101 protein-coding genes and 2 tRNA genes (1 of these 103 running past the window's edge) are annotated in these 115,343 nt (G+C 34.1%); 40 read left to right on the top strand and 63 right to left on the bottom strand.

The annotated features are described in order from the left end of the window. The 8 genes from ACFPH8_RS12435 to ACFPH8_RS12400 all read left to right on the top strand — a co-directional run. Positions 1–504, top strand: partial view of an ABC transporter ATP-binding protein gene (locus ACFPH8_RS12435; protein ID WP_376861398.1) — the 3' portion only. 423 nt of this gene lie to the left of the window's left edge; only the last 504 of its 927 coding nucleotides appear in the window; the start codon falls outside the window, past its left edge; the stop codon is at positions 502–504. Between the two features lie 2 nt (positions 505–506). Next, complete coding sequence (locus ACFPH8_RS12430) at positions 507–1,817, top strand: ABC transporter permease (RefSeq protein WP_376861396.1); 1,311 nt, start codon at positions 507–509, stop codon at positions 1,815–1,817. Between the two features lie 8 nt (positions 1,818–1,825). After that, the gene (locus ACFPH8_RS12425; protein WP_248398444.1) at positions 1,826–2,716 is read left to right on the top strand and encodes a mechanosensitive ion channel family protein; all 891 of its coding nucleotides are present in this window, start codon (positions 1,826–1,828) and stop codon (positions 2,714–2,716) included. Positions 2,717–2,722: 6 nt separating this feature from the next. Continuing rightward, complete coding sequence (locus ACFPH8_RS12420) at positions 2,723–3,886, top strand: sigma-54-dependent transcriptional regulator (protein ID WP_376861393.1); 1,164 nt, start codon at positions 2,723–2,725, stop codon at positions 3,884–3,886. 123 nt (positions 3,887–4,009) lie between these two features. Next, the gene (locus ACFPH8_RS12415; RefSeq protein WP_248398448.1) at positions 4,010–4,888 is read left to right on the top strand and encodes a PPK2 family polyphosphate kinase; all 879 of its coding nucleotides are present in this window, start codon (positions 4,010–4,012) and stop codon (positions 4,886–4,888) included. 74 nt (positions 4,889–4,962) lie between these two features. Further along, entirely contained in the window at positions 4,963–6,366 is a 1,404-nt protein-coding gene (locus ACFPH8_RS12410) for a M20/M25/M40 family metallo-hydrolase (protein WP_376861391.1), read from the top strand. A 48-nt stretch (positions 6,367–6,414) separates the two neighbouring features. Further along, on the top strand, positions 6,415–6,936 hold the full coding sequence (locus ACFPH8_RS12405; protein WP_376861389.1) for a hypothetical protein: 522 nt from the start codon (positions 6,415–6,417) through the stop codon (positions 6,934–6,936). Next, a complete protein-coding gene (locus tag ACFPH8_RS12400) occupies positions 6,936–7,319 on the top strand; it encodes a VOC family protein (RefSeq protein ID WP_376861387.1) in 384 nt (127 codons plus the stop codon). The genes ACFPH8_RS12405 and ACFPH8_RS12400 overlap by 1 nt, the downstream gene beginning before the upstream one ends. Before the next feature lie 43 nt (positions 7,320–7,362). Here ACFPH8_RS12400 and ACFPH8_RS12395 read toward each other — a convergent pair whose 3' ends face one another. From ACFPH8_RS12395 to ACFPH8_RS12345, 11 genes are all read right to left on the bottom strand, one after another. After that, positions 7,363–8,139, bottom strand: coding sequence for a DUF1206 domain-containing protein (locus tag ACFPH8_RS12395; protein WP_376861385.1), 777 nt, complete (start codon positions 8,137–8,139; stop codon positions 7,363–7,365). A 121-nt stretch (positions 8,140–8,260) separates the two neighbouring features. Further along, positions 8,261–8,530, bottom strand: coding sequence for a hypothetical protein (locus ACFPH8_RS12390; protein ID WP_376861383.1), 270 nt, complete (start codon positions 8,528–8,530; stop codon positions 8,261–8,263). 81 nt (positions 8,531–8,611) lie between these two features. Beyond that, complete coding sequence (locus tag ACFPH8_RS12385; RefSeq protein WP_376861381.1) at positions 8,612–9,019, bottom strand: nuclear transport factor 2 family protein; 408 nt, start codon at positions 9,017–9,019, stop codon at positions 8,612–8,614. A 79-nt stretch (positions 9,020–9,098) separates the two neighbouring features. Continuing rightward, on the bottom strand, positions 9,099–9,620 hold the full coding sequence (locus ACFPH8_RS12380; protein ID WP_376861379.1) for a RidA family protein: 522 nt from the start codon (positions 9,618–9,620) through the stop codon (positions 9,099–9,101). A 36-nt stretch (positions 9,621–9,656) separates the two neighbouring features. Continuing rightward, positions 9,657–10,040 carry a hypothetical protein gene (locus tag ACFPH8_RS12375; RefSeq protein WP_376861377.1) on the bottom strand — a complete coding sequence of 128 codons (384 nt, stop codon included), beginning with the start codon at positions 10,038–10,040 and terminating at the stop codon, positions 9,657–9,659. A gap of 264 nt (positions 10,041–10,304) precedes the next feature. Then, the gene (locus ACFPH8_RS12370) at positions 10,305–11,243 is read right to left on the bottom strand and encodes an NAD-dependent epimerase/dehydratase family protein (protein WP_376861375.1); all 939 of its coding nucleotides are present in this window, start codon (positions 11,241–11,243) and stop codon (positions 10,305–10,307) included. Next, a complete protein-coding gene (locus ACFPH8_RS12365; RefSeq protein ID WP_376861373.1) occupies positions 11,240–11,689 on the bottom strand; it encodes a nuclear transport factor 2 family protein in 450 nt (149 codons plus the stop codon). The genes ACFPH8_RS12370 and ACFPH8_RS12365 overlap by 4 nt, the downstream gene beginning before the upstream one ends. Before the next feature lie 59 nt (positions 11,690–11,748). Further along, positions 11,749–12,507 carry a hypothetical protein gene (locus ACFPH8_RS12360; protein ID WP_376861371.1) on the bottom strand — a complete coding sequence of 253 codons (759 nt, stop codon included), beginning with the start codon at positions 12,505–12,507 and terminating at the stop codon, positions 11,749–11,751. Positions 12,508–12,533: 26 nt separating this feature from the next. Continuing rightward, complete coding sequence (locus ACFPH8_RS12355) at positions 12,534–13,271, bottom strand: hypothetical protein (RefSeq protein WP_376861369.1); 738 nt, start codon at positions 13,269–13,271, stop codon at positions 12,534–12,536. Positions 13,272–13,413: 142 nt separating this feature from the next. Further along, positions 13,414–14,157 carry a LytR/AlgR family response regulator transcription factor gene (locus ACFPH8_RS12350; protein WP_376861367.1) on the bottom strand — a complete coding sequence of 248 codons (744 nt, stop codon included), beginning with the start codon at positions 14,155–14,157 and terminating at the stop codon, positions 13,414–13,416. Further along, positions 14,157–16,100: a tetratricopeptide repeat protein gene (locus ACFPH8_RS12345; RefSeq protein WP_376861365.1), complete on the bottom strand. Its 1,944-nt coding sequence runs from the start codon at positions 16,098–16,100 to the stop codon at positions 14,157–14,159. Before ACFPH8_RS12345 ends, ACFPH8_RS12350 begins: the two co-directional genes overlap by 1 nt. A 206-nt stretch (positions 16,101–16,306) precedes the next feature. Between ACFPH8_RS12345 and ACFPH8_RS12340 the strand changes: the two genes are divergently transcribed. Further along, the gene (locus ACFPH8_RS12340; protein ID WP_376861363.1) at positions 16,307–17,317 is read left to right on the top strand and encodes a T9SS type A sorting domain-containing protein; all 1,011 of its coding nucleotides are present in this window, start codon (positions 16,307–16,309) and stop codon (positions 17,315–17,317) included. 125 nt (positions 17,318–17,442) lie between these two features. Further along, the gene (gene sucC, locus ACFPH8_RS12335) at positions 17,443–18,636 is read left to right on the top strand and encodes an ADP-forming succinate--CoA ligase subunit beta (protein WP_376861361.1); all 1,194 of its coding nucleotides are present in this window, start codon (positions 17,443–17,445) and stop codon (positions 18,634–18,636) included. Between the two features lie 59 nt (positions 18,637–18,695). Here the strand turns inward: sucC and ACFPH8_RS12330 are convergent, their stop codons facing one another. Then, positions 18,696–19,394: a phosphoadenylyl-sulfate reductase gene (locus ACFPH8_RS12330; protein WP_376861359.1), complete on the bottom strand. Its 699-nt coding sequence runs from the start codon at positions 19,392–19,394 to the stop codon at positions 18,696–18,698. A gap of 67 nt (positions 19,395–19,461) precedes the next feature. Next, positions 19,462–19,761 (bottom strand): DUF1456 family protein, encoded by a 300-nt coding sequence (locus ACFPH8_RS12325; RefSeq protein WP_376861577.1) that lies wholly within the window; start codon positions 19,759–19,761, stop codon positions 19,462–19,464. 234 nt (positions 19,762–19,995) lie between these two features. Between ACFPH8_RS12325 and ACFPH8_RS12320 the strand changes: the two genes are divergently transcribed. Then, entirely contained in the window at positions 19,996–20,400 is a 405-nt protein-coding gene (locus ACFPH8_RS12320) for a TerB family tellurite resistance protein (protein ID WP_248400600.1), read from the top strand. 155 nt (positions 20,401–20,555) lie between these two features. Here the strand turns inward: ACFPH8_RS12320 and uvrB are convergent, their stop codons facing one another. The 14 genes from uvrB to ACFPH8_RS12250 form a co-directional block, all read right to left on the bottom strand. Next, positions 20,556–22,559, bottom strand: coding sequence for an excinuclease ABC subunit UvrB (gene uvrB / locus ACFPH8_RS12315; RefSeq protein ID WP_376861357.1), 2,004 nt, complete (start codon positions 22,557–22,559; stop codon positions 20,556–20,558). Between the two features lie 121 nt (positions 22,560–22,680). Next, positions 22,681–25,851: a T9SS type B sorting domain-containing protein gene (locus tag ACFPH8_RS12310; protein WP_376861355.1), complete on the bottom strand. Its 3,171-nt coding sequence runs from the start codon at positions 25,849–25,851 to the stop codon at positions 22,681–22,683. 67 nt (positions 25,852–25,918) lie between these two features. Continuing rightward, positions 25,919–28,249 carry a T9SS type B sorting domain-containing protein gene (locus tag ACFPH8_RS12305; RefSeq protein ID WP_376861353.1) on the bottom strand — a complete coding sequence of 777 codons (2,331 nt, stop codon included), beginning with the start codon at positions 28,247–28,249 and terminating at the stop codon, positions 25,919–25,921. A 93-nt stretch (positions 28,250–28,342) separates the two neighbouring features. Beyond that, positions 28,343–33,172, bottom strand: coding sequence for a T9SS type B sorting domain-containing protein (locus ACFPH8_RS12300; RefSeq protein WP_376861351.1), 4,830 nt, complete (start codon positions 33,170–33,172; stop codon positions 28,343–28,345). Positions 33,173–33,280: 108 nt separating this feature from the next. Further along, positions 33,281–35,125, bottom strand: a complete 1,845-nt coding sequence (locus ACFPH8_RS12295; protein ID WP_376861349.1) for a gliding motility-associated C-terminal domain-containing protein — start codon at positions 35,123–35,125, stop codon at positions 33,281–33,283. Between the two features lie 39 nt (positions 35,126–35,164). After that, complete coding sequence (locus tag ACFPH8_RS12290) at positions 35,165–38,488, bottom strand: T9SS type B sorting domain-containing protein (protein WP_376861347.1); 3,324 nt, start codon at positions 38,486–38,488, stop codon at positions 35,165–35,167. A gap of 26 nt (positions 38,489–38,514) precedes the next feature. Next, the gene (locus ACFPH8_RS12285; protein WP_248398522.1) at positions 38,515–39,342 is read right to left on the bottom strand and encodes an ABC transporter permease; all 828 of its coding nucleotides are present in this window, start codon (positions 39,340–39,342) and stop codon (positions 38,515–38,517) included. An 18-nt stretch (positions 39,343–39,360) separates the two neighbouring features. Further along, positions 39,361–40,254 (bottom strand): ABC transporter ATP-binding protein, encoded by an 894-nt coding sequence (locus tag ACFPH8_RS12280; protein WP_248398524.1) that lies wholly within the window; start codon positions 40,252–40,254, stop codon positions 39,361–39,363. Between the two features lie 137 nt (positions 40,255–40,391). Next, the gene (locus tag ACFPH8_RS12275) at positions 40,392–40,907 is read right to left on the bottom strand and encodes a plasmid pRiA4b ORF-3 family protein (RefSeq protein ID WP_248398527.1); all 516 of its coding nucleotides are present in this window, start codon (positions 40,905–40,907) and stop codon (positions 40,392–40,394) included. A 36-nt stretch (positions 40,908–40,943) separates the two neighbouring features. Further along, positions 40,944–41,957 carry a COX15/CtaA family protein gene (locus ACFPH8_RS12270; RefSeq protein WP_376861344.1) on the bottom strand — a complete coding sequence of 338 codons (1,014 nt, stop codon included), beginning with the start codon at positions 41,955–41,957 and terminating at the stop codon, positions 40,944–40,946. 61 nt (positions 41,958–42,018) lie between these two features. Then, positions 42,019–42,387 (bottom strand): four helix bundle protein, encoded by a 369-nt coding sequence (locus ACFPH8_RS12265; RefSeq protein WP_376861342.1) that lies wholly within the window; start codon positions 42,385–42,387, stop codon positions 42,019–42,021. A gap of 103 nt (positions 42,388–42,490) precedes the next feature. Further along, the gene (locus ACFPH8_RS12260; RefSeq protein ID WP_376861340.1) at positions 42,491–43,906 is read right to left on the bottom strand and encodes a CCA tRNA nucleotidyltransferase; all 1,416 of its coding nucleotides are present in this window, start codon (positions 43,904–43,906) and stop codon (positions 42,491–42,493) included. 96 nt (positions 43,907–44,002) lie between these two features. After that, on the bottom strand, positions 44,003–44,560 hold the full coding sequence (locus ACFPH8_RS12255) for an L-threonylcarbamoyladenylate synthase (protein ID WP_376861338.1): 558 nt from the start codon (positions 44,558–44,560) through the stop codon (positions 44,003–44,005). 4 nt (positions 44,561–44,564) lie between these two features. Continuing rightward, the gene (locus ACFPH8_RS12250) at positions 44,565–45,764 is read right to left on the bottom strand and encodes a glycosyltransferase (RefSeq protein ID WP_376861336.1); all 1,200 of its coding nucleotides are present in this window, start codon (positions 45,762–45,764) and stop codon (positions 44,565–44,567) included. Positions 45,765–45,876: 112 nt separating this feature from the next. Between ACFPH8_RS12250 and ACFPH8_RS12245 the strand changes: the two genes are divergently transcribed. Genes ACFPH8_RS12245 through ACFPH8_RS12235 form a run of 3 tightly spaced genes read left to right on the top strand, consistent with a single transcriptional unit; the run spans position 45,877 to position 48,497 of the window. After that, positions 45,877–46,953 carry a DegT/DnrJ/EryC1/StrS family aminotransferase gene (locus tag ACFPH8_RS12245; protein WP_376861334.1) on the top strand — a complete coding sequence of 359 codons (1,077 nt, stop codon included), beginning with the start codon at positions 45,877–45,879 and terminating at the stop codon, positions 46,951–46,953. Continuing rightward, positions 46,954–47,577 carry a NeuD/PglB/VioB family sugar acetyltransferase gene (locus tag ACFPH8_RS12240; protein WP_376861332.1) on the top strand — a complete coding sequence of 208 codons (624 nt, stop codon included), beginning with the start codon at positions 46,954–46,956 and terminating at the stop codon, positions 47,575–47,577. Positions 47,578–47,579: 2 nt separating this feature from the next. Beyond that, complete coding sequence (locus ACFPH8_RS12235; RefSeq protein WP_376861330.1) at positions 47,580–48,497, top strand: glycosyltransferase family 2 protein; 918 nt, start codon at positions 47,580–47,582, stop codon at positions 48,495–48,497. On the opposite strand, the gene ACFPH8_RS12230 is transcribed toward ACFPH8_RS12235, so the two are convergent. Next, positions 48,489–49,484 (bottom strand): glycosyltransferase family 2 protein, encoded by a 996-nt coding sequence (locus ACFPH8_RS12230; protein ID WP_376861328.1) that lies wholly within the window; start codon positions 49,482–49,484, stop codon positions 48,489–48,491. The two genes, ACFPH8_RS12235 and ACFPH8_RS12230, sit on opposite strands and share 9 nt — an antisense overlap. Positions 49,485–49,571: 87 nt before the next feature. Here ACFPH8_RS12230 and ACFPH8_RS12225 point away from each other — a divergent pair, with 87 nt between their 5' ends. After that, positions 49,572–50,438, top strand: coding sequence for a hypothetical protein (locus ACFPH8_RS12225; RefSeq protein ID WP_376861326.1), 867 nt, complete (start codon positions 49,572–49,574; stop codon positions 50,436–50,438). Here the strand turns inward: ACFPH8_RS12225 and ACFPH8_RS12220 are convergent. Further along, positions 50,427–51,503 (bottom strand): glycosyltransferase family 4 protein, encoded by a 1,077-nt coding sequence (locus ACFPH8_RS12220; RefSeq protein ID WP_376861324.1) that lies wholly within the window; start codon positions 51,501–51,503, stop codon positions 50,427–50,429. The two genes, ACFPH8_RS12225 and ACFPH8_RS12220, sit on opposite strands and share 12 nt — an antisense overlap. A gap of 91 nt (positions 51,504–51,594) precedes the next feature. On the opposite strand from ACFPH8_RS12220, the gene ACFPH8_RS12215 reads away from it, so the two are divergent. After that, positions 51,595–52,356: a lipopolysaccharide kinase InaA family protein gene (locus tag ACFPH8_RS12215; protein ID WP_376861322.1), complete on the top strand. Its 762-nt coding sequence runs from the start codon at positions 51,595–51,597 to the stop codon at positions 52,354–52,356. A gap of 2 nt (positions 52,357–52,358) precedes the next feature. Here ACFPH8_RS12215 and ACFPH8_RS12210 read toward each other — a convergent pair whose 3' ends face one another. From ACFPH8_RS12210 to ACFPH8_RS12200, 3 genes are read right to left on the bottom strand one after another with little or no spacing between them, the layout of a single operon-like run. Next, positions 52,359–53,111 carry a glycosyltransferase family 2 protein gene (locus ACFPH8_RS12210; RefSeq protein ID WP_376861320.1) on the bottom strand — a complete coding sequence of 251 codons (753 nt, stop codon included), beginning with the start codon at positions 53,109–53,111 and terminating at the stop codon, positions 52,359–52,361. A gap of 1 nt (position 53,112) precedes the next feature. After that, positions 53,113–54,174, bottom strand: a complete 1,062-nt coding sequence (locus tag ACFPH8_RS12205) for a glycosyltransferase family 9 protein (RefSeq protein WP_376861318.1) — start codon at positions 54,172–54,174, stop codon at positions 53,113–53,115. Positions 54,175–54,234: 60 nt separating this feature from the next. Further along, positions 54,235–55,050, bottom strand: a complete 816-nt coding sequence (locus ACFPH8_RS12200; RefSeq protein WP_376861316.1) for a 2,3,4,5-tetrahydropyridine-2,6-dicarboxylate N-succinyltransferase — start codon at positions 55,048–55,050, stop codon at positions 54,235–54,237. A 151-nt stretch (positions 55,051–55,201) separates the two neighbouring features. Between ACFPH8_RS12200 and ruvX the strand changes: the two genes are divergently transcribed. From ruvX to mazG, 6 genes are all read left to right on the top strand, one after another. Further along, positions 55,202–55,612, top strand: coding sequence for a Holliday junction resolvase RuvX (ruvX, locus tag ACFPH8_RS12195; RefSeq protein WP_248398562.1), 411 nt, complete (start codon positions 55,202–55,204; stop codon positions 55,610–55,612). A gap of 160 nt (positions 55,613–55,772) precedes the next feature. Beyond that, positions 55,773–56,369, top strand: a complete 597-nt coding sequence (locus ACFPH8_RS12190; RefSeq protein WP_376861314.1) for a T9SS type A sorting domain-containing protein — start codon at positions 55,773–55,775, stop codon at positions 56,367–56,369. A 522-nt stretch (positions 56,370–56,891) separates the two neighbouring features. Beyond that, complete coding sequence (locus ACFPH8_RS12185) at positions 56,892–57,137, top strand: hypothetical protein (protein WP_376861312.1); 246 nt, start codon at positions 56,892–56,894, stop codon at positions 57,135–57,137. 113 nt (positions 57,138–57,250) lie between these two features. Continuing rightward, positions 57,251–57,841: a peptide deformylase gene (gene def / locus ACFPH8_RS12180; RefSeq protein ID WP_376861310.1), complete on the top strand. Its 591-nt coding sequence runs from the start codon at positions 57,251–57,253 to the stop codon at positions 57,839–57,841. Positions 57,842–57,894: 53 nt separating this feature from the next. Next, positions 57,895–58,326, top strand: a complete 432-nt coding sequence (locus tag ACFPH8_RS12175) for a DUF5606 family protein (RefSeq protein ID WP_248398573.1) — start codon at positions 57,895–57,897, stop codon at positions 58,324–58,326. A 117-nt stretch (positions 58,327–58,443) separates the two neighbouring features. After that, complete coding sequence (gene mazG, locus ACFPH8_RS12170) at positions 58,444–59,217, top strand: nucleoside triphosphate pyrophosphohydrolase (RefSeq protein WP_248398576.1); 774 nt, start codon at positions 58,444–58,446, stop codon at positions 59,215–59,217. A gap of 546 nt (positions 59,218–59,763) precedes the next feature. Here the strand turns inward: mazG and ACFPH8_RS12165 are convergent. From ACFPH8_RS12165 to ACFPH8_RS12095, 15 genes are all read right to left on the bottom strand, one after another. Then, positions 59,764–61,758: a DUF349 domain-containing protein gene (locus ACFPH8_RS12165; protein WP_376861307.1), complete on the bottom strand. Its 1,995-nt coding sequence runs from the start codon at positions 61,756–61,758 to the stop codon at positions 59,764–59,766. 103 nt (positions 61,759–61,861) lie between these two features. Next, entirely contained in the window at positions 61,862–62,599 is a 738-nt protein-coding gene (locus ACFPH8_RS12160) for a shikimate dehydrogenase family protein (protein ID WP_376861305.1), read from the bottom strand. Beyond that, positions 62,592–63,611: a DUF368 domain-containing protein gene (locus ACFPH8_RS12155; RefSeq protein WP_248398583.1), complete on the bottom strand. Its 1,020-nt coding sequence runs from the start codon at positions 63,609–63,611 to the stop codon at positions 62,592–62,594. The genes ACFPH8_RS12160 and ACFPH8_RS12155 overlap by 8 nt, the downstream gene beginning before the upstream one ends. After that, positions 63,611–64,621, bottom strand: coding sequence for a DUF368 domain-containing protein (locus tag ACFPH8_RS12150; protein ID WP_376861303.1), 1,011 nt, complete (start codon positions 64,619–64,621; stop codon positions 63,611–63,613). The genes ACFPH8_RS12155 and ACFPH8_RS12150 overlap by 1 nt, the downstream gene beginning before the upstream one ends. Positions 64,622–64,677: 56 nt before the next feature. Further along, positions 64,678–66,066, bottom strand: a complete 1,389-nt coding sequence (locus ACFPH8_RS12145; protein WP_376861301.1) for a tetratricopeptide repeat protein — start codon at positions 66,064–66,066, stop codon at positions 64,678–64,680. A 136-nt stretch (positions 66,067–66,202) separates the two neighbouring features. Further along, positions 66,203–67,396, bottom strand: coding sequence for an aspartate aminotransferase family protein (locus tag ACFPH8_RS12140; protein ID WP_376861299.1), 1,194 nt, complete (start codon positions 67,394–67,396; stop codon positions 66,203–66,205). A gap of 2 nt (positions 67,397–67,398) precedes the next feature. Beyond that, complete coding sequence (locus tag ACFPH8_RS12135) at positions 67,399–69,252, bottom strand: OstA-like protein (RefSeq protein WP_376861297.1); 1,854 nt, start codon at positions 69,250–69,252, stop codon at positions 67,399–67,401. A gap of 195 nt (positions 69,253–69,447) precedes the next feature. Continuing rightward, on the bottom strand, positions 69,448–70,005 hold the full coding sequence (locus ACFPH8_RS12130) for a hypothetical protein (RefSeq protein ID WP_376861295.1): 558 nt from the start codon (positions 70,003–70,005) through the stop codon (positions 69,448–69,450). A 133-nt stretch (positions 70,006–70,138) separates the two neighbouring features. After that, the gene (locus ACFPH8_RS12125; protein WP_376861293.1) at positions 70,139–70,507 is read right to left on the bottom strand and encodes a hypothetical protein; all 369 of its coding nucleotides are present in this window, start codon (positions 70,505–70,507) and stop codon (positions 70,139–70,141) included. Positions 70,508–71,133: 626 nt separating this feature from the next. After that, positions 71,134–72,861, bottom strand: a complete 1,728-nt coding sequence (locus tag ACFPH8_RS12120) for a hypothetical protein (RefSeq protein WP_376861291.1) — start codon at positions 72,859–72,861, stop codon at positions 71,134–71,136. Positions 72,862–72,937: 76 nt separating this feature from the next. Then, the gene (locus ACFPH8_RS12115; RefSeq protein ID WP_376861289.1) at positions 72,938–74,068 is read right to left on the bottom strand and encodes a helix-turn-helix domain-containing protein; all 1,131 of its coding nucleotides are present in this window, start codon (positions 74,066–74,068) and stop codon (positions 72,938–72,940) included. A gap of 111 nt (positions 74,069–74,179) precedes the next feature. Further along, complete coding sequence (locus ACFPH8_RS12110) at positions 74,180–75,451, bottom strand: adenylosuccinate synthase (RefSeq protein WP_376861287.1); 1,272 nt, start codon at positions 75,449–75,451, stop codon at positions 74,180–74,182. An 11-nt stretch (positions 75,452–75,462) separates the two neighbouring features. Further along, positions 75,463–75,915 (bottom strand): Fur family transcriptional regulator, encoded by a 453-nt coding sequence (locus ACFPH8_RS12105; RefSeq protein ID WP_092208756.1) that lies wholly within the window; start codon positions 75,913–75,915, stop codon positions 75,463–75,465. A 26-nt stretch (positions 75,916–75,941) separates the two neighbouring features. After that, a complete protein-coding gene (locus ACFPH8_RS12100; RefSeq protein WP_248398594.1) occupies positions 75,942–78,164 on the bottom strand; it encodes a RelA/SpoT family protein in 2,223 nt (740 codons plus the stop codon). Positions 78,165–78,211: 47 nt separating this feature from the next. After that, the gene (locus ACFPH8_RS12095; protein WP_376861284.1) at positions 78,212–78,670 is read right to left on the bottom strand and encodes an SRPBCC family protein; all 459 of its coding nucleotides are present in this window, start codon (positions 78,668–78,670) and stop codon (positions 78,212–78,214) included. A gap of 156 nt (positions 78,671–78,826) precedes the next feature. On the opposite strand from ACFPH8_RS12095, the gene ACFPH8_RS12090 reads away from it, so the two are divergent. The 6 genes from ACFPH8_RS12090 to ACFPH8_RS12065 all read left to right on the top strand — a co-directional run bounded on the left by ACFPH8_RS12090 (position 78,827) and on the right by ACFPH8_RS12065 (position 87,182). Further along, positions 78,827–80,776 carry a peptidylprolyl isomerase gene (locus ACFPH8_RS12090; RefSeq protein ID WP_376861282.1) on the top strand — a complete coding sequence of 650 codons (1,950 nt, stop codon included), beginning with the start codon at positions 78,827–78,829 and terminating at the stop codon, positions 80,774–80,776. Further along, positions 80,777–81,634: a peptidyl-prolyl cis-trans isomerase gene (locus ACFPH8_RS12085; protein ID WP_376861280.1), complete on the top strand. Its 858-nt coding sequence runs from the start codon at positions 80,777–80,779 to the stop codon at positions 81,632–81,634. It begins immediately after the preceding gene. Beyond that, the gene (locus tag ACFPH8_RS12080; protein WP_376861278.1) at positions 81,597–83,048 is read left to right on the top strand and encodes a peptidylprolyl isomerase; all 1,452 of its coding nucleotides are present in this window, start codon (positions 81,597–81,599) and stop codon (positions 83,046–83,048) included. Before ACFPH8_RS12085 ends, ACFPH8_RS12080 begins: the two co-directional genes overlap by 38 nt. A gap of 2 nt (positions 83,049–83,050) precedes the next feature. Further along, positions 83,051–84,004, top strand: a complete 954-nt coding sequence (locus ACFPH8_RS12075) for an AAA family ATPase (protein WP_248398606.1) — start codon at positions 83,051–83,053, stop codon at positions 84,002–84,004. A 235-nt stretch (positions 84,005–84,239) separates the two neighbouring features. After that, a complete protein-coding gene (locus ACFPH8_RS12070) occupies positions 84,240–86,504 on the top strand; it encodes an aconitate hydratase (RefSeq protein WP_376861276.1) in 2,265 nt (754 codons plus the stop codon). Positions 86,505–86,612: 108 nt separating this feature from the next. Then, complete coding sequence (locus ACFPH8_RS12065) at positions 86,613–87,182, top strand: TlpA family protein disulfide reductase (protein ID WP_376861274.1); 570 nt, start codon at positions 86,613–86,615, stop codon at positions 87,180–87,182. Here the strand turns inward: ACFPH8_RS12065 and ACFPH8_RS12060 are convergent. From ACFPH8_RS12060 to ACFPH8_RS12030, 7 genes are all read right to left on the bottom strand, one after another. Next, positions 87,168–88,322, bottom strand: a complete 1,155-nt coding sequence (locus ACFPH8_RS12060) for a lycopene cyclase family protein (protein ID WP_376861272.1) — start codon at positions 88,320–88,322, stop codon at positions 87,168–87,170. The two genes, ACFPH8_RS12065 and ACFPH8_RS12060, sit on opposite strands and share 15 nt — an antisense overlap. Before the next feature lie 21 nt (positions 88,323–88,343). Next, on the bottom strand, positions 88,344–88,793 hold the full coding sequence (locus ACFPH8_RS12055; RefSeq protein WP_248400601.1) for a sterol desaturase family protein: 450 nt from the start codon (positions 88,791–88,793) through the stop codon (positions 88,344–88,346). 7 nt (positions 88,794–88,800) lie between these two features. Continuing rightward, entirely contained in the window at positions 88,801–89,640 is an 840-nt protein-coding gene (locus ACFPH8_RS12050) for a phytoene/squalene synthase family protein (protein ID WP_376861270.1), read from the bottom strand. A gap of 61 nt (positions 89,641–89,701) precedes the next feature. Continuing rightward, positions 89,702–91,168: a phytoene desaturase family protein gene (locus tag ACFPH8_RS12045; RefSeq protein ID WP_376861268.1), complete on the bottom strand. Its 1,467-nt coding sequence runs from the start codon at positions 91,166–91,168 to the stop codon at positions 89,702–89,704. Between the two features lie 44 nt (positions 91,169–91,212). Further along, the gene (locus tag ACFPH8_RS12040; protein WP_376861266.1) at positions 91,213–92,109 is read right to left on the bottom strand and encodes a MerR family transcriptional regulator; all 897 of its coding nucleotides are present in this window, start codon (positions 92,107–92,109) and stop codon (positions 91,213–91,215) included. A 163-nt stretch (positions 92,110–92,272) separates the two neighbouring features. Then, positions 92,273–92,356 (bottom strand) — tRNA-Leu (locus tag ACFPH8_RS12035). Positions 92,357–92,412: 56 nt separating this feature from the next. After that, positions 92,413–92,485 (bottom strand) — tRNA-Lys (locus tag ACFPH8_RS12030). 131 nt (positions 92,486–92,616) lie between these two features. On the opposite strand from ACFPH8_RS12030, the gene ACFPH8_RS12025 reads away from it, so the two are divergent. Next, complete coding sequence (locus tag ACFPH8_RS12025; RefSeq protein ID WP_376861264.1) at positions 92,617–93,132, top strand: shikimate kinase; 516 nt, start codon at positions 92,617–92,619, stop codon at positions 93,130–93,132. Here ACFPH8_RS12025 and ACFPH8_RS12020 read toward each other — a convergent pair. Further along, positions 93,124–93,630: a phosphoribosyltransferase family protein gene (locus ACFPH8_RS12020; RefSeq protein ID WP_248398626.1), complete on the bottom strand. Its 507-nt coding sequence runs from the start codon at positions 93,628–93,630 to the stop codon at positions 93,124–93,126. The genes ACFPH8_RS12025 and ACFPH8_RS12020 overlap by 9 nt on opposite strands. 43 nt (positions 93,631–93,673) lie before the next feature. After that, positions 93,674–94,060: an RNA-binding S4 domain-containing protein gene (locus tag ACFPH8_RS12015; RefSeq protein ID WP_376861262.1), complete on the bottom strand. Its 387-nt coding sequence runs from the start codon at positions 94,058–94,060 to the stop codon at positions 93,674–93,676. Between the two features lie 80 nt (positions 94,061–94,140). Here ACFPH8_RS12015 and ACFPH8_RS12010 point away from each other — a divergent pair, with 80 nt between their 5' ends. Then, positions 94,141–95,160 carry an FKBP-type peptidyl-prolyl cis-trans isomerase gene (locus ACFPH8_RS12010; protein ID WP_376861260.1) on the top strand — a complete coding sequence of 340 codons (1,020 nt, stop codon included), beginning with the start codon at positions 94,141–94,143 and terminating at the stop codon, positions 95,158–95,160. A gap of 70 nt (positions 95,161–95,230) precedes the next feature. On the opposite strand, the gene ACFPH8_RS12005 is transcribed toward ACFPH8_RS12010, so the two are convergent. Genes ACFPH8_RS12005 through ACFPH8_RS11995 form a run of 3 tightly spaced genes read right to left on the bottom strand, consistent with a single transcriptional unit; the run spans position 95,231 to position 97,695 of the window. After that, the gene (locus ACFPH8_RS12005) at positions 95,231–95,815 is read right to left on the bottom strand and encodes an outer membrane beta-barrel protein (protein WP_248398634.1); all 585 of its coding nucleotides are present in this window, start codon (positions 95,813–95,815) and stop codon (positions 95,231–95,233) included. Positions 95,816–95,863: 48 nt separating this feature from the next. Then, positions 95,864–96,817, bottom strand: coding sequence for a transketolase family protein (locus ACFPH8_RS12000; RefSeq protein WP_376861257.1), 954 nt, complete (start codon positions 96,815–96,817; stop codon positions 95,864–95,866). A 32-nt stretch (positions 96,818–96,849) separates the two neighbouring features. Continuing rightward, complete coding sequence (locus ACFPH8_RS11995) at positions 96,850–97,695, bottom strand: transketolase (RefSeq protein WP_248398640.1); 846 nt, start codon at positions 97,693–97,695, stop codon at positions 96,850–96,852. Positions 97,696–97,863: 168 nt separating this feature from the next. On the opposite strand from ACFPH8_RS11995, the gene tgt reads away from it, so the two are divergent. The 10 genes from tgt (at position 97,864) to ACFPH8_RS11945 (ending at position 111,458) form a co-directional block, all read left to right on the top strand. Continuing rightward, positions 97,864–98,994 (top strand): tRNA guanosine(34) transglycosylase Tgt, encoded by a 1,131-nt coding sequence (gene tgt / locus ACFPH8_RS11990; RefSeq protein WP_376861255.1) that lies wholly within the window; start codon positions 97,864–97,866, stop codon positions 98,992–98,994. A gap of 17 nt (positions 98,995–99,011) precedes the next feature. Further along, positions 99,012–100,088, top strand: coding sequence for an LptF/LptG family permease (locus ACFPH8_RS11985; protein ID WP_376861253.1), 1,077 nt, complete (start codon positions 99,012–99,014; stop codon positions 100,086–100,088). Further along, the gene (locus tag ACFPH8_RS11980) at positions 100,075–100,980 is read left to right on the top strand and encodes a DMT family transporter (RefSeq protein ID WP_376861251.1); all 906 of its coding nucleotides are present in this window, start codon (positions 100,075–100,077) and stop codon (positions 100,978–100,980) included. Before ACFPH8_RS11985 ends, ACFPH8_RS11980 begins: the two co-directional genes overlap by 14 nt. Positions 100,981–101,126: 146 nt before the next feature. Beyond that, positions 101,127–102,080 carry an acetyl-CoA carboxylase carboxyltransferase subunit alpha gene (locus ACFPH8_RS11975; protein WP_248398651.1) on the top strand — a complete coding sequence of 318 codons (954 nt, stop codon included), beginning with the start codon at positions 101,127–101,129 and terminating at the stop codon, positions 102,078–102,080. A 168-nt stretch (positions 102,081–102,248) separates the two neighbouring features. Next, on the top strand, positions 102,249–103,784 hold the full coding sequence (dnaB, locus tag ACFPH8_RS11970) for a replicative DNA helicase (RefSeq protein ID WP_248398653.1): 1,536 nt from the start codon (positions 102,249–102,251) through the stop codon (positions 103,782–103,784). A 132-nt stretch (positions 103,785–103,916) separates the two neighbouring features. Then, positions 103,917–104,936, top strand: a complete 1,020-nt coding sequence (locus ACFPH8_RS11965) for an AI-2E family transporter (RefSeq protein WP_376861248.1) — start codon at positions 103,917–103,919, stop codon at positions 104,934–104,936. Positions 104,937–105,075: 139 nt separating this feature from the next. Next, entirely contained in the window at positions 105,076–106,260 is a 1,185-nt protein-coding gene (locus ACFPH8_RS11960; protein WP_376861575.1) for an asparagine synthetase B, read from the top strand. A 1-nt stretch (position 106,261) separates the two neighbouring features. Beyond that, positions 106,262–107,962 carry a tetratricopeptide repeat-containing sensor histidine kinase gene (locus tag ACFPH8_RS11955; protein WP_376861246.1) on the top strand — a complete coding sequence of 567 codons (1,701 nt, stop codon included), beginning with the start codon at positions 106,262–106,264 and terminating at the stop codon, positions 107,960–107,962. Next, the gene (locus tag ACFPH8_RS11950) at positions 107,955–108,623 is read left to right on the top strand and encodes a LytR/AlgR family response regulator transcription factor (RefSeq protein WP_376861244.1); all 669 of its coding nucleotides are present in this window, start codon (positions 107,955–107,957) and stop codon (positions 108,621–108,623) included. The genes ACFPH8_RS11955 and ACFPH8_RS11950 overlap by 8 nt, the downstream gene beginning before the upstream one ends. 99 nt (positions 108,624–108,722) lie before the next feature. Then, positions 108,723–111,458 (top strand): LamG-like jellyroll fold domain-containing protein, encoded by a 2,736-nt coding sequence (locus tag ACFPH8_RS11945; protein WP_376861242.1) that lies wholly within the window; start codon positions 108,723–108,725, stop codon positions 111,456–111,458. A 404-nt stretch (positions 111,459–111,862) separates the two neighbouring features. Here ACFPH8_RS11945 and rplT read toward each other — a convergent pair whose 3' ends face one another. From rplT to thrS, 4 genes are all read right to left on the bottom strand, one after another. Then, on the bottom strand, positions 111,863–112,207 hold the full coding sequence (gene rplT / locus ACFPH8_RS11940; RefSeq protein ID WP_248398665.1) for a 50S ribosomal protein L20: 345 nt from the start codon (positions 112,205–112,207) through the stop codon (positions 111,863–111,865). Positions 112,208–112,303: 96 nt separating this feature from the next. Further along, on the bottom strand, positions 112,304–112,501 hold the full coding sequence (rpmI, locus tag ACFPH8_RS11935) for a 50S ribosomal protein L35 (protein WP_092208693.1): 198 nt from the start codon (positions 112,499–112,501) through the stop codon (positions 112,304–112,306). Between the two features lie 72 nt (positions 112,502–112,573). Next, on the bottom strand, positions 112,574–113,128 hold the full coding sequence (gene infC / locus ACFPH8_RS11930; RefSeq protein ID WP_197503540.1) for a translation initiation factor IF-3: 555 nt from the start codon (positions 113,126–113,128) through the stop codon (positions 112,574–112,576). 32 nt (positions 113,129–113,160) lie between these two features. Continuing rightward, positions 113,161–115,098 (bottom strand): threonine--tRNA ligase, encoded by a 1,938-nt coding sequence (gene thrS, locus ACFPH8_RS11925; protein ID WP_376861239.1) that lies wholly within the window; start codon positions 115,096–115,098, stop codon positions 113,161–113,163. Positions 115,099–115,343 lie beyond the last annotated feature (245 nt).

The raw sequence follows: 115,343 nt of genomic DNA, 5'->3' as shown, positions 1-115,343 counted from the left end.
CAATTCATTGTTACGGTTCTACACGAACCAAAATTGTTGATCTTTGACGAACCCTTTTCCGGATTCGATCCAATTAATGCTATCGTAATTAAAGATGAAATTTTAAGACTTCGCGAAAATGGCGCCACGGTTATATTTTCAACACATCGAATGGAATCTGTAGAAGAATTGTGTGACCATATTGCTTTAATTCACGAATCCAATAAAATTTTAGATGGTAAATTACATGATATTAAAAGGCAGTTTAAAACCAATACATTCGAAATTGGTATACGTGCTACGCATGAAGCCGCATTAGACAAGGAACTTAACGAAAAATTTACCGTAACACCAACCAGTTTTAAAACACTAGGGAATGAGTTAAAACGTAATATCAAGCTGTCCGAACAGCAATCGCCTAACGACTTGTTGAGTTTTTTAACAAGTAGAGGAGAAGTTTCGCATTTTGTAGAATTAATACCTAGTGCCAATGATATTTTTATTCAAGCCGTAAAGAATAGTTAATTATGAACCATTTACCACTCATTATAAAACGCGAGTACTTTACCAAAGTGAAGAATAAATCTTTTATAATCATGACATTTTTAAGTCCAATGATTATGATTGGCTTGGTAGCCGTTGTAGCTTATTTAACCCAATTAAATAATAATTCTGAACGCAGCATTTCCATTTTAGATGAATCTGGACAAATGGCGTCCGTTTTTGAGAGCACCAAAAACACCAAGTATGTTATATTCAATCATTTGTCTTTAGATGAAGCTAAAACACTTACGCAAGTTCAAGAAAACTATGGCTTACTGTATATTGGTAAATTTGATAACCTAAATTCATCTCAGAATGTTATAAAATTCTATTCAGAAGAATCCCCTTCCATATCCGTAATTAGAGGTTTGGAAAGCAAATTAGAAAAACAATTAACCGATTTAAAGCTAGAAAGTCAAGGGGTTGACATTGAGAAAATAAAGACTTCAAAAATTGATGTAGCCATTACTCAAGAAAGTTTTACAGGCGAAAAAACATCAAAAGTGGACAGTATTGTAAAGTTAATATTTGGCGGCGCAGCTGGCTATTTACTGTTTATGTTTATCATTATTTATGGTAATATGATTATGCGAAGCGTGATTGAAGAAAAAACAAGTCGGATTATAGAAATTATTATATCATCTGTGAAGCCCATGCAGTTAATGCTTGGAAAAATTATTGGAACGTCACTAGCTGGCGTGACACAATTTGTTATCTGGCTTATTTTAGGCGGAATATTAATAACCATTATTTCGGCAATTTTTGGAATCGATTTAATGCAAGCAGCGCCTTCAGGGCAATTATTAAGCCAAGCAGGAAACGAGACAGCCATGCCAGATTTAGTCCAAAGCGGATTTCAAGCCTTTTATAATTTACCGTTAACCAATTTAGTCCTTGCGTTTTTAATGTTTTTTATTGGAGGCTATTTACTTTATAGCTCTCTATATGCTGCAATTGGTGCAGCTGTAGATAATGAAACAGATACGCAGCAATTTCTGTTTCCTATTTTAATGCCTTTAATTTTAGCGGTGTATATTGGTTTTTTTACCGTAATTGAGGATCCACATGGAACCATATCAACTATATTTTCGTTTATACCATTAACATCACCGGTTGTTATGCTTATGCGGATTCCGTTTGGCGTTCCAATTTGGCAACAAATTTTGTCACTTCTTATTTTAATAGGTACTTTTATGTTTACCGTTTGGTTTGCTGCCAAAATTTACCGTGTTGGCATATTAATGTATGGCAAAAAGCCGAGTTATAAGGAAATTTTAAAATGGATGAAATATTAAATTAAACCATGCAAAATAGATTAGACGATATTGAAGATGCTGTAACCGAGAGTGGTGCTTGGGAATCCTTTGTCGAGTTTTTAAATTTAGGATTTCAATTCGGATCAGAAGATAGCCCCATTAATATAACGGTTGGACTGCTGGTATTAATAACTATTATTTACCTCGTTACAACTATTGTTTTAAATTTCCTTCGCAGATTGTATGAGAAACGATTGCCAAATGAAGATAAGGCTAAATTCAATACAGTCTTTTCGTTTGCCCGATGGTTAATTTATTTGGTTGTTATTCTAGTTGTTTTTGATTCAGTAGGTGTTAATGTTACCGCTATTTTTGCAGCATCAGCCGCACTATTAATTGGTATTGGTTTAGCATTACAAACCCTATTTCAAGATATTATTTCAGGCGTGTTTATTCTTGTGGACCAAAGTTTACATGTTGGTGATATTATTGAAATTGAAGGCAAAGTTGGGCGTGTGGAAGAAATAAAGCTACGTACCACACGCGCCGTTACCATTGACAATAGGGTTTTGGTAATTCCAAATCATTTATACTTAACAAATAGCTTATATAACTGGACTCAAAATGACATTTCCACACGCGAAAATATAACAGTCGGTGTGGCTTATGGTAGTGATACGCAGTTGGTAAAACGCCTGTTGCTGGAAGCTGCTAATTCCCATCCCGAGGTTTTAGATAACAAATCAACTGTTGTGTTATTTACGGATTTTGGAGATAGTTCCTTGAATTTTAAAGTTATTTTTACGGTTAGAGATAGTTTTAAATCCCAATTTCCTAAAAGTGATATTCGATTTGAAATAGATAGATTATTTAGAGAAAACAATGTTTCCATTCCATTTCCACAAAGAGATATTCATATTATTGAAAAAAAAGAGTAAATAGTTATGCCAAAAATATTAGTAATTGAAGATGAAGCAGCCATTAGGCGTGTACTTGTAAAAATCCTTTCAGAAGAAAATGATACCTATCAAGTAGATGAAGCTGAAGACGGTTTAGAAGGTTTAGAGAAAATTAAAAATGAAGATTATGATCTCGTTTTTTGTGATATCAAAATGCCAAAAATGGATGGTGTTGATGTTTTGATAGCGGCAAAAAAAATAAAACCCGAAATCCCTATTGTCATGATTTCAGGTCATGGCGATTTGGACACAGCTGTAAACACCATGCGTTTAGGTGCTTTTGACTATATATCCAAGCCACCAGATTTAAACCGTTTACTAAATACAGTTAGAATTGCTTTGGATACCAAAGTATTGGTTGTTGAAAATAAAATGCTGAAAAAGAAAGTCAGTAAGAATTATCAAATGATTGGTGAAAGTGCCGCTATTACGCATATTAAAGATATGATTGAAAAGGTGGCGCAAACAGATGCACGCGTTTTAATTACTGGTCCAAACGGAACAGGGAAAGAATTGGTAGCACACTGGTTGCATCAAAAAAGCGACCGTTCTAAAGGGAATTTGGTTGAAGTAAATTGTGCTGCTATTCCAGCAGAATTAATAGAAAGTGAATTGTTTGGTCATGTAAAAGGAGCTTTTACGAGTGCTGTTAAAGATCGCGCCGGGAAATTTGAGACTGCCAATGGAGGAACTATATTTCTAGATGAAATTGGTGATATGAGTCTGTCTGCTCAAGCTAAAGTGCTCCGCGCACTTCAAGAAAATAAAATTCAACGCGTTGGTAACGATAAGGATATTAAAGTCGATGTTCGTGTTATAGCCGCCACCAATAAGGATTTAAAAAAAGAAATAGCGGAAGGGCGTTTTCGTGAAGATTTGTATCACAGATTAGCTGTTATTCTTATTCAAGTACCATCATTAAACGACAGACGTGAAGATATTCCATTGCTAATTGATTATTTTTCTGAAAAAATATCCAATGAGCATGGAACGGTTCAAAAATCTTTTTCTAGCAAAGCTATTAAGCAACTTCAGGAATATGATTGGACCGGAAACATTCGGGAACTCCGCAACGTCGTAGAGCGCTTAATTATACTTGGTGAAAAAGAAATTAGCGAAGATGATGTAAATATGTTCGCTTCCAAATAACCTTAAAATGCCTGAATGTGTTCAGGCATTTTTTTTTGAAAGAAAACCAAACTACAATCCCGTTATTACATCGTTTTATAATTATGTATATTTATAAATCTATTCTAATTCGAATACTATTCTATGAAATCAATTAAACCGGAAGATTTTAAAGTTCCTGCATCGGTAGTAATAAAAGACCTTCAAACAACTTTTAACTTAAAGGAAGACAAAGACAAAATTGAAGACGAATTACAGGATGTTTGTAAAAAACTGGCCAAAATACAAAACGCCATGTATGCACATGGAAAATATGCTGTGCTTATCTGTATACAAGGTATGGATACAGCAGGAAAAGATAGTCTGATTCGTGAAGTCTTTAAAGAACTTAACGCTAGAGGGGTTGTTGTGCATAGTTTTAAAACACCAACGGAATTAGAGCTAAAACACGATTATTTATGGCGTCATTATATTTCATTACCAGCACGTGGTAAGTTTGGTGTTTTTAATAGAACACATTATGAAAACGTATTGGTAACTCGTGTGCATCCAGAATATATTTTAAATGAACACTTACCTAATGTTTTATCATTAAACGATGTTAATGATGCATTTTGGGATAAACGCTTCGAACAAATCAATAATTTTGAAAAGACGATTTCAGAAAATGGAACGATTATTTTTAAATTTTTCTTGAATATTTCAAAAGAAGAACAAAAAGATAGGTTGTTACGCCGATTAGATAAACCAAACAAAAATTGGAAATTTTCGCCTGGTGATTTGGAAGAACGTAAACTGTGGAATCATTATCAAGACTGTTATCAGGATGCTATTTCTAGGACAGCAAAACCGCATGCGCCTTGGTATGTTATCCCTTCAGATGATAAGCCTACAGCTCGTTACATCGTTGCTAAAATTCTATTAGATACACTTAAAAAATATGATGATATCCGAGAGCCTGAATTGGATGATGATATTAAAGCCAATATAGACGACTACCGGAAGCAATTGGAAAATGAGTAATTTTAAGATTCCTTTTGGAAGTAAACCTTTAAATAAAAACTATTTTAGTTTTTTTAATGACATATATGCTAATTATGAAACATGTTTTGCCCATTTTATTTTTTCTATTAACTATTAATATAACGGCTCAAACAGATGCCGAAACGCTAAAAACCATTTACTCTACTTCCTTAACAAACGGGAAAAGTTATGAGTGGCTTGATTATTTGTCCAACCAAATTGGTGGAAGGCTATCAGGTTCTTTGAATGCCGAAAAAGCAGTCTCTTATACCAAAGAAGAGCTAGAAAAACTAGGTTTAGATAAAGTTTGGTTACAACCTGTAATGGTACCAAAATGGGTAAGAGGAACAAATGAATATGCCTTTATAGAGTCTTCTTCTGGAATTACAACTACGGTAAATATTTGTGCGTTGGGTGGTTCTATTGCCACACCAATTGGAGGTGTTAAAGCCGCGGTTGTAGAAGTACAAGGTATTGATGAATTAATAGCTTTAGGAAAAGACAAGGTGTCAGGAAAAATTGTGTTTTTTAATAGGCCTATGCAAGCTGATGTTATACAAACCTTTGAAGCCTATGGCGGTTGTGTAGATCAGCGCTATGCAGGGGCCATGGAAGCCGGAAAATTGGGAGCAGCTGGTGTTATTGTGCGGTCCATGAATTTACGTCTAGACGATTTACCGCATACAGGGAGCATGACCTATGGTAATTTACCAAATTCACAACGTATTCCATCTGCAGCTATTAGCACCAATGATGCTGAAAAATTGAGTAGCATGTTAGTGCTAGATAAAAATATTAAATTGTTTTTTAATCAAACTTGTCAGCAACTACAAGACGTTCAGTCGCATAACGTAATTGGTGAAATTACAGGAAGTGAATTTCCAAATGAATATATTATTGTTGGAGGCCATTTAGACTCTTGGGATTTAGGCGATGGTTCTCATGATGATGGTGCCGGTTGTGTGCAATCCATGGATGTGTTACGGTTATTAAAGGAAAGTGGTATTAAACCAAAACGCACCATTCGCGTGGTGTTGTTTATGAACGAAGAAAACGGTTTACGTGGTGCTACGAAATATGCCGAAATGGCAAAACAGAAAGGTGAAAACCATATTTTTTCATTAGAAAGTGATGCAGGTGGATTTACACCCCGTGGTTTTCAATTTGATTGTAACGATGTTATTTTTGGTAAAATAGAAAGTTGGAAGACCTTATTTAAACCCTATTTAATTCATTATTTTGAAAGGGGTGGAAGTGGAGCAGATGTAGCGCCTTTAAAAACAGATTCTAATGTTGTTGCAGGATTACGTCCAGATTCGCAACGCTATTTTGATCATCATCACGCAGCCAATGATGTTTTTGAACATGTAAATAAGCGTGAACTGGAATTAGGAGCAGCAACCATGACAAGCTTAGTATATTTAATTGATAAATATGGTATTTCGCCCATTTCTAATACGAATGAACTGAAAAATTAAGTTATGAAATCTATAATATTTTGGTCAATTATTTTTTTTAATGTTTCTATGAGTTCACAAGAGAAACTACCTTATTACGAAATCCCTAAAGCTTCAGAAACCTTTACGGCAGGAACCGTTGCCGCAAGAGCTATTGATGGATTAGGATTTCGGTTTTATTGGGCAACGGAAGGCTTGCGTGCAGATGATTTGAATTTTCGCCCAAATGATGATGCACGTTCAACTTTGGAAACCATTGATCATATCTATGACTTATCAAGAATGATTGCCAATTGCGCCTTAAAAAAAGATAATGCTAAAAAAGATACAGATAAACCTGAAGATTTTGAAGGCTTGCGAAAAGCCACACTTTTAAATTTACAATTAGCGTCAAATATTTTTAAAGAAACTAAAGATATTAGTGAGTTTAAACTTTTTTTTGAAAAATATGAAGTCGAATTTTGGACACTCATTCATGGTCCAATTGAAGATGCCGTTTGGCATTGCGGACAAATTGCATTATTAAGAAGATCATCTGGAAACCCCTTTAATTCTAAAGTGAGTGTTTTTAGTGGAAGATTACAAGACTAATGGAAAAAGCACATTTACATCAAATTCATCCCGTTTTACCAGTTCAAAATCTTTTGGCTGCTTTATTTTTTTATGTACATAAACTCGGTTTTGAAATTGCCTTTGCTGACGATCCTAAAGTGCCTACTTATGCCGGATTACGACGCGGCGATATAGAAATTCACTTGAACTTTCAGAACACAGGAAAACCTTTAAAAACGGCTGTTAAACCCAATTTGCGTATAGTAACGCAAAACATAGAAAGCTTATATATAGAGTTTGAAGCTAAAGAAATTTTAAAAGGTCAAATTCAAATAGTTAATACCGATTGGGGAACTAAAGAATTTACCATTTATGATTTAGATAAAAATGCATTGACATTTTATAGTAATTTGTACGTGTAACTATCTAATGGGGTCATATTTCTTGAATACCTAAAAGCGAGTTTTAGTTCATATTAATATACAGATATCGCGCTTTAACAAGCATAAATAAACCATAGCAGGACATTCCAACGGCAATAAGAGCCAAAACAAAGGCGCCAAAATTCTGATCTATAAACTGGAAGGCATCGGTTAATTTGCTCATTTTTTCATTTCTAAACGTTAAGCCTGTTCGTATCGTTAAAAAGGACATGATGCCAAATATAATACCTCTTGCGGAATGACCTATAACTCCTAAATTGAGAAGTAATTTTTGCACTTTAGGTTTCATTTTTGAGGATTGGACATTTTTCTTGAATTGATTGGACAGTATAAAGTAAATTTCAAATAAGGCTTTCCCTCCAAAAATTAATCCAATAATAACAGCACTTATATTGCCAAATGATGAATTTAAAAGTTTGACAACGGAATCTTGCTGCGCATCATAACCAGCGCCAATTAAAAGTTGAGTAGCTATAAAGCCAAGCGATCCATAAAACAATCCTCCCGTAAAAAATCCAGCTCTTACAAATAGGGCATTTAAGTCGGTTCCTAAATTTCGAGAATCGGCAAAAGTTTGATAAAAACGCCAAAACGTATAGCTAAATAGACCAATTGCCATAGCAGCCCATAGTATTTTTGCAATAGGTTGTCCCGAAAGGAATCCAATGGCACCTTTTGTTCCTACTTCACGTCCGCCCAAATTGAAAGCCTCTAAAGCTGTTAAAACACCAACAAGAATGTAAACAAATCCAATTGTGCTTAAACCAACGCGAGCAATGTTTTCTTTTTTGGTTGCCATAAATACGTGTACCTTACTGTTTATAGAAATGTAAAGTACATAAAATGAATTTAGAATAGCTACCGCAACCCTAATTAAATTGGACGTAAAATGCTAGCAATAATTTAAATTTACTGGACGGTTATAATTCTACTGGCATCGATACTATTATCGGATCTAAAACCGTGTGTTTATCCTTTAATGCTTTTAGTGAAGGATCATTTAAAATCGCCCCAAATTTCTCCATATCTGTAACTTCCATAATCAATACCATCGAATTTGGATTGTTAGAATCTTGAAATGTTTTAAGGCTCGATATGGCAGGTGCAAAAGCATCAAGTCTGTCTTGATGACCTTTAATCCACCTATCAAAATTGCCTACTTTGTGTCTGGTTACAATGGTTTGTTTCATGATCTTTATTTTATTTGTTCATATTTACTTTAAAAGGTTTCCGAGGTTATTGAAGGCGGGTTGGCTTACTTGGTTTTAGTTTTACGGCATCTCCGCATCAGCTAATTTTTTGGTGTCTACATATTGTTGAAATGTAATTACTTTGCCACCCTTTAATGTCCACAAATGTGCGGCTTGCGCGTTATATTTTTTACCAGTTTTTTTGTTTTTAGCATCATACCTTAACGTGGCTAATACCTGATTGTTACGCATGTCATGAAGCTTAATATCCGCTAGTTTGAAATACTCGTGATCAGCTCCAAGACGTGCAAATACCCCATTTAAAATCGCATTTGGACCTATGTATGGGTTTCCGTCCGCATATTTGTTTCCTTCAGCTTCGTTCCATTCTATTTTGGGATGCATGGAACCCAAAACCGTTGGCATATCACCTGAAGCAAATGCATTATACATAGTGTCAATGATTTGGGTGTTTTCATTTGTTTTCATAATTATTGATTTTAGTTTTTAATTTTGATTTCCATTAGTATCGCTTTCAATTTTTTCACTATTCACTATTCACTATTCACTATTGTGCCTTGTGAACTTCCAATTCTATCTCAATCATAAATTCTGGAATTGCCAACTCTTTAACACCAAGCCACGAACCCGTAGGAAATTGCTTTTTATAGATTTCTGTTCTGTAACCTGCAAATTCTAAAAACTTGGCCATATCGGTTGTGAATACGTTTTCCACGACTACATCATCAAATGTGCAGCCATAGTGTTTTAATATTTTATCCAGATCGGCATAACAGTTTTTCATTTGTTGTTCTAAATCGCCAATAGCAGTAGGATTTCCTTCGTCATCCATACTAACAGCACCAGAGATTTTAATAGAATTTCCAATTTTTACAGCATGCGTGTAACCATAAGCCTTTTCTACTTCTGGACGCAGTAGAAAATAGTCTGGTGTTTCATTTGCAACAACGGTTTCAGTGGATACTGCTTTTTCTACGGTTGTTTCCGTTTTGGTTTTCTCGTTACAGCTTGATATTGACATAGCAGTCACTAAAGCAATTGCCAATAGTGTAAATTTTGTTGTTCTCATATTTATTCGATTTAATGATTATGTGAATTTTATAGTTTATAAGCAATTGCAGCACTGGATGGTCCTGGCAAAGGCATTAATTCTGTGGTGGAGAAACCTGCTTTTTTTGCCCATTTGCACACCTGTCATACCATCGACGAATTTTTTGAACATTTCAGGATCTTTACTTATAAAATCGAAAATGTTCTCGCCGTTATCTTTTATTTCCTGTTGAATCAATCCGGTTTTTAATCCATTATCAAGTTTTGTCCAAACATTCCAGCCCTGATCATTTTGCATTTCAAGAATGCCTCCAATGTAGGATGGTTTGGCTTTGTCTAAAAAAATAGCTGTATCTACGGTATTAGAATAGATTACAGTTGCTAAGAGACCTTCACGTTCTAAAAAGCTCAATCCAGTTAGGCAATCTAAAAAAAACATACAGGTTTCTGTCGCTGCATTTTAATCCTAAAATATTCTTGATGGCTTTTGCAGACATAGATCCGTGTGTCGCTAATTGTGTGAATAATTGAAAATTTACGCCAGTCAATAAAACTTTTGATGCCCAAAATCCTGTTCCCATTTGTCGGATTGCGGCCGGTGTTGGTTGTATTGTTGTGGTTTCCATTATTTTTAATCATTTAGTATTTAAAATTTCAATTCTGCTTTTGTCCAATTGGTTAATGCATTTTTAACGGCTTTTTATTAAGAATTAAATCCTTGTAAAGTATCCTTTACAGATTGAAATGGCAGTCCCAGATCATGTTCAGCTTGTTGGTTTTGATAAATTATTTTTGGTAGGTTTTCAGGTGCTTGATTGTTTAGCATCAAGTTGATATCTGAAACAGGATAGGTTTCACTACTCAATAAATAGTTTTTGCCATGTAACCCAGAAATAGTGGCTGCTTTATACGCGGCAATTGCTACATCTGTTACATTAACAACTGCCATTTCCGCATTGGTATCATAAAGCATTTGGATAAACGGATTAGGAGCTAAATTGTTTTTTATTAAATACTGTAAACCTGTTGAGGTGGAATCTTCTCGTTGTGACATGGATTTTCCAAAAACGGCAACTGGAGACAGACTTGTAATTTCTGCGTTGGCATTTGGATGGGTTTGTAAAAAGTTATTTACTGTTTGGTTAGCCAGAAATTTTGCCTGTGCGTAGGGATGACTTTCTTCACTAAAAAAAGGGGTATCTTTTTCATTAAAAGTATCGGTTTCAAGCATATTGTCAGGCGGTAAAGGAAAGTTGGTGTTGTATGCCGCCACTGAAGCAATGATGACAACTTTTTTTACAGTAATAACCGTATTAATTACTTCCAGAACATTTTCGGTGCCTATAATGGTTGGGTCAAATAATTCGGTTTTGGCATCCTGAAAATCCAATTGAAAGGGCGTGCCGCCATGAATGATAATATCACAGTTTGAAACAAACTGTTTTAATTGATTTTTATCTCTTACGTCTAATTCGCTTATATGTAAGTTTTCAGCATTTTTTAAATTCATTAAATGCTGATATTTACCTTCATTGGAAATATCTGTTGTAGACGCCTTTACCTCAAAACCATTTTCTAAAAATGTTTTGGTAATATGACTTCCTATAAATCCTGAACCACCGATGATGCCTACTTTTTTCATGCCTTATTGTTTTGCAATTTGTCTATTTTGTCATTTAAAAAACCTGCCGTAATATGTACTGGGATTATATATTCCTTATCATTTTCTTTTAAACGCGCTCTCCAATCTCCCCAAAAATTCACCCAAGTTTCGCCTTCATCGGTAATTACCATTTCATATTCAACATCTTCAGGGTTGTATTTCCAGGAATGAAACATGCTCGCATCTTTTTTATTCTGTGCAATTTCTTGATCTAAAGTTTTAGCAAATTCTTGAGTTGTATTACTCATAATTTTAGCTGTATCTGCATAATGTGATTTGTATGTTGCCCAATCTTGCTTTTGATATGCATCTATTACTTGTTTGAATGTGTCTATTTCTGGAGATTGCATGGTATATCGCTTTTCTGTTTTCTCGCATGCTGTACAAAGAATTATTGTAAATCCTAATAAGAATAATTTTTTCATAATATTTAATTTCAAAAAGAAACCTACTGGAAACAATCCAGCAGGTTTCGGTTTGGTTGTTATTTTTTAGCTGTATAGCTTAAATCTGTTCTCATACGTCCTGATTTTACTTCATATTTTTCTAGAAGCACATACATTTCAGCAAATAGCTTTGTGCCTTCATTTCCTAAAAGAGAATTGTTTTCGGTAGATGTTTTAGAATAGGTCTGCTCGTCTTTAGCGGAAATACTAGCTATATAAAATGTTCCCATGGTGCCAAATCCACTTCTATAAATTCTGTAGTACTCTTTAGAACTCTTTTTTTCATAGAGTGCTTTTATTTCTTTAATTTTTTCATACAGCGCTTGCTCGTTTGCAGGGGTTACATGAAAATAATGCCATTTCCGGTAGTTTTGTTCAGGCGTATTGGTAGTTAAACCATTTGGCATATAGGATAAATTCTTCATTAAATAAAGAATATAATCGCCATGATTATCATAGCAAGTATCGAAGTTTTCAAAAACGGCTTGGAAATTTTTTTCTCCCATTTTTTCCATTAAAGGAGCCAATGGATTCTTGTCTAAATCTGCCATGTTGTCTATTGGCATGATATTTAAATACATGCCATCATCTGTGCGCGCCGTAGCCCAATCTGCATTTTTTAAATCATGCTTTTTACAAGCTTCTATAAAATCTTGTGTTATTTGCTCATAATTTGACTGTTTGCTGGGTTTTACCTGATCAGCATGAATCCAATAAGCTTGGTTTTGAGCGGTTAATACAACAGGAGTCAGTATGCTTATTATAAATAGCACCGTAATTGTTTTAATAGTTTTCATAATTACTAGTTTTAATTGGTTGATTATTATTTCAGACTTAATTCGCTTTCAAGCATAAAGGTGTAACTCCATATATCTTCTACGGATTCTCTAAATTTCTTGCGAGTTTCTTTAGTTTTCTTTTCGCCATGTACGCTTTCAAAAACCTTCCAGACATTGTCCGTTTCAACGTCCATTGCCGCAAAGTCTTTAAATGGTGTCGTCACAAAATAATCGCTTGTTTCACCTCCCATTACTCGGTACCAATAGCCTCTTTTGTCGCCTTCTTTAGATGCTATGGCCGTTGTAACTTCTGAAATTATTTCATTGAAAGTAAAATCATCATGTACAATAAAGTTTGTTACCCAAATAATAGTAGCATCACCAAAAGGTGCATTGCGGCTAATACCTGGTATGAATCTGGTAGTGTTAAAATCTGTACTTTCTATAAAAGGTGTGATAGATTCTAGTGCAATGGCGCTACAGGATTTTGATGCTGGATCTTCCTTACTCATTTCTGCCCAATTTGCCATATTACCAGCAACCACATATACATTGCCTTTGCCTTGTAAACGATGCCATACATTCCATTTGTTGGTGCCGTTATTGTCTTGGTAGCATTTTTTCCACTTTTTGACACCGTCTGTAAAGTTGTGGTCTTGTCCAAACTTAACCGTAAATTCGGTTATGTTCATGATAAAACTCTCTTGCTCTTGTGCATTTGTCGTACAAGGGGTTAGTAGAAGCAAAGCGGCCAATACCATAATTGTTTTAATAGTTTTCATGATTACTGTTTTTAAAAGATTAATTAATAGCGTAACACATTTCGTGTTGCTCTAAATAACTGATAATCAATGAAAATGGCAAGTGTGTTAGGATGAAGATATCCTATGTCTGTCCGAAAGTAGTATTTTATTTATCCGGACTTTAAATAGTATGTAACCTATTTAGAAGTTCTTCTTTTAAGCTCTTGCTCAATGGAATAGCTTTTTTGGAAATAACAACGTGTCTGGTTGCTATTTCATCAATATGGGAGATATTTACAATAAAGGATCTGTGAATTCGTAAGAAGAGGTTGGTGGGTAGTTTTTCGTCCAAATCTTTTAAAGTCATAACCAAGAGATATTCTTTTGTTTTGGAATAGATGCGGCAATAATTACGTTCTGCCTCAATATATAATATATTACAAATAGCGACTTTCACCATTTTATCATGGTGTCTTACAAAAATGCAGTCGCTTAATACAAAAGGATCTAGGTTATTTATAGGGTCACTTTTTACTGCTAAATCATCCTTTTGTATGTTGTGTAAGGTGAGCTCAATGGCATGTTGTAAATCTAATTTTTTAAATGGTTTAGAAATAAAGGCATGCGGATTGGTAGTTTTAGCTTTTTCAAAATGTGCATCGTCTGTATTGGCAGTCAAATAAATAATGGGGATGTTGTAATCTTGTTGCATGATTTGGGCCATTTCAATGCCATCAATGGTACCTTTTAACTGAATGTCTAATAATAATATATCCGGTTTATTTTTTTTTATGTGAATAAGCGCTTCTTCGCCTCGCGGTATAATTCCTGTGACTTCATAACCTAAATTGGTAAGTTGTAAAGAAATATTTGCAGCAATAATCATTTCATCTTCAACAATTAGTATTTTTATGGGTTGTTCCATTAAGCTGCTTTTTGGTGTTTAAATTGAAATGAAACCGATGTACCGTCTTCACCATCTTCCTGCATGGTTCCGTTTAGTTGATGGGTTAACAGCTGAATCAATTGCGATCCAAAACCGGTGCCTTTTGGTGCAAGACCTAATACTTTTCCAATGCCATTATCGGTGACTTTTAAATGCAGTATATCATTTGTTTTTTGTTCCAACTGAATGGATATTTTTCCAGTTTCGGTATTCGGAAACGCATATTTTATGGCATTGGTTAATAGCTCATTCACAATTAATCCAATAGGAACTGCTGTGTCCACATCCAATTCCAATTGCTCCATGGCACATTCTATTTTAACTTTATTTTCGGCGTTGAATGAATCTAAAATACCTTCGCTTAAATTCAAGAAATAGTCTTTCATTTCAATAGAACCTAAATTGGTGCCTTGATAGAGTTTCTGATGAATAATTCCCATGGATTGCACCCGATTTTGACTGGCAATCATAGCGTCTTTTGTGGCAGAATCTTCCATTTGAGCCGATTGTAAAGCAATCAGGCTTTTTACCATTTCTAGGTTGTTTTTTACCCGATGATGAATTTCCTTTAAAAGTAATTCATTCTGTTTGTTTTTGGTATCCAATTCGGCATTTAAGACCTGTAAAGCTTGCCGTTTTTTCCGGATATTTTTAAAACTTAAAATCATACCCAATAAACTGAATATTAGAATGGCTCCAATAGTTATATAAAGAATTTGTGTTCGTTCTTGTTGCGCAATTTGCATGTTTTGGGCATTAATGGTTTGGTCTTTTTTCTCCGTTTCAAATCGGGTCATTAATTCAGACATGGTTTTATCACTCGCCATCTTGGCGGTGCTATCACGCATAACGAGTGCCTTTTTTTGGAATTCTAATGCCAGCGGATAATTTTTCAACTTTTCATAAATGGAACTTAAATGGTGATAGCCTTCTGTTAGGTTGGATGCATCGCCTTCAGATTCTTGGGTGGCTACTGTTTGTAATTGATATTTTAAAGCATCCTCATAATGGCCTAATAGTAAATTTATCTCGCCAAGATTTGCTCTTATCACATAAATAGCATTTCCGTAATTAACGGATTCTGCTTTGGTTAATGCCTGCTCATAAGCTGTTTTTGCTTCGGTATAATTTCCCATACGTTTTAAGGCATTGGCACGATTGTTTGAGAAGTTTAAAACGTCATAAATTGAAAAACCGAGGGATTTGGCCAAAGTAAGCGCTTCATTATAAAAGTCAAATGAAGCTTCGCTATTTCCCATAGCTATTTGGGTATCTCCAGCTGCCGTGTAGGCATATGCCAGTTCCACTTCCAAATTGTTTTCTTTACACAAGGCAATTGTTTTTAGTGCGTACTCGTAAGCTTCTTCATGTCTGCCCTGTTTGGTTAAATCTTCTGAAATCCGGTTATAAGCACCAGCAATGCCCAATTTATCATCTATAGACTCCATGAGCTTTAAAGCTTCCAGATCAACCTTTAAAGCATCTTCAATATTGCCTTGTCGCTTATGAACCCAACCCATTTTAAAATAGGTAGTAGCTTGGCCTTTTTTATCATCAATATCGGTATAACCTTTTAAAGCTTTATCAAAATTAATGGATGCGGAATCTAACTCTAATAGATTTGCATGCATGCGACCTTGCATTTCATAAAATTTTGGCTGCCAATTTTTATTATTAAATTCTTCTGATAATTGAACACCTTTTCTAGCATAAGTTTTAGCAAGGTTTAAATCTGATTGGAAAGCAATAGCAACAATATTGTTGAGTATTTCTAACTTTTTTTCTTGATTTTTTTCAAGACTAAGTACCGCAGTTAGACTATCTATAGTTTTATTCGAATTGTTTTGGGCAGAAATATTTTGTCCGTAGCAAAGCATAACTACTAGAAAGAGTGTAGTAATGAATGGTGATTTTTGAATCATTAGTCTTTTTTTATGCTATTATTAAAGACTTGAAGGTTTATAAATGTAGTAAAAAATAAGTTTACTCGGGTATTAATGCTTTTCTATTCCTAAAAAAAAAGAAATTTACCTATGTTTTTGGTAGATGAGCTATAAATTTCTTTTTCGTTCCTATTATAAAACGTGTTTTTGTACATTTAACCCGCTATTAATTAATAAATTATAAAATGAAAAAAACATTACTTTTATTATCAACAATCGTAACTTCTATTGGTTTCGCACAATCACCAATTAATGATTTCTTTAGTATTCCGATGTCTTCGTATGCTATTGTGGAATCAACTCCTGCTTTAGATCAAAGTGCTTCTGGTGCTGGATTAACGTGGAATTTTACAAATTTAACTGCGGTAGGCACCAATACAGACACCTATGCTGCACCGGATGCTGGACAATTATCATTATTTCCAGGAACAACAGAGGTTTTAACCATTACTACATTAGGTTCTCTAGAGGTAAACAATATTCTAGCTAAAGAAGAAATGTCAGGAGCCTTTTCCTTTACAGGTGTTACAGCAGCCGGAATAGAATTAAATTATAATTTAAACAATGCGCTGTTAGGTACATTCCCTTTGGCTTATACGGACACCACTTCAGATCCTGTAGCTGGTAGCTTTTCAAGTGATGCTGCTTCAGGAGATTTCACAGGAACTATTACCACTTCGGTTGATGCGTACGGAACCTTAATTATGAATGATGTGGGAGAAGGTGCTTATAGTGGTAACGTTACTAGACTTAAAGTTGTTCAGGATTTAACGTTAACCGTTGTTATTTTTAATGGATCTGTTACTCAAACCTCTTATTACTATTATGATAATAGTAATGGAAATCTTGTTTTTAGATCTAACACAGCAGAAATAGTGTTTGCCTTTGCAGGTATTAATGAAACAATTACCCTTATGGAGAGCTTCTTAACAAACCCATTAACTACTCCAAGTAATAATTGGGTTGAAAAGGAGTTTCAAGTAATTCCAAACCCGGTGAATGATGTTTTAAATATTTCTTATAATGCACCAAATACCATTCAATCTATTCGTGTTTCGGATCTAAATGGACGCCTTATTTTAAGTGCTGCTGGATCTTCAAAAACAATGGATGTTTCTAGTTTACAAAGTGGACTTTATATTGTAGCTGTTCAAACCGAAGGTGGACTTATGATGAAGAAGTTCCTTAAGAAATAAATTTTTAATCAATCTGAAAACAACTTTTAAAAATTATTGGTTAAAAGCGTTAGGTTGATTACTTTTGTGCAACTAAAAATTTAATGATTTTCTCTTGGTGAGAAAACTACAAACGAATTTATAAGATGAATTTACACGAATATCAAGGAAAAGAAATGTTAAGTAGTTTTGGTGTACGTATCCAGCGTGGTATAGTTGCTCAAAATGCTGAAGAAGCAGTTGCAGCTGCCAAAAAACTAACAGAAGATACTGGTACTGGCTGGCACGTAATTAAAGCCCAAGTTCATGCTGGTGGACGTGGTAAAGGTGGAGGTGTTAAACTTGCAAAAAACCTTGATGAGGTTAAACAAATTGCAGGTGAAATCATCGGTATGGATTTAGTAACGCCGCAAACTTCAGCTGAAGGAAAGCGCGTTCATCAAGTATTAGTAGCAGAAGATGTTTATTATCCTGGTGATAATGAACCTGAAGAATATTATATGTCTGTTTTATTAAATCGTGCTACAGGTCGTAATATGATTATGTATTCTACGGAAGGTGGAATGGATATTGAAACAGTTGCTGAAGAAACGCCACATTTAATTTTTACAGAAGAGATTGATCCTTCTGTTGGAATTATGCCTTTTCAAGCACGTAAAATTGCTTTCAATTTAGGTCTGTCTGGTTTGGCATTTAAAGAAATGACTAAATTTGTTACAGCTTTATATACAGCTTATGATAAGTCTGATTCTTCATTGTTTGAAATTAACCCAGTGTTAAAAACAAGTGATGATAAAATTATGGCTGTTGATGCAAAAGTAACCATGGATGAAAATGCATTATACCGTCATAAAGATTATGCTGCTTTACGTGATTTACGTGAAGAAAATGCTATTGAAGTAGAAGCTAAAGAAGCTGGACTAAACTATGTAGATCTTGACGGAAACGTTGGATGTATGGTAAATGGTGCAGGTCTTGCTATGGCAACTATGGATTTAATTAAGCAAGCAGGTGGTGAGCCGGCTAACTTTTTAGATGTTGGTGGTACAGCGGATGCAGCCCGTGTAGAAATGGCTTTCGAGTTAATTTTAAGAGATCCAAACGTAAAAGCAATCTTGATTAACATCTTTGGTGGTATTGTACGTTGTGATCGTGTTGCTCAAGGTGTTATTGATGCCTACAAAAATATGGGTAATATTGAAGTGCCAATTATTGTGCGTCTTCAAGGTACCAATGCTGATATTGCAAAAGAGTTGATTGATAATTCAGGGTTAGCCGTTATGAGTGCTACAGAATTTCAAGAAGCTGCAGATAAAGTACACGAAGTATTATCCAAATAATATAGATGATTTTCTAATCATAAAAAAAGCTCTCAAATAATTTTGAGAGCTTTTTTAGTTTATAGATGTAAACCACATTCGGTTTTCGGGTTGTTATTCCATCGGCCATTTCGGTCCTCGCCCGGAACTGTGCAATGTTTGCACCCAATAGAGTTATAGCCTTTTGCTACTAACGGATGAAATGGTAGTTGGTTTTCTTTAATATAGGCATCTCGAGCTTCTTTGGATATGTCTAACAAAGGATAGAACTTTAAAATACTTCCACGTTGTTCAAAAATATCTAAACTCGCACGATGATCACTTTGCCATTCCATTAACCCAGAAACCCAAATGTTAAAATGCTTTTTAATAGACTCTAATGGTTGTACCTTATTAATAGAACAACAAAAGTCAGGATTCTTTTTCCACGTTTCGTCTTTCGTGGTAAAAGCATGTTCCTCCTTTAAAGCGCTAATAGATGTTACGTTTAGTTCATATAAATCTGTTAGTTTTTTCTTGTATTTTATGGTATCCTCAAAGTGATAACCTGTATCAATGAAAAACACATGTTGCTCTTTATTAACATCAGAAACTAATTTTAGAAGAAATGCAGACGTAGCCGCAAAAGAACTGGTTAGCATAATTTCTTCTACATTAAAGTCCGTGTATAAGGTTTCAATCCTTTGGCACGGGGTTAAAAGCTTATATTTTTTATTGAGGCGTGCAATGTCTTTCTCCGATAACTGTAAATTGGGAAGCGTAGTAGGTGGTTGAAACATGTAATTAAGATAAATTAGTCTTATATAGCAATATTAAGACGAACTTATCAGAGCACAAAGAAAAAACCTACTTTTTTTCTATTTTTTTTATCGGATTTCTTTTTGGCGCTGTAGCTTTTACTTTTCCTTCCAATTTAGGTTTTTTATCAGGTTTTGGGCCGCGTAAATGAATAACCAATCCATTTAGGAAATTTCGAAGAATTTGATCACCACATTCCATATATTTTGGATGGTCTTCTTTTCTGAAAAATGCACCGAGTTCACTTTTAGTAATTCTAAAATCAACGAGTTCTAGAATCTTTACAATTTCGTCATCACGTAGTTGTAGGGCTACACGTAATTTTTTAAAAATATCATTATTTGTCATGTTGTCTTTTTGTGTACTCATATAAGTCTGTTTCTAGTGTCAATTTATAAAAAATCGACGAAATGCATTTTTTGTATAATATTTTGATTTTCAGTTGATTAATTCATTAATTTTGAGTAAATGTAAGAAAATAACGATAAAATGCATCCAAATTTTCGACAAGTTACAATTTATCATGGATTATCAAATAATCATTGTGCGTATCTTTATACTGAAATAATTAATCCATTCCTCATGCTAATTAACAGGGTTGAAAAGCTAAGTCTCCTATCTGAAATGATTTCATTTGCTAAAAATGAAAGCGACCTAAAACCTATAGAATATAATTTTCTTTTGGCAATTGCTAGACAACTTGATATATCAAGAGAGGATTTTGATTATTTAATTGAAAATCCTATTAATTATATTCACTTAAAATCGCATAGCGAACGGATTGTTCAATTTCATCGGTTGGTTTTACTCATGAATATTGATGAAGAAAGTTCAACTAAAGATAAAATTAAGCTTCACAACTACGGTTTGCGCATGGGTTTGAGCCATGAATCTATTAATAAAGTATTATATCTTATGGAAAGTTTCCCTAATAAGGTAGTACCACCAGATGTGCTTATTGATATTTTTAAGGTGCAGTATAACTAAAGGTTTTGCACTTTAAAACCCAAAAAGTTAGCAAGGTGCGTGTTTTTATTCCTATCAGGAGCCGCTTATAACTTTTTTTTTAATAAAGCCTACAAACCTGTCAGTTCGAGTGTCCCGACGTCCGGAGGGATGTATCGAAAACACCACAAACCACGTTATACCTTCAAATTCTCCAATTTATCCTGATAACTTTTTATCAAATCTCTGAATTGAGCCGCTTCCATAAAGTCTAAAGCTTTGGCAGCTTGTTCCATCATTTTGCGGTTTTCACGAATTTTCTTTTCCAATTCTCCCTTGGTTAAATATTGGCTTTCAGGTTCTGCGGCTTTGGCGGCTTCCAATTCATAACTATAGGTGCTCACCGAGTTTTTAGTTAAGGCATTATCCAAACTTTTATTCAATGCTGTTGGTACTAATTTATGTTTGGTGTTGTAGGCTATTTGCTTTTCCCGTCTGTATTCTGTTTCATCAATCGTTTTTTGCATGCTCTTGGTTATTCTATCGGCATACATTATGGCTTTTCCGTTGAGGTTTCGGGCTGCACGACCAACCGTTTGCGTTAATGAGCGAGCCGAGCGTAAAAACCCTTCTTTATCGGCATCTAAAATGGCAACTAAAGATACTTCGGGTAAATCCAATCCTTCACGCAGTAAATTGACGCCAACCAAAACATCAAACAAGCCTTTTCGTAAATCTTGCATAATTTCCACACGTTCCAAGGTATCCACATCACTATGGATGTAGCGACACCGAATTTGAATCCGATCGAGATATTTGGTCAATTCTTCAGCCATTCGCTTGGTTAATGTGGTGACTAAAGTTCGTTCATCTTTTTCAACGCGCAACTGAATTTCTTCTATTAAATCATCAATCTGATTTAAACTTGGTCGTACTTCAATGACGGGATCTAATAAGCCTGTTGGTCGAATAATTTGCTCAACAAAAACACCATCAGATTTTTCTAATTCATAATCTGCAGGTGTGGCGCTCACATAAATAACCTGATTTTGAAGCGCCTCAAATTCTTCAAATTTCAATGGTCGGTTATCCATAGCAGCCGGTAAACGGAAGCCATATTCTACTAAATTTTCCTTTCTACTTCTATCGCCGCCATACATGGCATGGACTTGTGAAATGGTGACGTGGCTTTCATCCACCACCATTAAATAATCGTCTGGAAAATAATCCAATAAACAGAAGGGTCTTGTGCCTGGTTGTCTCCCATCTAAATACCGTGAATAATTTTCTATACCTGAGCAGTAACCCAATTCACGAATCATCTCCAAGTCGAATTCTGTGCGTTCCTTTAAGCGTTTAGCTTCAAGATGTTTGCCAATTTCTTTAAAATAATCGTATTGTTTTACCAAATCGTCCTGAATGCTTTTTATGGCACCTTGCAACACATCTGGCGAGGTTACAAACATATTGGCCGGATAAATATTCAGGCGGTCATATTTTTCTAAAACTTCATTGGTTTGGACGTTGAAGGCTTCAATCTCTTCAATTTCATCTCCAAAAAAGTGAATTCTAAAGGCATGATCGTCATAACTCGGAAACACATCAACTGTATCACCTTTTATTCTAAAATTACCATGATTAAATTCGCCTTCTGTTCTAGAATATAAACTTTGTACCAAACGATGTAACAATTTGGTACGTGAAATAACCTGATCACGTTCAATAGAAATGACATTCTTTTGAAATTCCACAGGATTTCCAATACCATATAAACAGGAAACGGACGCGATAACAATCACATCACGACGTCCTGAAAGTAGGGAAGAGGTGGTGCTTAAGCGCATTTTTTCAATTTCTTCGTTTATAGATAAATCCTTTTCTATATAAACACCTGAAACAGGGATGTAGGCTTCTGGTTGGTAATAATCATAGTAAGACACGAAATATTCTACAGCATTTTCAGGGAAAAATTGCTTGAATTCCGAGTACAATTGTGCAGCAAGCGTTTTGTTGTGGGCCAAAACCAAGGTTGGTTTTTGCACATCTTCAATAACATTGGCAACGGTAAATGTTTTTCCCGAACCTGTAACTCCTAAAAGGGTTTGGTATTTTTCTTGTAAATCAATACCTGCAACCAACTTTTTAATGGCTTGAGGTTGATCACCTGTTGGTTTAAATTCGGATTTTATTTTGAATTTCATACGTTTCTTTATATTGATTTTCGAGGGTCATTCCTATATGTATCGGAAGTAGTCACAACTAATAACACTCTAAAAATTAATTTTAGTCATGCTCGTATCAAAGTACAAAAATACGTAAATTCTAGCGTTTAAGTGTAAAGTGACCGTTCAGTTGTTCGCCTGTTCGTAAGGTTATCACATACCAATAATCGTTGCTTTCTTTTGGGTAGCCTCTGTATAAACCATCCCAACTTTTAGATTGCAATGGAATCTGTTTTAAAAGTTTGCCATATCTGTCATAAACATAAATCTCTTTAATGGTGTTTTGCGTGTCCGTTATTTGCCAAACATCATTTTCGCCATCATTATTTGGTGTGAAAAATAATGGAATGTGAATAGATACTGCTGTTTCTATTTCAAATTGAATTGATTTTAGAACGCAGCCATTTATATCTTGAACGTATAATGTATGTGTTCCATTTGAAAGTCCTGAAAATAGAGGACTAGACTGGAAACTACCATTATCTATAGCGTATTCGTAAGAAATGCTGGTGTTGGTCATAACCACGTTTACCGTATTCTCATGTATTTGAAGGTTATTTTCTGTGAGTACGAAATCCATTGATGGAAAAATGGTAATTGTAAAACTACTTTCATTAGAACAAGTATTTGGCGCTGCACCAGATTCGTTATAGATAAATATAGTTTGTGTTGCGGAAATGGTTTCGCCTGCAAATAATGGCGTTCCTGTACCGTTAGTTTCTGTGAAATAACTTCCGTTAACTAACGTTGGCAAGGTATAATCTGTACACACATCTTGATTAGCTAATGTGTCAACAAGAGGAGCTCCAGAAATGGTAACCATAAAACTGCTTTCATTTGAGCAGGTGTTTGGAGCCGTACCAATTTCATTATAAACATATATAGTTTGCGTAGTTGAAATAGTTTCACCTGCATTTAGCATGGTTCCAGTTCCATTAGTTCCTGTGTAATAATTACCATTTGATAAGGTTGGTAAAATATATTCTGTACAATCTGTTTGGTTCGTTAGTATATCAACAGGAGGTGTACCGACGATGGTTACTATAAAACTACTTTCATTCGTGCAAATATTGGGTGCTGTTCCAGATTCATTATAAATATAAATAGTCTGGGTTGTAGAAATAACTTGAGTAGAATTTAGCATGGTTCCTGTGCCATTTGTTCCTGTGAAATAATTGCCGTTCACTAAAGTTGGCAGTACGTAATCTGTACACACATTTTGATCTGCAATTGTATCCACCAATGGAGCACCAGAAATAGTAACGGTGAAACTGCTTTCATTAGAACAAGTGTTTGGAGCTGTGCCAATTTCATTATAAATATAAATGGTTTGCGTGGTTGAAATAGTTTCGCCTACATTTAGCATGGTTCCGGTTCCATTAGTCCCTGTATAATAAGTGCCATGGGTTAAAGTTGGCAAGGTGTAACCTGAACAACCTGTATAATCTGAAATTGTGTCCACGGGTGGGGTTCCAGAAATGGTTATGGTAAAACTGCTCTCGTTAGAACAGGTGTTTGGAGCTGTACCAATTTCATTATATATAAAAATGGTTTGCGTTGTTGAAATTGTTTCACCTGCATTTAGCATGATTCCGGTTCCGTTAGTCCCTGTATAATACATGCCATTGGTTAAACTTGGCAACGTAAAATCCGTACAAACCGTTTGGTCTGACAAATTATCAACAGGAGGATTACTTGTTATGGTTACCGTAAAACTGCTTTCATTGGAACAGATATTGGGAGCAGTACCCGCTTCGGCATAAATATAAATTGTTTGTGTTGTTAATATGGATTCGCCAGAGTTCAATAAGGTTCCCATCCCGTTGGGTGACGTGTAATAATTACCATTTGTTAAGGTTGGTAAAATATATTCGGTACACGCGATTTGGTTCGTTGCTATATCTACAGGAGGCGAACCAACAATGGTAACAAGAAAACTACTTTCATTAGAACATATGTTAGGCGCAGTACCAGACTCATTATAAATATAAATAGTTTGCGATGTTGTAATTGTTTGACCGGCTATTAAGGTAGTTCCAGTACCATTACTTCCAGTAAAATAACTACCGTTTGTTAACGTGGGCAATACATAGCTATCACAAACTGTTTGATTTGAAATGGTATCTACTGCAGGATTAGAAACAAATAAATGAGCAGCATCTGTAACAAGATTACAAGTTGCAGATGTCATTTCGCAATAATATTGGTTGTTATTAAAACTAATAGGCACGTTGTTTAGGCTTAATGTATTGGTGGTTGCACCAGAGTAAGTGGCATTATTAACAACATTTACCCAAGCACCAGAGCTATTTAAAACTTTCCATTGATATGTGTATGTTCCTGTAGCTACAGACACCGTAAATGATGCATTTTCATTTTCGCAAATGGTTTGCCAATCTGGCTGTGTAATAACGGGAATCGTAGTTGTCGTAATAGGATCAGCTGTATGAGAACCTAGATTAGTACAGGTTTCATTAAGATCTGTAACCCAATCTGAAGGAACAAAGGTGTTATTTGGAACCACAGCATCTGCATTTCTAACAATACTGTAACCACGTTCGTTTGGTGCCTCAACTACATCTATTACCGTACCATTTTTTAATAGTTTAAATTCATCGTTATCATTTATTCCTGTGCCAACAGTAAAATCGGCAACTAAAGCTGGACAATCGGAACCACTTCCTAATAAAATAATATATGTATCTAAAGGTGCTATCGTACCTAGCATGGCGTAGGTATGACTTGGTGTTGGATCTCCAATATTACCATACCGATCAATAATATACACACCATCTAAAACAATAGGCGTGCTTGTTGGGTTATAAAGTTCTATTACGGCGTAGCTTCCGGAAAAAGCATCATAAATTTCTGATATATAAATATCGCCTGTATCTACACAATTTGGTTGAATAAACGCAAAATCGGTTGTCGAGTTTCCTACGCATCCACCCGAACTCGTAATGGAAATTGTAGCACTAGTATTTAATGCCGATGCGGCAAATACTGTAATTTGGTTATTATTAATTATAGTGAAAGCAGCAGTTACGCCATTAAAGGATACATCTACTGCATTGTTGAAATTACTACCATTAATAGTTATTAAGGTGTTTTCTGGGCCACTAGTTGGCGAGAAATCTGAAATTACCGGTTCAGGACACGGATTATTATAGCGGCTTTCAGTGTTTGAATAATTTACGTTTATTAATGCAAAACTACATTTGCTAATAAATAGTAAACAGAAAAAAAAAGGGAAAAGTTTCGGTTGTTTCATGGGAAAAAATAATAGCAACCAAAAGTAAGAAATTTTTACATATTGAAAGATTAAATGTATGTTACGATTATCTTACCAATGAAAAATGACCTAGATATTCTTTACCATTGGGAAGTACAGCGCGATACCAATAATCATCCGAACCTAATTGTTGACCTTTATACGTGCCATTCCAACCTGAATTAGAAGCATTTATTTGTTTGATGAGTTTTCCATACCGATCAAAAATACTGATTTGTAATTTGTTGGTTTTCGTGTTTACGCCAAGTGGTTTCCAGACATCATTTATGCCATCGCCATTTGGTGTGAAAAATTTAGGAAAACCAAGAACCGAAACATCTTGTGAAACTGATCCACATTCATTGATATCATTTACGGTTATTGTATGAACTCCAGCCGAAACATTTGTGAAGGTTGGGCTATTTTGGAACGTTCCAAAATCTAAAGCATACTCATAAGAACCTTCTCCAGAAACAAAAACAGTAATGGTGTTATTTGATGATGCATCTACAACTACAATTTCATCTATTGTCGGGATGTTAGATGGCAGAACTTCAATGTTTCTTACGGAAGTACATTGGTTCGTGTTTGTAACAAATACGGTGTAAACCCCAGTTTCATTAATCGCTATTTCATTTGTGTTCAAATTCAAGTCCAAGCCATTTAAATCCCAGCTGTATGTAAAATTACTAGGATTCTGTTGAACGCCAGAATTTAATAAAATGGTATTTGGAAACTCATTTAAACAATAAAAGATGCTTTCATCAGGAATTAATTCTGGTGCATTAAAAACTTGCAACGCCAAAGTTGTAAACGCATAACAATTTCCGTTATCGCTTATTTGAACAAAAAGTGTGTCGGAATTAGGACTGTTCGTATTTTCATAAGTTCCAGAAACTTCATTGGTTTGATTTTCCATATCTGTTTGCGTTTCAAAAAACGAAACAGAAGCGGTGTTTGGAACATCCGGTTGCGAAATAACATAAGATTCTAATTCAGAAATAACAAAATTAGTAATGCCATCAAAATCGGTATCACAATTTGTAAAAGGTGCTAAATTAACTGGGTTATTTGCAATATCTAGAATAATTTCGGCAACTGAAATGCAACCATTAGAATTGGTAATACGTGCGTAAACGGTTTCTAATATACTGGCGTTGTTGTAATTAGATGGATTTGTAATAAGTCCGTTTCCAGTTTGTTCTGCACCTATAAAAGTGTTGTAAAAACTATCTGCTGACAATTGAGTGTCACCATTGGTAATGGCGGTTTCAGCATCAAATAAATTATAGGTCGTGAAGCCATTCAAATCCAAATCGCAAGCAATAAGTGTTGTGTTTGTTACAATGGGATCTGGCGCATATTCAATAGTTATGGCGCCTGTACTTAAGCAGGTGCCATCAATATTTACCTCCACCGCATAATTGCCAGGCTGTGTAACGGTATAGGTAGCGTTGGTTTCAGTTAGGAGTTCTGTGCCGTTTCTGAACCATTTATATGTGTTGTTCCCAGGTTGAAAAGCATTTAATTCTGTCGTTTCATTGGCGCAAAGTGCCGTGTTTTGAGCAATTAATAAATCTGGACCTAAATTAGAACTTAATTGAAAACTACCAGCTTCTAAATACACAGCAGAATCGTAACGTGGATTTATATGATCTGCAATAACCAACTTTACATGATAAGTGGTGTTTGGTTCAAGATCAGCAGCAATAGCAGTTAATACTTCTGTTTGACCATTAAAATTTATGGGAGCTGTTGGGCCGTTCCAACCGCCAAAATATTGTTCGTTAATAGGATTACAACTGCCTGGAATTCCTGAATGTACGGTTGTTACTTTTATAGGTGTTCTAGTATTTGGAACAACAGCAATATTGGTGTAACGCGTTTCATTTACTGGTCGGATTAGGAAACCGAATAAATCAGAATAACGACACGTATTTGGATCCCCTTGCTGATATTCCTCCGAAGCAAAAATATAACGAAAGCTAATTTGGTCAGCAATGGCTTCAAATTCAAACTCTAATATCGTTGAATTGAAGGTTTCAGATTCGTTTAAAACAGATTCTATTTCTTCATCACCTATCCAAATAGGTGCAGTATCATCACTTAAGGACGTATTGGGACCTGCAGTGTTTTGTAAACGCCCTGTAGACATAACAATACCACTTTGAAAAGGAAAACTGGAACCATTGGCTTCAAAATAGCCGTAGCTTAAATCCGATCCATTAAAATTTCCGCTCACAGAATTGGTTACAACCACATTGGAAATACAATCGCTATCAATTAACACATCTTCAATAAGTTCTTGAGGTGTATACGCGAAAGAATCAGCAGTCACATTTTGAGACCATGACATGAGTGACCATAAACAGGCCATTATAAAAAGGGCATTTTTCATTCCTAGCAATTGGATTGCAAAGATACGTAATAAGAATTTTTATAAAGCAAAAGCATGGGTTGCTTTTTATAGAGAATTATAATAATTTATGAATTAACGTTTTAGGGTGAAATGACGTTTCACCTCAAAAGCAGTATCTCCTTTTTTGACTTTTGCTAAAAACCAGTAATCGTTTGAAGGCATATTTTGGCCATTATAAGTACCATCCCAACCAGGTGAAGAATGTGTTAAGGTTTTTAAAAGCTTTCCATAGCGATCAAAAATATATACGATGGTTCCTGGAATTTGATTGACACCTGTAATATGCCAAGTATCATTTTGTCCATCCTGATTGGGTGTAAAAAAGAGTGGTGCATCAATGATTACAATTTCTTTAATTGCCGATGCACACCCATTTAAATCATAGACTTCAATGGTATGTGGTCCCAAGGTAACGTTATAAAACACATTGGAAGATTGAGGAACGCCATTGTCTAAAATATACATGTAATTACCTATTCCACTTATGGTAACGGTAATATTATTAGGATTAGAAAAGTCAATGGTTTCTGTGAATTCTATGGTAGCTTGTTCAGATTCAATCACATTAAATGTAACGGAAGTAGTACACCCATAATCCGACCTAACGGTTACCGAATAGCTTCCTATTTGGGTGATTTCTATTTCCGGCGTTGTTGCATTGGTAGACCACAAATACGTATCCGTATCAAATCCTGTTTCAGCTGAAACAACTAAAGGTAAATTATCTAAACAAACCGTCTGGTCTGGAATTTCAACAAAAGGTTTTCTTTGAACCAAAGTTAAAAAATTAGTTGTCGCAAAACATCCTGTGGTATTATTTTGAACGCGTACATAAATAGTTTGATTATGGAAAGCATTATAATTCAAATCCGTAATGGGATTATTATTTTCTAATGCTTCAATTTCCAGCTCATAATAGGTTACGGTAAAATTAGCTGGATTTTGACCACCTAAAATTGTGCTTGTTTGTTGTGATAAATCGAAAACACGCATCCCATCAAAATCATCATCACAGGCTTCTAAATTTGCAGGTGTGACTGCTGTTGGGTTTGGATTTACCAATAGCGTGAATGAACTTATAGCAAAACAATTTGTAAGTGTATTTTCAGCACGCACATAGATGGTGTCGTTATTGGAACCATAATTGTAATTACTATCTAATGGGTTTAGTGCTGATTCAGCATCTGTTTGTGAGGCATAAAACGTAGCAGCTACATTGGATTGTGTATCAATTAAACTCGTGATGGTTTCATTTAAATCAAAAATATTGTTAACGGCATCACAGGTGTTATAATCTGTTATTGGATTTATGGTTGGCGGTAAATTTACTTCCAAGTCCAATGGCACCATAACATAGCATTGAGACACGGTATTGGTTACGCGAATGTATACGGTTTGCGGATTTTCAATATTTTCATAGGCGTCTGGATTGGGAATATTATTTGTATTTGCTTCCAAATCGGCTATATTTTCATGATAGGTTACTAAAATATTGTTTTGTCTGATTTCCAATACTTCAAGTTCTGAAACGGTTAAATCGAAGGTTGTAGATCCATCATAATCGGTATCACAAGCTGACATAAGCGAAGCCTGGTTTACATTTGGAACTTGAATAACATTCAGTCCAAATTCAGCAATTCCATGGCAATAGGTACCGTTTTCAATTCGTGAATAAATTTGTTGCGGATTACTTTGATTGGTGTAATTTAAATCGATTGGATTTTCAGCGCTTTCAGCATCTTCTAGACTTTCATAAAAGGTAATGGTTAAATTATCAGTACTACCTAGACTCATAGCGGCTTGAATTTCGGTTAAATCAAAAGATTCTTGAGCATCATTAGAAATATCATCACATAAAAAGGTGTCTAAAGGCGGATTAAAGATTGGAATAGAACCGACTTCGATAAAAAAGGTGCTTACACCAAAGCAACTGGTATCACTAATGTTTTCCACACGAATATGAATGGTCTGTGGGTTTGATATGTTTTCATAAACAGCGGTTTTGTCAATTATATTGGTTCTGTTTATGGCGTCATTGGCATTTTCAAAATACAAAACGCGTTTTCCAGTTTGGCCATTTAAAATATCCGCATCTTTTTCTTCAAAGATGAACTCTGCAATTTGATTACCATCCGTTTCACAGTTATTAAAGTCGGCAATGGGTGTAAACACAGGTAAGGTATTAACGACAATCTCGAAATTTTCAATAGCAAAACATCCTGTGGTTATACGCTCCACTCGTGAAAACACAGTTTGTGTATTGGCATTATAGGCATTGGTATTTGTAATTCGGTTTGTATTGGATTGTGCATCTAATAATGATGTATGAAACGTAATATTTAAACCTTCTGTGGCAGTAACAATTTCTGGAATTTTGGCATCTAAATTAATTAGGGTAAAGGCATCCTGGTCATCATCACAAATAATTTCATTACTAGGTTGTGTAGTTGTTGGTGCTGGTAACACTTCAATTTCTAAAGAGGCAATATCAAAACAACCCGTATTACCATTTCTTACGCGAACATAAACTTCAAAAGGATTATTGGTATTGTCATAAAAAGGCGGTAATGGATTCACATTATCTATAGCATCATTTTCCGTTAGAAAATAGCTTACTTCTGCATTTGGAATTCCTGAACTTACAGAGGTGTTGAAGCCAAATAAATCCACCGATGTCATGGTGTCATCATCCGTATCGCAATAGGTTACCAAATCTAAAGTGGGTAAAATGGTTGCTGGGTGAATAATAAGTTCTATTTCAGAATCAACCGAACAAGTAGCACCTATAATTGTAATGAACAAGGTGAAAGGTGTTTCTGTAACCTCATAAGGAACGGTTTGGTCTATGGCATTATTTCCAGCAGTTTGATCGGCTTCTGTTTCATAAAAAGCAACGGTAACATCTAATAGCCCATTAATAATGGTTGTTGCAATATTCTCTAGGTTAAAATTGACTATACCATCATTAGATGCATCATCACAGCGTGAAAAATTTCTAATATTACTTTCATTAAGGAGTAAATTGGTGTGTAATTCAATAGTAGCAATAGAGGGGCATCCTGTAATGTTATCTACAACTCGAATAAAAACGACTTGAAATAGTGGTGTAGTATTTGTGTAGTTGGTGATATCTGCAATGGGATTATCACCTGTTTGGGCATCCTCATAGGTTGTATGAAATGTAGTGGATACATTGGTCAATCCGTTTAAAACATCATCAATAATTGTTGTTAAGTCAAAATTTTCAAAGCCATCATCGTCTTGTTCACAAGCGTCTATGGTATGTGAGGCATTATCAATAGCAGGACTATCAAGAACGCTAACATTTAAAGTTGTTGTGCTTCTACAGCCAGTAGCCGTATCCAAAACACTCACGAAAAGCTGATCGTTTTGGGTCATGTTAGAGTAGGGTTCAGGTACAGGATTTGCACCAGATTCCGCATCTGTTTGGTTGTAATGATATGTTACCGCATAGCCTGGATTTCCTCCCGTAATTTCAGTGTCCTTTACGGATAGGTCTATCAGTGTAAATCCATCTCCATTGCCATCGTCGCATACTTCTAAAGTTGTTGGCGGTGTAATGGTTGGTACCGGATTCACAATTAGATTAAATGTACCGAACGCTAAACAGCCATTATCAGTATCTAAAATCCGTACATAAATGGTTTGCGGATTTACTGAATTTTGAAATGGTGTTGAAATTGGGAAACTGCCGTCTTGCGCACTGTTAGCGTTGAAATGGTAAGAGATGTTGTAATTTCCAGTTGGGACAGCTGCAAGAACGTCGGGATCTTTTATGGATAAATCGAAGGTGTAAACACCATCATTACTTGGGTCATCACAAACAATGTAATCCGAAATATTTCCAGCTGATTGTTCAGAACTTAAGGTTATAATAGCGGTATCTTCAATTTCGCAAATGGTACTATTGATAGGAATAGAAATGGAAACGGTGTATGTTCCAGAAGTGTTTACGGTTAAAGTAGGACTAGTTTCTCCTGAAATTGGTACACCACTCTCAGACCATACATAAGTTGCTAGTGGGTTTTGAATATCTCCATTTAAAGTGACACTATCAGCACAGGTTGTAATATCTGGCCCTAAATTAACGGTTGAATTAAAACTATTTCCTTGTATAAAAACAGCCGAATCAAAATTTTCATCTTCTTGATCTGCAATCACTAATTTAATGTGATATTGGACGTTAGGTAGAATAGTTGCTGAAGCTGTAAGAACGGTTGTACGCCCATTAAAATTGGTGTCACCTAAATTATAACCTTCAAAATATTGTTCGTTTTCTGCGGGACAAAATCCTACAACTTCTTCATGTATCGTACTGGTATTTACGGGTATTGTAGTTCCTGGAATTACGGCAACATTTATATAAGGATCAGTGGTACCGGCTTCTTTAATTAGAAATGCAAAACCATCGGAATACTCACAAGGATAATTAGCAAAATATTCTTCGGATGCTAGAATGTAATTAAATTGCACTTGGTTTGAAACCGAAATAAAATCGAATTCTATAGATGTGGCATTTAGCGTATTCGTAATTCCTAAAGCAGTTTCTAAATCTGAATCTGTAAGCCAATCTGCTTCACCATCATTTAAAGGGTTTGCATTTACAGTATTTCCAGCTGAAACGGCTGCTCCAGTAGATAATAGGATACCGTTTTCAAAAGGAAAGGCGGAATTGTTGCGCTCAAAATAACCAAAACTGTTTATATTATTAACAGAGCCGTTTATAACGGATTGCACATTAGAAATCTCCACACAACCATCAATTAAACGGTCCTGGATAAGTTGCTGTGCTGTAAACGTATCATTTATAGATATTTGTTGTGCATAGCTGTTATTGATGGAAGCTACTAATAGTGAGGTGAATAAGAAGATTTTCTTCATTTTTTTATTTCAGGTTGTCACTAACAGATTTGGGGCTAGTAAAACAAATGTAATAAAATAATCAGATGAAACGCTAATTTTACCGTTTAAATGCAGATTTATATTTATTTAATAGTTTACATACACATAACCGGTCATAGTTTCATAATTGGAATCATTTAAATAGAGTACATAAAAATAGGTGCCAACTGGCACTAAATTTCCTTGATTTGATATGCCTTTATTAGCTTTTCCATCCCATGGTAAATCATTGTTTCCTTCAAAAATTAGTGTTCCCCAACGGTTGTAGATTAATAGTTTATGATTCTCAAAAATAGTGTAAAGCCCTTGAATATTAAACCAATCGTTAAATCCGTCATGGTTTGGTGTGAAGACTTGGGGAATATAAGGCGGACAATTTTTTACACGCACATTAAATTTATAAAAATTAAAGCAGAAATCCGTATCAATACGAATAAAAATTTCTTGAGGTGAGGTGTCGTTGTTAAAATATTCTGGAATTAATATCTGGTTTTCCTGATTAAACAAATCAGTTTCCGATTCATAATAACTTACATCTTCAATTGATTCATAGTCAATAAATTGAAGTTGTTCGGTTAGATTGAAGGTTGCTTGATTAAATCCAATATCGCAAGCCTCTAAGGGTTGTAGTTGTGTAACTTCAGGAATAGGTAATAATGTAATGGGTTCTGTTGTTATGTTATTTAATTCATTTAATTCGGTAACAATGCCAGTTCCATTTCCTACATCATCAATTATAATTTGAAGCGTAAAACTATCTGGAATAATGTCAGGGATATTAATGGTTATGGATTGTGTTTCAAAACCATCTATGGGGATCATGTCTTGAGTTTCACTTTGGGCGACTAGAAGCCCATCTGCATAAAAGGCTATTGGTGTGGCTGCTGGTAAAATTTCAGTAGAGTTTATATTAAACGCTGTATAATCTATAGTAACAATTCTAGTGGCACATTCTAAACGATAGGCATCCAAAATAATAGTTGCGTCTGGTAGCTGACTGTTTAAGACGGTAATCATGTTATTCAAAATGATTAAATCAGCTTGAAGAATACCAAATTCATCCAAATCACCGGTTGTTAATTTAATTTCAACGGAATTATCGCCAATGGCAATATTATTTTCAATGTTGTACACATCTAAATCACCATTATAAAATGTGTTACTTGCAGTGAAAGAATTTGTGCCGTTGAAGGCATTATTAGCCGGATTTAAAGGAGGGTTAGAAAGTATGTTATTATTGATTAAAAGCGATTCGCCGTAATTTAAATTCGCATCACCTTCCCACGCTAAAAAGCCAATTTTTGCGCCTTCATTATCTAAAACATTAATGTTGTCCAATAAAATGGTTTTTTCTTGCACATTTCTATTAATAATTTCCAACCCTTGAAATAGGTTTATTTGGTTGAGCGGTAGATTTGTGTTTTCATAAATAATATAAATACTCCAACCTGCAAAATTAGTCCGGTTATTACAGTAGCCATCATTGGTGGTTAAAATGTTTGAAATGTCAAGATCTGAAAACGTATACATACTATTTCTAACTGTTCGTATGTATTCTGTAATGTCCGTATAACAGGAAAAATAGGTGAGGAGTCCGTAATTTGGATCGTTATAATCTACCAAATGAGTATTATCCGCTAAAAAGGGAATTCCATTTAAGCTGACTTCGGTATCCCCACTTCCGGAGCCGGCCCAATACAAATAGGCGGCTACAACATTCCAATCGGGATTTAGGGTTAACTCGGCTTGGGATTGTGGTAAAATTTCACAAAAACTGCGGTCTAAATTGTTTTCAAAAGGATTGAGGGTATTACCTATTGCCAAATAATCATACCGACCATTAAATTGCTGAAATAGTGCTATTTCTTGACTGCATGCCACAGAGGTAGCAATACAACAAATGAATACTATAATTTTGTTTAACTGAAACATAGAACGGTGTTACAGTTTTAAATGTACGATTTTTTACTGTTAACGTTTTAAGGTAAAATGACTTTTAAAAATACGACCGTCTTTTAGTTTTACAGAAAACCAATAATCGTCATTTGGCATAACTTCACCGTTGTAGGTTCCATCCCAGCCACCATTTAATGGGCTTAACTCTTTTAGTAATTTCCCAAAACGGTTATAAATCTGAACACGTGTACTAGGTTGAAACATGGCTGTTACGCCCTGAACGTTCCATGTATCATTGGTGCCATCGCCATTTGGTGTAAACACATTAGGGAAACCTATAACGGAAACCATATCTTCAACAATGCCACAATTGTTTTTAACATCTCGAATGCTAACCGTATAAATTCCTGCGTCTACATTGGTAAATTCATTACTTGTTTGATAGGCTGTATATAGTGCTCCAGTGGCATCAAATAGCGCAAATTCGTATTCGCCTTCACCCGATACTATAACTGTTATCGTATTATTACTTTGTAGTGCATCTTGAATGTTAATAGTTTCAATCGTTGCAATATTGGAAGGTTCAACAGTAATAGAACGCGTTTTTGTACAACCAAATGCATTAGTTGCTGTAACTGTATAGGTGCCAACTTCATTTACAGCAATATTATTTGTGGTTTGACCAGAAGTCCACGAATAGGTATAATTGTTAGCCGAATCATTTAAAATACCTGCATCCAAAGTAATTGTATTCGGAAAGGTGTTTAAACAATATAATACGGTTTCATCTGCCTCCAATTGTGGTCTTGGGTTAATGGTAAATGAAACTTCACCAATACCATAACAGGCATTATTGTTTTCTACACGTGAATAGATTGTTTGATTATAAGGTATGGTGTTATTAAATGGTGTTGATAAGGCATTTTTTTCTAATAAGGCATCATTATAATTCGCATAATAGGATACGGGAAATGTAATGGTATTGTCTTGCTGAATGGCTGTCGTTATGACATTCAAATCGAAGGTGTTAATACCATCTTCGGAGTCTAATTCATCACAAACTTCTGGTACTTGATAATTGTTTATTTGTGTGGTACTGACTTCTAAAGATAATTCAGAAAGACTGTAACATAAGGTCGTATTATCAATAATTTTGGCAATTACAATCTCTGGATTACTCGTATTAATATAACCTAAAGGGTCTAGCATGTCTGTACCAGAATCTGCATCTATTGAATTTTCATAATATTCTATAGAAACCGTTGTGGAATTTCCTGATAAGGCATCAAAAGCTTCATCTAAATTAAAATTAGTTCTACCATCCATATTGCCATCTTCATCACATTGAATTAAGCTGGTATTGAAAGCAGGGGGCAAGGGGTTTATGGTTACTATAAATGATGTTGTACTATAGCAATCCGTATTGGAGTCATTTTCAACGCGCACAAAAATTTCTTCTTGAAAGGCTGTTTGGTTATAATAACTGTTAGCAAGTGGACTCGTGCCAGATTCTGCATTTGCCAAGGAACTATAATAACTAACCGAATATTCCGCAGGATTTTGTGTGTTTAATACCGTAGAATTAAAGCTCAATAAATTAATATCAGTCTGACCATTATAAGGGTTTCCGTCTGTGTCATCATCACACCATTCTTGGTTAGCAATTGGATTTGCCGTTGGTGTAATAAACACTTCCACTTCAAAGGCGGTGGTTTCATAACAATTCGGGTTGTTTTTATTATGAATTCGTGCAAAAATAGGGGTTGGGTTCATGGTGTTAGTAAATAAGCCCGTTATCTCATTTTCGTTATTATCAGCATCCATTTGGGATTCAAAATAATGAACTTCAAATACACTAGCATTTTGCATACCTAATATGTCTGAATCACGTGTTGTTAAATCAAATTCCGTCGTCAAATCGCCACTACACGCATCAATATCTAAATCTAGAGCCGGATTTATTGTTGGAACATCATAAAATGTTACAATGGCTTGGCCTTCTTTAGACTCACAATCATTGCTAGGTATTTCAATAAAAACCGAGTAATCACCTCCTGTATTTAAAAACAATTCATTTGGAGGAGTTGGTGTGGGAATTGGGCTGTTGTCCAATGTCCACGTGTATGTTGCTCCTGGAATATCTTCTGCAATTAATGTAAAAGTATCGCCTGTACACAGTAATAAATTATTGGCTTCAGCAACACCATTAGTAATATCAATTTTTTCTGTAAAAAAAGAGGCTATAAAAGGTGGTAAACCTTGAGTTGAATTATTGGTGCCTAATGAAACGGCATTGTGTTGGTAATTAGCATCAGTACCAACCATATTAGGATTATTAATGACACTTAAAAATGATAAACCCTGGGTATACGTTGCTGCCATAGACCTATATATTTTACCATCTGGACCCAATTGCAATGCACTTCGGTAAGCGTTTCGGTTGTCCAAAACAAGAGCCGAATCACTTATGTCAGCAGCTGTTAAGTCAAATTGTATCAGTTTTGATTGATGTGCATTGGGGTTGTTGTCACCTCCACCAAAAAAATCATTTGAAGCGGTTACATATAAAATTTGGCTGTTTGGTGAAAATTCAGCTCCATAAGGTTGGTTATTATTTCCAGAAATTGGTATTATTTCACTGTTACTCATTGTACCCGTTGTAACATCAAAATCAAAAAGGTATAAACCATCATCTACATTAGCCAAAGCTACTTTTGTACCATCTGGTGATAATTTAAGATAGCCTCGTGCATCACCAAGATTCATCGGACTAAAAGTGGATGTTACAGCCGTTGTATTGACGCCAGCGTCTGTAATTTCGAACGCATGAAAGGTATCTAAATCTGCAGTAGCGGGATTATTGAATGCGCCTTGAAGGTTTGAAAAAGTAATAACCCAAATGGCACCCGTTTGACAATCTTTTAAAACTGCAGCAATTTTTTCAGCACATTGAGACAAAAGAGGTTCATCTTTTAAAGTTACAGCTCCACGACCAGAGTCCAAAGTCATATCGACAACCGAATATTTTAATCCGGTTAAAGTTTGATTAGAGCCAACCGTAAAAATGTAGTATATATTTTCATCATCTGGTTTTGGAACTACAATGGCAGATTGCGTGCTTGATTCATGACCTGAAAGATCGCCTCCATTACTCATTACTAGATGATTACGGTTGTAGACAAAAGTTCCATCTGTATAGAACAATAAATTTCCGTCACCATCTGATATGGAAGAACAGCCTTCAACCGTGTTAAGTTGACCATCATCAAGAGCGGTAATAGTACCATCTTCTGCAAATTGAATTCCAGCATTTTCGCCAAAATACCAATTAGACGCTTGTTGTTGACTAAAAACACCAACAAAACATAGTAAAAACGTGTAACAGAGAATTTTTTTCATTTGGATAGCAATATGATCCAAATATATTACAAATCTCGCTTCTTTAATAATCTTAAGGACAAAAACACAAATATAGCTGTCCAAACTAATACAATTGCAACTTCATACCAATGCACGGCATAGTCATAAGCTAAATCGGCCTTTTCAGGAAATTTAGTTATCATAATACGCTGAATGGGTTGATCTATCAATTTGTACATGGACTCTAATGGTAAAAAGCCTTTAACTTTAAACGCCGTTTCTGAATTTCCAAAAACTTCATAAGCTCCCCAATATACAAGCCATTCAACTATATAAAGCACGAATAAAAATGCTAATGCAAATGCGGATCGCCTTAAAAGCATGGCAAAAAATAAACAGAGAGTGAAGAATCCAACAAGCTTTACAAAATAAGCTAATAGGAACTCGGTTTCTCTAAAAATGATGCTTGCTTCCGTATAACTGGAATAGTACATGCCGATTAAAAATGAGGCCACAGCAATTAGAACCGTTGCAAATAATGAGAAAAATACAATGGTGTAAAATTTAGAGAGTATAAATTCTTTTTTACTTAAACCGTCAATTAAATTTTGTTTGATGGTTTTGTTGCTGTATTCATTCCCAATCATACTCACCACAACAATTGCAAAGAACAATTTGAAATATGAGGCAAAAAATGTGGTTATATGCCAGATTAATGGGAAGTTAAAAATGCCTAATTCGCCTAATTCTAAAGTGAAAAATCCGAAGAAATTTATTTTTATGGAAGACAATACCAAAACCGTAAATGGCAAAATGAATGAAATAAATATTAATATTTTATTCGTTCTACTTAACAGTAATTTTTGCAATTCTAAATTTACTAGTCGTAACATGTGGTTGGTTTTGATTGGTTAGTTGTCTGTTAATTGTAAGAATTGTTCTTCAAGACTTTCTTTTCGTTTTACTAAATGGGTTAAAACGATACCGTTATCAAACAACAATTTGTTAACGCTTTTGGCATCCATAGGTTCATCTAGAAATGCTGTAATTAAACCGTCTTCAACTTTAATTTTTCCAAACATTTTTTTACTTTCCAAGAACGCCATAAGGTTATTGGTATCTTCTGCTTTAAGTTCTAGAAAACCATGACTGGATATCATTTCGTCTACAGGGCCAGAATATAATTTTTCGCCTTTTCGAAGAATAACCACGTGTGTACATACCTTTTCTACTTCGTCTAATAAATGGGAGGCTAATAAAATAGTGGTACCTTGACTGGCAATTAATTGAATTAAACTTCGTATTTGATGGATACCTTGCGGATCTAAACCATTGGTTGGCTCATCTAAGATTAGAATTTCTGGATCGTTTAATAAGGCTGATGCAATAGCTAAACGTTGTTTCATACCCAAAGAAAAGGTTTGAAACTTGCTGTCTTTTCTATCTAAAAGTTTAACGAGTTCTAGCTTTTCATCTATTTTACTAAAAGGGACCCCTTTAATTTTGCAAACCAATTTCAGGTTTTGATACGCTGTCATGTATGGATAAAAATTTGGTCGCTCAATAATTGCGCCTACTTTTTTTAAAGCATCATGTGTTGAGGTATTCCCATCAAACCAATGAAAGTCACCAGATGTTTTATTTACAACATTTAAAACAATGCCTAATGTGGTAGATTTTCCGCTACCATTAGGTCCTAGGATCCCGTAAACATTCCCTTTGTTGATGGTGAATGATAAATCTTTAACAGCCGTAAGGAAGCCAAATTTTTTAGTCAGATTATTAATTGTCAGTATGGTTTCCAAAATAGTTCTGTTTTTGGTTAATGGTTACTTGTAGGACGAGCAAGTTATTAATTTGTTACATGCTAAAATAAAAAAAGCATTCGGTTAAGAATGCTTTTTAATAGTAATTGTTGTCTGCTTAATTGACTAGCAAGGTGTTAATTCCAATTCTCGTCAAAATCTAAATTATCATAATCGTCCACATCTAAATCGTCTTCAAATTCATTGTAGTCGTCATAACTTTCAGCTTCAAAGTTTTTTTCTGGAGCTTCATCCGGAATTTGACCATGAACAAACATGAGGTTTGGATAATCTGTACCTTCGGTTTCTTCAACAATTTCAGCAAGTTCCACATAAAATGTCCACATGCTTAAAAAATCATACACATAAATAAGTTTGTTTAAACCTTCATGCACGGTGTCTTTTAAAACAGATCTACTCATCAGTTTTACAGGATTCAAGCCATCGCTCATATCAAATAATGAAATTTCTTCACCTTGATTCCATTCATCATCAGACAAATAAAACGAAGCCATTTCTGTACCATCAAATCCAAAGGATTGTGTAATGGTATTATGAAGGTCTTCCATGGTATCCGTTTCACGAATTTCTATATCGCGAAAAACGTCCTTGTCCGTGTCGTTATCTAGTACTATTCGAAATCTGTATATCATATTTTTATTTATGCCGCAAAGGTAGTTATTTTAAAATTATTTGCTAAATCGATGTAGCGTAAATGTCATAGCTGAAAGCAAAAAAAATGCACCCACTTGATGTGCCACACCTAACCACAACGGAACCGCATAAATGATGGTTAATACGCCTAATAAAAATTGAAAACCGACTAAAATCAGCAAAGCATTTATACTCTTTTGTTGGAGGTTTGTAAGGGTCATTTCGCGCGCTTTAAACCACAAAATAAATATGGATGCTACAACCAAGTAAGCCAATGTTCTATGTATAAATTGAATACCACTTGGATTTTCAATGAGATTTTTATAAAACGGTTCTAAAATATAAACCGTGTGATGCATAAATTTGCCTTCATTCATAAAAGGCCAATGGTTATGCAGTAAACCAGCTTTTAAACCGGCCACAAATCCACCATAAATTATTTGAACAATGAGGATGAGGTAGCTAACAATAATAAGGTTTCTAAACTTTTTGTCAATGACTTTTTTATCAGGATATATTAAATCCAAAGCTACCCAAAGTGTTGCAGCAAAGGTTAAGAATGCCGTTGTTAAATGGGCTGCTAATCTGAAATGACTTACATCTGGCATATCTACCAAACCACTTTTTACCATATACCAACCTAAAAAACCTTGAAATCCACCTAGACCTAATAAAACCAAACATTTTTTGATGGTGCTTTTTGTAAGTTGCTTGCGAAATAGAAAATATAAGAAAGGAATAATAAAGACTAATCCTATGACTCGACCAATTAACCTATGAAACCATTCCCAAAAATATATACCTTTAAAATCTTCTAAAGTAAAGTGTGAATGCAACTTTTGAAATTCCGGATACTGCTGATACAATGCAAAAGCATCCTGCCATTCTGCATCATTTAATGGCGGGATAGTTCCTGTTATAAGTTTGTAGTCGGACATAGATAAACCCGAATCTGTTAATCGGGTAATACCACCAACCACAACCATGATAAAAATAAGAACGCAACCTGTAAGGAGCCAGTAGATTACTTTTTTATTGTCTTTTTTCATTTTTTTAAGTTTTCAGAGTTACAGAGTTACAGAGTTACAGAGTTACAGAGTTTTTAAAAGGTTAGTTTTTTATTTTACGAATAAAACTGGAAAGCATCCGTTCAATTTTTCTACTGTCATTATATAATTTATTAAAATTATCTTGTTTCAAAAACTTTAAATTGTAAGCTATTTCAAGTTGTGTTTGTAATTCAAACAGCGAACTTAAAGGAATGTTCAAAAAACGCAAATAATCTTTCTTTCCTTCTCTACCGTAACCTTCTGCGATATTACTCGGAATAGAGGTTGCAGATCTTTTTATTTGAGACGTTAACGCATACAATTCATCAGGCGGAAAAACCATTACTTCACTATAAATTAAAGTCACCAATGCCATAGACTTTTGCCAGACTAATAATTTTCTGAAGGTGCTATTTTTTGAACTTTCCATTTGTGAATTATGTTTTTTAGTGTCAAATTATTTTACCGCTTTACCGCTTTACCGCTTTACCGCTTTACCGCTTTGCCACTTTTCAACTTTGTCTCTTTGCAACTTATACTCGCGTCAACCCCAAACGTTCCCCTTCTTTTAACATGAGTTGAAAAGCCGCCTCATGTTCATTGGGAATTTCACCTTCTAAAATAGCTTCTTTAATTTTTTCTTTAATCGTGCCAATCTCTCGTGAAGGTTTAATGCCAAACGTTTCCATAATTTCTTCACCCGAAACCGGTGGTTGAAAATTTCGTATCTGATCACGTTCTTCAACTTCTACAATTTTATCACGTACAAGCTTAAAGTTATTGTGGTATTTCTGGAATTTCTTCGGATTCTTCGTGGTAATATCTGCTTCACACAGCGTCATTAAGTCGTCCACATAATCACCAGCATCAAAAACCAAACGTCTTACAGCCGAATCTGAAACCATATCATCCGCAAGTGCAATAGGCCTAGAACTCATAAACACCATTTTTTGCACATATTTCATTTTATCATTCAAAGGCATTTTCAAACGTTTGAATAAATGGTAAACCATTTTGGAGCCTTCAAATTCATGGGCATGAAAGGTCCAGCCATTTTTTTTGTGAAAGCGTTTTGTGGGCGCTTTTCCAATATCATGAAGTAAAGCAGCCCAGCGAAGCCAAAGGTTATCCGTGTTTTCTGCAATATTATCTACGACTTCTAATGTGTGATAAAAATTATCTTTATGACGTTGCCCTTCAATTTCATCAATCCCTTTTAATGCGGTTAGTTCGGGTAAAATATGTTTTAATAATCCTGTTTCTTCCAACAGTAAAAAACCAATGGACGGTTTTGGCGATTCTAAAATCTTGTTCAGTTCAACAACAATACGTTCGTTTGTTATAATCTCTAATCTGCTATTATTTTTTGAAATAGCCTGTAAGGATTCGGGCTCAATAGTAAAGTGCAATTGTGTAGCAAAACGGATGGCCCGCATCATCCGTAAAGGATCGTCACTATATGTAATATCTGGATTTAAAGGTGTACGAATTATCTTGTTTTCTAAATCTAGAACGCCTTGGAAAGGGTCTAATAAATCGCCAAAATTAGATTTGTTTAAACTTAACGCTAGAGCATTTATGGTAAAGTCCCGACGATTCTGATCATCTTCCAGCGTGCCATTTTCTACAACAGGATTCCGGCTGTCCTCATGGTAACTTTCTTTACGAGCACCTACAAATTCTATTTCTATATCTTCAAAACGCAACATGGCAGTTCCATACGTTTTAAATACTTGAACTTTAGGTTTATTGGGAAGGTTTTTAGCTACTTGTCGGGCTAATTCAATGCCACTTCCAATAGCTACAATATCAATATCTTTAGGATTTCCGCGTTTCAGAAGAAAATCGCGAACAAAACCACCAATTACATAACAGTCAACCTGTAATTCTTCAGCAGATTTTGAAATGGTTTCAAATATAGAATGCTCTAATGCGTTTTTATAATTCATAAGTTTCAAATTCCCTGTCTGATTGATTAACAGACACCCTTCGCATTCAAAATCCCAAGTTAAATTTCAGGAATTTACTACTTGAATATTGAAGATTTATGGCCTAATAACTTCAACTTTACCGTCCTTATTTAATTTAATAATTGTGGAAGGCTGTGTGTTGATTTTTTCGTTTTGCAAATTTACAACATAGTCCACATCTTTTAAAATGTCTGCATGTATTTCTTTGAATGATTTTGGCGAAGGATAATCGCTCATATTTGCTGACGTTGAAACAATGGGTTTTTGGAATAATTCAATTAATTCGTAAGCAAAACCTTCATGTACAATCCGGATGGCCAACGTATTATCGCGGGCTAGTAAATTTGGTGCCACTAAACGTGGCTTATTATAAATTATAGTCGTTGGTTTTGTTGCTGTTTCTAAAAACTTTAATGCAGCTTCTGGAACCTCCTCAATATAGGTTTTTAGCATTTCCAAGCTAGATACTAAACAGATTAATGCTTTACTTTCTACACGTTTTTTTAACGCGTAAATTTCTGAAACGGCTTTGGCGTTAGTAGCATCGCAGCCCAATCCCCAAATGGTATCTGTAGGGTAAAGGATGGTTTTGCCGTGTTGCAGATTTTCTAAAGCTGTGTACAATTCTGACATGCGTTTAGGATTTTTTTTCATTGTAAAAGTCCGTCATGGTTCTAATAAAAGTATCTCGACCACTTTGTTCAATAATATAATTTCTGATGGTTTCTGGAGAAAAAACTAACTCCTTGTTTTTTATTTTTAACAGGTTTTCTGCAATAGCTTTTGCATCTTTTAAATTGACCAAAACACCAGTTTCTTCTGTTATGGAGTCTTCTACACCGCCACTTTTTGTTGCTATAACGGGTTTGCCACAAAGCATGGCTTCTCTAACGGCAACACCATAAGTTTCAGCTACACTTGTGGAAACAAAAACATGGCACGATTGCAATTTGGTGTTTATTTCCGCTCGTGTGAGTTGCGGATAGAATGTGCATGAATCATGCACATTATATTTTTTAGCCAAGGTTTCAAAATAGAAACTATTGGCTTTGCTGCTGTCATTAAAAGAGTCATTACCAATTATAATGGCCTCAAAATTATCTTCACAAATAGTTTGAAAAGCTTCCAAACTCCTAAAAAATGTTTCAGTATCTTTTATTAAATGTGGGTAGCTTATGGTTAGAATGGTGAATTTCGTATTTGTTTGTTTTGTATTTATTTCAAACTTGCTTTCATCCATGAGATTCCAAATAATTGTTGGATTGCAATCCATACTATTCATTAAAATACAACGTTGTTGGTGGTAACTAACAGCTCCAATTTTAGAGGCATTTTCAACAGCGTCACGAATGCCTTTTTGAACGTACTTTTTATAGTAATTAAGAAGAAATATTTGATGTTCAATAATTACAAAAGGAATGTTGTTTTTTTTGGATAAATAGTGCGCGTAAATACCACCTTTGGCACTGCATTGAGCATGAATTAGTTCAGGCTGCCAAAGTGTTGTAATGGCTTTATAAGCCTGTTGATACTTCTGTTTACTAGACTTAAGCTGCCGTTTTTCTGGCCATTTTTTATAATGATAAATAGGAAAAGAGAATGCTTCAGGCGCTTGTTTTAAGTATGTTTTATTTAAGTCGTTTTTTTTACTAAAAAGTTGCGTTAAACGAATGGATAGATATTTAAAAAGTCCCACTTCATTCTCGACACCAAAGAGAATTTTTATGTCGAATCCATTAGCATTCAAAAGATGTGCCTGCTCCCGAAAAAATGTCCCAACCAATTCATTATTAGAGTTTGGATACCAAGAAGGGATAATTAGAATTTTTTTAGGCATATTTTTTGAACTTTATAACCGTAAAATTATACATTTAAGAAGCAAATCTTTCAATTATAAAAAAAAATATTTTTATAGCTATTAGAACGCGAAGTTTGTTAATTTTGTTTTGATGATAAATGTTACACAATCCTTTCTGCCACCAATCCAAGAGTTCGAAGCCATTTTAAAACATGCTTGGGATAAAAAATGGATGACCAATAGAGGTGAATTACTTCTAGAATTAGAATCTAAATTATCTACATATTTAGGTGTCTCCAACTTTTTTATAACTACCAACGGCACCTTACCGTTACAAATTGCTTTGAAAACATTAGGCATTACAAAGGAAGTTATCACCACGCCATTTAGTTACGTGGCAACAACATCGGCTATTATTTGGGAAAACTGCACGCCTGTTTTTGTGGATATTGAACGCGATATGTTAACTATAGATCCTGCAAAAATAGAAGCAGCAATTACCGAAAACACCGAAGCTATTTTAGCAACACATGTGTTTGGAAATCCTTGTGATGTGGAAGCTATTCAGGCAATTGCTGAAAAACATCATTTAAAAGTCATTTATGATGCAGCACACTGTTTTGCTGTAACCTATAAAGGTAAATCCATTTTTGAATATGGCGATATAATTTCCACCAGTTTTCATGCTACCAAATTATTTCATACAGGTGAAGGTGGTGCCATATTTGTTCCTAATGATGCGCTTTTTAAAAAGTGTTATTACCATCATAATTTTGGGCATAATGGACCATTAGAATATCATGGTTTGGGAATAAATGCCAAAGCTTCAGAAATGCAAGCTGCTATGGGTTTAAGTGTACTTCCTTACATTGATACTATTATTGCCAAGCGCAAACTGTTAACCGAAACCTATGAGTTTTTACTAAAAGATAATGCGAATGTGTCGCTTATTGGTTTTAGAGAATTTGCAGAGAAAAATTACTCGTATATGCCTGTTATTTTTAAAGATGAAATCTTTATGCAACTGGTTTTAGAAAAATTAGCAGCGCTAAAAATATATCCTCGACGCTATTTTTATCCGTCATTAAATAAGTTGCCTTATGTAGAAAAATCGGTGAGTATGCCGATTTCTGAAGATATTTGCAGTAAAATTCTTTGTTTACCCTTATATTTCGAATTAGAAAAACAGCAAGTTGCAGAAATCTGTAACGTTATTAATTCTTTATAAATGATTGTTCTTGGAGCAAAAGGTCACGCAAAAGATGTGTTAGTTGTTTTAAATGAAACGACTACAGTAGAAACTGCTTTATCCTTTTTTGACGATTATACAAAACCTGAAGAAGCACTTTTTTTGGGGAAATATCCCATTTTACATTCTTTAAGTGCTATTGACTTTAGTAGTAATCCGCATTTTGTGTCAGCAATTGGAACACCGCATTTGCGCAAACAGATGGTAGAAAAATTTAGAAAGGCAGGAGGCATTTATCAAACGCTTATTTCAAAACATGCTATTATTGGTTCTTTGGATGTTCAAATTGGTCAAGGGTCCAATATTATGCCTTTTGTTTTTATTAGTAATAGTGTTCAAATTGGTGAAGGTTGCTTAATTAATACATCAGCTCACATCCATCATGATGTTAAAATTGGTAATTATTGTGATGTATCTCCCGGCGCTAAAATTTTAGGACGAGTAACCATAGGGAACAATTGCAATATTGGTTCGGGTGCTATTATTTTGCCAAATATTATTTTAGGCGACAATGTAACCGTTGGAGCCGGAAGCGTGGTAGTAGAAAACTGCTTAACAGAAAATACCATAGTTGGAATTCCTGGAAAGCTAAAAAACAAATAAGCATGAAACCAATATTAACTATATGTTGCACCACATTTAATCAGGAAAAATATGTAGAACAAACGTTGGAAGGTTTCTATCTTCAGAAAACTAAATTCCCTATAGAAATTCAGATTCACGATGATGCATCAACCGATGGCACACAAGCTATTTTAAAAAAGCATGCAGAAAAAGATCCGCGAATTAAACTTATTCTTCAAACCGAAAATAAATATTCCCAACATATTATGCCTTGGTGGCATTACAGTTTTCCGCAAGCGAAAGGGAAATATATAGCTTTATGCGAAGGTGATGATTATTGGACAGATCCATTGAAACTTCAAAAGCAAGTGGATTTTTTAGAAGCAAATGCAGGTTATGTCATTTCTTGGACTAACTATCAAATATTTAATGGTAGCCGCTTTTTATCCAATACTTGGAATCATCAAACGGAAAACACAACCATTGATTATAATAATATATTCTCACCATATTGCACCTTAACCTTAACTGCTGTTTTTAAAAAAGAAGCTTTGGATTTAGAGCTTTTAAAGTCCTTTATATATTCAAAAGATAATTCACTTTATTTGGTGTTGTTACAAAAAGGCAAAGGTGTTTTTATGGATTTTGAAACGGCTGTTTATCGGGTTCATGAAGGTGGTGTATATTCTTTACAATCGGAATTCTTTAAAAATTATTCCTCTTATTTAAATGTAAAAGAAGTAACCGATGCCATTCCAGAATCCAGAACACCTAATCTTAAAAAAGTAGTAAAATCGTTAGGGAATGCTACCGCATTTGAAGTTTTGAAGTTGAAAAGTACTGGCCAGAATTTATCGGAAGTCCAATTAAACTTTATGAAAAGCTATTTTCAGGAAGCCGATTTTAAAACAAAATTTAAATATTACAAACGCTTACTAAAATATCGACTTTCAAAATAAACATTTAAAATAAAAAGTCAGTTTGTCTATAGGTTTGAGCGCCTTAAAAAATCTAGAATCATGTTTTACAAACTTATAAAACGCTTTATCGTAACTAGCTGCATTTCTAATTGTGCGTACAATTGTTCTATTAATATGCTTTTCAAATAGTACTTTATTATATATCTGTAAATTTTTATTGTGTTCCAATAAATCTTGAGCAGCTTTAATGGTTTTTATAACATGCTCTGATGCTTGATCTCGTTGCAATGAAACCGCATATACATAAAATAAAATATCGGGATTTGATGCTTGAATCCGCAATTGCTCTAATTGTTTCGTTTTAATGAGAATTTCAGATTTCCGAAGGTTAGCTTCTTTCGTCTGACTTATATTAGCATCATGCCAACGGTATTTTAATAGCGATTCTGGAATATTGTGAAATTGGGTTTTAAAAATGAGTTGACTCCATAAGCCATAATCCTCAGCAGGAACATATTGATGTTCAAACCGTAAACCATTTAAAACAGATTTCCGGAACATAACTGTAGGATTCCCAATACCACAACTGTGCAAAAACTGAACTTTTAGGGCGTCGTGAGAGACTTCGTGCCTGACGGTTTTCTCTTTTTTATTGCCAAAAAATGTAAACCACGTACCACAAACACCCACGTTAGGATTGTTTTTTAAAAAATTTAATTGTTTTTCAAATCGGGTAGGTAAGGCAATATCATCAGCATCTAGCAAGGCTATAAATTCAGTGCTGGCACGTTCAATACCTTCATTTCGTAAGTTAGCAGGCCCTTCATTTTTAGTTTTTGTAATAACTGTAATACGCGAATCCTGCTTTATAAAAGCGTCTAGAATCTCTGACGTTTTATCTGTAGAATTATCATTTAAAACCAATATTGTAAAATCAGTAAATGTTTGATTTAATAGACTGTCCAGCGATTCTTTCAAGAATTTTTCGCCATTATAAACCGGCATAATTACAGTTAGTACAGACATTTATAGAGATTTTAGTACATTTTAGTAACAAAAGTAGTTATTTCTATGGCTTAAACTATATTTGTAAAAAATAATCCGCAATTATCCATGAAAAAAATTCACGTAGGTTTTTTACTGTCTTATGATTACGATAAACTAAAAAAATCCATTCCGCCTGTTTATAAGGAAGCGGATGCTATTTTTATTGCTATGGATCATAAAAATAGAACCTGGTCTGGTGAAACTTTTGAGGTGGATCCAGCCTTTTTTGAATGGTTGGAAGCTTTTGATGTGGATAATAAAATTCAATTGTATAAAGATGATTTCTACGATGCGGATTTAATTGCTATTGAAAATGATAATCGTGAGCGGCACATGTTATCGCTTAAAATGGGTATTGGAAATTGGCTTGTGCAAATTGATAGTGATGAGTATTTTGTAGATTTTGCAAACTATGTTAAAGACTTAAGGCGCTTTGATAGTTATCTGGACAATCCAGAAAAGAAGAACATTCAAATTGCGGCCTATTTAATCAATTTATACAAGTATACGGATAATGGTGTGTTATTTATAAAGGAGCCAACACGTGGAATTATTTCCACCAATTATCCGAATTATAAAGTGGCTCGAAACACCAGAAAGCGTATTGTTTATACGCAAAATATTCTACTTCATGAAAGTATTGCTAGAGATGAAGCGGAATTGGTTTTAAAATTAGATAATTGGGGACACAATATTGAAGTTCATGATAAGGAAGCTTTTTTAGAAAAATGGCGAACCACCAATAAGTCTAACTACAAAGAGCGTGAAAATTTCTTCTATATTGAACCCGAAAAATGGAAACATTTGGAGTTTTGTGAAGGAAATACCATTGAAGAAATTAGAAAAAATATCAATTTAGAAGGGATTATGCCTTCCAAATTTTTTATTACTAAAAAGAATTTTGGTCAATACTTCAAACACTTATTTAAGTAGCGTTTCATAAACTTTTAAATACTGTTTAGCGGTTTCATCCCAAGAATAAGAGTTGGCATGCAGCTGCAGCTTTTCCTTGTAATCCTCCGGGTTTTCATGGTATGTTCTCATGCCTTGCACAAGGATATCAGCCATAGATTTAGGTTCAAAATGTTCCCAGTAAAATGCGTGTTTACCACCAACTTCTGGAAGCGAACTTTTATCAGATAAAAACACAGGTTTACCATATTGCATCGCTTCAATTGGGGGAATGCCAAAGCCTTCTCGCAGAGACGGAAAGCAAAACGCATAACAGTTTTTTAAATAATAGGCTTTGTCCGCTTCACTAATTTTTCCTGTTAAAAATACGCGATGTTCAAGGTTTAAATCAGCAATTAATTTCATGATGTTTTTAGCGTAATCCGTTGTGTTTTTCCCAGAAATTATCAAACTCAATTCGGGAAGATGAGCAAGCATATTTACTAATGTGTGAAAATTCTTTTTTTCTAAAAGTTCACCAATTGTAAATAGGAATTCGCCTTTTGGAAGTAATTCAGGGGTATGGTTTTTAGCTAACTCAAAAGGTTTGGAGCTACCATTATAAATAACATATTCAGGAATATTTGGTACTTTAAAATAGGTATGTGTCATGCTTTTTGCATATTCTGAAATATAGGTAATTGCATGACTTCGCTTTAGTTTAGCATTAAAAAGTGCAACGCGTTTATCTAACTTCTTTCCCGATAATTCTTCCATGAAGTTGACATCATGAACCGTTAATACATATGGTATATTTTTAAAGGGTTCAACTTTGGTATTTTGATTTAAGGAATGCCATAAGTCGAATTGTTTTTTAATTCGGAATAGTTTTTTTCGCTGTAAGGAATTATATTTTTTATATGAAAACGTACTGCCAAATTCATCTTTCAGCTTTTCAGGATGTTTACTAATAAGGGTGATATGGAAATCCAATGCTTCTAAAATAGCTTGATTCTCATAAAACCCTTTAATAAGGTGGTAGTTAAACTGACCAAAACCAAAGAAGAGATTATCAATATTATGAGATTCCAAACAAATTGTGGGCATACGAAAAGCTTTTGTGCAAATTATTAAAAATGAAAACGAACTGCTAATTTAATTCCAGATAAAAATAAAATAAATATTGTAATATTGCAGCATGAATTATACAGTGCATAAGGCGTTTCAGAAGGATAAGCAAGTACTTACATCATATATTGAAAATTATGAAACGTCTGGTGAGGATTTTGGAAATCAGGATCGGAATTCACTAAAACTATACAATTTAAATGGTTTAACGATTAACGTGAAATCCTTTAAAATTCCAAATTTGGTGAATCAGATTGCCTATCGCTTTTTTAGAAAAAGTAAAGCCCAACGCTCTTTTGAGTACGCTAATCGTCTCCTGCATCTAGGTATTGGAACGCCGAAACCTATTGCTTTTTATGAGTATAAAACACCTTTTTTATTCAAGAAAAGTTATTATATCAGTGAGCACTTGCCTTATGATTTAACCTATCGTGAATTGACTTTCAACTTAACTATGGCGAATCATGAAGCCATTTTACGCGCTTTTACACGATTCACGTTTGGGCTGCATAAAGCCGGTGTGAATTTTCTAGATCATTCGCCTGGGAACACATTGATTCAATTAAACGGTGGCGCGTATAAATTTTATTTAGTGGATTTAAACCGAATGGAATTTGGTGACATGGATTTTGAAACCCGAATAAAAAACTTTGCACGCTTAACGACTCACAAATCTATGGTGGAAATTATGAGTGACGAATATGCTAAACTAGGCGGATATGATTATAATCGCGTGTTTCATTTAATGTGGGAAGAAACCGAAGCATTTCAAAATCGGTTTCATAGAAAAAGACGGATTAAAAATAAGGTATTCTTCTGGCGAAAAAAATAGTGTTATTTCAAGTTTCTTCGTAAAAGCCACAATTTCACATAACGCATATAAACGACATAACCTTGAATAAAACCAATGGTTAAACCTACAACACCATCGCGAAATCCGCTTTGAATAATATAATGTTTAAAAAATCCCCAAAAGGGTTTAATCACAAAATGGTACGGATTTAGTGTCCCCGTTTTTTTATCGTAATCTTTAGCTTGTTTGGTTGCATACCGATTCATTTTATCCATATAAGCATCCATAGTTGTGTATGTGTTGTGTGATAGTTTGGATTTTAAATGGCCAACAGATCCTTGTGCAACTATTTCTTCATGCACCAATTTATCTTCGTATAGGCATAAATCGCGTTTAAACAAACGGATAACTTTGTCATTTCGCCAACCGCTATAATTAACGCGTTTACCCATAAAGTGGTTCATGCGGCCAATCCAAAAAGCAACATCTTGTTGTTCGTTACTTAAAACTTCAAGTATTTCAGTTTCTAATTCAGGTGTTACACGTTCGTCAGCATCAACAATTAAAACCCAATCATGTTTTGCTTGTGGAATTATCCAATTTTTCTGTTCCGCATGGTAGGTGAATTTTCGCTGAATAGCGGTAACATTTAATTCTAAAGCTTTTTCAAAGGTGCCATCCGTACTAAAGCTATCAACCACAATAATTTCATCTGCAAAACGTACAGAATCTATAACGGATGCTATATTAAGAATCTCATTTTTGGTTATAATAATAGCTGTTAGTTTTTCCATATTACGAACGGAACATTTTTAGAAACCGATTTAGCTTATCATAAAATAAATCGGGTATAAATTTATGATATAATTCCATGGCGTGTGGTTTCATATCTTTTTCCCTTTTTCCTTTATATAATTCTGGTTTGTAATCCTTTAAATGTACGGATTCATTCACGTTCTCCATTTCAAAAATATTCCAAGTATCCTTATCAATCCAAGTAGAAAAAATGGTAAATGTTTTTATGTTCAATGCTTTTGCCATATTTACAGCGCCACCTTCATTACCAATTAATGCATGACAATGTGTTGTGAGTGCTAAAAATTCGCGCAGACTTTTTCCAAATAAATTTAGATAAATATGATTTTGTGTTTCCAGTTTACAGAGCTTAAAAATGGCTTGAGCATCGGCTTCCTGTTTTGGAATATAATTAAATAAAATCTGACCATCTGTTGTGGCTACAATTTGGTCAATTACCTGTGCCATGTATTCAAACGGATAGGTTTTATTAGGGCCACTTCCTAGCACACTAATCATAATAAGTGGTTTGTCTAGGCTTACCCCGTTTGAAATTAAAAACTGTTTACTTGTTTCAAGCTCTTCAGAAGTTAAATAAATTTTAGGTCTTGCCGCTGTGATATAAATATCCAATGGTTCCAACAACTGCAATCGATTTATAATTGCTAAACCACAAGCTTCATCGGTTTGATTTCTACGTTTTATATTATGATGGTATATGAATGTTGAATACGGCTTATGATACGAAATTTTAGTTTTAGCACCAGATAAAGCTGTAATTAGGTTACTAGATAGTTTTGAATACACATCAATTACCACAACATACTTTTCCTTTTTTACAGATTTAGCGAAATTCCAAAGCGCTATTTTGCTTTTTTCGGCTTCAGGTGTAAAGAAGATGAAATTATCAATAAAAGGATTGTGTTCAACAACAGGAAATGTATGGGAATTGATTAAATAATCTAATTGCGCCTTTGGGTAACGTTCACGTAACGCTTCAAATAAGACGCTAGATGTGAGTACATCACCAATCATTTTTTGTTGTATAACTAAAATTTTCAAATAGCTAGGTTTGTTTTTATTCTTTCAAAATTTTACGGAACACTGCTGCTGCAAACTAAATTAAACCGCTACATCATATTCGCGCAAAGCATCATTTAAGGATGTCTTTTTATCTGTACTTTCTTTACGTTTTCCAATAATTAAAGCACAAGGCACTTGAAATTCGCCAGCTTTGAATTTTTTGGTATAGCTACCAGGAATTACAACGGATCGTGCAGGTACTATACCTTTCATTTCAACAGGCTCATTACCTGTTACATCAATAATTTTCGTGCTCATGGTTAAAACAACATTCGCTCCTAAAACGGCTTCTTTTTCTACTTTAACACCTTCAACTACAATACATCGTGAACCTATAAAAGCACCATCTTCAATAATAACTGGAGCAGCTTGAAGGGGCTCTAAAACACCACCAATACCAACACCGCCTGAAAGATGGACGTTTTTACCAATTTGGGCGCAACTACCAACTGTTGCCCAGGTGTCCACCATGGTTCCTTCACCTACATAAGCACCAATATTTACATAACTTGGCATTAAAATAACACCTTTAGAAATATAAGCACCATGCCGTGCAACTGCATGCGGAACAACACGAATTCCTTTATCCTTATACCCTGTTTTTAATGGAATTTTATCATGATATTCAAAAATACCGACCTCAAAAGTTTCCATTTTTTGAATAGGGAAATATAAGACGACCGCTTTTTTTACCCATTCATTCACTTTCCAACCTTTAGCGGTTGGTTCAGCAACACGCAAGGTGCCTTCATCTAATAAATCAATAACGCTTCGAATGCTGTCAATGGTTACTTTATCCGTTAATAATTCGCGATTATCCCACGCATTTTCTATAATTTGTTGTAGTTGCTTCATAATAGTTTTACTAAAAAATTGAGCGTCTAATTGTATAATTCTTGCTCTTTTCACAAAGATAAAGTTATAATTGAATTCTTTATTACGGATTGCTTTTAAAAAATAGGTTTTCTAATTAAGTTTTAGTTTTAAATGGTAACTTTGCCTCTATATGGGACGTATACTTGCAATAGATTTCGGAAAAGTTAGAACAGGAATAGCTGTTACAGATGAGATGCAAATAATAGCATCTGGCCTAACGACGGTAGATACCAAGAAGCTGATTAGCTTTTTAATGGATTATGTTAAAACGGAATCGGTAGAGTTATTTGTGGTTGGCGAACCAAAACAAATGAATAATCAGGCATCTGAAAGTGAAGCACTTATTTTACCATTTTTAGAAAAGTTACAAAAATCAATTCCTCAAATCCCTATTGCACGTGTTGATGAGCGATTTACATCTAAAATGGCTTTTCAGACCATGATAGACAGTGGTTTATCTAAAAAGAAACGCCAAAATAAAGCATTGGTTGATGAAATTAGTGCGACGTTAATTCTTCAAAGCTATTTGAGTTCTAAATAGTTTTTTCTGTAATTATTTTGTAATTCCGTTTATCCGGTGTATTTCAAGAATATACCGCAGAGACTAGTTGGAATATCGTTTTTATTAGTCGTTTGGCTAATATTTTTCACAGTGAACTTGCGTTAGAAGTATTTTTGACAGAAACCCAATTACGTTTATTATGAAAAAAAACTACATGTCAATGATGCTGTTTGCATCGTTTTTATTTTTTAACCAAGTACAAGCCCAGGTCTGTCCAGATAACGGATTTTCAAACTCCACCTCTTTGTTCTTCTTTTATGATGCCGGAGCTCCACCATGTGTTGATAGACCAACGACTATCACTGTGGCTGGTAGTGTTTTTAATTTAATTACTTGTGATAGCTCGTCAGCAGTTTATGATATTGAGCCTGGAGACACACCAATTGCGGATATCACATCATTTACGGCCGATTTTGGAGCCGTAACTTGCGAGTACATCAATGGAAACTTGACAAATGAAACCTTATCTATGGAATCTATTGACAAAGCTTTAAATAATTTTACAGTTTTTCCTAACCCAGTAGTTCAAGGTAATTCATTACATGTTGTTTTTGGAAGCAATCTAAATGCTGAAATCAATTTGTTTTCAGTAACAGGAAAGCGCGTTTTAACCAATACCGTTTCTAATTTGGCGAGAAAACAATTAGAAATTTCTAATTTGCCGAATGGCGTGTATTTGTTACAAGTAGAAAGTGGATCTTCTACCGTTTCAAAAAAGGTTGTAATCATGAAGTAAACATTTAAGTTTTATAAAAAAAAGGCCTCTTACAATTTGTAGGAGGTTTTTTTGTTATCCGTTAAAAAAAAGCGGTAGATAATAGAATCAGGTTTATGTATTAAGTTTTATAGTAAAACAACTGCCATAGAAGCCTAAAATTTTATAACTTTACTCATTGGTTTATTTAGTTTTCTTATTTCATAATAAGTTCTCGCTAATAAAATCAGTAACTTTCACCCAAGCGTTTTGTTTAAACATCCAATTTACCGTTTATCGAACAGGGTTGTTTTTGGTCTGTTTTTATATTGTTTTGAATTCAAAAATAGTATGCCACATCCCAATTATGTTAGGTTTGTAGCTACTTTTTATTATTAAAAAACCGATTAAATGTCGTTTGTTAAGGTCTATTAACAGTGCGTTTATCGATGAAATACACGGCTTTATCTTGTTAACGATTATATCTCGTGTTTCAACAAATTAATTATATTCTTACCGTTTATCGATGTTATATTTGTCCTGTTCAATTAAAGTAACATAATAATGAAACAGTTTTTATTAATCGGAATTTTTACAGTATTAAGTTTAACAAGTATGCAAGCTCAATCTTCTAATAAAATTGAAGATATTAAGAAAATAGTGCCTACTACCCAAACCACTACAGATGTAAAATCGGATTCTATTGAGATAGCTGCTAAAAAGAAGGATATATTAACCAATAAGATTGAATCTAAATTAAACGGAAAAATAAATTTATTTGTTTTAAAAGAAACACGACTTATTTGCTAAAAATATTGAAGTTTTAAACATACACTACTAAACTCCTTTTTTAAAGGAGTTTTTTTATAGGTATAATTAAGAAGAATTGTATTTTTGCAAAGAATTAATAGATAAGAAAATCCATGATATTACCTGTTGTAGCCTATGGCGATCCTGTATTAAAAAAAGTAGGAAAAGAAATTGCAAAAGATTACCCAAAACTTGATGAGTTGTTAGCGAACATGTATGAAACCATGTACAATGCGTTTGGTGTTGGTCTTGCTGCGCCACAAATAGGTTTAGATATTCGTTTGTTTCTAGTAGATACATCTCCTTTTGCGGAAGATGATGTGTTATCAGAGGAAGAACAGGCCTTTTTAAAGGATTTTAAGCAAACTTTTATAAATGCTAAAATACTAGAGGAAACGGGCGATGAATGGGCGTTTAATGAAGGTTGTTTAAGTATTCCAGATGTTCGGGAAGATGTGTTTAGAAAACCAACAATTACGATAGAATTTTACGATGAAAATTTTGAAAAGCATACCAGAACCTATGATGGGTTAGTAGCACGTGTAATTCAACATGAATACGATCATATTGAAGGTGTTTTGTTTACAGATAAGCTATCATCATTAAAAAAACGATTAATAAAAAGTAAACTTTCAAACATTTCTAAAGGAAAAATTAATGTGGATTATCGCATGCGTTTCCCAAGTCAAAAAAAGAAACGATAATATTTGTTTAACATCAGTAAACGTTTGATATTTGCCCTCTTTAAAATGAAAATATGAGTCTAGAAAAAATATTATCAATAGCAGGAAAACCAGGATTGTATAAAATGATTGCCCAAACACGAGGTGGCTTTGTAGCCGAATCGTTGTTAGATGGTAAAAAAATGTCTGTAGGCATTCATCATAATGTAAGTATCTTGAGCGAAATTGCTATTTATACACTTACCGAAGAAAAACCGTTACGTGAGGTTTTTAAATTGATTAAAGAAAAAGAATCAGGTAACGAAACATCTATTAGTCATAAAGAAAGTAAAGACAAATTAGAAGAATATTTCTTTGAAGTTTTACCAGATTATGATGAAGATCGAGTGTACGCTAGTGATATTAAAAAAATTATTCAGTGGTATAATTTACTTCAAAAAAATGACTTGTTAGATTTGGAGGTAGAAGCTGGAACCGAAGCTGTAACAGCGGACGAAGAAGAATAAGACCATTTATTATTTTGAATATAAAAAATCCAGTAATGCTTTTGCCTTACTGGATTTTTTAGTTTGTTATAATCCTAAAGACACTAAATTTAATTGTAATTTTATCAAAAACCAATTATGAATACCAGAGAAGATCAACTCAAAGCTTTCGGTAGATTATTAACCATTATGGACGAGCTGCGTGTGCAATGTCCTTGGGATAAAAAGCAAACTATGGAAACTTTAAGGCACTTGACCATAGAAGAAACCTATGAATTAGGCGATGCTATTTTAGATAACGATTTAGAGGAAGTCAAAAAGGAATTGGGTGATGTGCTGTTGCATATTGTTTTTTATTCTAAAATTGGAAGCGAAACGAATGATTTTGACATTGCGGATGTTTGTAATAGCATTTGCGAGAAACTTATTCATAGACATCCACATATTTATGGTGATGTTAAAGTGGATAATGAAGCAGATGTAAAACGAAACTGGGAAAATTTAAAACTTAAAGAAGGCAAAACGAGTGTCCTGGAAGGTGTTCCAAAAAGTTTGCCAGCATTGGTAAAGGCAAGTAGGATTCAGGAAAAAGTTGCAGGAGTAGGATTCGATTGGGAGGAGCCAAATCAGGTTTGGGAAAAAGTGGAGGAGGAGCTTCAGGAATTTAAAGATGAAGTGAACGCTGGTAATCAAGAAGCTATGGAGAGTGAATTTGGCGATGTCCTGTTTTCTATGGTAAATTACGCACGATTTTTAAAAATTAACCCAGAAAACGCTCTTGAACGCACTAATAAAAAATTTACCAAGCGCTTTCAATACTTGGAAGCAAAAGCGAAATCTTTAAACAAAAACCTCAAAGACATGACTTTGGGTGAAATGGACGTTTTTTGGGAAGAAGCTAAAAAGCGGTAATTGAAAACCGTTTTTCAGGTTTTCAAATAGTTTCATATTGGGAAGAAGCTAAAAAGCGGTAATTGAAAACCGTTTTTCAGGTTTTCAAATAGTTTCATATTGGGAAGAAGCTAAAAATCGGTAATTGAAAACCGTTTTTCAGGTTTTCAAATAGTTTCATATTGGGAAGAAACTAAAAAGCGGTAATTGAAAACTGTTTTTCAGGTTTTCAATAGCTTCAACTTTGGTGAATGTAAAAAATATGTAATTTTATTTTGCTGATTTTTAGTTTGATAGGTTTTTATTAAGTCTTGTTTTAAAAAACTTTCAACCCAAAACATCCAAATCAATTTTCTGTGCGTATATATTATAATTGTACGTTGAAAAAGTAGATTAATAGCATAATCAAAAATTATCTTTCCTTATAACGTACATGTAGGTAGAATTAGTTGTTTAGGTTGGGACAAAACAACTATTAGTTAGTTTAGTTAGAAAAAATCCTGCTTGACGTTCTTATACGACAAGCAGGATTTTGTATTTGAGACCTTTATGGTTTGTGGTGTCTTTCTAATATAATTCTTTAATTTTGCGCAATTTGGTTTTCCACAATTTCAAATCTTGCTTGTGTTTTTCAATATTTTTATGAACGTCTTGTACCAAAGGATTTTCATCATTAACATTCTGAAAAAATTGCAAGTTGTTTTCCAACTGATTTATTTCTGCTTTAATTTCAGTAATACGCTTTCTAATAAAAATACGCTCATTGTCTAAATGCCTAGAATCTTGTGCATTATTAAGGGATTCTAACTTGGTTTCAAACTTGATTAGTTCGGCTTCATTTTTATTTAAATTCAATTTTTTGAAAACACCATCCAAGGCTTTATTTAATTTTCCTTCAATATAACGCTTGTTTGAGGGAACATTACCAACCGACTTCCAGTTTTCAATAAAGGATTTAACGGTTGCTAAATCTGTTTCCTTGTCACCAGATAATTCCAAGGTTTTCAATTCCTCAAGCAATTGCACTTTTTTGGTAAAGGCTTCATTGCCTTCCGCGTTTACGGCATCTTTAGCCTTGTGCAAACGGTCAAAATAATAGTTGCAAGCTGTTTTAAACTGCTTCCAGATTTTATCACTATTCTTCCGAGGTACATGACCAATTTTCTTCCAATCGCTTTGAATTTTCTTCATTAAAGCTGTAGTGCTTTCAAAATCCTCACTATCTTTATTGTCTTCTGCTATTTGAATTAAATCCATTTTCTTTTGAAGATTATCAAACTGCGATTTCTTTAAATTTTTATAAAAAGCATTTTTCTTGCGATTAAAGTTTCTTACTGCTTCTTTAAATTTTGCCCAAGTTTCCTCATTTACCTTAATAGGCACTTTTCCAGCACTGAAAAATAAATTGCGAAATTGCTCCACATCTTTAATGCTATTTTGCCAACCATTATGTGAATCAGCTCCTTTTTCACTGATTTTGTTGATCTGAAGAATTATTTCATTTTTAACTTCTAAATTCTTCTCGTAAACTTGATCTAATTCAGCAAAATAAACTTGGCGCCTGTCATGAATAGTTTTCGTGGCAGCTTTAAAACGGTCCCATACGGCTTCACGATGTTCCTTGTCAACAGGGCCCAATTCTTCCTTCCACATTTTATGTAGCACCTGTAACTCTCTAAATGCACGATTTAAATCTTCGTCTTTTGCTAACTCTTCAGCACGCTCAATAATTTTTAATTTCTGATCTAAATTATGTTTGAAATCTAAATCCCGTAAATCCCGATTTAAATGTAGAAAATCATAAAAAACCTCAACATGATGATGGTAACTATTCCAAGCATTATTGTATTTGTCGCGTGGAATTGGGCCAGCCGTTTTCCAACGATCTTGGAGTTCCTTAAAGTGTTTATAGGTAGTATTTATATTTTCCTCATCATTAAGTAATCCTTTTATTTCTTCAATAATTTCAAGCCTATTGGCTAAATTATCTTTTAGGTTATTTTCTATGTTTTTATGATGCGTGTGTAGTTTGCCTTTGTAATCTTTGTATATATCTTTAAAACGTTTTTGCAGCGGACTGGAAAAAAAGAAATCGATTTCATTTCCGCCTTCGTTTAAAAATTCTTCCTTTTTCTCGTCTAGTAAAGTGTTAAACTGCGATTTAAATTCCGAACGAATTTCCTCTACTTGCTTTTTAATGGATTGCACTTTATGGTTTGTAACCAAATGTTCCAGCTCCTTCACCAAGGCTTCCATAGACATTTTATCATAGTCCTTTTCTTCAATATGATGCCTGTCTGCATTGCCTTCATCCTCGGCGTCTTCCGCATTGGATTCTTCAATCTCATTAATGACTTCATCATGATCTTCGGTAACCGTTTCTACTGTTTTTTCAGTTTCATTTGCTGTTTCAGCTTCTACAGGTATTTCTATTTTTTCTATGGCTTCTGAAGGTGATGATTCATTTGTAACGTTCTGGTTTTCTTGAACGTTTTCAGTAGTTTCCGGTTGTAACTCTTCTGGTTTTCCATCTGCTTTTGGCAGGTTATCGTGCTCTGACATTTTGTAAATGTGTTAGTTTTTTAAAATAACTCTAGCGTTAAAGATAACAACAACTACAATAACTACAAAAGGTTAACCCGTATTAATGTTACAAATGGTGTAATTAGTATGTGTTCCAAATACGCCATGCTTTCTCTGCTTGGAATTTCAACATTTGTAAACCGTTAATGGTAGTCGCGTTTTTAAGGTTGCCATATTTTAAAAACTGGGTCTCTTCAGGATTGTAAATTAAATCGTAAAGAATGTGGTCTTTTGTAAGAAATTCATACGGTAGGTTAGGAGCGTCCGTGATATTTGGGAAGGTTCCTAAAGGCGTGCAATTTATAATAATTAAATGCTTGGAAATGGTAGCTTCCTTTAATTCATTGTAAGTTAAATATTCAGGATTTTCACGTGTTCTAGACACAAATTTGTAGGATATGCCTAATTCATCCAATGTAAAAGCTATGGCTTTACTAGCGCCTCCTGTTCCTAAAATTAAGGCATGTTTATGAATAGGCCGTACATGTGGTTTTAATGATTTTTTAAAACCATAACAATCCGTATTATAACCTACTAATTCACCTTTTTTAGTGCGTTTTATGGTATTTACAGCACCTATTTTATGTGCTTTTTTGTGGAGCTTATCTAAATAAGGAATAATGGTTTCTTTATAAGGAATCGTCACATTTAACCCGACTATTTCAGTACTTTCAAAAATGCTTAAAACGTCTTCAATATTTGGGATATCAAAATTTTCATAAGAGGCGTCTATAATAGCTTCCGACGAAAATTTATTGGAGAAATAATTTTGAGAGAATGAATACGAAATATTCTTACCAATTAATCCGAATTTACGCATGTTGTTTCTGTGTTTTTTGTCCGTAAAATTCCAAGGCTAAGACAATGGCAATTCCAAGAATTATATAAACTAAAGCCAAATAGGTTTCCGTGTTCATTTCCGGGAAATAGCGTTCGTAATTTTCAATAATTTTCTTTCCCGAAGAATCTAATAAAGCGGTTCCATCTGTCTGTAATTTGAAGAGCGTTTTTTTCCAAGGCCAAACCACGCCTAATGATCCGACTATGAATCCAATAATTGTTGCCAATGTAATACTTTTATAATGTTTCAGGATGTAACTTAATACATGCGAAAAGGTAACGAGCCCCACTACAGAACCTAGGGTAAATACGGTTAATATTTTAAGCATGCGAATACGAGCGGCATTTTCTATAAAACTGAAATCCCCTTGAATAACTTCTGCAAAGGTATCAAACAAGGCATTTACAGAATCCACTAATAATAACACATAGTTACCTAATAAAATAAGTATAAAGGAGCCAGAAAATCCTGGAAGTGTCATGCCTGATACACTAATAATGCCGCAGAAAAATACAAACCATAAATTATCATTTTCCATTGCTGGATCTAAAAAGCTGATGCTTACACCTAAAATAATTCCGATAGCAAGTGCTACATAGGTTTTAAAATTCCAGTCTTTAAAATCCTTACTGATGTAATAAATGGAGCCAATAATCATACCGAAAAACACACTCCAAACATAGAGTTCATAATGTTTTATAAGGTAATCCAGTACTTTAGAAATACTAAAATAACTGATAATCATTCCTAAAAAAAGTAAGCTTAAAAACCGCCCATTTATATATTGATAGAAACTTTTAAACCGTCCGTTAATTAATAGTTTAAAAGCCTTTCGGTTAATTTTTTGAAGGGAATAAATAAACTCTTCATAAAAACCAGCAACAAAAGCAACTACACCTCCAGAAACTCCAGGGACCTTATTGGCAGCTCCCATTCCCAACCCTTTTAAGATTAAGAAAATTTTATCGGTGAAGGTTCGTGTGCTTTGCATTACTTGACTTTTTTACCGATGCGTTCTAGAATAAAAATAGTTAAGAATCCCGTAATCATAAGGATAACGGCTGGCACTAATTGCGAATCCAATCCGTTGTTTTGAATGGAATACATATTAGGTAAAATACTGGTTTCCGAAATCACTTTAAACGAATCAAAGTCGGTTATCTGCTGCTGATAAATGGTTAAATTCCCGAATGTTGTAATGTCCGATAATGGCGTTACTAGTCCAGATGTTTTCTCCATAACTAAATCGGTTAATTTCCATGGCCAAACCTTATTTAAAGAACCAAAAATAAAACCTGTTAATAGGGCTAACGTGATGTTGTGATAATTTTTAAACAACCATTTTAATACGTGACTAAAACTTAATAAACCAACTAAAGCACCACCAGCAAAAAGGGTAATCCGCTGTAAATCGAAATCGTGAAAAGCATCACTTAATGTTTTATAAGCGCCTAATATTAGAAGTATAAACGAACCGGAAATACCTGGTAAAATCATGGCGCAAATGGCAATAGCCCCAGCAATAAATAAAAAGTAAGGCGATTCATTATTTGCCGAAGATGGTAATGTTGTAATATAAAACGCTAAAACGGTTCCAATAATTAGTGCTAAAACGGTGGGTAAATGCCACTTATTTATTTGTTTTCCTACAAAATAAATACTAGCAATAATGAGTCCGAAGAAAAACGACCAAATTAAAACGGGGTGATATTCTATCAGGTATTTTGCCAAACGCATGAAGGATACAAAGCTGACAATAATTCCGAGTAATAATGCGACTAGAAAATTACCATTAAATGCTTTCCAAAAGGCAGAAAAGCCAGACGTTTTAAGCGTTTTAAACAGGCCTAAATTAACATTACTAATGGTTGTAATTAATTCTTCATAAATACCGGAAATAAAGGCAATGGTTCCACCGGAAACACCAGGAACTGCATCAGCTGCTCCCATAGCCATTCCTTTAAGCGTAATTAGTAAATAGTCGGATAAACGTCTTTGCATGATTTAATTTTAAGTACAAGAAACCAAAGGTAAATAAATAAAATCAGACGTGTAACTTATAGTTTTGCTTTTAGCAGCGATTTTACGGGTTGCGATTTGTAAATACTTGGAAAAAGTTCCTCAATAATAAATACGAATTCCGCATTAAAACGCAAACCATTCTTTAAATGATAGGAACCTTTTTCAGTTTCTGAAAGCATGTAGTTTAACCCAGCTAAACGGAATTCAATCTCCGCATTTTCTGGGTAGAATTCAGAAGCTTGAATAAAATTATAAATGGCCGCCTCGGTTTCACCTAATTTATGTAAAATATCGCCTCGGGTTAACCAGGTATTCAGCTCATGATTGCCTAATTCCAAGGCTTTTTTATAGCCGCGTTCTGCTTCTTCTAAAAGATGTAAACGTTCATTAATTTGCGCGTATAACTTCCAATAATGTACATTGTCGCTATCAATATTAATGGCTTTATTAATGTAGTAAAGCGATTTTTGAAAATTTTTCTGACGGTTATAAAATTTAGTTATCGCAATCCAACCTTTATCTAAAAGTGGATCTTCTTCAACTGTTTTATAGAAATATTGAACAGCTAAATCATTATCTCCTAATTTTTGATGGCATAAACCAATGCGTAATAAGGCAAAGGAAGTAGGGTCGTCCAAAGTAAGCGTAATACTGTAATTTTCAATAGCTTCCGGGAAGCGTTTTAATTTTTCAAGAACTTTTCCTTTCTCTAGGTAAGCACCAATAAAGCGATCGTCTGAAATAATAGCGAAATCGAAAGCTGTTAGCGCTTTTTCGTAATCTTTTAAATCGTAATATTGTTTGCCCAATTGATGCCACGCTACTTCACTATATGGATTCTTTTCTAAAAACATATTTAAATACGTGATGGCTTCTTCGTGTTGCTCTAAAAAGTCAAAACAATAAATCATATTGTGCATGGCTGAATAATCTTCCAAATCAGATTCCAAACATTTCATGAAATTGGTTTTAGCTTCTTCAAACTGATCCAAAAACAAATGTTCCATACCAATCAATGAATAAATATCAATTGGGTCTTCGGTAAGTTTTAATGCTTTTTCTAGAACTTCAATTGCTTTTCTATGATCGTCACGTTTGGATAGAATATTAGCTTTTTGGATATAGATTTCCTCATTTAACGGTTCTAATAAATAGAGTTCATTAATTAGGGCATCGGCTTTTTCTAAATCGTTTTCAAAGACGAATATTTCAACTTTAAACAATTTTAAATTCGTAGATGTTGGATGTTGTTGTAAACCCAGCTTTATGGCTTTTTTAGCCAAAGCAATTTTACCATGATTCAGATAATGATGAATAATATTCTCAAATTCTTCGGAATCGAAAAACAACACATGGTTCGTTTTTAACATCGATTCGAATCGGGTAAGGGATATTTTATTGTTGTCGTTTGGACGTAACTCCATAAGCTAATTTATATAGTTTCTCCTTGAATAAATGTAAGGCTCTAATTGGCGTTGCAGCCCAAAAGGTTTAAATGTTTTTAACAAAGTAATCAACAATTAAGCCATAATTTAAGCTTAAATACTGTTTAACAGGTTTTTATCCTGCTTGATTTCTTTGAATATCATCCAGAATAGTCGTAATTATTTGACAACCTTTCATGATTTCTTCGTTACTGATGGTTAATGGTGGTGTGATTCGAATAGCTTTTGTTTCAAATAGCAACCAGAACAGTATAAGTCCAGCCTCTTGCGCTTTTAAAACGACTTGGTTTGTAATGTCTGCAGATGGTGTTAGGGCAGCTAGCATTAAGCCTCGCCCGCGAATTTCGGTTATCAGTGGATGTTTGAGATGTTTTTTAATCAATGCTTCTTTTTCTAAAGTTGCTTCCATTAAATTGGATGATACGACTTCAAGTAGGGTAGCGTGTGCTGCTGCTGCAATTACGGGATGTCCACCAAATGTGGTAATGTGTCCTAATTTCGGGTTGGCTTGTAGGAGTTTCATCAAATCAGTTGAAGCCGTAAAAGCACCAATTGGCATGCCACCGCCTAAACCTTTTCCGGTAACTAAAATATCCGGAATACAGTTATAATGTTCAAAGGCAAATAATTTTCCAGTTCTACCAATGCCTGGTTGAATTTCATCTAAAATCAATAATGTACCAACCTCTTGACAACGTTTTTTTACTTTTTCCAGATAGCCGTTTTTTGGTTCAATAAAACCGGCGCCTCCTTGAATGGTTTCTAAAATAACACCAGCTGTTTTGGTGGTGATATTTTGAATATCAGCCTCATTATTATAAGCGATAAAACGTACATCTGGAACTAATGGACGAAATGCTTTTTTGCGTTCTTCAAAACCCATAACACTTAAGGAACCCATGGTGTTTCCATGATACGCGTGGTGGGCCGAAATAATTTCGCTTCTTCCGGTTGCGCGTTTAGCTAATTTTAAAGCACCTTCTACAGCTTCCGTTCCTGAATTTGTTAAATAGGTGTTTTGTAAGGATTCAGGTAAGTGTTCAGCCAATAATTTAGTAAGTGCCACAGCCGATTCTTGAATGTATTCGCCATAAACCATGACATGCAAATACTTGTCCAATTGTGTCTTAATGGCTGCTATAACTTTGGGATGTTTATGTCCTAGAGTACAGGCAGAAACACCTGCTACAAAATCTAAAAAAGCCTTGTTGTTTGTATTATAAATATAGGAGCCTTCTGCATGAGATACTTCCATAGCTAAAGGGTGTGGCGATGTTTGCGCCTGATATGTATAGAAATCTGTTTTCACAATTAATTATCATCTGAATTGATCCCGGTTCCAATACTCGGTTTTTTCTTTGGGTTTTTTTTAATTTCCTTTTTCTCGTCTTTATCAGGATTTAAAGCTTCGTCTGGAATATTTCGAGATACTTTTGATTTTTTTACATCGTTAATCTCGGTTGGAACTGCCGTTTTGTTTGTGTTTTTATCAGCTTTTTCAACCCGCTTTAATAAGGCGTCATCAAAAAATTCTTCTTGAGGTACATAATCTTCAAGCCCCTTTATTTTAGGTAAATTAAGTGGCGGATCGTCACTAAATAAATCTTCCACACTTTTTGGGCGTTCCTCATCACGCCATACAAACCCTCTTAACAATCGACCGTTTTCTGGGAACTGTGTTTCGGGTGTTGTTACAGCATCCGGTTGCTTGAATCGAATAAATTGTTCAATATCACCATCGGCAAATAGGATTGAAATGCTACCTGATTTGGCTTTGTCAATACCAATTAATTCCTGCTCGTCATTACGTGCATAATAAATGGATTCGGCATTTTTATCAATATCTACTTGACGCAAATTATTTTCATCATCAAATAAACCAACTAAAGTTTTTCCTTTAACCTGATTATAGCCATCTTCACTAATAGTATCTCTACTAACAACAAAGGCATTTTCAAAAACAAAAAGGGAATCTATTTTTTCCGTTTCTGGATTGGATTTTATGTGAATGGTATCACCCGTCATTTGGTTTTGAAGATTCCAAAGAACCGGGTCACGACGCTTGGCAAAGGCATCTTGAGACCCTAATCGTCTTAAATTAATTAACTGGGTTAAACCCGACGCGTGGTTAACATGTACCGAATCTGCTTTACCACTCATATCCGATTTATAGAACTTCGCATTTCTAAATCCGCGTGTAATTCGTTTTTCTGGTTTTCCTGTAACCATCAAGGTGTCCGCATGCATATATATAGAATCGTTTTCTTGAACTGTAATAGCTAATGCACGTTTGGTAATAAACACCGAATCCTTCGCTTTATAAATTTCGGCATAATGGCCTTTTATTATGCTTTTATTAATGGTATCTGTGACTTTAATATTATTAGTAGCAGAGGCAAAACTGCGGGTATTATCAAAATACATACTATCGCCTTCAAAAATACGGTTGTCATAATCTATACGCGTTTTTTTAATGCCATAACCTGTTTTGTTTTCGGTATCATAAAACCCTTTTTCGCAATAGGTTTTGCTTTCATCGGTTACAATAGTGGATGGTCCATATAAATAGGCGTGACCGGTTTCTGAATAGAAATCTAGTTGATTGGTATTAATAACGTAATCTGGATTATCCAAAACCACATTATTTACAAATTGGTATTTTTTAGCGTTCATATAATAGCGGCCAATTTGGCTGGTAATGGTTCCCGAAGAATCACGCACCACACGACCACCACTTTTATAATACGATTCCTGTTTAACACGATCAAAATAAAGGGTATCTGTTGTTAAAATGGAGTTTGGTTCTTCCAGTTCTACTTTGCCACTGGCAAATGCTAGTTGGGTTTTTCCGCTATATTCTACATATTCGGATTTCATGTTTATGGTATCACCTTGTTTCATAGTGACATTTCCGTAGGCTTCCACGAAGTTTTCATTACTATACAAATTGGCTTGATCGCACCACATGTCTATACCTTCGTGAATAACATGCACTTGACCAGAATCGTCACGTGTCATGACTTTTAAACCAGGTTCTACGGCATCATCAAAATTCAAGAAACCCGAATAGACAATTTGAATTTGCTTTTGCTCTTGTGCTGAAGCTGATGTAAATACTAACAAGCAGCAGATGAATAAGCTATATATAAGGATTGATTGTTTCAAATTATAAAATTTGCCTCAAAAATAATGATAAAAATGAAGTGATGGGTTTGTTTGTGAAATTTTTAATAGAAATTGAGCGTTAACAAAAAAACCTGTCAAGAAATTTATCCTGACAGGTTTTGTGTTTTACAACTATTTATATGATGTTTTTTGAGTACAAATTTCTCAAACAGAAACAATAAGCTAGTATATTTTTCAAAAAAGATTAAAAGTTAGAAAATATTTATAGCCACCTTGATTTATCATAATCCATGCAGCCAACTTGTTACTATCTGGTTCAAACAATAATGCACCTAATGGTGAATCGGGTTCTTCTTTTCTGAAATAGGCAAATACGTTTTTATCTTTTGAATACATTTTTTCTCCATTAACACTTTCCATGGCTTTTTCTTCATCAAAGGGTTCGTAAATTTTATGGTTTTTATAAAACCTGATTGGTTTAGCATCCAAATTTTTTAGTCCTATGCTATCAACAGTTTTTCTGAAATAATAAAAAATCGTATCAAAAGTTGCCAATCTTCGTTCTTTTCTTTCAATTACAGTATCCTTTAAAACATAATCAAAATAAATGTATTTGTTGAATAAACTATCTCTTGAGATTTGAGATTTTTCTTTGTTGTTAACATAATTAGCCAGTTCAGTAAGCTTTTTGTATTGAGCCTGTTCGTTTATTGTCCAATTTTCGGAATCTTTCTCTTGACTAAAACACAAGAAAGTTGATAAGAATAAGATGGTGATTAGTATTTTGTTCATTTACATGTTTTTTAAAATATTAAATACAATGAGATTGGTAATTATTCACTCGTTAATGAATAAAATATTTTGTAGGTTAAAATTAAAAACCTAACTAATTGAAATTTGATTGGTTTTTACTAGTCTATACTTTTTATGTCATGTTTCTTTTACCTTTTAATAAAACTGTTATAATAATTATTAAAATTAAAACGGGAATCCAAAACAACCAACTAAATTTGAGTGCGTTAGAATTTATTAACATCATAATTAAAGGGAATATAGCAAGAAAATAACCCAACGTTGATATGATTTTGTTTTTTAGGAAAATTAAGATTAGACCAGAAAGACCAATTACGTGTATAAATAAATCTAATGACATATCATTTTCCATGATACGTTCAAAAGGAGTTACAATTAAAATAAAGCCATAGGGAATATCAAACTTCTTTCCAGGCACAAAAACTGCTAATAATACCAGGATTGATAAAATTTTCAGAAAAATAATTTTGTACTTATTCATTTCTTAAGGTATTTTAGTTACAGTTATTATCTAAAGGAGCAACTCCTCCATTTAGATTTCTAGTACTGCCTTGAAGGTAAGACCATATGTCTTATATACTCGCCAAAAGCGGCAGGTGTTGCTCTTTCTCCTGATGTATATAGACCAATGCATTCAGACAAAGGAACATCAAAACCTACAATATTAGATGCCGAAATATTCTTCCTTTTGTAAACTTTTACAAGTTTAATAATCAGAATATGAAAATATCATTTTCTTATTCTGATTATTAATAAAACCCAAATAATAATAAAAGGAATCAATGAGTAAAGAGATATTTCCCAATTACTGAAATTTCCTAATCTAAAGTTTAATAATTGAAATCCAACAACATAAATGAGTGGAATCAAAATAAAGAATATCTTTCTTTTTGCAAATAATAAGTAAAATATCAAAAATTGAATGCTTATTAAATACGTTAATAGAACTACATTATTTAATATTATTTTATTTTGTAAAAGCTCGTTCACTAACCCCAGTTCAATGAACAAGTAAGGAATAATTAAACTTTTTTCGCCACCAGTAAACAAGCATCCAAAAGTGCTTATGAAAAGTAACATTATTAATAATCGTTTTTTCATAAAGATTTAGTTACATGCACCACTAGAAGTAATAGCATCGTTATAATTATCAATTGGAATTCCTATATTACTTGAATATGGGTTATTGCTGTTGTGCATCATTTCTCTTAAGTCTTCTCCATAATCACCAGGATTAATACAAGACCCAGCTCCAGGAAGTATTGGTATATCAGATGTAGAAGGTGTCATGTTAAAACCAAGGTTGTTTACTGCTAAATTATGGGCAACATTCGTACAATTATTATCATCTAAATCATAGTCGCTGTTTGCTATTAATTGAATATCATTAATAATCCCATTAAATTGGGTTATGCTAATATCGTCAAAGGTTATATAAATATCATATTCATGCTCATCACCCGGATAACCGTTATCTTGAAAAATACCAGGACCATCCCAATTTCCTAGATCTTTGTAATCATTACCTTCAGGATAAAAACCTATAGTTAAATTCACCGAAGTTCCATCCATGTTATTTTTGAACAAAGTAAAAAAAGTATGTCCAGGTGTTTGATTATAATAGTTAAAGACATTTCTAGTGCCATCAACTGGTTGATCGACGTATAATACGTAACCATAATTTTGGACTGGTTTGCCATCATCAAAACAATTTAGATAATCATTTAAGTTATTAATTGGGTGTGGTGAATCTTGACTAATAGTAAGTTGTTCGATGAAAATATCAGGATTATTCATAAAATACTGTTCAAGAGCCTCTTCAAAATCCATATTAGGATTAGCAATCATGATACTTGTTACGTCTAGCATGATTTCTTGTGCTTCCTCACTACAACCACTTTCACCCAAGAAGTTTTGTATTTTTCCTGCTTTGTGTTTGTTTGCTTTAAGCCAATCAATCATAATCAAATCCATTACGGTGTTATCCATAGTATTTGGTTGGTTAAAACCATTCATACATTTCTGCACATTTTCCCATGGTTGCGTATAGTTTGGAGCTGAAACAAATGGATTTGAACCGGTACCGTAGCCATTAGGGCCTTCATTGGGTGTGTTTGTAGGTCCGTTGTTATTAGGGTTGCCAGTACCAGTTGTAGCAACACATGAACTAGATTGTAATACATAACCAGATTCCCTATAGTTGCACCCAGATACTTTACAGACACCGTTTCGAGGTGCTCCATGAAGTTGACCACTATGATCTACTGAATCTAACCAAAGCCAAGTTTCAGTACAAATAAAATACATCATTTTATTACTTTCAATAACAAAATCTAATTCATCAAATGAAATAGCTGTGTATTTCGTTGATAAACTATTTAACAAGGCTAAATCTAAAGTTTCATATTCGGCTTTAGTAAAACCATATTTAACTATAAAAGCATCATACGTGCCTGAAGCATTTAAATGAAATACGAGATTTTCAATTTTATCATTTTCAGGATTATCTCTTTTAAGATCGAAATTATAAGAATGGAATCCAGTTACAGTATTCTCAACAAATTTGACATTTTCAGTTTCTACCGTAAAGCCATGTTCTTCATTATGAACTTCTCTACTATATTCTAAATTTATAGGTTCATTTGTATTGGAGTTTATAGCGTTTAATTTATTGGAAATGGAGGTGTTTGAAAATACAAACTCTTTATTAACGTTTGTAACCTTAAATTGAGATTGGGTTGCATTTTGATTGTCAGTTTCAATGAAATCATCTTGTTCGCAATTAAAGAGAGCGGTAAGAAAAATTAAGCAGAATAAAGTTTTAAATTGTTTCATATATTATAATTTGATTATTTATTTGAAACAATAATAAGCTGGTTTTGTATAACAGGAGTCCAATATTTGTATATAGTTACAGATTCTGGACTTCTTTTTTGAAGCTGGCAGGCGTTTTTCCAGTAAACTTTTTAAAAGCGCTGTAAAAACTAGATTTAGAATTGAAGCCACATTCTAAACCAATGGATACATTCGTGTAATGATTGTATTCTGGATTGGTTAGAAGTACTTTAATTTCTTCAACTCGTAATTTATTTAAGTAGTCATTAAAGTTATAATCTGTATTCTTATTAATTAGTTGCGAAATATAGCCTTCACTTAACGCTAATTTAGTTGCAATATCATGTAAGTTAATATTAGGTGATAGAAATAATTGTTCTTTTTTTATTAATCTCTCTAATTCAATAAAAGCATTTTCTTTACTTGTAGTGTGCTTATTAGCAACGTTGTTTTCTCTGTTTTTCCGTAACGCTAGAAGTTCTTGTAGTTTTAAAGATTTAGAAATCCCTAAATATCCTATCCAATAAACTAAAATAGACATTCCTAACCACATTGGATAAAACACAAAGGATTCATTCACGTTAAAAAATACAACCAAGGAAATACCAATTGCCCAAAAAACGCAAATAATAACGCCTGTATAGATCAATTTCTTTAACCAGCTCGTTTCTGGTTTAATTTTGATTATATCTTCATGAGGTTTGGCTTCAAACCTTTTTATAGTCATGTAGGTAAGATATATAACTATAAAATTAAATAGTAACGAAGCAAATTCCAGATAACTATAAATACCACGCTCAAAATGACTAACCAATTTGACGGTTCCTATTTTAGTTGTATTCGTTAATAGATACACGAGTTCAATAAGTAAGACAATAAAAAAAGGCGCAATTAGAAACATACGGTATTTTAATTTCGCTTTTTCTTGGAATAGAAATTTGGTAACATATATGTAAAACATGGGCAATACGAGCCAATGCCATGGAATATAAGTGAATTTAAAAAATGGATAATAGGCCTCTAAATTTGTGTCAATTATCCAATATTGTAAATTACTTAAAGAAAGGAATAACACTGTAGCAGCTAAATACCCTGTGTTGGTGGTTAGGTATTTTTTATGTGTTAAAACAATGATACTAAATATAAAACCTTGAACAACACCTGAAATAATGAGGATATTAAATATGTTCAGATGCAATTCTTTCATGTTCAAATATAAATAAAAAGACTACCAGTTTGGTAGTCTTTTTCTGTAATAATATAAAATTATAGTTTCTTCGCTTTGTTCTGAACGACACTTCAAGATTAAAAATAGAACTTACATAAAAATCGTCTGTTTTCTATCTGGTCCAACAGAAACTACCGTAATGGGAATTTCTAATTCTTTTTCCAAGAAGGCGATATATGTGTTTAATTCTTTTGGGAATTGCGATTTTTCAGTCATTTTGGTTAAATCGTCTTTCCAACCAGCGAAATCTGAATAGATAGGTTTAATATTTTCAGGTTCTATATTATAAGGTAAATGCGTAATGGTTTCACCTTTATATTCGTAAGCTGTACAAATTTTAAGAGTTTCAAATCCGGAAAGGACATCGCCTTTCATCATCATTAATTTGGTAACACCATTTACTTGACAAGCATATTTTAAAGCCACTAAATCCAACCAGCCACAACGTCTAGCACGACCAGTAACGGCGCCAAATTCACGACCTATTCTAGCCATATCTTCGCCAACTGTATCAAACAATTCTGTTGGAAATGGACCAGAACCAACACGGGTTGTATAGGCTTTAAAAATACCATAAACATCGCCAATTTGATTTGGCGCGACACCTAAACCAGTACAAGCACCAGCAGCAGTTGTGTTGCTAGAGGTTACAAAAGGATAGGTCCCGAAATCGATATCTAACAGCGAACCTTGAGCACCTTCGGCTAAAATAGTTTTACCTGCTTTTTGGGCTTGGTATAAATATTCTTCTGAATCAATAAATGTTAATTCCTTTAAACGCTCTACGGCTTCAAAAAATTCAGTTTCTAATTCTTCTAAATCATATTCAATCTTCACATTGTAAAAGTCAATCATGGCTTCATGCTTATTAGCAAGCGCACGATATTTATCTTTCCAATCAACCAATTCTAAATCGCCAACACGAATACCATTTCTACCTGTTTTGTCCATATAAGTTGGGCCAATACCTTTTAAAGTCGAACCAATTTTAGCCTTCCCTTTGGAGGTTTCGCTGGCGGCATCCAACATACGGTGCGTTGGTAAAATAATATGTGCTTTTCTAGAAATGATTAATTTCTTTTTATAATCAATATTAAATTGATCAAGTCCTTCTAATTCTTTTACAAACACAACAGGATCAATCACCACACCATTACCAATGACATTTGTGGAATCGTCGTGAAAAATTCCAGAAGGAATCGTTCGTAAAACGTGTTTAATACCATCAAATTCCAAGGTGTGCCCAGCATTTGGTCCGCCTTGAAAACGGGCAATAATGTTGTAGTTGGAGGTTAAAACATCAACAATTTTTCCTTTGCCTTCGTCTCCCCATTGTAATCCTAGTAGTAAGTCTACTGCCATGTTGTAAAATATTATTTAGTTGTTTTCTTGTTGCCGTAAAAGTAGAGTGAATGATTTGTGATTTCAATATCAAAAACTTCTTCAATTGTTTTCTTTATAGATTGAATTCGCGGATCGCAGAACTCGATTACTTCACCTGTATCTGTTAAAATAACATGGTCATGTTGCTTATCAAAATACGATTTTTCATAATGTGCCTGATTTTGCCCAAATTGATGTTTACGCACCAAACCACATTCTAAAAGAAGTTCAATAGTGTTGTATAAGGTTGCACGACTAACACGATACTTTTTGTTTTTCATGTTTAAGTACAACGATTCTATATCAAAGTGTTCTTCGCTATTATAAATTTCTTGTAAAATAGCATAGCGTTCTGGTGTTTTACGGTGCCCTTTATCACTTAAAAAGGCTGTAAACACATTCTTAACTATCTCCTGGTTTTTTGTATCGGTTTTAACGCTCATAATCGGCTGCAAATTTACACATATTTTTAAACTCTTTGTACTTTATCAATACCATTAATTTTTTTTAGGTTATCCATCAGCTTTTTCAAGATATTATTGTTTTGAACAACCACATTTATTTTACCTGAAAAAATCCCGCCATCACTTTCAAAACTAATGCTTTTCATGTTTACATGCATGTTGGATGAAATAACTTTCGTAATCGTATTTACTAATCCCAAATTATCAATACCAGATAAAATAATTTGTGCTGGAAATTCTTGTTGTGATGAATCTATCCATTTGGCCGTCATAATGCGGTAGGCATAATTAGACTGTAAGCTTACAGCATTTGGACAGTTCTTTTTATGGATTTTTAATCCATCATTAATGGTTAAGAATCCAAAAACAGGATCCCCAGGAATTGGATTGCAACAATTGGCAAATTTATAGTCTAGCTTTTCTTCTTCTTTTCCAAAAACTAATAAATCATATTTAGAAGTTATTTCATCTTTTTCAAGTTCTTCCTTTGGAATATTAGGCTTTCTAGAGATTTTGTTTTTAATATAACTCATGAAAGCATTGCTTCGGGATGATGCAAACTCCTTGAGCATGGTATTATCAATAGACCCTGTACCAATGCGGTAAAACAAATCGAGACTCGTTTTAAGTTTGAAGAAATTTACCAGTTCATTGACAGATTTCTCATCCAACACAATTTTTAATTGTTTTAATTTCCGACGAAGAATTTCCTTACCATCTTCAGCAACTATTTTCTTGTCTTCTTTTAAAGCTGATTTTATTTTACTGCGTGCTTTTGCCGTAGTGGCATAATCCAGCCAGTTTGGATTAGGTTTGGCATTTTCGGCAGTTAAAATATCCAACCGATCACCACTTTTTAATTCGTGACTTAAGGGAACTAGTTTTCCATTTACTTTGGCACCACGTGTTTTCATGCCAACTTCGGTGTGGATGCTAAAGGCAAAATCTAGAGGCGTGGCACCTTTTGGAAGCGATTTTAAATCGCCTTTTGGTGTGAAAACAAAAATTTCTTTGGAGTAGAGGTTAAGTTTAAATTGCTCTACAAAATCAATAGCATTTGTTTCTGGGTTTTCTAACGTTTCTTGTAATTTGGAAATCCAGCTATCAATACTATCATCTTCATTCTCGCTGCCTTCTTTGTACTTATAGTGCGCGGCATAGCCTTTTTCGGCTATTTCATTCATACGTTCGCTTCGGATTTGCACTTCTACCCAACGACTTTTTGGGCCAACAACGGTAATGTGTAGGGCTTCGTAACCCGTAGATTTTGGGGAGGAAATCCAATCGCGTAAACGGATAGGGTTGGGGCGAAAATGATCCGTTACAATGGAATATATTTTCCAAGCTAGAAATTTTTCGTTTTCAGGATCACTTTTATAAATGATTCGTACCGCAAATTTGTCATAAATCTCATCGAAAGAAACACCTTGATTTAAAATTTTCTTACGGATGGAGAAAATGGACTTCGGTCTCCCTTTTATTTCGTAATTTAATTGTTCCTTATCCAAAGAGGTCGAAATTACTTTACTAAACTCCTTGATATAGAGGTCCTGGTCCTCTTTACTTTCTTTTATTTTGTTGAGAATATCAAAATACACTTCCGGTTCGGTGTATTTTAACCCTAAATCTTCTAATTCAGTTTTAATGTTATACAGCCCAATTCGGTGTGCAAGAGGTGCATATATATAGAGGGTTTCTGAAGCAATTTTAATCTGTTTATCCGCTCGCATAGAATCCATGGTCTGCATATTGTGCAAGCGATCTGCAATTTTAATAATGATAACCCGAACGTCATCATTTAAAGTCAGTAGCATTTTCCTGAAATTCTCCGCCTGCATGGAAACATCCATATCTGTGTCCTTATTCAGCGAGGATATTTTAGTTAAACCATCTACAATTTTAGCAACGGTTTCACCAAATTGGTCTTCAATATCTTTAATGGTGTAACGCTCGCTGTCTTCAACAACATCGTGTAATAGTGCGGCGGTAATGGATGTGGCATCTAGCCCAATTTCTTTGGCAACTATTTTAGCAACAGCAATAGGATGAAAAATATAAGCTTCGCCAGATTTTCTGCGCTGATCTTTATGTGCATCCACAGCCACATCAAAAGCTTTTCTAATTAGAATTTTATCTTCTTTAGAAAGCGTTTGATAGCTTACGCTCAGTAATTCGCGATATGCTTTGGTAATTTTGGCATTTTCCTTTTCGATGTCAATTTCTGTCATAAAAATAAAAATAGTATAAAGAATTTTAGTTTACAATAATTGGCTGTTTATTTTTTGCGGATTACAGCCGTTTCATTTTCGGCAAAACTTTTAAAATTTTTTAAATAAGTTTTTGTTTGATTTATAAAGGTTTTAGGCATAACTAAAAGCATCATACGCATTTTAAAATTGGTTGGAATATATTCGTTCCTTGTAGTCCATACGGTCTCTGAATCTGAAATGGCCTTAAAATAATTTTCTTGAATGTTATAAAGCCCATTGCTTTCATAGGTAAAATGCAACTTATGCGGTAATTTGCTTTCAGAAATAGTTTGAATTAAAAAGAAAGGCTTTTTATTTAACACATAATGTAGCTGTATTTTAGAGCCTGTTTCACCTGGCATGCCGTAAATATGATCATAATGAGTAAGTCCCTCTTGCCAGTGTTTTAAATTTTCCACATTATTAAATTTACAGATAAATGCTTTTAAACTTAAATTAATGTGTATTTCAGATGTGTATGTCATGCACAATAGGAGTTTGTATAAATAAAGATACAATTATTATTGGTTTTGGTATCTATTAATTCCACATACTAAAAAACTTTATTATCCGTTTGTAAAGCCACTTGTATTATGGGTTAATATTCCTATTTTTGCAAGAATTCAAAAAACAAATTTCTGATGTTTAGATCTATATATGTTTTAATATGCTTCGTTGTTTTTGCTGCTACCCAAGCGCAAACTACTGATAAACCTGTTTTGTTTACGGTTGCGGATACACCCGTTTATTCGGAAGAATTTATTCGAATATTTAATAAAAATCTAGATTTAGTAAAAGATGAGTCTCAAAAAGATGTGGATTCGTATTTAGAGCTATTCATAAATTATAAGTTGAAAATAAAAGAAGCACAAGCAAAAGGTCTGGATACCATGCCAACCTATGTTCGTGAATTGAGTAACTATAAATCCCAATTGGCTAAAAATTATTTAACCGACACGAAAGTTACGGATGCACTTGTAGAAGAGGCATACCATCGTACAGCCAATGAGGTAAAAGCGAGTCATGTGTTAATTCGTTTGGACGAAAATGCTTCACCACAAGACACCTTAAAAGCTTATAATGAATTATTGAAATTGCGCGATCTAATTTTAAAGGAAGGTTTTCAGCCTGTTCAAAAGGAGGTTCATAACGGAAAAACTGTATATGCTGAAAATTTAGGTTATTTCTCCGCGTTTAAAATGGTGTACGATTTTGAAAACGCTGCCTATACTACCAAAGTGGACGATGTTTCCATGCCTTTTAAAACACGTTTTGGATACCATATTGTTTTAGTGGAAGATGCAAGACCATCCAGAGGTGAACGCACGGTTGCACATATTATGATAAATAATAAGCGTGATGATAAATTGGAAGACGCTGAAACACGTATTCATGAAATTTATAAAAAAATACAGCAAGGTGAATCGTTTGAGTCTCTAGCAAAACAGTTTTCTGAAGATCGAAGCTCATCAGAAAACGGTGGAAAATTAGCTGCTTTTAGTGGTGGGCAATTAAGCTCTACAGAATTTGAAGATGTGGCATTTGGACTAAAAAATGAAGGAGACATTTCAGCACCTTTTGAAAGTAGTTTTGGATGGCATATTATCAAATTATTAGATAAATCTGAAGTAGCAGATTTTAACGCCATGAAATCTGAATTAGAAGCGCGTGTAAAGCGGGATTCACGTTCTCAATTGATAAATACGTCTATAGTTAACACGTTAAAAGAACGCTATAATGTAAAGGATAATCCAGAAGCTTTAGCGTATTTTGAGTCTATTATGAATGAAGGGTATTTTTTAGGTTCTTGGAAATTGCCAGAAGATTTTACAGCTGCCAAAACCTTGGTGGTTATTGATGTCAAAACAGTTACATACGGTGATTTTGGTCAGTACCTTTTTAAAAATCAACGTAGAGCAATATCCAGAAAACCGTTTAATGCAATTGTAAAAGAAAACTACGATGCTTTTTTAAATGCGAATTTAATACTGTACCAAGAAGATAATTTGGAAAATGAAAGCGAAGATTTTGCAAACATCGTCACAGAATATCGTGATGGTTTATTGTTATTTGATTTAATGGAGACTGAAATATGGAATGCATCAAAAACAGATTCGGTGGCATTACAAGCCTATTTTAATGCTAATAAAAACAAATACAATTGGCGTAAGCGAATAGATGCTGATGTGGCATCGTCATCCAATAAAAAGGTTATAAAAAAGGCTCAAAAAATGTTGGAAGCTGGCCAGTCACCAGAAGCCATTAAAGCAGCTTTAAATACAAATGGCGTTGTTGACGTCATATTTACATCCGGAATTATGGATAAGGAACACCAAGCCGTTACCGCGGATATGAGTTTTGAAAAAGGTGTTTCTAAAATTTATCGTCATGATGCAGCATATGTTGTAGCAAATGTAAAAGAAGTTTTACCCGAATCGCCAAAAACCTATGAGGAAGCCAAAGGTCAAATTATAAGCGATTACCAGGTTGTTAAGGAAAAACAATGGCTAGAATCTTTAGAGCAGAAATACCCTGTGAAAGTTAATGAGTCAGTTTTAAAAAACGTTAAAGCTGAATTAAAAAACAATTAATTGAAACACGCCTATTTTAGCATATTAATGAGTGCCTTTTTGCTCGTGTCTTGTGAATATTTTTACAAACATGAAGTTGAGCAAACAGCAGTGGCACGTGTTAATGATGTTTTTTTATATACTGATGATTTACAACATTTGTTCACCGAAAATATGAGTTCAGAAGACAGTCTACTACGTGTAAATAATTTTATTACACGTTGGGCTACCCAGCAATTGCTGGTTGCGGGCGCAGAATTAAATCTTAACGAAAAAAAACTTCAGGATTTTAATAGGCTGGCCAAACAGTATAAAAACGATTTATATGCAACTTCTTATTTAGATGCTTTAGTTCGTAAAAATATTGATACCGTTGTTACAGAAAGTGAAGCGGAAACATACTTCACGAACAATCCGGATATTTTCACGCTTAAGGAGAACCTCATCAAGTTTAGATATATTCATGTGGATGAAAACCGATTGGATATAAACGATTTAAAAACCAAGTTTCAACGGTTTGATGCAGATGATAAAAGGGAATTGGATTCCATAGCCATTCAGTTTAAATCCTATTCATTAAACGATTCAATTTGGATTAAAGTAACGCAAGCCATCAAAAAAATACCAGTAGTTACAACTGAAAATAAAAATGAATTGTTAAAAAAATCTAATTTTATACAACTCAAAGATTCATTAGGCCTATATTTGATGCAAATTGAAGACGTTTTAGAACGTAACAGTGCGGCGCCATTGGAATATATTAAACCAACAATAGACCAAATTGTTATCAACAAACGAAAATTAGAACTCATTAAAGAATTAGAAAAAGATATTACAAAAGATGCTATTAAAAATAAACAATTTGAAATCTACAATTAGTCGTATGCGCCATATATTTACTGTATTAGCTATACTTTTTTCTGTTGCTATTCAGGCTCAAGAAATTATTGAAGATGAAGCACCAGCTGCTCAAAAGAAAGTAGATACAACCTTAACATCTGGAGCACAAAAAATTGACGGTGTAGCGGCAGTTGTTGGAGAGTACGTGATATTAGATTCTGATGTGGATGCTAATATTATTCAACTAAAAGCACAAGGTGCTTCTTTGGATGGCGTAACACGTTGTCAACTATTTGGCAAATTAATGGAAGATAAGCTTTACGCACATCATGCTGTACAAGATAGTATTGTCGTATCAGATGCTGAAATTCGTTCCAATGTAGACTACCAATTACAACAGTTCTTGGCGCAATCAGGAAAAACCATGGAGGAACTTCTGGAATTATATAGTCATCCAAATGAAAAAGCCTTCAGAGATGAAATGTATGAAATTAATAAGAGTCAGAAATTAGCAAGTGAAATGCAAAAAAAGATTCTTGATGGGATTGAGATTACTCCAGAAGAAACACGTCAATTTTTTAATCAAATTCCAAAGGACGAACGTCCAACATTTGGTACAGAATTAAAAGTATCTCAAATTGTAATAGAGCCGAAAATATCAGAAGAAGAAAACCAACGGGTTATCAATCAATTAAAGGAATTTAAAGCCGATGTTATAGAAAATGGTGCAAACTTCCGCTCGAAAGTGGTGTTGTATTCAGATGATAAAGCCTCTATTCCCCAAGGTGGTATGTACACGTTAAACAGGAAACAACCACGAATGGTTAAAGAGTTTCGTGAAGTAGCCTTTTCATTACAAGAAGGTGAAATATCCGATCCGGTGAAAACAGAATATGGTTACCATATTATATATTTAGAAAAAATTAGAGGACAAGAGTTTGATGTACGTCATATCTTATTAATCCCAAAAGTGTCTGATGCGGCAGTTGCAGAAGCACGTGAGAGATTAATGAATATCAGACAACGTATAGTGGATGGTGATATTAGTTTTGCAGATGCAGCTCGAGAGTCAAGTGATGAAAAGGAAACACGCAGTGAAGGCGGATTTTTAATTAATCCAGAAACACAAGATTATAATTTCGAATTAACAAAGATTGATCCTGAAGTATATGGACAAATTCAAGATTTAAAGGAAGGGGATGTCAGTTTGGTACTTACGGATCAAGGACGATCTGGAAATGTGAAATTTAAGATTATGATGGTAAGCGATCGTGTTGAGGAACATGTTGCTGATTATGCACGCGATTATTTAAAAATTAAAGAACTAGCACTTAACGAAAAACGCATTAGAGCTATTGATAAATGGCAAAATGAAAAAATCATGGATACCTATATTAAAATAAATAATGAATATAGAGATTGTGAATTTTCTAGTAACTGGTTAAAACAATAAATATGTCTGATGTTGTTGCAATTGAAAGCTTCGTAAAAAAATATAAACTATTAAAAACCGAAATTGCCAAAGTTATTATTGGTCAAGATGCGGTTGTTGATCAAATTCTAATCTCCATTTTTTCTGGTGGTCATGCCTTATTAATTGGTGTGCCTGGTTTAGCAAAAACGTTAATGGTTAATACCATTTCGCAAGCATTAGGACTTAATTTTAAGCGTATTCAATTCACACCAGATTTAATGCCTAGTGATATTTTAGGAAGTGAAATATTAGATGAAAACAGAAATTTTAAATTCATAAAAGGCCCTGTTTTCGCCAATATTATTCTTGCCGATGAAATTAACAGAACACCGCCAAAAACGCAAGCAGCTTTATTAGAAGCTATGCAAGAGCGCTCGGTTACTGTTTCAGGACATCATTATAAATTAGATTTACCTTACTTTGTTTTGGCAACGCAAAACCCTATTGAGCAGGAAGGAACGTATCCCTTACCAGAAGCGCAATTGGACCGATTTATGTTTGCTATTAATTTGGACTACCCAACCTTTGAGGAAGAAGTTGCTGTAGTAAAAGCAACCACTTCCGATGTTCAGAATACAGTGAATCCGTTGTTTACAGCACAAGAAATTGTGGATATCCAACACTTATTACGTCGTATTCCTGTGGCGGATAATGTGGTGGAATATGCAGTAAAAATGACGGGTAAAACGAGACCAAATAGCCCACAAGCAGCAGATTTAGTTAAAAACTACATAGATTGGGGAGCAGGACCTAGAGCCTCTCAAAATTTAATTTTAGCTGCCAAGACGCATGCGGCAATTCACGGTAAGTTTTCGCCAGATATGGAAAACGTTCAAGCTGTAGCATACTCTATTTTTAAACACCGAATTATTAAGAACTATAAGGCAGAAGCGGAAGGTATTACCGAAGAACAGATTATTACCAGTTTATTTTAAGTCGTTCTAAATTAATTCATTTATAATATTTTCACCATTAATTGTTAAATTAATATTTTTTATACAAAAATTTTGATTTTAATGTGGTTATTTTCTTTAGAAGTGATATTTCGTTAAATATCCTTCAATGATAAGACGTTTTCGTTACATATTTTTTAATCTTCTTTAAAATTTGTATTTTTGCAGTCCCATTAGATTGGAGATAAAAAAGTTTATTCACTATTAAATATATAATATGGCATTCGATATTGACATGATCAAAAAGGTTTATGCAAATATGGCTGAACGTGTAGATAAAGCACGTGAAGTTGTTGGTAAACCATTAACACTTTCAGAAAAGATTTTATACGCACATCTTTGGGATGGTAATCCTACCAAAGCGTTTGTAAGAGGTAAAGATTATGTGGATTTTGCTCCAGACCGTATTGCATTGCAAGATGCTACGGCGCAAATGGCCTTATTACAATTTATGCAAGCAGGAAAAGCTAAAGTAGCTGTTCCTACAACTACGCATTGTGATCACTTAATTCAAGCGAAACAAGGTGCTGTGCCAGATTTAAAGCGTGCAAATGAAACTAGTAATGAGGTGTTCGATTTTTTAGCCTCTGTTTCTAAAAAATATGGTCTTGGTTTCTGGAAACCAGGAGCAGGTATTATTCACCAAGTGGTACTTGAAAATTATGCATTTCCCGGTGGAATGATGATTGGAACCGATTCACATACTGTTAATGCAGGTGGATTAGGAATGGTTGCCATTGGAGTAGGTGGTGCTGATGCTGTAGATGTTATGGCAGGAATGGCTTGGGAATTAAAATTCCCGAAGTTAATTGGTGTTAAATTAACAGGTAGCTTAAATGGATGGACATCTGCAAAAGATGTAATCCTTAAAGTGGCTGGAATCCTTACTGTAAAAGGTGGAACTGGTGCTATTGTTGAATATTTTGGCCCTGGCGCTAAAAATTTATCATGTACTGGTAAAGGAACAATTTGTAATATGGGTGCCGAAATTGGTGCGACTACATCTACATTTGGTTATGATGATTCCATGGAACGTTATTTACGTGCAACAGATAGAAATGATATTGCCGATGAAGCCAATAAAATCCGTGAGTATTTAACAGGTGATGATGAAGTATATGCATCTCCAGAGCAATATTTTGATCAAGTTATTGAAATTAATTTAGATACCTTAGGCCCACATTTAAATGGACCTTTTACACCAGATTTAGCTACAGAAGTTGGTGAGCTTGGTGAAAAAGCAAGAAAAAATGATTGGCCTTTAAAAGTTGATTGGGGATTAATTGGATCTTGTACGAACTCGTCTTACGAGGATTTAACCCGTGCAGCCTCCATTGCAAAGCAAGCGGTAGATAAAAATATTAAAGCAAAATCCGATTTTGGTATTAATCCAGGTTCAGAGCAAATTCGTTTTACAGCAGAACGTGATGGCGTTTTAAAAATATTTGAAGATTTAAACGCTACTATCTTTACAAATGCTTGTGGTCCTTGTATTGGACAATGGGATAGAAGTGATAGAAAAGGTGATGAAAAGAATACGATTGTACATTCTTTCAACAGAAACTTCTCAAAACGTGCCGATGGTAATCCAAATACGCATGCCTTTGTAGGTTCGCCAGAAATGGTTGCGGCTATCGCTATTTCAGGTCGTTTGGATTTTGATCCTATGAATGATACCTTACTAAACGAAGATGGGCAAGAAATTAAATTAGATGAACCAAAAGGTTTAGAGTTGCCACCTTTAGGATTTGATGTTAAAGAATCTGGTTATGTGGCACCAGTAGAAGATGGTAGTAAAGTAGATGTGTCTGTTAATCCTAATTCAGAGCGTTTACAATTATTAGAGCCATTTACACCTATTGGAAATAAAATTACAGGTGCTAAATTATTAATTAAAGCTTTCGGGAAATGTACCACGGACCATATTTCTATGGCTGGACCTTGGTTGCGTTTTAGAGGACATTTAGATAATATTTCGAACAACATGCTTATTGGAGCTGTTAACGCCTTTGGTAAGAAAACAAACTTTGTTAAAAATCAACTAACAGGTGAGTATGGCGGTGTTCCAGATGTAGCAAGAGATTATAAAGCTAACGGTATTTACTCAATAGTTGTGGGAGACCATAATTATGGTGAAGGTTCATCTCGTGAGCACGCAGCTATGGAGCCAAGACACTTGGGTGTTGCCGCTGTTTTAGTTAAATCGTTCGCGCGTATTCATGAAACCAACTTGAAAAAGCAAGGTATGTTAGGTTTAACATTTGCTAATGAAAGTGATTACGATTTAATCCAAGAAGATGATACCATCAACTTCCTTGATTTAGATAGTTTTGCACCAGATAAGCCATTAACATTAGAGTTTGTCCATGCAGATGGCTCTAAAGATGTTATAGTAACCAATCATACTTACAACCAAGCACAAATTGATTGGTATAATGAAGGTTCTGCTTTAAATTTAATTAAGAAAGAAAACAACGCTTAATATCTAAGTCTGTTTTAAATATTTAAACTCCTGATAATTTATTTTTTCAGGAGTTTTTTTTTGTTAGGATTCCGCAATGTTAGCGACAAATGAATTTTACTTGACACTATGAAGAAACCGAAGTTTACAAGCAGTAATATTATTTTTATTATCGTGATGGCGTTGTTAATTATTCCACAAACACGACAGCCTATTCAAATCTTTTTACAGAAAGGCTTGGCAATGATTAGTCCTTCCGAAATTAGCGCAGATAAACGCGAAATATTGGAATCCTACGAAAATTGGAAGTTAGTAGACTCAAAAGGAAATCAATTCGATTTTAAACAAGCCGAAGGAAAAGTGGTGTTTATTAATTTTTGGGCAACCTGGTGTCCGCCATGTATTGCTGAAATGCCAAGTATTGATAATTTATATGCCGATTATAAGGATCAGGTGGTTTTTCTATTAGTTTCAAATGAAAAATCTAAAACCATCACTGATTTTAAAAGTAAAAACGATTATAATTTCGAATTTTACCAATCGGTAACCAACACCCCAAAGCAATTTCAAACTTCAAGTATTCCACAAACCTATCTTATTGATAAATCTGGGGCTATTGTCATGGATAAATCTGGTGCTGCAAACTGGAATAGTGATTCTGTGAGACAATTATTAGTCGATTTGTTAGCGTCTGAATAATACACGGAAAAACGCACTAATAAAACGCCATGAAAATAGGGAGCGCATAATTTTTACATCTTCAGTAAAAGATGATTCTTCATCTAAAAACCGAAACATGGTAGGGATGGCGTTTTTCCCATAAAATTGCTCGAAAATCCAAACACCTTTCTCGTTATTTGTTTTTAAAACATTAAGGAAAATTTTATCATAGAATTTATATTTCTTTTTAAAAATATTATATGAAGGTTGTTGCCCGTTTTTAATATTGGAAATTATGTTCGCTACATTTTTTTCTGTATGCTTAAACGAATAACCCGTTGAGCCTTTTACCCAACCGCCTCCAGTACCAATTTTAGTTATATGCTTGGTGTTATAGTTCCAAAAAGGAAAATCCGTCATAGGAATATTGCCCATTTCGGTTTCAACAATTTTGTACTTCTCAATTTCTAAATGACTTTCAATATAATCTTTTATAGCATCATCATAAACGGATTCTGAAACAGTTTCCGTTGTAAAAAAGGTATATTCAATAAGTGCTCGCGTTTCTGAAAAAGGTAGTACGTAAACAAAACTTGTGGAATTTTGATGTTGAAACCGATAATCCATCATGGTGATAGCATTAGGATTAAAATGAGGGGTTTCGGTTTCAATAATCCAACCTTTAAAATGTTGTTGAACTAATGTAAATTTTTCTATTTCGGAGTTATAATCCTTTGGAATTCTACTATCGAAAACGTGATCTGCAGTATACGTTTCCACCTTACCTTGTACCAAAACGGTAGACGTTTCGGTTGTAGAAATAATAGAATCGTTTATAAAATATATGTTTTCCGATTTTTGTAAAATTTCCTTCGCCCAATTATAAAAATCAATAGATCGGATGCTTTTATACGTGTATGGTTCTAAAGGCAGTGTGAGTGATTTAGTATTGGAATAAAAACGTGCCGTTTCCCAAGATTTTTCAACTATGGCATCCCATTTGCTCACGCCAATTTCCCAAAAACTCCATGTTTTATCATTGGAGGATTTATCAGAAGGGTCAATTAATGCAACTTTTTTATGTTTAAGTACATTATCCTCGGAGAAACCTAAAGCAAGCTGTAAACCTGCGAGACCATGTCCTATAATGATATAATCGAAATGATTTTCGTAAGACATGAAACGGTTGGTTAATATTGATTATTTTTTGAAGTATTTAAAAGGAACAAATAGCATTCCGAAGCATTCACCATCATCTTTACCCAAATGTTTATGGTGCATTTTATGCGCACGACGCACGCCTTTGGCATACCAATTATTGGCATTTCGTAACAATTTGAAACGTTGGTGGATAAAAATATCGTGAACAAAAAAGTAAGCCAAGCCGTAGGCAAAAATTCCTAAACCTAAAGGGAGTCCCGCCCAAAAGTCAGCATATCTCCATGTTAAAAATAGGCTTATACTAACGACGGCATAAAAAATAAAAAACAAATCATTTCGTTCAAACCAACTATCATGCTTTTTATGGTGATGGTCTTTATGTAAACTCCATAAAATCCCATGCATAATGTATTTATGAGTAAACCAAGCCATGAATTCCATAAAGAGGAATGTGCCAATAAAAACTAATATCCATAAAATAATATCCATCATATTTTTACAATAAATTTAGCTGATATTTTACATAACTACGCGTTAATAACTCAATTTTTTTATAATTAGCGACGCGAATTCTCGTGTTTTTGATTTGTAATGCTGGTGTTTTCTTTAATTTTTTCAAAAGCTGACTATAATACCTGTAAGCGGTAAAAACACCAAACTTGGCTTCAATAGGTAATTCCTTAATGCCCTGAAGTCCAATTGCGAAATCGCGCTCTATTTCTTCAATTATTAAAATTTTTGAAGTCTCATCTAGTTTGGATAAATCCGTATTTGGAAAATATGTTCGACTTAGATCTTCATAATCACTTTTTAAATCTCTTAAAAAATTCACTTTCTGGAATGCAGAACCTAAATGCATAGCCGAATTTTTAAGCTGATTAAATTTCTCATTATCACCTTTTACAAAAACTTTCAAACACATAAGTCCAACCACGTCTGCAGAACCGTAAATATAGGTGTTATATTCATCTTGGGTTAAATAAGTGGTTTTATGTAAGTCCGTACGCATACTTCGCATAAAGGCTTCAACCATATGTTTTTCAATTCCGTAATTATGATAGGTTTCTTGGAAGGAATTTAAAATGGGGTTTAAACTTATTTTACGTTCTAAAGCCAAATACAAATCGCTTTCAAATTCATTAAGCAAGGTTTCTTTATCGTAATCATGGAAACTATCTACAATTTCATCCGCAAACCTGACAAAACCATAAATATTATAAATATCCTGGCGGATAGAACGGGATAACATTTTGGTTGCCAAAGTAAAAGACGTGCTATAGGTTTTAGTAACCGTTTGACTGCACGCATGAGAAACATGGTCGAAAATTGATTTCATCTTTTAGTGTTTATTTATTGCAAGGCTTTTAATTACATTCAGTAAATAGGATGCGTGGTTTTTAGGTTGTATGATGTTTATTAATTAGCTCGGCAACCAGTTTTCCAGAGATTAATGATGGTGGTACTCCAGGTCCTGGAACTGTTAACTGTCCTGTAAAATACAAATTATTTACCTTCTTACTTTTTAATTTTGGCCTTAAAAAGGCAGTTTGCAATAACGTGTTGGCCATTCCATAGGCATTTCCTTTATAAGAGTTATAATCCTTAACAAAATCGTTTACACAAAACGATTCCTTAAAAAGGATATGTTCGCGTACCTTTTGAGAGGTTAATGTTTCAAAGCGATCCATAATTTTTGAAAAATACGTCATCCGTAACTTCGTATTGTCTTTCAATCCAGGTGCTAATGGAATTAAAAAGATACCAGCCTCTTTCCCTTCAGGAGCTGCGTGACTATCTGTTATAGAAGGAAAGCTTGCATAAAAAAGAGGGTTTTCTGGCCATGCTGGTTTGTCGTAAATAGATTCGGCGTGTTTTTCAAAATCCACATCAAAAAACAGGGTGTGGTGATTAACATTTTTGATTTTCTTATCAAAACCTACATAAAACAGGAGGGATGAAGGGGCAAACGTTTTAGAACTCCAGTAGGCTTGCGAATACTGCTTATATTCAGGATCTAGAAGTGTTTCTGTGTGGTGATAATCGGCGCCACTTAAAACCACATCGCTCAAATAGGTTTCGCCATTTGAAATGACACCTGAAGCAACTTTATTGACAACGAGTATTTTCTCAATAGGTGCATTGGTTTTAATAGTAACATCCAAACTTTTAGCCAATGTTTCCATGGCTAAAATAACTTGATACATGCCTTTTTTAGGGTGAAATGTTCCTAGGCCAAAATCGGCATAATTCATAAAACTATAAAACGAAGGTGTATCACTAGGTTTGGCGCCGAGAAATAATACGGGAAACTCCAAAATGGTAACTAACCGCTCGTTTTTAAACTCTTTACGCACATCTTTTTTAATGGTGCTAAAAAACTGTCCAATTTTTTTGAAGGTTTCGGTTGTTACCAATTCAAAAGGCGAAACTCCCGGGTTGTAAACCAAATCTTTAATAGCCACATTGTAATTGTCCTGTGCCTTATTTATGAATTTTTGAAGTGTTTTTGAACTGCCTGGTTCCTCTTTCTCAAAAGCGATAGCAATTTTATCTAAAGTGTCTTCTATCGTTATATAATCGTCCTTTCCGTAATAAACAGAATAGGCTGGATTTAGCTTTTCTAATTGATAAAAGTCAGAAGGCTTTGTATTGAAATCGGCAAAAAAGCGTTCAAATACATCAGGCATCCAATACCAGGTTGGACCAATATCAAAGGTGAATCCATTTTTAGTTAATTGTCTTGCACGACCACCAATAGTATTGTTCTTTTCAAATACAGTAACATCGTGCCCAGATTTTGCTAAATAGCAAGCTGCAGCTAAAGACGAGAACCCGGAACCTATAATTGTAATTTTCTTTTTCATGTGTTTAACAAATGTACAAAAATGTTAAACAAAAATACTATTTTTTAAAGATATTTTTCTAAATCTGCAATAGAATGAAATACTTTAATGGATTTATGCAGCTTGCTTGTATCAATATGATCTAACATTCGTCCAAAAACCCACAATTCGTTGTTGTTTGTGAGTAATTCATTTTGAAATTCATTTAAGTAACCCGAAATATTTTCTGCCTCTGGTTTCACAGTAAAGTATGAAAGGAAAATGATGTTCTTGTAATGTTTCAAAATGTCCTTTAAGCTAACAATGGGAACGCTTGGTCCTAAATAAATAGTGTGATATTCAGATTTTGTTAATTTGTAATTGATGAAGTGAAGACCTAAATCGTGAATTTCGTTGTTAGGAAGAAAGAGAACAAAGGTTTTCTCGTTGTTTTTTGGGGATATATATTGATGCTTTTCAATATTAATCAATAATTTCTGTTTAATCAGTTCTGAAATAAAATGTTCTTGCGCAGGTGTTATGGTGTTTGTTTGCCAAAGCAAGCCTATTTCACTCATTAGTGGAATGAAGACTTCCAAGAATATTTCCGAAAAGCTTTTATTATTTTTTAGTGTATCATAGGTTTTTAAAAAGAGTGCTTTGTCAAAATTCAGCATGGCTAGCTTAAACATGTTGGTGGCATGATCATCGGCGTAATCTTTAGCTGATAGATTACGCACCGTGTCTGCAATATCTGGCTCATTAATTTTAGCGATTTTGGAAATTTTATAACCATTGTTATAAAGAAACGTAATGTTAAGTAGCTTCTGTAAGCTTTCTAAGCTATAAAACCTAATATTAGTTTCGGTGCGGTTTGGTTTTAGAAGGTTGTAACGTTTTTCCCAAATTCTAATGGTATGGGCTTTGACACCTGATAGGTTTTCAAGGTCCTTGATGCTGAAGTTACTCTTAATATTGTTCATATTTTATTCGAAAATATTAAACAAAAATAATAAATTAATTGGATATACAACCAGAAAGCTATTTTTTATGCTATGAGTTTAAGCGGTTCTTTGAGATGTAGATTGATAGATACTTGGTAGAAAATGATGAAAACGTCTAAAATTTAGGTTGACGTAATTTTAGTGCGCACGAGAAGACTCGAACTTCCACGGACTAATGTCCACCAACCCCTCAAGCTGGCGCGTCTACCAATTCCGCCACGTGCGCATTAAATAATGACTAAAAATAAAAAAAGTTAAGCAGATTGCTTAACTTTTTTTTAGTGACCAGGCTGGGGCTCGAACCCAGGACCATCTCCTTAAAAGGGAGATGCTCTACCAACTGAGCTACCTAGTCATTTTGTTTCTCTGTAACGAGGGTGCAAATATAAAAGCTTTAATTAATAAAACAAGGCTTTTTTTTAATTTTTTTTTGTTTTTTTGTTGACCAAGATCGTATCTTTTTAATAATCAATTTTTAAGCTAATTATGAATATTATTTTATTAGGTTATATGACGTCCGGAAAATCGCTAATTGGTGAAAAATTAAGCCGGATTTTAAAGAAACCGTTTCAGGATTTAGATGATTATATTGAAAATAAAGAAGGTTTGTCTATTTCTGATATTTTTAAAACCAAAGGTGAAATATATTTTCGTAAAATAGAGGCCAAGCATTTAGAGACGTTCTTACAGCAAGAAGATATGATATTATCATTAGGAGGAGGGACGCCTTGTTATGGCAGTAATATGAAGCTCATTAAACAGCAACCGAACAGTAAAAGTATTTACTTGAATGTTTCCGTAGCCGAATTAGGAAAGCGTCTTTTTTTAAATAAAACAAACAGACCTTTAGTAGCCCATTTAAAAACTCAAGAAGAAACAACGGAGTTTGTAGGGAAGCATATTTTTGAACGACTTAACTTTTATAATCAAGCCGATTTAAATATCAATGCTAATAAATCGCCGGATGATATTATTGAAGATATTTTATTAAAATTAATCTAAAGAGGCCTCAAAAAATTTCCCTTCCAAAATAACATCAACATGTTCATGAAGTGAGGTGGATAAAGAAATTCCTTTAAAATCTGCTTTAACAGGATACTTTTTGTGATTCCGGTTCACTAAAACGGCCGTTTTAAATTGTTTTAAGGGCACATCTAGAAAGTGTTTTACTCCGTAAATAAGTGTGGTTCCAGAATTTAATACGTCATCAATTAAAATAACGGACTTATTTGTGTAATCTGAAACCGCTAAAGAAGTAGTAATAGGGCTTAACGGATTTTTCTTGTCAATTTTTACGCGACATAAAATAGGGTTGATTGTCGAAATTTTATTTAAAACGGTTTTTAATTTCTTGGCTAGAAGGTACCCATTAGAGTCAATGCCAGCCAAAACAACTTCTTCTTCATCCACATTGCTTTCGTAAATTTGATAGGCAATACGTCTTATTTTATGAACTATCTCATCGTGATTTAAAATCGTATTTTTTTCTGTTGTTTTCATAAAACTGTTTTTTCAAAGATAATAGAGATAATTATAAATTCTTTTAAATATCGGATTCAATTTCGTTCTCACCACGATATTCTTCAATGTCGCGACGATCTTTTTTAGTCGGTCTTCCTGTGCCTTTTTTTCGGTAGTAGTCTTTAGAGTACTTTAGTAATTCATTGGCTGCAAAGGCTTCTTTTGGTGTGGTGTCCGTTCTATAAATATCAACTAATTTAGCGCCAACACGGTTTGGCGGTAAATCATTAATAGTTAGGGTGTAGTTAATTTGATCTTTTCGAACCTCAATTTTATCTGTTGCATACACATCGCGACTAGGTTTTACAGAATCACCATTCACTTTTACGTGCCCTTTCTTGCAAGCTGTTGTGGCTATAGTTCTTGTTTTGAAATATCTAACACACCATAAAAATTTATCTATTCGCATACAAAAGGTCTAAAAACTACGTTAATGTTGTTGTACAAAATTATTTAAAAATTGTATCTTGCCAACAAAAATAAGCAATAATGAAATTAAGAAAAATATTAGTTCTTCTTTTAATTGTTTCAGCGGTATTTACTGCCTGTGAAAAGGATGATGGAGGACCAGAGATTACCCCCCTTAGGGATGCTACTGAAGTTTATGAAGAAGATCTTGAAGATATTGAAACATATCTGCAAACACATTTTTATAATTATGAAGAATTTCAAGAAAATAGTCCCTACAGTTTAGAGAATGATGCATTTCGCATAGTTTTTGACACTATTGCAGGCGATAATGCTGATAAAACACCATTGAAGGATATGGTAGATTTTAAAATTGTCCCTTTTGATGGTATTGATTATAAGCTTTATTACTTAAAGGTTCGTGAAGGTTTAGGAGATGTTGTGCATTTTTCAGATCAAGCGACTTTATTTTATGAAGGAAGTAGTACTATTGATAACTATGTGTTTGATGGTGTGGTAAATGAAGAACAATTCAACTTATTAACGGTTGGATCTTCTTCAGGTGTTGTTCCTGGTTTTCAACAGGCATTAATTGAGTTTAAAACCAGCGATAGTTATTCAACCGAAGATGATGGGCCAATATCTTACCACAATCATGGTATTGGTGCTGTTTTTATTCCTTCTAAATTAGGTTTTTTTAATAGTGCACTTCAAGGTGTGCCAAACTACACTCCAGTAATTTTTAAATTTAATCTATATAGACGTGCTATATTAGATCATGATGAAGATGGCATTCCAACATTTATGGAAGATAGAGATGAAAATGGTGATGCTTATGATGATGATACAAATGGCAATTTTACACCAGACTTTTTAGATAATGATGATGATGGAGATGGCTATTTTACAAAAGATGAATTAGAGTATGGCGAATATACTATTATGGTGGGTGATCCAGAGCCTGTATTTGCTGAAAATGAATTTGAAGGTTCACGTACAGAAAATAATGGTGTTATAACCATTAAAACTGTAATCGTTACAGATAGAGATGGAGATGGAATTCCAGATTATTTAGATATTGATACCATTCCAGAAATATAAATTATGCCTTTAATAAAAACAAAAAAACCGCAATTTGCGGTTTTTTTGTTTTTATAATGTCGTTTCAACTTTAGAGTAGCAGTGAAATACTTAAAATGAGTTGATCCGGACGTGTGTCTATTCTTCCAATACTTAATCCGTTATCCGTGGCAAATACGGCTTCATTATCACTGAAACCACGTTCATAACGTAAATCAAATCCAATTTTATTTAAGCTAAAACCGACGCCAAAATTGAGTCCAACCGTAAAATCGTTTTCTATGGAGTCAATATTAATTCCATCAAATTCCGAGTCGATAATATATTGTAATGAAGGACCGGCAAAAACATTAAGTACTTTTAAAAATCGAACACCAACCAATAGCGGAGCATCAATTTTTTGCATTTTAAAATCACCAGTATTATATTTACTCTTGGTGGCTGTATAAACCAATTCTGGTTTGGCAAAAATCTTTCCTCCAGCTTTATAGAATAAACCAAAATGGTAGCCTACATTCCGGTCTGGTTTTTCTGCAGCGCTAACGGCCGATTCATAATAATTACCATTTGCGTTGTAGTTTAATCCACCTTTAAAACCAAAACCACTTGCGGTTTGAGCTGTTGCTGTGCCTATAAATAAAAAGGAGGCAACCAGACTTAAAACAAGATATTTCATAATTATTTGTTTTTTTGATTACCTCCTTTAAACGAAAATAAATTTCGTTTATTTTCTTTTCACGACAGTTTCTGCCGCTTTTACAATAGCTTCTGCATTTAGGCCATATTTTTCCATGAGTTGAGCAGGCGTTCCCGACTCTCCAAACGTGTCATTCGTTGCTACAAACTCTTGTGGTGTTGGATAGTTTGTTGCTAATACACGGGAAACACTTTCCCCTAAACCACCTAAATGGTTATGCTCTTCCGCCGTCACTATACAACCTGTTTTTTTAACTGATTTTAAAATAGCGGCATCATCTAAAGGTTTTATGGTGTGAATGTTAATTACTTCAGCAGAAATACCTTTCTCATTTAAAGTTTTAGCAGCTTCAAGAGCTTCCCAAACTAAATGACCCGTTGCCACAATCGTTACATTAGTACCATCCAATAAATGTAGGGCTTTACCAATTTCAAATTTTTGGTCAGCAGGTGTAAAGTTGGCCACACTTGGGCGTCCAAACCTTAAATAAACAGGACCTTCATGTTCTGCTATAGCAATAGTTGCTGCTTTGGTTTGGTTGTAATCACAAGGATTAATAACCGTCATGCCTGGTAACATTTTCATTAAACCAATATCTTCTAAAATCTGGTGTGTAGCACCATCTTCACCTAAAGTTAAGCCCGCATGCGATGCACAAATTTTCACATTTTTACCTGAATATGCAACACTCTGACGAATTTGATCGTAAACACGACCAGTTGAAAAGTTAGCAAAGGTTCCTGTAAATGGAATTTTACCACCAATAGTTAAACCAGCTGCTAGTCCAATCATGTTGGCTTCCGCAATACCGACTTGAAAAAAACGTTCGGGATGGTTCTTTTTAAAATCATCCATTTTTAACGAACCAATTAAATCCGCACAAAGAGCCACAACATTTTCATTGGTTTTTCCTAGTTCGGTTAATCCAGCTCCAAAACCTGAACGTGTATCTTTATTTCCTGTGTTTGTATATGTTTTCATATGTATGTCCACCAAAGTGGAAGTCTTTTTAATTAATAATCGCCTAAAGTCTCTGGGTTTTGTTCTAAACCTATTGCTAATTGCTCGTCATTAGGAGCTTTTCCGTGCCATGCATGTGTATGCATCATAAAATCGACACCATTACCCATAACGGTTTTTAGTAAAACACAAACGGGTTTGCCTTGTCCTGTTTTAGATTTTGCTTCAGCCATCCCTTTTAATATAGCGTCTATATTATTACCGTCCTCAATCTCCACAACCGTCCAATCAAACGCTTCAAACTTGGCTTTTAAACTGCCCATTGGTAATACATCATCCGTAGAACCATCAATTTGTTGACTGTTTAAGTCGATAGTTGAAATAATATTATCAACCTTATTACCGGCTGCGTACATTATAGCTTCCCAGTTTTGACCCTCTTGAAGTTCGCCATCACCATGTAAGCTGTAAACTAAATGAGTATCATTATTTAATTTTTTTGCTTGTGCAGCCCCTAAAGCAACAGACATACCTTGACCTAATGATCCGGAGGCAATACGAATACCTGGTAAACCTTCGTGTGTAGTTGGGTGTCCTTGCAAACGGGAGTTAATTAATCTGAATGTATTTAATTCATCTACTGGAAAATAGCCTGAACGCGCTAAAACACTATAATATACCGGTGAAATATGACCGTTTGATAAAAAGAATAAATCTTCACCAAAACCATCCATATCAAATCCGTCCTTACGGTCCATGATATCTTGGTAAAGTGCTACAAAAAATTCGGCACAACCTAATGAACCTCCTGGGTGTCCAGAGTTTACCTTGTGTACCATACGTAAAATATCTCTACGTACCTGGGTTGTTAAATTTTCTAATTGTTGTGTGTTTGACATGTGTGTGTTGTTATTTTTATGTTGCAAAAATAACGCTTTATCTAGATTTATTATAAGAGTTTAAGTGCATTTATTAACGATTTCAATGCATTTGCTAACAATTTTGTTTTTATTAAGAAGTACATCGTAATATCTTATTTATATTTGCCCTCTCATGATAATTTGAATATGACATTTGACTTAAAAGCAACAGACCCGAAAACAAAAGCAAGGGCCGGAAAATTAACAACGGACCATGGTGTAATTGAAACACCAATTTTTATGCCTGTAGGAACCGTTGCAACCGTAAAAGGTGTGCATCAGCGTGACCTCAAGAATGAAATTAATCCCGATATAATTTTAGGAAACACCTACCATTTATACTTACGTCCACAAACAGATGTATTGGAAAAAGCGGGTGGAATACATAAATTTATGAATTGGGACCGGAATATTTTAACCGACTCTGGTGGGTACCAAGTATATTCCCTATCTGCAAATAGAAAAATTAAGGAAGAAGGGGTTAAATTTAAAAGTCATATTGATGGAAGTTACCATTTCTTTACACCTGAAAACGTCATGGAAATTCAACGTTCTATTGGTGCTGATATTATTATGGCTTTTGATGAGTGTACACCATATCCATGCGATTATAGATACGCCAAACGATCCATGCACATGACGCATAGATGGTTGGATAGATGTATTAATCATTTGGAAAAAACACCACTAAAATACGGGTATGATCAAGCTTTTTTTCCAATAGTTCAAGGAAGTACGTACAAGGATTTACGAAAACAATCGGCAGAATATATTGCCAATGCAGGAGCAGTAGGTAATGCTATTGGAGGATTATCGGTTGGTGAACCCGCCGAAGAAATGTACGGCATGACAGAAGTAGTAACTGCTATTTTACCTGAAGATAAACCCCGATATTTAATGGGAGTTGGAACGCCAATTAATATTTTAGAAAATATAGCCTTAGGTGTTGATATGTTTGACTGTGTCATGCCTACTAGAAATGCACGAAATGGGATGCTTTTTACGGCTCATGGTTCCATAAACATTAAAAACTTAAAATGGCGTGAAGATTTTTCGCCTATTGACGACATGGGAATCACCTTTGTTGATACCCAATATAGCAAAGCCTATTTAAGACATTTGTTTACGGTTAATGAATTGTTAGGAAAACAAATTGCTACCATTCATAATTTAGGTTTTTATATGTGGTTGGTTCGTCAAGCGAGAAAACATATATTAGCAGGAGATTTTGCCACTTGGAAAGATAAGATGGTAAAACAAATGGATAACCGCCTTTAATTTAGAAGCTACAGAAATTGAAAATATTAGATTGGTATATATTAAAACGTTATCTCTTTACATTTTTTGTTATGTTGTTACTGTTTATTCCAATAGGAATAACGGTTCACCTAGCCGAAAAAATTGGTAAAATTTTAGAGAATGAAGCACCTTTTGGTGAGGTCATGCTGTATTTTCTAGATTTTACTATTTACTTTGCACATCTATTATTCCCGTTATTTTTATTTTTGTCTGTTATTTGGTTTACCTCCAAATTAGCAAATAACACAGAAATTATCGCCTTTTTAAGCTCTGGTGTTTCTTTTACTCGTTTTTTAAGACCCTATTTAATTGGCGCAACTATCGTTTCAATTTTGGCTTTAATTTTAGGTTTATATTTAGCGCCGGAAGCGAGTAAGGGTTTTAATGATTTTAATTACAAGTACTTAAAAACGAATAAAAGTCCTATAGATAATCAAAATGTTTATAGGCAGATTAATGACAACGATTATATTTATGTAAGTAGTTTTGATACAAAACAAAAATTAGGGCAAAATTTCACTTTAGAACATATTGAAAATGATCGAGTGATTTACAAAATTACGGCAAATACAATTCGTTATGAAGAAGAAGACTCTACCTACAGGCTAACTAATTACGTAAAAAGAACCATAGGTGATGGTGATGATATTCTGGAAGAAAGCCGTCGGAAAAATGTTCATTTTGATTTTGATTTAGAAGATTTAACACCTGTAGAATATATTGCGGAAACCCTTCAATATGGCGAATTAAATAGGTTTATTGAAAAAGAAGAGGCACGTGGTTCATCTTATATTAGCCGTTACAAATTAGTGAAGTATAGAATTTGGAGTTTACCCGTTTCCGTATTTATTTTAACCATTATTGCCCTTTCTGTTTCATCTATTAAAAGGCGAGGAGGCATGGGCGTAAACCTGGCGTTTGGTATTGGTATTGCCATGGTATTTGTATTCTTTGATAAGATATTTGGTGTGTTGGCATCGCAATCAGATTTCCCGCCACTTATTGCTGTGTGGTTTCCAAATATATTATTCGGTATATTAGCTTCTTACCTCTTGTATAATGCTAAACGATAAATTAAAAAACTACGCACATTTACATCTGTTGGTTTTTATTGCTGGATTTACAGCTATACTAGGACAGTTAATTTCTATTGAGGCAGTTTCTCTTGTTTGGTATCGCATGCTTATTGCCCTAATTTTTATGGGTGTTTATGTCTATTTTTCCAAAGCAAAAATTAGAATATCACGTCAATCTATGCTCATGCTAGGTTTTGCGGGTATTGTTATAGCCTTACATTGGATTACGTTTTTTGCAGCAATAAAAGTGTCTAACATATCTATTACTTTAGCCATGTTTTCTACTGGAGCCTTCTTTGCTTCCTTTATAGAGCCCTTAATTTATAAACGAAAATTGATAGGATATGAAATCCTATTTGGGATTCTCGTTATAATTGGGGTTTTTGTAATCACACAAAGTGAACTTCATTATTGGTTAGGTATTGTTTTAGGTATTGTTTCAGCTTTCTTATCATCACTTTTTGCTGTTTTAAACGGTAAGTTTTTAGAGAAGCATTCGGCAACGGTCATTTCATTTTATGAGTTTATTAGTGGAGTCATTTTTATAAGCCTGTATTTGTTTTTTGCCGGAAATGGTTTTTCTTCAGAATTTTTCGCCCTCCATCTATCGGATATAACCTACCTTTTAATTTTGGCTTCCGTATGTACAGCCTATGCATTTATAGCTTCGGTATATGTAATGCGCTACATAAGTCCATTTACGGTTGTGTTAACCTATAATTTGGAGCCCATTTACGGCATCATTTTGGCCATACTTATTTTTCCGGAAAAAGAAAAGATGAGCACTAATTTTTACATTGGAGCTTCCATTATAATTAGTGTTGTAGTACTTAACGGCATATTAAAAAATAGAAGAAATCGTCGGAATAAAGTAACCATGGTGTCATAAAATTAATAATGCTTTTACCATGTAATTGGTAATTAGTACTTTTGTAAAAAGCGTTATGCATGCCTAATATTTCGTCTTTTTACTTCGGTTTAAAATGAAAAAAATATGTAGGTTTGTAGGCTAACTAATTTAAATTAAAAATTCCTATGGAATATTTAGAATTTGAACTTCCTATTAAAGAACTTGAAGAGCAGTTACAGAAATGCGAGATAATAGGTACGGAGAGTGAAGTAGATGTAACCGAGACTTGCAAGCAGATTGAAAAGAAGTTGATTGCTACTAAAAAAGATATATATAAGAATTTAACGCCTTGGCAGCGTGTACAAATGTCACGTCATCCAAACCGTCCATATACATTGGATTATGTAAAAGCACTTTGTGGTGAATCGTTTTTAGAGCTTCATGGCGATCGAAACGTTAAGGATGATAAAGCCATGATTGGTGGTTTAGGTAAAATTGGTGATCAAAGTTTCATGATTATTGGCCAACAAAAAGGGTATAATACCAAAACACGCCAATACCGAAACTTTGGAATGGCCAATCCTGAAGGTTACAGAAAAGCATTGCGTTTAATGAAATCTGCTGAAAAATTCGGTATTCCTGTCATTACCTTAATTGATACACCAGGTGCTTATCCGGGATTGGAAGCGGAAGAACGCGGCCAAGGAGAGGCAATTGCTAGAAATATATTAGAAATGACACGCTTAAAAGTACCAATTATTACCGTTATAATTGGTGAAGGTGCCTCGGGTGGTGCGTTAGGAATTGGTGTAGGAGATAAAGTCATGATGTTGGAGAACACCTGGTATTCCGTAATTTCACCTGAATCTTGTTCGTCTATCCTATGGCGCAGCTGGGAATATAAGGAATTAGCAGCCGATGCCTTAAAATTGACTGCTACAGATATGAAACGAATGAAATTAGTAGATCAGATTATTAAGGAACCACTTGGTGGTGCTCATAGTGATCGTGAAACAACTTTTTTATCGGTTCGTGATGCTATTTTAAAATCTTTTGAGGAGCTTAAAAACTTATCACCAAAAGAATTAGTGAAAAATAGAATGGATAAATATATGAATATGGGTGTTTTTAAAGGCTAATCCTTTTCATACTATACAACTTTAAAATCTGAAATTTTTTATTTCAGATTTTTTTATGCTTATTAACAATATAATCGACTTATTAACAGTTAAATTGTTAACTTATGGTTAACAACGAAACTCTAAAACTGCTATCATTATAGCAACCTTTTAATTACTTTCGCTCCTATGAAACAACCGAATCAAATAAAGGGATATCCCGTAGACAAAAGCACTTTAATCAGTCTTGAAAAAGGTAAAATACCACCGCAAGCTATTGATTTAGAGGAAGTTGTGCTTGGAGCTATGATGATTGACAAAAAAGGTGTTGATGAGGTTATTGATATTTTAAGTCCTGATGCATTCTATAAAGAAGCACATCAACATATTTTTGAAGCCATTTTTCAGTTATTTGAAAATAGTGAGCCCATTGACTTATTAACCGTTTCAAGTCAGTTAAAGAAAAATTTAAAACTGGATGTTGCTGGTGGCGATTTTTACCTGATTTCACTTACACAAAAAGTGTCATCTTCTGCACATATTGAGTTCCATGCCCGTATTATTTTACAGAAATTTATTCAACGAAGTTTAATAAAAATTTCGAGTGAAATTATAGAAGACTCATACGACGAAACGCAAGATGTTTTTGATTTATTGGATAAAGCGGAAGCTAAATTATACGAAGTCACACAAGGAAATATTAAAAAATCTAGTGAAACCGCTCAAAGTTTGGTAATTCAAGCCAAGAAAAAAATTGAAGAAATTTCTAATAAAGACGGCTTAAGTGGTATTCCAACAGGTTTTACCAAATTGGATAAGTTAACTTCGGGATGGCAAGAAAGTGATTTAATTATCGTGGCAGCCCGTCCTGGTATGGGTAAAACCGCTTTAACCTTATCTATGGCCAGAAATATTGCTGTGGATCAAAATATTCCTGTGGCTTTCTTTTCTTTAGAGATGGCTTCAGTACAATTAATTATGCGTTTAATTTCGAGTGAAACAGGTTTGTCTTCAGAGAAATTACGTACAGGTAAACTAGAAAAGCACGAGTGGGAACAATTAAACGTAAAAGTTAAGGGTCTGGAAAAAGCACCTTTGTTTATTGATGATACACCATCCCTTTCTATTTTCGATTTACGAGCAAAAGCCAGACGTTTAGCATCTCAACATGGTATTAAATTAATCATGGTGGATTATTTACAATTAATGACGGCCGGAGGAAGTCAGAAAGGCGGAAACCGTGAACAAGAAATTTCTACAATTTCTCGAAACTTAAAAGCTTTGGCTAAAGAATTAAGTGTACCAGTAATTGCTTTATCTCAATTATCGCGTGCTGTTGAAACGCGTGGTGGAAGTAAACGCCCGTTACTATCAGATTTACGTGAATCTGGTGCTATTGAGCAGGATGCGGATATTGTGAGTTTTATTTACCGTCCAGAATATTATAAAATTGATGAATGGGATGATGATGAACGTTCGCCAACAGAAGGTCAGGCCGAATTTATTATTGCCAAACACAGAAACGGTGGATTGGATAACATCCGGCTGAAATTTATTGGTAATCTTGGTAAGTTTGATAATTTAGATGATTTTGATACACCATTTGATCATGAATTTCATTCCAAAATGAACGAGGCCGCAAATGATAACACATTTAAAGCAGACCATTTTCCATCGCCTAATGATGCCTTTGGTGCTCCAGATGATAATGATGTTCCTTTTTAAACTCGACGGATTGGCGCAACTCATTTTAAACATTTTCTTTCTAATTTTAAAAACTTAAAATTGTCCTAACTTTTAGCAGGCATACCATGTTTTTGACTTAATTTTGCAATTCCATTTAATTGTGGCTTTTATATGAACCAGTTGCGTACTACAAATATATTATTATCCATCATCGTAATTCCGTTGGTGTTTTTTTTACTGAAAATACTTTCGTTTATATTTATTCCGTTGATTTTCTCCATGTTTATTGCCTTACTATTTTTACCGCTCATGCGTTGGTTAGGTAGAAAGAAAATTCCAAGAGCAATAAGCATAATAATAGTGGTTCTCTTAATAGCTATTGGTTTAAAAATTGGTCTGGAACTCGTTAAAGTTTCAGGTCGTGAAATCTTAAATTCGGAAACGGAATTTTTTGTAAAGGCTGAAGAAAAATTTGATGCCCTTTTACTTATGAGGAATGAAACCTTTGGAATTGAGGTTGATAGTAAAGAAAGCTTCTTTAAAAAATTCATTCACGAGGAAACAATTGGGGTTACTATTGATTTTGTTCGGAAAACTTTAACGATGATATTAATGACCATATTTTTTGTTGTCTTATGGCTAGCCGAGTCTATTAATATTCAAAAAGTACTGAATAACACGTTACTTAAACTGAAACACACCTCCGTAAAAACCTTTATTAAAATTGAAAATGATTTAATGACGTTTGTCAAGGTTAAATTTGCCGTTAGTTTAGCCACTGGAATTGGAACCGGTTTGGCTTGTCTGTTTTTTGATGTTAGCTTTCCTATATTCTGGGGTTTATTTGCCTTTTTAATTAATTTTGTTCAAATGGTTGGTTCCATTATTACAGTGGTTTTATTATCAGCATTTGCTTTTATTGAGTTAGATCCTACGAGCATTTTATTCTTCTTTGTGGTTTCAATCACAGGTGTTCAGGTTCTTTTTGGTTCTATTCTTGAACCGGTTTTTATGGGAAAATCGTTTTCATTAAACGTTATTACTGTTTTGGTTATGCTTATGCTTTGGGGGTATATCTGGGGAGTACCAGGTTTAATTATGGCTATTCCAATCACTGTTTTCTTAAAAATCATGTTGGAACAGTTTGAAAGTACTAAAGTAATTGCTAATTTATTATCGGGTAAAAACTAGACCATTATCGAGGTTAAAATTATTTTAAATTAATTTGAAAGGTCTATATTTTCAGTATCTTTCAACTATGAAAAAGTTAACCGTTCTCTTACTGTTTTTGTTTACCTTAAATAGTTTTGCATCCTATATTTTAATTCCTATGGATGCCGAAAGCCAGAAAAACCATCTCAAGGCTTACGGTATTACCTATTGGACTCTGGATAATCAACTAAAAGTAAATTGGTTGCTGAATTATAGAGGTGGGTCCTTTTTGCTCCCCGATACGGAGCGCATTCGTCGGGAATGTCAAATCCGTGGTGTGTCTTTTGAAGTTCTTTCGGATTCTAAAGCAGAAGCTATTCTTACTGAAATTAGCAGTCCGAGTAAAAATATGGAATCGGTTGTGCTTGAAAAAGCACCCAAAATTGCTGTGTATTCACCAAAAGGGAATTTACCTTGGGATGATGCCGTAACTATGGTTTTAACCTATGCTGAAATTCCTTATGAAACAATTTATGATGAGGAAGTATTGAATGATGCCTTGTTATTATATGACTGGTTGCATTTACATCATGAAGATTTTACGGGGCAATACGGAAAGTTTTACGCCAACTACAAAGCGGTTTCTTGGTATATTGAAGAAAAGAAAGCTGCCGAAGCTCTGGCAAAACGGCTAGGCTATGATAAGGTTTCCAATCAGAAATTAGCGGTTGCCAACAAGATTAGAGATTATGTTATTGGCGGTGGCTTTATGTTTGCCATGTGTAGTGCTACGGATAGTTTTGATATTGCATTATCTGCCGATGGTGTTGATATTTGCGAACCCATGTTTGATGGCGACCCTAGTGATGCTAACTATCAAAGTAAAATTGATTATGCTAGAACCTTCGCATTCAAAGATTATATTCTAGAACGGGATCCTAACATCTATGAGTTCTCCTCTATTGATATGACAACAAAACGTAGAATACCAAAAATGACGGATTATTTTACGTTAATGGATTTTTCGGCAAAATGGGATCCAATTCCAACTATGTTAAATCAAAATCATACAGCTTTAGTTAAAGGCTTTATGGGACAAACTACCTCGTATAGTCGAGATCAAATAAAGGCAAATGTGTTAGTTTTAGGTGAAAACAAAACCAATGGAGAAGCCAAATACATACATGGAGTTAAAGGGAAAGGTTTTTTTACCTTTTATGGTGGTCATGATCCCGAGGATTATACCCATAAAGTTGGTGATCCGAAAACGGAATTGGACTTATATCCAACATCACCTGGATACCGATTAATTCTTAATAACGTGCTATTTCCAGCCGCTAGGAAAAAGAAACAAAAGACCTAGAATGAAGCATACTATCGCTTTTCTTTTTTTACTTTTTTCGCTATTATCATTTTCTCAAAATGATTCCATTATAAGTTATGGTCAAAACCTGATTTATGAAAACAAGTTGGATGATGCTATTTCGTTTTTTAATTCTCATTTAACTGAACCTCAAAGTCCAGAACAAAAAATAAAATTACTAATAGGATTAGCCGATACCTATAAATTGAAATTGGATTTTAAAAAAACCAATGCGTATTTAATGGAGGCCTATGAGGAGATTGAACGAATAGAAGATCTCCAATTAAAATTTCTGTATCATGTTAAAATGATTGAGTTTTATAGAAAACGAGGTTTATTTAAAGTGGCAATAGAGCATCAAAAAAATGCAGAGTCAATTTTAAAAAATAATATGATAAATGAATTTGACTTATCTAGCTACTACAATAGGCGCGCTTCACTTTTTTCACAACATTTTGGCAATTTAGATTCTGTAATAATTTATGCTAATAAATCTTTAAAATTGGCAGAAAAGGTAAATCACAAGGATAATATATTTTATTCAAAATTAGAATTAGCTAGTGTTTATGAGCGAAGAGGAGATATAAAAGGCGCTATTACCCATTTTAAAGATTTATTAGAATATGCCAAGAATAATAATTTGGTACAACATCAAGCTGATGTTTATATTAATTATACCAATGCTTTAATTAAAGATAATCAATTAGAAAAAGCCTTACAAATAGGGTTGGAGGCTATAGATTTTACAAAAGCCAACGACTTATTATTTAATCAAATAATTGTAACGATAAACGTTTACGAAACCTATAAAAAGCTAGGTAATAATGTAAAAGCATACGATTATTTGCTCTATCGTATGGTGCTTACAGATGCATATAACAAAAAAGAGCATGATAAATTTTTATTTGAACTTGAGGAAAAGTATAAACTTACAGAAAAGGAAAATCAAATTAAAATTAGTAACCTTGAAATTAAAAACAAAAATAAAGAATTAGCTTCGAATAAAATTAATCTTTATATCATATTGGGGTTATTTTTAATAGCAATTGTTGTAACATTACTGATCACCTATTTTCTACAAAAAACAAAAAAGAGCAATAGAAAGTTACAATTACTGTCACAAGAAAATGAGTTTTTATTAAGCGAAGCCAATCACCGAATTAATAACAACTTACAACTTGTTGTTATTCTTATTTCAGATCAGTTAAAAAAATCATCACCAGACAATGCGTTCCAGCTTAAAAGTATATTAACAAAAGTAGATGCTATTTCAACCTTGCATAAGCATTTATATAAAAATAGGGATAAAAGTAAAGTAGATGTTGCAAACTATTTGAATGATGTAAAAGTTAGCTTCTTCGAGGTCTTTAAGGAGAACGATATTCAAACCGATTTCAAAATCGATTCTGTTGATATTTCTTCAGATCATGCCATGTATTTTGGCTTACTGCTTTCAGAGTTGTGTATCAATTCCATTAAACATGCCTTTGATAATGAAGACAGTAAAACGATAAATTTCAGATTGACTCACAAAGAAAACAGGATGTATTTTAATTATTCCGATACAGGTTCACGCGAAAAAAATAAAGAGGTCAAGCCAAAACTAATTGATAAAATTTGCCGTCAGTTAAAAACAGAGTATCAAATAGAAACCGATAATGGATTCTCTTTTTCATTTGAAAAACACATTACTAATGACTAGTTACCAAAACACTAAAGTCCTTATTGTAGAGGATGATGTGATTATAGCGGAATATATTGCTGATTTGTTACAGGATGAACAATTTTCTAATTTAAAAATAGTTCACGATAAGAACTCAGCTTTACATGAAATGGCTTCCTTTCTACCAGATATTATTTTAATGGATATCAACTTAAGTGGTTTAAATGACGGGATTGAATTATCAAAATCTAAAAACACGAACGCAACGGTTATTTTTATCACAGGACAGTCTGATTTTGCATTAATGAATGAAGCCTTAAAAACGAATCCAGATGCTTATTTAACAAAACCCATTAAAAAAGTAGATGTTTTGGCATCCATTAGTTTAGCTATTCAGAAAAAACAAAAGCAAAGTTTTCAGTTTAAAGATGGATATGACATTGTGAATTTAGAATATGATGCTATTAAATACATTATGGCTGACGGTAATTATAGTAATATTTATACAACTTCTAAAAAATATACAATTAGGCAGTCCTTAAGTACTATTTTTAAACAACTACCATCAGATATATTTAAACAAACCCATCGGTCATATGTTGTAAATAAAAGTAAAGTGCTTCGTATAACAGCCTCTTCCGTATTTGTTAATGATGTAGAAATTCCATTATCCCGAACCTATATAAAAGGCTTTAAGTAGTATTTTACATACAAACAACTGTATTTCACCCCTGTTTATTTGCAGTTCGTGGATAAAAATTTAGTTTTGGTCGACAATTAATTCAAACTAAATTTTTTTATGAAACTAAAATTACTTTTAATTTTTGCTGTATTGTTTGTAACTGCAGCTTCCGCTCAAACCTTTTCTGTAGGTGGCGTTAATTATTCTGTTATTTCAACAACTAACAATACAGTGGGTGTTACTTCGTCTGCAAGTTATGTGGGGGAATTAATAGTTCCTTCAACAGTTCAAAACGCTGGTGTTAGTTATACTGTCGTTTCAATTTTAGACTCGGCCTTTGAAAATAGCACAACGTTAACTTCAATTACAATTCCTAATACCGTGACTGAAATAAGGAATAATGCGTTTCGATTTTGTACAAACTTAACCTCCGTAGATATGGGGGATTCTGTTACAAGTATTGGACAGCTTTCATTTAATGCGTGTTTTAGTTTAACTTCTGTGGTTATTCCTAGTTCAGTCACAAATATTAGTATTAATGCATTTGAATTTTGTAATACTTTAACATCGGTTACAGTCGAATGGGTAACACCGTTGTCTATTAATAGCAATGTTTTTACAGGTGTAAATATTGGTATGGCAACTTTAAGTGTTCCTGCTGGAACAGTAGCAACTTATCAAGCAGCATCAGTTTGGCAAAATTTTGGGACTATTTTACCACCACCACCAGCAACCCATTTAAATTTTGACGGTGTTAATGATCAGGTTAGTATTCCAAATGAGGCCAATTTCGATTTTACAAATCAAATGACTGTAGAGCTTTGGGTGAATTCAAGCGTGATGCCGCAACAATGGGATGCTTTAGTGGTAAAAGGGGATGATAGTTGGAGGTTGCATTTAAATGATTCAGGAACTGTGAATTTTACATGTAGCGGCGTAACACCTGTACAAGAAATTAATTCAATTTCAAATATAAACGATGGTAATTGGCATCATATAGCTGCAACTTTTGGTGGTAACGCTATTAAGATTTATATAGATGGTGTATTAGAAACTCAAGCTCCCGCTTCTGGTATTATTAATAACAATGCACAGACGGTGTTAATTGGAAACAATCCAATATATCCTGGTCGTTTTTTTACAGGTAATATGGATGATATCCGTATTTGGAATGTTACTAGAACAGCAGAACAAATAAATGGTTCAAAAGATTGTGAATTAGATGGCACTGAAACAGGTTTAGTTGCGTATTACAATTTTAACCAAGGGCTTGACTCAGAAGATAACACTTCTGAAACGACATTAACAGACCATACAGCAAATGCTAACAATGGAACCTTAAACAATTTTACTTTAACAGGAAGCACATCTAACTGGTTAGCAGGTTCTCCTGTAACAACAGGTTCAATAATTCCTTCTGAAGCGACAGTTACGACTCCAGTAACGTATACCCAAAACGATACAGCAACTCCTCTAACAGCAACAACAGGTTCTAATGGTACAGGTTTATTATGGTACACTATGGAAACAGGAGGGACTGGTAATGTAAATGCACCAACGCCAAGTACAGATGCTGTTGGTTCAACTACTTATTGGGTGTCAAGTACCAATGATAATGGTTGCGAAAGTGAGCGTGTAGAAATTGTGGTTGAAGTGGCAATACCAGCAGACCATTACCGTATGGGTACATCTAATAATGGAGCATCAAATGCCTTTTATATAAATGATGTCGATGGTGGACTTAATTTACCAAATGCATTTACCGTAGAACTTTGGGTTAAAACTTCTGAAGCTCTTTACATTTTAACTGGTATTGATGAAGTTGAGATCAATAATTTTTATACGTTCAATGTTGATCAAGATAATAAATTAAATTTTCGAATTTCGAATTTTTATGATTACCAAGAGCAATTTGTATCTAATCTAGCTTTAACTGATGATGATTGGCATCATATAGCCTTAAGCAGAAACTCATCTAACTCATACAGCTTTTATATAGACGGTATTTTAGATAGCACTTTTACGCCTATGGTACCTGTTGAAGAATTTAATATATCCCAAATTGGTTCTGGAAATGCAGCTATAGATGAGTATAGAGTATGGGACCTACCAAGAACAGAGGGGCAAATTAATGCAAATAAAAACTGTGAATTGCAGGGTACGGAATCAGGGTTATTGGTTTACTATAAATTTAACCAAGGTTTGAATGCTGTAAATAATACTAGTATTACCACTATATTTGATGCTACAGCAAACCAAAATAATGCAACTATAAATAACAATTCGGTGTTAACAGGTCAAACCCAAAACTTTTTAGCTGGATCACCTGTAACAAGTGGTTCTACTATACCAAATATACCTACAACTACAACTTTAATAACCTATGAATTAGGAGATACTGCCAACCCATTAACAGCAGCAACCGAAGGTACAGGTTTAATGTGGTACACCACAGAAACTGGAGGGACTGGTTCAACAACAGCTCCTACACCAGATACATCTACAGTTGGATCAGCATCCTATTGGGTAGCTAGTACAAATGCAAATGGATGCGAAAGTGCACGTGTAGAAATTGTTGTAAATGTTCAAGACACTTTAGGTTTAGAAGAGGTGGAAGCTTTAAAAAATATTCGCGTGTATCCAAACCCAACAAGTGGTCATGTTTCCATTAGCTTTCCGAATGCATTGGAATCAAAAATTTCACTTTATGATTTGAACGGAAGGTTATTATTGAATACAACAGAAACGACCACGAAATCTAGCATAGATTTGAGCAACTATGAGGATGGTGTTTATCTTTTAAAAATAGAAGTAAATCAAAACGAAATTATTAAAAGAGTTATCAAGTACTAATGAACTCAATAATTAAACAGGCTATTTAGGTTAAGTTGAAAACAGCGACTATCAGAATTGATATCGCTGTTTTTTTTATGAATGCCTCTATGTGATATATTATAAAATAGAAATATGAAAAGCCGTGTTATATTGCATTCACATACAAAGTGCTGCATTTCAAAACGTCTTTTTTGTGAGGAGTAAATTTAGTTATAGTTTAGTTCTGTAAAGCTATTACAGTCAATTTATCATGGGTTTAAATACTCAACATTAATTAAATTAAGGGATTTGATTAATTAGCATGAGGCAGCGATATTCAGTTTTGGATGTCGCTGTTTTTATTTTAAAGCATAAAAAAATCCGATTCAATTAAGAATCGGATTTTTTATAAGCGAAATATGTTTTACAATAGGCGAAACGCCTTACTTTACTTTCTTTACTACAGCTGCAAATGCATCTGGGTTATTCATGGCTAAATCAGCTAAAACTTTACGATTTAATTCGATATTGTTAGCTTTCATTTTACCCATAAACTGTGAGTAAGACATACCATGTTGTCTAGCTCCAGCGTTAATACGTTGGATCCATAATGTACGGAATGTTCTCTTTTTAACTCTACGGTCTCTGTACGAATATTGCATCGCTTTATCAACCGCATTTTTTGCTACTGTCCAAACGTTTTTACGACGTCCGAAGTAACCTTTTGCTTGTTTAAGCACCTTTTTTCTTCTGGCTCTTTTGGCAACAGAATTTACTGATCTTGGCATAATTTTAAATTTTTTTGTAGTAGGCGATCTTTTTCAGATACTTTTTTGAGCCTAACTCCAGGGTTTATAAATAATTCTAACCGAACGTTTTTACAATTATTTTAATCGTAATTGTTCCTTAATGCTGTTAACATCATTGTCATGTACTAACGTACTATGAGTTAATGCTAACTTACGCTTTTTAGATTTCTTTGTTAAGATGTGACTCTTAAAAGCGTGCTTTCTTTTAATTTTACCAGTACCAGTAATTTTAAATCTTTTCTTGGCACTAGATTTGGTTTTCATTTTAGGCATTTTTCTTCCTAGTTTAAGTTATTTCGCTTACTATCTTCAATCTGTCTCGAAGCGTCGAGAACAGCATTTTTGTTATTTTGATTTTTTTGGAGCAATAAACATCGTCATTCGTTTACCTTCCAGCTTCGGCATTTGTTCTACTTTGCCTAAATCTTCTAAATCTTGCGCTAAACGCAATAATAGAATTTGTCCTTGTTCTTTAAAAACAATGGATCGGCCTTTAAAAAATACAAAAGCTTTTAGCTTTGCACCTTCTTGCAAAAACTTCTCGGCATGTTTCTTTTTAAACTCGTAATCATGATCATCAGTTTGAGGACCAAAACGAATTTCTTTTACAACAACTTTTGAAGCTTTCGCTTTTAAAACCTTTTCACGTTTCTTTTGTTCGTAAAGAAACTTTTTATAATCCATCACTTTACAAACAGGAGGATCTGCTTTTGGCGATATTTCAACAAGGTCAAGCCCTTGCTCATCAGCTATTGCCAATGCTTCTTTTGTTGGGTAGACACCTACTTCAACATTGTCACCTACTAAACGCACTTTTTCAACCCTAATTTTAGTGTTGATTTTGTGCTGATCTTCTTGATTTACTCGACGAGGAGCTTGTCTTCTTCTACGTATTGCTATGGCCTTATAATTTTAGTTTAACTTATTTTTTATTAAAATTTCTTTAATGTTTTATTGACTTCTTTGTTCAACAATTCAGTAAACTCTTGTACAGAAATCATGCCAAGATCTTCACCTCCATGCTGACGAACAGAAATTTTATTTTCTTGTTCTTCGTTCTCACCAACAATAATCATATATGGTATCTTCTTCATTTCGGCTTCCCGAATTTTCTTACCCATCGTTTCGTTTCTATTGTCAATTAGGGCGCGAATTTCGTCATTTTCTAGCGAATTTAAAACTTTTTTCGCGTATTTTTCATATTTTTCACTAATAGATAACACAATTACTTGTTCAGGCACCAACCACAATGGGAAGTTACCTGCGGTGTGTTCTAGTAAAATAGCTACAAATCTTTCCATGCTACCAAAAGGCGCACGGTGAATCATGACGGGTCTGTGTAGCTCGTTGTCACTGCCTTTATAGGTTAATTCAAATCGTTCTGGTAAATTATAATCGACTTGAATGGTGCCTAGTTGCCATTGTCTTCCAAGGGCATCTTTAACCATAAAATCTAATTTTGGACCATAAAAAGCAGCTTCGCCTGTTTCTACAACATAATTTAAGTTTTTGTCCTTGGCGGCATTTAAAATAGCGGCTTCTGCTTTTTCCCAATTCTCATTACTTCCAATATATTTTTCAGGATTTTCAGGATCGCGTAAAGATACTTGTGCTGTGAAGTTTTCAAACCCTAAAGATCCAAAGACATACAATACTAAATCAATAACATCTTTAAACTCTTTATCTAATTGGTCTGGCGTACAAAATATGTGCGCATCATCTTGAGTAAAACCTCTTACACGTGTTAAGCCATGTAACTCTCCACTTTGCTCATATCTATAAACGGTTCCAAATTCAGCAAACCGTTTTGGTAAGTCTTTATAAGACCACTGAAAACTATTGTATATCTCACAGTGGTGTGGGCAATTCATGGGTTTCAATAAAAACTCTTCGCCGTCTTTAGGTGTTAGTATAGGTTGAAAGCTATCTTCACCATATTTCTCATAGTGTCCAGATGTTACGTAAAGTTCTTTCTGTCCAATATGCGGTGTAACAACCATTTCATAACCAGCTTTTTTCTGCGCATTTTTAAGAAAATTCTCTAAACGCTCCCGCAATGCAGCTCCTTTTGGTAACCACAATGGTAAACCTTGACCTACTTTTTGGGAGAATGTAAAAAGTTCAAGCTCTTTTCCAAGCTTTCTATGATCGCGTTTTTTTGCTTCTTCTAATAAGTGAAGGTACTCTGTTAATTCCTTTTGTTTAGGAAATGAAATCCCATAAACACGTGTTAATTGTTTATTGTTTTCGTCACCTTTCCAATAAGCGCCAGCAACACTTAATATTTTAACGGCTTTGACAATTCCGGTATTAGGAATATGGCCACCGCGACATAAATCTGTAAATGTGTCATGATCGCAAAATGTAATTGTGCCATCTTCCAAGTTCCCTATTAAATCTAATTTATAATTGTTTTTATCTCTATAATAAGATAGCGCTTCTAGTTTGGAAACTTCCCGCATATTGAATTCATGTTTTCCACGTGCTATTTCTAACATCTTATCTTCAATACGCTTAAAATCTTTATCAGATATGGTTTCTTCGCCTAAATCAATATCATAATAAAAACCATTTTCAATTGCCGGACCAACCCATAACTTAGCAGTAGGGTAGAGTGTTCCAATTGCTTGAGCTAATATATGTGCGGATGAATGCCAAAATGCTTTTTTACCCTCATCATCGTTCCAGGTGTATAAAACAAGAGTACCGTCGGTTGTTAATGGGGTTTTGGTTTCTACAACCGTATCATTAAATTTTGCAGAAATAACGTTTCTAGCTAATCCTTCGCTAATGCTTTTTGCAACGTCCATGGAAGTTGTTCCCTTCTCAACTGACTTAATACTGCCATCTGGCAATGTAATATCTATCATTATATAGTATGTAATTATGAAAGGACAAATATAACAGGATAAATTTTTACATACAATATATATATAGGTATAAATTTAAAAACTACTTAGTAAAGCCGCTACCTTATATAATAGGTTATGTCTGGAACTTCTTCCTATAAATACGTAATAATTACAATATAATATTACCCGATATATACGTTGATTTGGATTTGTAACTGGACAAAAAAGAACACCTGATTTAAACAAATCCTGCGCCAACGGCA

Origin of the sequence: Bizionia hallyeonensis (assembly GCF_042657385.1) — a bacterium.
In the GTDB taxonomy this organism is placed as follows: Bacteria; Bacteroidota; Bacteroidia; order Flavobacteriales; family Flavobacteriaceae; genus Algorimicrobium; species Algorimicrobium hallyeonense.
This window is presented reverse-complemented; position numbering and strand designations above follow the sequence as displayed.

What these genes read in the sequence shown, in the direction of transcription:
- ACFPH8_RS12430 (WP_376861396.1), top strand. Translation starts at nt 507, where the DNA reads ATGAACCATTTACCACTCATTATAAAACGCGAGTACTTTACCAAAGTG.
- ACFPH8_RS12425 (WP_248398444.1), top strand. Translation starts at nt 1,826, where the DNA reads ATGCAAAATAGATTAGACGATATTGAAGATGCTGTAACCGAGAGTGGT.
- ACFPH8_RS12420 (WP_376861393.1), top strand. Translation starts at nt 2,723, where the DNA reads ATGCCAAAAATATTAGTAATTGAAGATGAAGCAGCCATTAGGCGTGTA.
- ACFPH8_RS12415 (WP_248398448.1), top strand. Translation starts at nt 4,010, where the DNA reads ATGAAATCAATTAAACCGGAAGATTTTAAAGTTCCTGCATCGGTAGTA.
- ACFPH8_RS12410 (WP_376861391.1), top strand. Translation starts at nt 4,963, where the DNA reads ATGAAACATGTTTTGCCCATTTTATTTTTTCTATTAACTATTAATATA.
- ACFPH8_RS12405 (WP_376861389.1), top strand. Translation starts at nt 6,415, where the DNA reads ATGAGTTCACAAGAGAAACTACCTTATTACGAAATCCCTAAAGCTTCA.
- ACFPH8_RS12400 (WP_376861387.1), top strand. Translation starts at nt 6,936, where the DNA reads ATGGAAAAAGCACATTTACATCAAATTCATCCCGTTTTACCAGTTCAA.
- ACFPH8_RS12395 (WP_376861385.1), bottom strand. Translation starts at nt 8,139, where the DNA reads ATGGCAACCAAAAAAGAAAACATTGCTCGCGTTGGTTTAAGCACAATT.
- ACFPH8_RS12390 (WP_376861383.1), bottom strand. Translation starts at nt 8,530, where the DNA reads ATGAAACAAACCATTGTAACCAGACACAAAGTAGGCAATTTTGATAGG.
- ACFPH8_RS12385 (WP_376861381.1), bottom strand. Translation starts at nt 9,019, where the DNA reads ATGAAAACAAATGAAAACACCCAAATCATTGACACTATGTATAATGCA.
- ACFPH8_RS12380 (WP_376861379.1), bottom strand. Translation starts at nt 9,620, where the DNA reads ATGAGAACAACAAAATTTACACTATTGGCAATTGCTTTAGTGACTGCT.
- ACFPH8_RS12375 (WP_376861377.1), bottom strand. Translation starts at nt 10,040, where the DNA reads ATGTTTTTTTTAGATTGCCTAACTGGATTGAGCTTTTTAGAACGTGAA.
- ACFPH8_RS12370 (WP_376861375.1), bottom strand. Translation starts at nt 11,243, where the DNA reads ATGAAAAAAGTAGGCATCATCGGTGGTTCAGGATTTATAGGAAGTCAT.
- ACFPH8_RS12365 (WP_376861373.1), bottom strand. Translation starts at nt 11,689, where the DNA reads ATGAAAAAATTATTCTTATTAGGATTTACAATAATTCTTTGTACAGCA.
- ACFPH8_RS12360 (WP_376861371.1), bottom strand. Translation starts at nt 12,507, where the DNA reads ATGAAAACTATTAAAACAATTACGGTGCTATTTATAATAAGCATACTG.
- ACFPH8_RS12355 (WP_376861369.1), bottom strand. Translation starts at nt 13,271, where the DNA reads ATGAAAACTATTAAAACAATTATGGTATTGGCCGCTTTGCTTCTACTA.
- ACFPH8_RS12350 (WP_376861367.1), bottom strand. Translation starts at nt 14,157, where the DNA reads ATGGAACAACCCATAAAAATACTAATTGTTGAAGATGAAATGATTATT.
- ACFPH8_RS12345 (WP_376861365.1), bottom strand. Translation starts at nt 16,100, where the DNA reads ATGATTCAAAAATCACCATTCATTACTACACTCTTTCTAGTAGTTATG.
- ACFPH8_RS12340 (WP_376861363.1), top strand. Translation starts at nt 16,307, where the DNA reads ATGAAAAAAACATTACTTTTATTATCAACAATCGTAACTTCTATTGGT.
- sucC (WP_376861361.1), top strand. Translation starts at nt 17,443, where the DNA reads ATGAATTTACACGAATATCAAGGAAAAGAAATGTTAAGTAGTTTTGGT.
- ACFPH8_RS12330 (WP_376861359.1), bottom strand. Translation starts at nt 19,394, where the DNA reads ATGTTTCAACCACCTACTACGCTTCCCAATTTACAGTTATCGGAGAAA.
- ACFPH8_RS12325 (WP_376861577.1), bottom strand. Translation starts at nt 19,761, where the DNA reads ATGACAAATAATGATATTTTTAAAAAATTACGTGTAGCCCTACAACTA.
- ACFPH8_RS12320 (WP_248400600.1), top strand. Translation starts at nt 19,996, where the DNA reads ATGCTAATTAACAGGGTTGAAAAGCTAAGTCTCCTATCTGAAATGATT.
- uvrB (WP_376861357.1), bottom strand. Translation starts at nt 22,559, where the DNA reads ATGAAATTCAAAATAAAATCCGAATTTAAACCAACAGGTGATCAACCT.
- ACFPH8_RS12310 (WP_376861355.1), bottom strand. Translation starts at nt 25,851, where the DNA reads ATGAAACAACCGAAACTTTTCCCTTTTTTTTTCTGTTTACTATTTATT.
- ACFPH8_RS12305 (WP_376861353.1), bottom strand. Translation starts at nt 28,249, where the DNA reads ATGAAAAATGCCCTTTTTATAATGGCCTGTTTATGGTCACTCATGTCA.
- ACFPH8_RS12300 (WP_376861351.1), bottom strand. Translation starts at nt 33,172, where the DNA reads ATGAAGAAAATCTTCTTATTCACCTCACTATTAGTAGCTTCCATCAAT.
- ACFPH8_RS12295 (WP_376861349.1), bottom strand. Translation starts at nt 35,125, where the DNA reads ATGTTTCAGTTAAACAAAATTATAGTATTCATTTGTTGTATTGCTACC.
- ACFPH8_RS12290 (WP_376861347.1), bottom strand. Translation starts at nt 38,488, where the DNA reads ATGAAAAAAATTCTCTGTTACACGTTTTTACTATGTTTTGTTGGTGTT.
- ACFPH8_RS12285 (WP_248398522.1), bottom strand. Translation starts at nt 39,342, where the DNA reads ATGTTACGACTAGTAAATTTAGAATTGCAAAAATTACTGTTAAGTAGA.
- ACFPH8_RS12275 (WP_248398527.1), bottom strand. Translation starts at nt 40,907, where the DNA reads ATGATATACAGATTTCGAATAGTACTAGATAACGACACGGACAAGGAC.
- ACFPH8_RS12270 (WP_376861344.1), bottom strand. Translation starts at nt 41,957, where the DNA reads ATGAAAAAAGACAATAAAAAAGTAATCTACTGGCTCCTTACAGGTTGC.
- ACFPH8_RS12265 (WP_376861342.1), bottom strand. Translation starts at nt 42,387, where the DNA reads ATGGAAAGTTCAAAAAATAGCACCTTCAGAAAATTATTAGTCTGGCAA.
- ACFPH8_RS12260 (WP_376861340.1), bottom strand. Translation starts at nt 43,906, where the DNA reads ATGAATTATAAAAACGCATTAGAGCATTCTATATTTGAAACCATTTCA.
- ACFPH8_RS12255 (WP_376861338.1), bottom strand. Translation starts at nt 44,560, where the DNA reads ATGTCAGAATTGTACACAGCTTTAGAAAATCTGCAACACGGCAAAACC.
- ACFPH8_RS12250 (WP_376861336.1), bottom strand. Translation starts at nt 45,764, where the DNA reads ATGCCTAAAAAAATTCTAATTATCCCTTCTTGGTATCCAAACTCTAAT.
- ACFPH8_RS12245 (WP_376861334.1), top strand. Translation starts at nt 45,877, where the DNA reads ATGATAAATGTTACACAATCCTTTCTGCCACCAATCCAAGAGTTCGAA.
- ACFPH8_RS12240 (WP_376861332.1), top strand. Translation starts at nt 46,954, where the DNA reads ATGATTGTTCTTGGAGCAAAAGGTCACGCAAAAGATGTGTTAGTTGTT.
- ACFPH8_RS12235 (WP_376861330.1), top strand. Translation starts at nt 47,580, where the DNA reads ATGAAACCAATATTAACTATATGTTGCACCACATTTAATCAGGAAAAA.
- ACFPH8_RS12230 (WP_376861328.1), bottom strand. Translation starts at nt 49,484, where the DNA reads ATGTCTGTACTAACTGTAATTATGCCGGTTTATAATGGCGAAAAATTC.
- ACFPH8_RS12225 (WP_376861326.1), top strand. Translation starts at nt 49,572, where the DNA reads ATGAAAAAAATTCACGTAGGTTTTTTACTGTCTTATGATTACGATAAA.
- ACFPH8_RS12220 (WP_376861324.1), bottom strand. Translation starts at nt 51,503, where the DNA reads ATGCCCACAATTTGTTTGGAATCTCATAATATTGATAATCTCTTCTTT.
- ACFPH8_RS12215 (WP_376861322.1), top strand. Translation starts at nt 51,595, where the DNA reads ATGAATTATACAGTGCATAAGGCGTTTCAGAAGGATAAGCAAGTACTT.
- ACFPH8_RS12210 (WP_376861320.1), bottom strand. Translation starts at nt 53,111, where the DNA reads ATGGAAAAACTAACAGCTATTATTATAACCAAAAATGAGATTCTTAAT.
- ACFPH8_RS12200 (WP_376861316.1), bottom strand. Translation starts at nt 55,050, where the DNA reads ATGAAGCAACTACAACAAATTATAGAAAATGCGTGGGATAATCGCGAA.
- ruvX (WP_248398562.1), top strand. Translation starts at nt 55,202, where the DNA reads ATGGGACGTATACTTGCAATAGATTTCGGAAAAGTTAGAACAGGAATA.
- ACFPH8_RS12190 (WP_376861314.1), top strand. Translation starts at nt 55,773, where the DNA reads ATGAAAAAAAACTACATGTCAATGATGCTGTTTGCATCGTTTTTATTT.
- ACFPH8_RS12185 (WP_376861312.1), top strand. Translation starts at nt 56,892, where the DNA reads ATGAAACAGTTTTTATTAATCGGAATTTTTACAGTATTAAGTTTAACA.
- def (WP_376861310.1), top strand. Translation starts at nt 57,251, where the DNA reads ATGATATTACCTGTTGTAGCCTATGGCGATCCTGTATTAAAAAAAGTA.
- ACFPH8_RS12175 (WP_248398573.1), top strand. Translation starts at nt 57,895, where the DNA reads ATGAGTCTAGAAAAAATATTATCAATAGCAGGAAAACCAGGATTGTAT.
- mazG (WP_248398576.1), top strand. Translation starts at nt 58,444, where the DNA reads ATGAATACCAGAGAAGATCAACTCAAAGCTTTCGGTAGATTATTAACC.
- ACFPH8_RS12165 (WP_376861307.1), bottom strand. Translation starts at nt 61,758, where the DNA reads ATGTCAGAGCACGATAACCTGCCAAAAGCAGATGGAAAACCAGAAGAG.
- ACFPH8_RS12160 (WP_376861305.1), bottom strand. Translation starts at nt 62,599, where the DNA reads ATGCGTAAATTCGGATTAATTGGTAAGAATATTTCGTATTCATTCTCT.
- ACFPH8_RS12155 (WP_248398583.1), bottom strand. Translation starts at nt 63,611, where the DNA reads ATGCAAAGCACACGAACCTTCACCGATAAAATTTTCTTAATCTTAAAA.
- ACFPH8_RS12150 (WP_376861303.1), bottom strand. Translation starts at nt 64,621, where the DNA reads ATGCAAAGACGTTTATCCGACTATTTACTAATTACGCTTAAAGGAATG.
- ACFPH8_RS12145 (WP_376861301.1), bottom strand. Translation starts at nt 66,066, where the DNA reads ATGGAGTTACGTCCAAACGACAACAATAAAATATCCCTTACCCGATTC.
- ACFPH8_RS12130 (WP_376861295.1), bottom strand. Translation starts at nt 70,005, where the DNA reads ATGAACAAAATACTAATCACCATCTTATTCTTATCAACTTTCTTGTGT.
- ACFPH8_RS12125 (WP_376861293.1), bottom strand. Translation starts at nt 70,507, where the DNA reads ATGAATAAGTACAAAATTATTTTTCTGAAAATTTTATCAATCCTGGTA.
- ACFPH8_RS12120 (WP_376861291.1), bottom strand. Translation starts at nt 72,861, where the DNA reads ATGAAACAATTTAAAACTTTATTCTGCTTAATTTTTCTTACCGCTCTC.
- ACFPH8_RS12115 (WP_376861289.1), bottom strand. Translation starts at nt 74,068, where the DNA reads ATGAAAGAATTGCATCTGAACATATTTAATATCCTCATTATTTCAGGT.
- ACFPH8_RS12110 (WP_376861287.1), bottom strand. Translation starts at nt 75,451, where the DNA reads ATGGCAGTAGACTTACTACTAGGATTACAATGGGGAGACGAAGGCAAA.
- ACFPH8_RS12105 (WP_092208756.1), bottom strand. Translation starts at nt 75,915, where the DNA reads ATGAGCGTTAAAACCGATACAAAAAACCAGGAGATAGTTAAGAATGTG.
- ACFPH8_RS12100 (WP_248398594.1), bottom strand. Translation starts at nt 78,164, where the DNA reads ATGACAGAAATTGACATCGAAAAGGAAAATGCCAAAATTACCAAAGCA.
- ACFPH8_RS12095 (WP_376861284.1), bottom strand. Translation starts at nt 78,670, where the DNA reads ATGACATACACATCTGAAATACACATTAATTTAAGTTTAAAAGCATTT.
- ACFPH8_RS12090 (WP_376861282.1), top strand. Translation starts at nt 78,827, where the DNA reads ATGTTTAGATCTATATATGTTTTAATATGCTTCGTTGTTTTTGCTGCT.
- ACFPH8_RS12080 (WP_376861278.1), top strand. Translation starts at nt 81,597, where the DNA reads ATGCTATTAAAAATAAACAATTTGAAATCTACAATTAGTCGTATGCGC.
- ACFPH8_RS12075 (WP_248398606.1), top strand. Translation starts at nt 83,051, where the DNA reads ATGTCTGATGTTGTTGCAATTGAAAGCTTCGTAAAAAAATATAAACTA.
- ACFPH8_RS12070 (WP_376861276.1), top strand. Translation starts at nt 84,240, where the DNA reads ATGGCATTCGATATTGACATGATCAAAAAGGTTTATGCAAATATGGCT.
- ACFPH8_RS12065 (WP_376861274.1), top strand. Translation starts at nt 86,613, where the DNA reads ATGAAGAAACCGAAGTTTACAAGCAGTAATATTATTTTTATTATCGTG.
- ACFPH8_RS12060 (WP_376861272.1), bottom strand. Translation starts at nt 88,322, where the DNA reads ATGTCTTACGAAAATCATTTCGATTATATCATTATAGGACATGGTCTC.
- ACFPH8_RS12055 (WP_248400601.1), bottom strand. Translation starts at nt 88,793, where the DNA reads ATGGATATTATTTTATGGATATTAGTTTTTATTGGCACATTCCTCTTT.
- ACFPH8_RS12050 (WP_376861270.1), bottom strand. Translation starts at nt 89,640, where the DNA reads ATGAAATCAATTTTCGACCATGTTTCTCATGCGTGCAGTCAAACGGTT.
- ACFPH8_RS12045 (WP_376861268.1), bottom strand. Translation starts at nt 91,168, where the DNA reads ATGAAAAAGAAAATTACAATTATAGGTTCCGGGTTCTCGTCTTTAGCT.
- ACFPH8_RS12040 (WP_376861266.1), bottom strand. Translation starts at nt 92,109, where the DNA reads ATGAACAATATTAAGAGTAACTTCAGCATCAAGGACCTTGAAAACCTA.
- ACFPH8_RS12025 (WP_376861264.1), top strand. Translation starts at nt 92,617, where the DNA reads ATGAATATTATTTTATTAGGTTATATGACGTCCGGAAAATCGCTAATT.
- ACFPH8_RS12020 (WP_248398626.1), bottom strand. Translation starts at nt 93,630, where the DNA reads ATGAAAACAACAGAAAAAAATACGATTTTAAATCACGATGAGATAGTT.
- ACFPH8_RS12015 (WP_376861262.1), bottom strand. Translation starts at nt 94,060, where the DNA reads ATGCGAATAGATAAATTTTTATGGTGTGTTAGATATTTCAAAACAAGA.
- ACFPH8_RS12010 (WP_376861260.1), top strand. Translation starts at nt 94,141, where the DNA reads ATGAAATTAAGAAAAATATTAGTTCTTCTTTTAATTGTTTCAGCGGTA.
- ACFPH8_RS12005 (WP_248398634.1), bottom strand. Translation starts at nt 95,815, where the DNA reads ATGAAATATCTTGTTTTAAGTCTGGTTGCCTCCTTTTTATTTATAGGC.
- ACFPH8_RS12000 (WP_376861257.1), bottom strand. Translation starts at nt 96,817, where the DNA reads ATGAAAACATATACAAACACAGGAAATAAAGATACACGTTCAGGTTTT.
- ACFPH8_RS11995 (WP_248398640.1), bottom strand. Translation starts at nt 97,695, where the DNA reads ATGTCAAACACACAACAATTAGAAAATTTAACAACCCAGGTACGTAGA.
- tgt (WP_376861255.1), top strand. Translation starts at nt 97,864, where the DNA reads ATGACATTTGACTTAAAAGCAACAGACCCGAAAACAAAAGCAAGGGCC.
- ACFPH8_RS11980 (WP_376861251.1), top strand. Translation starts at nt 100,075, where the DNA reads ATGCTAAACGATAAATTAAAAAACTACGCACATTTACATCTGTTGGTT.
- ACFPH8_RS11975 (WP_248398651.1), top strand. Translation starts at nt 101,127, where the DNA reads ATGGAATATTTAGAATTTGAACTTCCTATTAAAGAACTTGAAGAGCAG.
- dnaB (WP_248398653.1), top strand. Translation starts at nt 102,249, where the DNA reads ATGAAACAACCGAATCAAATAAAGGGATATCCCGTAGACAAAAGCACT.
- ACFPH8_RS11965 (WP_376861248.1), top strand. Translation starts at nt 103,917, where the DNA reads ATGAACCAGTTGCGTACTACAAATATATTATTATCCATCATCGTAATT.
- ACFPH8_RS11960 (WP_376861575.1), top strand. Translation starts at nt 105,076, where the DNA reads ATGGATGCCGAAAGCCAGAAAAACCATCTCAAGGCTTACGGTATTACC.
- ACFPH8_RS11955 (WP_376861246.1), top strand. Translation starts at nt 106,262, where the DNA reads ATGAAGCATACTATCGCTTTTCTTTTTTTACTTTTTTCGCTATTATCA.
- ACFPH8_RS11950 (WP_376861244.1), top strand. Translation starts at nt 107,955, where the DNA reads ATGACTAGTTACCAAAACACTAAAGTCCTTATTGTAGAGGATGATGTG.
- ACFPH8_RS11945 (WP_376861242.1), top strand. Translation starts at nt 108,723, where the DNA reads ATGAAACTAAAATTACTTTTAATTTTTGCTGTATTGTTTGTAACTGCA.
- rplT (WP_248398665.1), bottom strand. Translation starts at nt 112,207, where the DNA reads ATGCCAAGATCAGTAAATTCTGTTGCCAAAAGAGCCAGAAGAAAAAAG.
- rpmI (WP_092208693.1), bottom strand. Translation starts at nt 112,501, where the DNA reads ATGCCTAAAATGAAAACCAAATCTAGTGCCAAGAAAAGATTTAAAATT.
- thrS (WP_376861239.1), bottom strand. Translation starts at nt 115,098, where the DNA reads ATGATAGATATTACATTGCCAGATGGCAGTATTAAGTCAGTTGAGAAG.